At 70.4% G+C, this 86748-nt stretch carries 74 protein-coding genes and 1 pseudogene (1 of these 75 only partly in view); 32 read left to right on the top strand and 43 right to left on the bottom strand.

Annotation, left to right across the window (positions count from 1 at the left end):
- Positions 1–110: 110 nt before the first annotated feature.
- The 4 genes from AC4FS2_RS16760 (at position 111) to AC4FS2_RS16745 (ending at position 3075) form a co-directional block, all read left to right on the top strand.
- The gene (locus AC4FS2_RS16760; protein WP_491154928.1) at positions 111–686 is read left to right on the top strand and encodes a flavin reductase family protein; all 576 of its coding nucleotides are present in this window, start codon (positions 111–113) and stop codon (positions 684–686) included.
- A gap of 57 nt (positions 687–743) precedes the next feature.
- On the top strand, positions 744–1130 hold the full coding sequence (locus tag AC4FS2_RS16755; protein ID WP_491154929.1) for a RidA family protein: 387 nt from the start codon (positions 744–746) through the stop codon (positions 1128–1130).
- Between the two features lie 114 nt (positions 1131–1244).
- A complete protein-coding gene (locus tag AC4FS2_RS16750; protein WP_491154931.1) occupies positions 1245–2171 on the top strand; it encodes an N-acyl homoserine lactonase family protein in 927 nt (308 codons plus the stop codon).
- A gap of 28 nt (positions 2172–2199) precedes the next feature.
- Positions 2200–3075 carry an alpha/beta hydrolase gene (locus AC4FS2_RS16745; RefSeq protein WP_491154932.1) on the top strand — a complete coding sequence of 292 codons (876 nt, stop codon included), beginning with the start codon at positions 2200–2202 and terminating at the stop codon, positions 3073–3075.
- 70 nt (positions 3076–3145) lie between these two features.
- On the opposite strand, the gene AC4FS2_RS16740 is transcribed toward AC4FS2_RS16745, so the two are convergent.
- From AC4FS2_RS16740 to AC4FS2_RS16725, 4 genes are all read right to left on the bottom strand, one after another.
- Complete coding sequence (locus tag AC4FS2_RS16740) at positions 3146–3547, bottom strand: DUF2255 family protein (RefSeq protein ID WP_491154933.1); 402 nt, start codon at positions 3545–3547, stop codon at positions 3146–3148.
- Between the two features lie 47 nt (positions 3548–3594).
- Entirely contained in the window at positions 3595–4437 is an 843-nt protein-coding gene (locus AC4FS2_RS16735; RefSeq protein WP_491154935.1) for a Cof-type HAD-IIB family hydrolase, read from the bottom strand.
- A complete protein-coding gene (locus tag AC4FS2_RS16730) occupies positions 4424–6514 on the bottom strand; it encodes a S9 family peptidase (protein WP_491154936.1) in 2091 nt (696 codons plus the stop codon). The genes AC4FS2_RS16735 and AC4FS2_RS16730 overlap by 14 nt, the downstream gene beginning before the upstream one ends.
- A gap of 434 nt (positions 6515–6948) precedes the next feature.
- Positions 6949–7380: an Lrp/AsnC family transcriptional regulator gene (locus tag AC4FS2_RS16725; RefSeq protein ID WP_491154937.1), complete on the bottom strand. Its 432-nt coding sequence runs from the start codon at positions 7378–7380 to the stop codon at positions 6949–6951.
- Positions 7381–7513: 133 nt separating this feature from the next.
- Between AC4FS2_RS16725 and ocd the strand changes: the two genes are divergently transcribed.
- Together ocd and ctlX are read left to right on the top strand one after the other, a co-directional pair.
- On the top strand, positions 7514–8542 hold the full coding sequence (ocd, locus tag AC4FS2_RS16720) for an ornithine cyclodeaminase (RefSeq protein WP_491154939.1): 1029 nt from the start codon (positions 7514–7516) through the stop codon (positions 8540–8542).
- A gap of 3 nt (positions 8543–8545) precedes the next feature.
- The gene (gene ctlX / locus AC4FS2_RS16715; RefSeq protein ID WP_491154941.1) at positions 8546–9637 is read left to right on the top strand and encodes a citrulline utilization hydrolase CtlX; all 1092 of its coding nucleotides are present in this window, start codon (positions 8546–8548) and stop codon (positions 9635–9637) included.
- Here ctlX and AC4FS2_RS16710 read toward each other — a convergent pair.
- Positions 9539–11077 (bottom strand): annotated as a pseudogene (locus tag AC4FS2_RS16710) (PucR family transcriptional regulator); the annotation flags it as partial. The gene ctlX and the pseudogene AC4FS2_RS16710 sit on opposite strands and share 99 nt — an antisense overlap.
- Positions 11078–11163: 86 nt before the next feature.
- Between AC4FS2_RS16710 and AC4FS2_RS16705 the strand changes: the two are divergent.
- The 8 genes from AC4FS2_RS16705 (at position 11164) to AC4FS2_RS16670 (ending at position 19082) form a co-directional block, all read left to right on the top strand.
- A complete protein-coding gene (locus AC4FS2_RS16705; protein ID WP_491154942.1) occupies positions 11164–12408 on the top strand; it encodes an ABC transporter substrate-binding protein in 1245 nt (414 codons plus the stop codon).
- 8 nt (positions 12409–12416) lie between these two features.
- A complete protein-coding gene (locus AC4FS2_RS16700; protein WP_491154944.1) occupies positions 12417–13418 on the top strand; it encodes a branched-chain amino acid ABC transporter permease in 1002 nt (333 codons plus the stop codon).
- A gap of 4 nt (positions 13419–13422) precedes the next feature.
- Positions 13423–14418: a branched-chain amino acid ABC transporter permease gene (locus tag AC4FS2_RS16695; protein WP_491154946.1), complete on the top strand. Its 996-nt coding sequence runs from the start codon at positions 13423–13425 to the stop codon at positions 14416–14418.
- Positions 14415–16043 (top strand): ATP-binding cassette domain-containing protein, encoded by a 1629-nt coding sequence (locus tag AC4FS2_RS16690; RefSeq protein WP_491154948.1) that lies wholly within the window; start codon positions 14415–14417, stop codon positions 16041–16043. The genes AC4FS2_RS16695 and AC4FS2_RS16690 overlap by 4 nt, the downstream gene beginning before the upstream one ends.
- Positions 16040–16927, top strand: a complete 888-nt coding sequence (locus AC4FS2_RS16685) for an arginase family protein (protein WP_491154950.1) — start codon at positions 16040–16042, stop codon at positions 16925–16927. The genes AC4FS2_RS16690 and AC4FS2_RS16685 overlap by 4 nt, the downstream gene beginning before the upstream one ends.
- On the top strand, positions 16927–17685 hold the full coding sequence (locus AC4FS2_RS16680) for an aspartate/glutamate racemase family protein (RefSeq protein ID WP_491154952.1): 759 nt from the start codon (positions 16927–16929) through the stop codon (positions 17683–17685). Before AC4FS2_RS16685 ends, AC4FS2_RS16680 begins: the two co-directional genes overlap by 1 nt.
- A gap of 10 nt (positions 17686–17695) precedes the next feature.
- On the top strand, positions 17696–18718 hold the full coding sequence (locus AC4FS2_RS16675) for an NAD(P)-dependent oxidoreductase (protein ID WP_491154954.1): 1023 nt from the start codon (positions 17696–17698) through the stop codon (positions 18716–18718).
- A gap of 97 nt (positions 18719–18815) precedes the next feature.
- Complete coding sequence (locus AC4FS2_RS16670; RefSeq protein WP_491154956.1) at positions 18816–19082, top strand: hypothetical protein; 267 nt, start codon at positions 18816–18818, stop codon at positions 19080–19082.
- Between the two features lie 19 nt (positions 19083–19101).
- Here the strand turns inward: AC4FS2_RS16670 and AC4FS2_RS16665 are convergent, their stop codons facing one another.
- The gene (locus AC4FS2_RS16665) at positions 19102–19392 is read right to left on the bottom strand and encodes a DUF4287 domain-containing protein (RefSeq protein ID WP_491154957.1); all 291 of its coding nucleotides are present in this window, start codon (positions 19390–19392) and stop codon (positions 19102–19104) included.
- Between the two features lie 210 nt (positions 19393–19602).
- Here AC4FS2_RS16665 and AC4FS2_RS16660 point away from each other — a divergent pair, with 210 nt between their 5' ends.
- On the top strand, positions 19603–19992 hold the full coding sequence (locus tag AC4FS2_RS16660; protein ID WP_491154959.1) for a hypothetical protein: 390 nt from the start codon (positions 19603–19605) through the stop codon (positions 19990–19992).
- Between the two features lie 80 nt (positions 19993–20072).
- Here AC4FS2_RS16660 and AC4FS2_RS16655 read toward each other — a convergent pair whose 3' ends face one another.
- The 3 genes from AC4FS2_RS16655 to AC4FS2_RS16645 form a co-directional block, all read right to left on the bottom strand.
- Positions 20073–21302, bottom strand: coding sequence for an RNA polymerase sigma factor (locus tag AC4FS2_RS16655; RefSeq protein ID WP_491155706.1), 1230 nt, complete (start codon positions 21300–21302; stop codon positions 20073–20075).
- 20 nt (positions 21303–21322) lie between these two features.
- Positions 21323–21754: a YciI family protein gene (locus AC4FS2_RS16650; protein ID WP_491154961.1), complete on the bottom strand. Its 432-nt coding sequence runs from the start codon at positions 21752–21754 to the stop codon at positions 21323–21325.
- A gap of 155 nt (positions 21755–21909) precedes the next feature.
- Positions 21910–22377: a VOC family protein gene (locus AC4FS2_RS16645; protein ID WP_491154964.1), complete on the bottom strand. Its 468-nt coding sequence runs from the start codon at positions 22375–22377 to the stop codon at positions 21910–21912.
- 102 nt (positions 22378–22479) lie between these two features.
- Between AC4FS2_RS16645 and AC4FS2_RS16640 the strand changes: the two genes are divergently transcribed.
- Positions 22480–23463, top strand: a complete 984-nt coding sequence (locus tag AC4FS2_RS16640) for a helix-turn-helix transcriptional regulator (protein WP_491154966.1) — start codon at positions 22480–22482, stop codon at positions 23461–23463.
- A gap of 42 nt (positions 23464–23505) precedes the next feature.
- Here the strand turns inward: AC4FS2_RS16640 and AC4FS2_RS16635 are convergent, their stop codons facing one another.
- The gene (locus AC4FS2_RS16635) at positions 23506–23721 is read right to left on the bottom strand and encodes a helix-turn-helix domain-containing protein (protein WP_491154968.1); all 216 of its coding nucleotides are present in this window, start codon (positions 23719–23721) and stop codon (positions 23506–23508) included.
- The gene (locus AC4FS2_RS16630; RefSeq protein ID WP_491154970.1) at positions 23722–24207 is read right to left on the bottom strand and encodes a DUF2975 domain-containing protein; all 486 of its coding nucleotides are present in this window, start codon (positions 24205–24207) and stop codon (positions 23722–23724) included.
- Between the two features lie 260 nt (positions 24208–24467).
- Between AC4FS2_RS16630 and AC4FS2_RS16625 the strand changes: the two genes are divergently transcribed.
- Positions 24468–25577, top strand: coding sequence for a polysaccharide deacetylase family protein (locus tag AC4FS2_RS16625; protein ID WP_491154971.1), 1110 nt, complete (start codon positions 24468–24470; stop codon positions 25575–25577).
- Here the strand turns inward: AC4FS2_RS16625 and AC4FS2_RS16620 are convergent.
- Both AC4FS2_RS16620 and AC4FS2_RS16615 read right to left on the bottom strand, forming a co-directional pair.
- Positions 25567–26463: an SRPBCC family protein gene (locus tag AC4FS2_RS16620; protein WP_491154972.1), complete on the bottom strand. Its 897-nt coding sequence runs from the start codon at positions 26461–26463 to the stop codon at positions 25567–25569. The genes AC4FS2_RS16625 and AC4FS2_RS16620 overlap by 11 nt on opposite strands.
- Positions 26460–26786 carry an ArsR/SmtB family transcription factor gene (locus tag AC4FS2_RS16615; protein WP_491154974.1) on the bottom strand — a complete coding sequence of 109 codons (327 nt, stop codon included), beginning with the start codon at positions 26784–26786 and terminating at the stop codon, positions 26460–26462. The genes AC4FS2_RS16620 and AC4FS2_RS16615 overlap by 4 nt, the downstream gene beginning before the upstream one ends.
- A gap of 166 nt (positions 26787–26952) precedes the next feature.
- On the opposite strand from AC4FS2_RS16615, the gene AC4FS2_RS16610 reads away from it, so the two are divergent.
- From AC4FS2_RS16610 to AC4FS2_RS16600, 3 genes are all read left to right on the top strand, one after another.
- The gene (locus tag AC4FS2_RS16610) at positions 26953–28113 is read left to right on the top strand and encodes a glycosyltransferase (protein ID WP_491154976.1); all 1161 of its coding nucleotides are present in this window, start codon (positions 26953–26955) and stop codon (positions 28111–28113) included.
- A 19-nt stretch (positions 28114–28132) separates the two neighbouring features.
- On the top strand, positions 28133–28390 hold the full coding sequence (locus AC4FS2_RS16605; RefSeq protein ID WP_491154977.1) for a glutaredoxin family protein: 258 nt from the start codon (positions 28133–28135) through the stop codon (positions 28388–28390).
- A gap of 67 nt (positions 28391–28457) precedes the next feature.
- Positions 28458–30206: an aldehyde dehydrogenase family protein gene (locus AC4FS2_RS16600; RefSeq protein WP_491154979.1), complete on the top strand. Its 1749-nt coding sequence runs from the start codon at positions 28458–28460 to the stop codon at positions 30204–30206.
- A gap of 33 nt (positions 30207–30239) precedes the next feature.
- On the opposite strand, the gene pip is transcribed toward AC4FS2_RS16600, so the two are convergent.
- Together pip and ypfJ are read right to left on the bottom strand one after the other, a co-directional pair.
- A complete protein-coding gene (gene pip / locus AC4FS2_RS16595) occupies positions 30240–31217 on the bottom strand; it encodes a prolyl aminopeptidase (protein WP_491154981.1) in 978 nt (325 codons plus the stop codon).
- The gene (ypfJ, locus tag AC4FS2_RS16590; protein WP_491154983.1) at positions 31214–32089 is read right to left on the bottom strand and encodes a KPN_02809 family neutral zinc metallopeptidase; all 876 of its coding nucleotides are present in this window, start codon (positions 32087–32089) and stop codon (positions 31214–31216) included. The genes pip and ypfJ overlap by 4 nt, the downstream gene beginning before the upstream one ends.
- 68 nt (positions 32090–32157) lie before the next feature.
- Between ypfJ and AC4FS2_RS16585 the strand changes: the two genes are divergently transcribed.
- Together AC4FS2_RS16585 and AC4FS2_RS16580 are read left to right on the top strand one after the other, a co-directional pair.
- A complete protein-coding gene (locus AC4FS2_RS16585; RefSeq protein ID WP_491155708.1) occupies positions 32158–33897 on the top strand; it encodes a cation:proton antiporter in 1740 nt (579 codons plus the stop codon).
- Positions 33898–33946: 49 nt separating this feature from the next.
- Positions 33947–34438: a dehydrogenase gene (locus tag AC4FS2_RS16580; RefSeq protein ID WP_491154985.1), complete on the top strand. Its 492-nt coding sequence runs from the start codon at positions 33947–33949 to the stop codon at positions 34436–34438.
- 44 nt (positions 34439–34482) lie between these two features.
- Here AC4FS2_RS16580 and AC4FS2_RS16575 read toward each other — a convergent pair whose 3' ends face one another.
- The 15 genes from AC4FS2_RS16575 to AC4FS2_RS16505 all read right to left on the bottom strand — a co-directional run bounded on the left by AC4FS2_RS16575 (position 34483) and on the right by AC4FS2_RS16505 (position 58316).
- Positions 34483–35319: a DUF4097 family beta strand repeat-containing protein gene (locus AC4FS2_RS16575; protein WP_491154987.1), complete on the bottom strand. Its 837-nt coding sequence runs from the start codon at positions 35317–35319 to the stop codon at positions 34483–34485.
- Positions 35316–35993, bottom strand: a complete 678-nt coding sequence (locus tag AC4FS2_RS16570; protein ID WP_491177773.1) for a response regulator — start codon at positions 35991–35993, stop codon at positions 35316–35318. The genes AC4FS2_RS16575 and AC4FS2_RS16570 overlap by 4 nt, the downstream gene beginning before the upstream one ends.
- Positions 35981–37297 (bottom strand): sensor histidine kinase, encoded by a 1317-nt coding sequence (locus tag AC4FS2_RS16565; protein WP_491177771.1) that lies wholly within the window; start codon positions 37295–37297, stop codon positions 35981–35983. Before AC4FS2_RS16565 ends, AC4FS2_RS16570 begins: the two co-directional genes overlap by 13 nt.
- A 124-nt stretch (positions 37298–37421) precedes the next feature.
- The gene (locus AC4FS2_RS16560; protein WP_491177769.1) at positions 37422–39074 is read right to left on the bottom strand and encodes a serine/threonine-protein kinase; all 1653 of its coding nucleotides are present in this window, start codon (positions 39072–39074) and stop codon (positions 37422–37424) included.
- Positions 39071–40390, bottom strand: coding sequence for an FHA domain-containing protein (locus AC4FS2_RS16555; RefSeq protein ID WP_491177767.1), 1320 nt, complete (start codon positions 40388–40390; stop codon positions 39071–39073). Before AC4FS2_RS16555 ends, AC4FS2_RS16560 begins: the two co-directional genes overlap by 4 nt.
- Positions 40390–41253 carry a PP2C family protein-serine/threonine phosphatase gene (locus AC4FS2_RS16550; RefSeq protein ID WP_491154994.1) on the bottom strand — a complete coding sequence of 288 codons (864 nt, stop codon included), beginning with the start codon at positions 41251–41253 and terminating at the stop codon, positions 40390–40392. The genes AC4FS2_RS16555 and AC4FS2_RS16550 overlap by 1 nt, the downstream gene beginning before the upstream one ends.
- On the bottom strand, positions 41250–41573 hold the full coding sequence (locus AC4FS2_RS16545) for an FHA domain-containing protein (RefSeq protein WP_491177765.1): 324 nt from the start codon (positions 41571–41573) through the stop codon (positions 41250–41252). The genes AC4FS2_RS16550 and AC4FS2_RS16545 overlap by 4 nt, the downstream gene beginning before the upstream one ends.
- Positions 41570–44104, bottom strand: a complete 2535-nt coding sequence (locus AC4FS2_RS16540; protein ID WP_491177763.1) for a transglutaminase TgpA family protein — start codon at positions 44102–44104, stop codon at positions 41570–41572. Before AC4FS2_RS16540 ends, AC4FS2_RS16545 begins: the two co-directional genes overlap by 4 nt.
- Positions 44101–45363: a DUF58 domain-containing protein gene (locus tag AC4FS2_RS16535; protein ID WP_491154998.1), complete on the bottom strand. Its 1263-nt coding sequence runs from the start codon at positions 45361–45363 to the stop codon at positions 44101–44103. Before AC4FS2_RS16535 ends, AC4FS2_RS16540 begins: the two co-directional genes overlap by 4 nt.
- Positions 45363–46334 carry an AAA family ATPase gene (locus AC4FS2_RS16530; RefSeq protein WP_491155000.1) on the bottom strand — a complete coding sequence of 324 codons (972 nt, stop codon included), beginning with the start codon at positions 46332–46334 and terminating at the stop codon, positions 45363–45365. The genes AC4FS2_RS16535 and AC4FS2_RS16530 overlap by 1 nt, the downstream gene beginning before the upstream one ends.
- Before the next feature lie 22 nt (positions 46335–46356).
- A complete protein-coding gene (locus AC4FS2_RS16525) occupies positions 46357–52428 on the bottom strand; it encodes an Ig-like domain-containing protein (RefSeq protein WP_491177760.1) in 6072 nt (2023 codons plus the stop codon).
- A gap of 293 nt (positions 52429–52721) precedes the next feature.
- Positions 52722–55136, bottom strand: a complete 2415-nt coding sequence (locus tag AC4FS2_RS16520) for an ATP-binding cassette domain-containing protein (protein WP_491177758.1) — start codon at positions 55134–55136, stop codon at positions 52722–52724.
- A gap of 263 nt (positions 55137–55399) precedes the next feature.
- A complete protein-coding gene (locus AC4FS2_RS16515; protein ID WP_491177756.1) occupies positions 55400–56893 on the bottom strand; it encodes a DEAD/DEAH box helicase in 1494 nt (497 codons plus the stop codon).
- Between the two features lie 226 nt (positions 56894–57119).
- Positions 57120–57596 carry a GNAT family N-acetyltransferase gene (locus AC4FS2_RS16510; RefSeq protein WP_491177754.1) on the bottom strand — a complete coding sequence of 159 codons (477 nt, stop codon included), beginning with the start codon at positions 57594–57596 and terminating at the stop codon, positions 57120–57122.
- A 144-nt stretch (positions 57597–57740) separates the two neighbouring features.
- Entirely contained in the window at positions 57741–58316 is a 576-nt protein-coding gene (locus tag AC4FS2_RS16505) for a DNA-3-methyladenine glycosylase I (protein ID WP_491177752.1), read from the bottom strand.
- 92 nt (positions 58317–58408) lie between these two features.
- Here AC4FS2_RS16505 and AC4FS2_RS16500 point away from each other — a divergent pair, with 92 nt between their 5' ends.
- A complete protein-coding gene (locus AC4FS2_RS16500) occupies positions 58409–58735 on the top strand; it encodes a hypothetical protein (protein WP_491177750.1) in 327 nt (108 codons plus the stop codon).
- Between the two features lies 1 nt (position 58736).
- On the opposite strand, the gene AC4FS2_RS16495 is transcribed toward AC4FS2_RS16500, so the two are convergent.
- A complete protein-coding gene (locus tag AC4FS2_RS16495) occupies positions 58737–60842 on the bottom strand; it encodes an acyl-CoA dehydrogenase family protein (protein WP_491177748.1) in 2106 nt (701 codons plus the stop codon).
- A 159-nt stretch (positions 60843–61001) separates the two neighbouring features.
- Between AC4FS2_RS16495 and AC4FS2_RS16490 the strand changes: the two genes are divergently transcribed.
- Positions 61002–62297 (top strand): GNAT family N-acetyltransferase, encoded by a 1296-nt coding sequence (locus AC4FS2_RS16490; RefSeq protein ID WP_491177745.1) that lies wholly within the window; start codon positions 61002–61004, stop codon positions 62295–62297.
- 57 nt (positions 62298–62354) lie between these two features.
- Here AC4FS2_RS16490 and AC4FS2_RS16485 read toward each other — a convergent pair whose 3' ends face one another.
- Positions 62355–62534, bottom strand: a complete 180-nt coding sequence (locus AC4FS2_RS16485) for a hypothetical protein (RefSeq protein WP_491177842.1) — start codon at positions 62532–62534, stop codon at positions 62355–62357.
- On the opposite strand from AC4FS2_RS16485, the gene AC4FS2_RS16480 reads away from it, so the two are divergent.
- Positions 62451–62627, top strand: a complete 177-nt coding sequence (locus tag AC4FS2_RS16480; RefSeq protein ID WP_491177743.1) for a helix-turn-helix domain-containing protein — start codon at positions 62451–62453, stop codon at positions 62625–62627. The two genes, AC4FS2_RS16485 and AC4FS2_RS16480, sit on opposite strands and share 84 nt — an antisense overlap.
- 8 nt (positions 62628–62635) lie before the next feature.
- Positions 62636–62950 carry a TetR-like C-terminal domain-containing protein gene (locus tag AC4FS2_RS16475; protein ID WP_491177741.1) on the top strand — a complete coding sequence of 105 codons (315 nt, stop codon included), beginning with the start codon at positions 62636–62638 and terminating at the stop codon, positions 62948–62950.
- Between the two features lie 116 nt (positions 62951–63066).
- Here AC4FS2_RS16475 and recQ read toward each other — a convergent pair whose 3' ends face one another.
- The 7 genes from recQ to AC4FS2_RS16440 all read right to left on the bottom strand — a co-directional run bounded on the left by recQ (position 63067) and on the right by AC4FS2_RS16440 (position 71640).
- Positions 63067–65079, bottom strand: a complete 2013-nt coding sequence (recQ, locus tag AC4FS2_RS16470; protein WP_491177838.1) for a DNA helicase RecQ — start codon at positions 65077–65079, stop codon at positions 63067–63069.
- Between the two features lie 203 nt (positions 65080–65282).
- Positions 65283–66737, bottom strand: coding sequence for a sodium/solute symporter (locus AC4FS2_RS16465; RefSeq protein WP_491155020.1), 1455 nt, complete (start codon positions 66735–66737; stop codon positions 65283–65285).
- Complete coding sequence (locus tag AC4FS2_RS16460) at positions 66734–67123, bottom strand: heavy metal transporter (protein WP_491177739.1); 390 nt, start codon at positions 67121–67123, stop codon at positions 66734–66736. The genes AC4FS2_RS16465 and AC4FS2_RS16460 overlap by 4 nt, the downstream gene beginning before the upstream one ends.
- Entirely contained in the window at positions 67120–67866 is a 747-nt protein-coding gene (locus tag AC4FS2_RS16455) for a LytR/AlgR family response regulator transcription factor (protein ID WP_491177737.1), read from the bottom strand. The genes AC4FS2_RS16460 and AC4FS2_RS16455 overlap by 4 nt, the downstream gene beginning before the upstream one ends.
- Positions 67863–69041 (bottom strand): sensor histidine kinase, encoded by a 1179-nt coding sequence (locus AC4FS2_RS16450; protein ID WP_491155026.1) that lies wholly within the window; start codon positions 69039–69041, stop codon positions 67863–67865. Before AC4FS2_RS16450 ends, AC4FS2_RS16455 begins: the two co-directional genes overlap by 4 nt.
- 13 nt (positions 69042–69054) lie before the next feature.
- Positions 69055–69336, bottom strand: coding sequence for a YbdD/YjiX family protein (locus AC4FS2_RS16445; RefSeq protein WP_491155028.1), 282 nt, complete (start codon positions 69334–69336; stop codon positions 69055–69057).
- Between the two features lie 21 nt (positions 69337–69357).
- On the bottom strand, positions 69358–71640 hold the full coding sequence (locus AC4FS2_RS16440) for a carbon starvation CstA family protein (protein ID WP_491155030.1): 2283 nt from the start codon (positions 71638–71640) through the stop codon (positions 69358–69360).
- Positions 71641–71828: 188 nt separating this feature from the next.
- Here AC4FS2_RS16440 and AC4FS2_RS16435 point away from each other — a divergent pair, with 188 nt between their 5' ends.
- The gene (locus AC4FS2_RS16435; protein WP_491155032.1) at positions 71829–72170 is read left to right on the top strand and encodes a GNAT family N-acetyltransferase; all 342 of its coding nucleotides are present in this window, start codon (positions 71829–71831) and stop codon (positions 72168–72170) included.
- A 375-nt stretch (positions 72171–72545) separates the two neighbouring features.
- Here the strand turns inward: AC4FS2_RS16435 and AC4FS2_RS16430 are convergent, their stop codons facing one another.
- On the bottom strand, positions 72546–76136 hold the full coding sequence (locus tag AC4FS2_RS16430; protein ID WP_491177735.1) for a S8 family serine peptidase: 3591 nt from the start codon (positions 76134–76136) through the stop codon (positions 72546–72548).
- Between the two features lie 158 nt (positions 76137–76294).
- On the opposite strand from AC4FS2_RS16430, the gene AC4FS2_RS16425 reads away from it, so the two are divergent.
- From AC4FS2_RS16425 to AC4FS2_RS16410, 4 genes are read left to right on the top strand one after another with little or no spacing between them, the layout of a single operon-like run.
- Entirely contained in the window at positions 76295–76849 is a 555-nt protein-coding gene (locus tag AC4FS2_RS16425) for an ECF transporter S component (protein ID WP_491177732.1), read from the top strand.
- Positions 76846–78594: an ABC transporter ATP-binding protein gene (locus AC4FS2_RS16420; RefSeq protein ID WP_491177730.1), complete on the top strand. Its 1749-nt coding sequence runs from the start codon at positions 76846–76848 to the stop codon at positions 78592–78594. The genes AC4FS2_RS16425 and AC4FS2_RS16420 overlap by 4 nt, the downstream gene beginning before the upstream one ends.
- A complete protein-coding gene (locus tag AC4FS2_RS16415; RefSeq protein WP_491177728.1) occupies positions 78591–79403 on the top strand; it encodes an energy-coupling factor transporter transmembrane component T in 813 nt (270 codons plus the stop codon). The genes AC4FS2_RS16420 and AC4FS2_RS16415 overlap by 4 nt, the downstream gene beginning before the upstream one ends.
- A 51-nt stretch (positions 79404–79454) precedes the next feature.
- The gene (locus AC4FS2_RS16410; RefSeq protein WP_491177726.1) at positions 79455–80753 is read left to right on the top strand and encodes an LCP family protein; all 1299 of its coding nucleotides are present in this window, start codon (positions 79455–79457) and stop codon (positions 80751–80753) included.
- An 81-nt stretch (positions 80754–80834) separates the two neighbouring features.
- On the opposite strand, the gene AC4FS2_RS16405 is transcribed toward AC4FS2_RS16410, so the two are convergent.
- Positions 80835–81998 carry an acyl-CoA dehydrogenase family protein gene (locus AC4FS2_RS16405; protein WP_491177723.1) on the bottom strand — a complete coding sequence of 388 codons (1164 nt, stop codon included), beginning with the start codon at positions 81996–81998 and terminating at the stop codon, positions 80835–80837.
- 252 nt (positions 81999–82250) lie between these two features.
- Complete coding sequence (locus AC4FS2_RS16400) at positions 82251–83345, bottom strand: M15 family metallopeptidase (protein ID WP_491177721.1); 1095 nt, start codon at positions 83343–83345, stop codon at positions 82251–82253.
- 108 nt (positions 83346–83453) lie between these two features.
- Here AC4FS2_RS16400 and AC4FS2_RS16395 point away from each other — a divergent pair, with 108 nt between their 5' ends.
- Positions 83454–84563, top strand: a complete 1110-nt coding sequence (locus tag AC4FS2_RS16395) for an Rv2578c family radical SAM protein (protein WP_491177719.1) — start codon at positions 83454–83456, stop codon at positions 84561–84563.
- A 105-nt stretch (positions 84564–84668) separates the two neighbouring features.
- Here the strand turns inward: AC4FS2_RS16395 and AC4FS2_RS16390 are convergent, their stop codons facing one another.
- On the bottom strand, positions 84669–86748 hold the 3' portion of the coding sequence (locus AC4FS2_RS16390) for a DEAD/DEAH box helicase (RefSeq protein ID WP_491177717.1). It continues 485 nt past the right edge of the window; only the last 2080 of its 2565 coding nucleotides appear in the window; its start codon lies off the right edge, out of view; its stop codon occupies positions 84669–84671.

Genomic DNA, 86748 nt, shown 5'->3' with positions numbered 1-86748 from the left:
CGGCTTCGAGGCCTACGGCAAGACGATCTTCGGCCGCGAAGACGAGGCCCGATTCGTCCTCCCCATCGTGTAACCCATCCCACCCACCCGCGACGAACACGGAGCAGGACATGACGACCACGCTCTTCGAGCCGCGGATCTCGGCGGATGACTTCAAGCACGCGTTCCGGCATCACCCGGCAGGTGTCGCCATCATCACGGCGGATGCCGGAGACGGTCCGGTCGCGATGACGGTGAGCTCGGTGGCCTCGGTCACGATCGATCCACCGACGCTCGTCTTCTCCGCCTCGGCGATGTCATCCAGCACACCCACGATCCGTCGCGCGGAAACCGTCGTGGTGCACCTCCTGGCGTCGGACCAGGTCGCCCTGGCGAAACTCGGCGCCCGCAGGGGAGTCGAGCGATTCGGCGACGACGTCGAATGGGGACGACTCCCCACCGGCGAGCCGTACTACCCGAACGCGAACTCGTGGCTGCGCGGGCGGGTCGTGCAGCGCGTCGACGTGCACGGCTCGACACTCATCGTCGTGGAGGCCATCCAGGCGAAGCCGCGCGCGGAAGGCTCAGCCGGCGAGCCCCAGCCGCTCGTCTATCACGACCGCAAGTGGTTCATCCTGAACGACAGCGCCGTCCTCCCCCAGAACGTCGTACCTTTCTACGCCGTCTATGGGCGGGGCGACGACTGACGGCATCCGCCCGCCGCGGCACATCGCATCCCCACCGAAACCTCCAGGAGGAGAACCATGTCCAACGACCGCATCACCCGCACCGCATCCCCCACCGTGCCGGGAATCTCCGACAGCACGCGCGTGAAGAGCGGCGACCTCGTGTTCATCTCGGGCCAGGTCGGCTTCGAGGAGGACGGCTCCGTTCCGGAGAGCTTCGAGCGGGCCATCGAGCTCACCTACGGTGAGCTGGAGCGTGCGCTGACGGCGGCGGGTGCGACGTACGAAGACGTGGTTCGCGTGAACGTCTACATCACCCAGCTCGACCAGGAGAAGCTCGTGACCTGGCGCCGCACGCGCGACCGGATCGTCCAGGCCCCCGAGCCGTCGGCCAGCACCGTCATCGGGGTGTACTCGCTCTACAACGGGGCGACCATCGAGATCGACGCGATCGCCGCCGTCTGACGACGCCGAACCTGCAGGCGTGACGCCGCGACCCACATGTCCGCGGCGTCACGCCACCGAGCGCGCCCGCGCGACGCCGTCATGGACGGCACCAAACGACGACAAAGGAGTGTCATGAGCATCACAGGTTCAACGAAGTTCCCGGTCACCGCCGACACGGATTACTCGATCTGGTCGCTCGAGTTCTGTCATGCGGACATGCCGCACGACTTCTTCGGCGGCTCGGGGATCTTCAGCAACGCGGGCATCGTCCGCATCCCCATGCTGTACACGCTCATCATCGGTGGGGAGGTCGGCGGCAAGCAGCATGTCGCGCTCGTGGACTGCGGTTTCCGCAACGATTACTGGCTCGACCGCTACGCCTTCTCCAACTGGGAGAGCCCGACGGAGGTGCTGGCGCAGGTAGGGATCACCCCCGAGGATGTCGACGTCATCCTGGTGTCGCACATGCACTTCGATCACATGGGCAACTTCGAAGCTTTCCCGAACGCCCAGCTGTACGTCCAGTACGAGGAATTCACGGGATGGTCCTCAGCCGTCGACATGGCGAACAACATGTCGACCGAGCAGCAGAAGGCGTGGATCTTCTCCTCCTTCGACCCGACCGACCTCGCCAAGGCCGCACAGGGCATCGCCGACGGACGCATCCGCTTCGTCCACGGTGACCAGGAACTCCTCCCCGGTGTGACCGCGCGCCTCGCACGGGACTCGCACACCTTCGGATCGCAGTGGTTCAAGATCCAGACCCGCAACGGACCGTTCGTCGCCGCCGGGGACACCGTGTACTGGTACTCGAACATCGAGGGGATGTGGGCGCCCGGCTACGTGCAGGGCAACACCTTCAACCTCATCAGCCTGTACCAGACGCTCCAGAAGGAGCTGCAGGGAGAGACCAGCCGGATCATCCCCGGTCACGATCCCGAGATCGCGCTGCGGCACAGTTCTTGGCTGTCCCCGAGCGGCAACTCGATCGCCGAACTGAATCTCCGCGAGAACGACGCCTCCCGTCGTCCGCACGGAGCACTCCCGCTCCTCCGCTGACCCGTCCGTGACTCCCCAGGAGGAAAAGATGACCGATACGACTCCGCTGTACCGAGACTTCACCAGCGTCGACGAGCTGAACCGCGCGTACGACATCGAAGCGACGGTCCCCGACTTCGGCGCGTACGCCAACGACTTCGTGGCCCGCAGCGCGGCGTACCGCGACGAGGCCCGATGCCTGCTGGACGTGCGCTACGGACCGACGCTGGACGAGACGTACGACGTCTTCCTTCCTCCGGAGGATTTCACCGGCCCTCGTCCTGCGCTGTTCTTCATCCACGGCGGCTACTGGAAGGCGACCACGAGCAAGGTCTGGAGCTACGTCGCACAGGGCCTTGCCGCACGAGGGTTCGTCGTCGCTGTGGAGAACTACGCGCTGTGCCCGCGGGTGACCATCGCGGAGATCGTCCGCCAGCACCGCGCCGCCTACGCGCACTTCTACACGCACGCCGGCGACTACGGCGTCGACGTCGAGCGCATCGTGCTGTCGGGTCACTCCGCGGGCGGACATGCGATCGGCACTCTGCTGCAGGCGGACTGGGCCGGCGACTACGGGCTTCCGTCGCTGCCGTGCGCCGGCGCGCTTCCCATCAGTAGCGTGTTCGACCTGCGCCCGCTCGTGCACACGTTCCTCAACGCCGACCTGCACCTGGATGAGGCATCCGCCGAGAGGCTCAGCGTGCTCGCCGCTCCCCCGGTGGTCCCGCCGATGGTCGTCGCCTACGGCAACGACGAAACGCCGGAGTTCGAGCGTCAGTCGATCGACTTCGCCGCCACCGTGACGGAGGCGGGGCATCCGGTCGAGGTCGTCGTGAAGGACAACAACCACTTCGACATCCTCGAGTCACTGGCCGACGGAACCGGTCACCTGGCCCAGATCGTCGAGCGGCTCGCCCGCGCCTGATCGATCCAGGCGCGGCGAGGCGCGGCGGCGTCACGGTCCAGCCGATGACCCGCCGCGCGGTGTGTGTGTGTCAGGGCGCGACGACCCGCAGCGTGCACTGCCTCGCTGGGGGGCTCTTCATGGCGGCGGGCGCCTCGGCGTACTTCGTGTCGATCACGCGGTCGATGGCGCGCTGCACCGGGTCATCCGCCGCCACCCGCTCCAGCGCGACGCGTTCGGTCGGCAGAGCGAGGGCCGCGTCGCGGTCCCGGGCGGCGATCATCCCGTCGCCGAGGACGAACTCGACCTCGCGCCCGGAAACCGCGCGCCGATACCACCAGGACGACCTGCCGTATTCCGACCGCACGTACGGAACACCGTCGACCACCATCGCCAAGATGGGGGTGGCGACTCGGGTGCCGTCGGCGCGACGGGTGATGACGGCGACCACGCGGGTCTTGTCGAGGACGCGGACGAGGTCGGCGAAGGTCATGCCCGAGGATATCCCCCCACGCGACCGGTACCCCCAGGCCGACGGGGTCAATCCCCCAGGAGATCCTCGAGAACGGACAAGACGCCGTATTCCGTGTTCGCGGGCGCGAGGAACTTGGCGCGGGCGATGACATCGGGATGCGCGTTGGCCATCGCATACGACCAGGCGGCAGCATCCAGGAGTTCGAGATCGTTGAGGTAGTCGCCGAACGCCACGGTCTGCTCGCGCGTGACCCCGAGGGTCTCCTGCAGACGCCGGAGCGCCGCGCCCTTGTCGACCCCGCGGTTCATGACGTCGACCCAGTGGCGCCCGGACACGACGACCTGGTGCGTGGCGGCGAGGTCCTCCAGTTCGGGGAAGAGGGAGTGCTCGGCCTCGGCGAAGGAGTACACCGCGATCTTCAGCACCTCGTCCTCCACCGCGGTGAGGTCGCCCACGAGTGCCAGCTCGGCGTAGTACCGCCGTGCCTCGGCCAGGAACGCCGGGTCGGGGCGCTCGATGTGGGCCGAGTGCTTGCCGCAGACGACCACTCCGATGTCGTGACGGGTGGCTGTGTCCCGCAGTCGCTCCACCACGTCGCGGACGAACGCCGGCTCCAGAGCGTCGCTGAAGATCTCTTCTTCGTGGCGGACCACGTAGCTCCCGTTCTCCGCGACGAAGGCCATGTCGTCGCCCGCGGGTCCGAATTCGCGACGGAGGGTGGCGTACTGGCGACCGCTGGCGGGGGCGAACACGATCCCGCGCTTCGTCAGCCGCTCGAGCATGTCCCCGAGCCCGGGCGGAACGTGTCCGTTCCCGTCGAGCAGGGTGCCATCCATGTCGACGGCGACCAGGCGGATGTCGCGGGGTCGCTCCTCGGTCGGCACCGCGGTGACGTCAGCCGAGGACATCGGGCATCGTCGGAGTTTCGCCGTGCACGTGTTCGGCAAGGAAGGCGAACAGCGTCTCGTACCAGACCACGGCGTGCTGGGGCTTGAGCACCCAGTGGTTCTCGTCGGGGAAGTACAGGAACCGGTGCGCGATGGAGCCGTCGTCCGCGGCGAAGTGCTCGTTGAGCTCCGACCACAGCCGGAGGCCCTCCCCGACCGGCACGCGGTAGTCGCGGTCGCCGTGGATCACGAGAAGGGGTGTGCGGATGTCGCGGACGAACCGGTGCGGAGAGTTCTCGACCATCGCTTCGGGCGTGAAGATCCGCTGCCAATACGCGGACGAGTCGGTGGTGCCGGCGAACTGGTCCAATGCCCACAGGCTCGCGTGCGTGACGATCGCCCGGAAGCGGTCGGTGTGCCCGGCGACCCAGTTCGCCATGTACCCGCCGAACGAGCCGCCCAGAGCGGCGGTCTTGGCCTCATCGATGTCGTCGCGCGCCACGACGGCGTCGGTGATCGACATGAGGTCTGTGTAGGGCTTGCCACCCCAGTCGTTCCAGCCGCGAGCGATGAAGTCGAGACCGTATCCGGTGGACAGGGCGGGGTCGGGGAGCAGCACCGCGTATCCGAGGGCGACGGCGAGCTGCGGGTTCCACCGCCAGCTCCACGCGTTCCAGCTGTTGAGCGGACCGCCGTGGATCCACAGCAGGAGCGGGGCGGGCGCCGCCGCTGATGCGCCGTCGGGCAGGAGCAGCCAGCCGCGGACGCGAGCACCGTCGTCAGCTGTCGCGTCGACCTCCGTGATCGTCGCGGGTACATCGGGCAGCGGAGCCGGCGAGGCCAGGGCGGTCACGGCTCCGTCGCGGGTCACGCGGACCGGATGGGGCGGCGCCATCCAGGATGACCGCAGCGCGATGAGGTCGCCGGTTCCCCGGTCGACCCCGACGTGCGTGTACGTGAAGTCGTCGCGCGTGACCTGTTCCGCCGTGCCACCATCGAGCGACACCCGGAAGATCGGCCCGCGCCCGTCCTGGTCGGCGGTGACGATGAGCGCGCGGTCATCCGCGTCGAAGGTCACCGAGCCCGGCCAGCGATCCCACCCCTCGGCGAGCCGGCGGGGGTTCGAACCGTCCAGCCCCGACACCCAGAGCTCCTGGTCGGCCGGGCCCTCGGGCGAGCCGAAGCCGGACCGCACATACGCCAGGGTGCGGCCGTCGTGGCTCACCGCGGGCGACTCGAAGTAGGTGCTGCGCTCGTCGAACAGTGTCGTGCGCTTCCCGGTAGCGGTGTCGATCGCGACGAGGATGTGGCGGGCGTCGCGCCCCTCGGGAACCTGCAGGGATGCGACCAGCGTCGCACCGTCCGGCGTGAGCGCGGCGCCGGCGATATCGGCGGTGCGCCCGGGCTTCGGGGTCAGGTCACGCGGACGCGGAAGTGTGCGCGGGTACGGCTTCGCCGCATCCTCTTCCTCCCCCTCGACCGCCTCCGACTCGTCTGCGACCGCCCCCACAGTGTCGGCGAGCGCGTCGAGGTCGAGGGCGAGGATGTGCGGTTCGGCGGGGCCGAGATCGTGGTCCCAGAACCGTACGGGGTAGCTCGAATGCAGGATCGCCGAGACCTTGCGTTTCTTCCGCTCGGCGCGGAGCCGCGCGTCGTGTTCGATCGTGTCGGCCGAGGGCAGCAGGTCGGCCGACAGGACGAGGCGTGGGGAGGCCTCGGCCACGGCCGCGATGGCGCCGACACCCCCGGCGAGCCGCGTGATCGGTCGCGCCTCGCCGCCACTTGCCGGAAGCAGCCACAGCTGGCCGGACTCCTCGTCCTCTTCCGCCTCGGAGTCGGGCCGCGCGCTGACGAAGAGCACCTCCCCGGCGGCCGTGAACGCGGCGCCGGACTCCCCCTTCGCGGAGCGGGTGAGGCGCCTCGGAGCGCCCGTGCCGTCGGAGGGCACCTCCCACAGCGAGCGCTCGTAGGCCGTCCGGTCTTTGGTGAGCGTCGCGACGGTGAGGACGACCCGTCGCCCGTCGGGCGACAGTGCCAGCGCCTCGATGCGGGGAAGGGAGATGTACTCGTCGAGGGAGCCGAAGGGTGTGGGGGGCATGCCTTTCACGCTAACCGCTCCCGCAGCACCGCACGTGGTCAGCGAGGCCGGGTGAACGCGCCGGACTGCACCGCGCGCGGCACCGGAGGCGCACTCCGGGCGTCCCACGCAGCCAGGGTCGCGGTCGGCGTCTGTTCCGCCGCTGTCGTCGCCACCCCGCCAGCGACTCTACGAACCGATGGCTGCGGATCCCCCATGGCGCCGCTGGTCGGTGGCCTCGTACTTCTGAGTCGCCAGGGGGCTATCCCCCTCCGCTGACCGACTCTGACGAGTGTCGTAAGTCTCCGTCTTCGGGCGGAAGACTCTCTTGATTCGCGTCCACGCCGAGATCTTGCCACTCATGGTGAGCTCCTCTCCGGTACCCCGGACTGTAGTCGCAATAGTGCCCAGGCGCGGACGCCTGGTCGGGCGCTCCAGCGTCCTTCGCGGCGCGGTCAGCGGAGGACCGAGCTGAGGAGCAGACTCGTCTCGCTGTTGACGACGCCATCCGTGGAGCGGATGCGGCCGAGCACCTGGTCGAAGCGGGCGAGGCTGTCGACCTGGAGTTCGGCCACGAGGTCCCATCCCCCGTTGGTGGTGTGCAGCGCCGTGATCTCCGGGAAGCCACGGAGCCGGCGGATGACGGCGTCCGTGGTGCGGCCCTCCACCTCGATGAGCGACATCGCGCGGATCTGGTCGACCGCCGCTTCGTCGCGCACCCGGACGCTGAAGCCCACGATCGCACCGGAGGAGACGAGGCGCGTGAGCCGGGCATTTGCAGTGGCGCGGGCGACGCCGAGACGCCGGGCGATCGTCGCGACCGGCATCCTCCCGTCCTCCCGGAGGAGCGAAATCATGCCGCGGTCGAGGTCATCCAATGCCGCCATGGACATAACGTACAACGGACCGCAGCACATCGATCAGAGGCGGGAGAAATGATGCGCTGGCAGTACATGGTGTGTACGAACTGGATTCTCCTAGCCTGAGACGAAGTGGGGAATAGGTTTCGAAAGGCTTTGGATGACTGAGTTCGTGGACGTCGCGCAGATGGTGCGGTGGATGACCGCCTCCGGCACGGAGCAGCTGATCGGCCGGATGTCCCGGTACGTCGAAGACGACTACCGTCGCTGGCAGAGTTTCGACAAGACGGCACGCGTGGCCAGCCACACGCCCTTCGGAGTCATCGAACTGATGCCGACGAGCGACTCGGAGACGTACGCCTTCAAGTACGTCAACGGCCACCCCTCCAACCCCGGGCGCGGCTTCCAGACCGTCACCGCTTTCGGTGTCCTGGCCGACGTCCACAACGGCTACCCGGTCTTCATGGCCGAGATGACGCTCCTCACCGCACTGCGCACGGCCGCCACTTCGGCGATGGCGGCACGCCATCTCGCTCGACGCGACTCTCGCGTCATGGCACTGATCGGGGCGGGCAGCCAGGCCGAATTCCAGGCCCTCGCCTTCCGCGCAGAGCTGGGGATCGAGGATCTGGCGGTGTGGGACACCGACCCCGCCGCGGTCGCCAAGCTCGAGCGCAACCTCGCGCCGCTCGGATTCCGTATCCGGCGCGCGAGGTCGGGTCGAGACGCCGTCGACGGTGCGGATGTCATCACCACGTGCACAGCGGACAAGACCCAGGCCACCGTCCTGCACGCGGAGTGGGTCGGTCCCGGTGTGCACATCAATGCGATCGGCGGCGACTGCCCCGGCAAGACCGAGCTCGATGCCGCGATCCTCCATCGCGCCGATGTCTTCGTGGAGTTCACGCCGCAGACGCGGATCGAGGGGGAGATCCAGCAGGTCGGCCCGGACTTCGCCGTCACCGAGCTCTGGGAGGTCGTCCAGGGCCGCGCGCCCGGGCGCACGTCGGCAACGCAAATCACCGTCTTCGACTCCGTGGGCTTCGCGATCGAGGACTTCTCCGCCCTGCGCTTCCTCCGCGACGAGGTGGGCGGATCTTCCTACACCTCCATCCTCGACCTGGTGGCCGAGCCCGACGATCCGAAAGACCTCTTTGGCATGGTGGCCGCACTGGCCCCGGTCGGCTGAGGCGTGCAGGCTCCCTCCGCGGTCATCCTGATCCGCCCGCACCGCTTCTCGCCCAACGCGCAGACCGCGCAGGACAATGCCTTCCAGTCGGCGCCGACCGACCCCCCGGACGTGGTCGCGCGGCGCGCGTTCGACGAGGTCGGGCTCCTCGCGCAGGCGCTGTCTGACGAGGGTGTCACCGTCCATCTCTTCGACGACGAGGGCGGCGATCACCCCGACAGCGTGTTCCCGAACAACTGGGTGTCCACGCACGCGGGCGGGCACGTCGCCGTCTACCCGATGTACGCACCGAGTCGACGGGGAGAGCGCCGCCCGGACGTGGTCGAGCTGCTCAAGACCCAGTACCGCGTGCAGGATGTCATCGATTACTCGGGCCTCGAACTCGATGACATCTTCCTCGAGGGCACCGGCGCGATGGTGCTCGATCACGACGCCCGGATCGCCTACGTGGCCCGCTCACGGCGCGCCGACCCCGTCGCGCTGGAGCGGTTCTGCACGCACTTCGGGTACGAGCCCATCGCCTTCGACGCGGCGGATGAGGCGGGCCTGCCGATCTACCACACCAACGTCCTGATGTGCATCGCCACCGAGTTCGCACTGGTGGGCCTTGACCGCATCCTCGACCCCGTCCGCCGTGCGCACGTCCATGAGCGACTGTCCAGTCGCCGCGAGGTCATCCCTCTCACCTCCGCTCAGCTCGCGGAGTTCGCCGGGAACGCCATGGAACTGCGCGGGCGCGGCGGACGGATCCTCGCGATGTCCGAGCGCGCGCGCGAGGCGCTGACGACCGAGCAGCGCCGCGTCATCGAGAAGAGCGCCCGCATTGTCGCCGTGCCGGTTCCCACGATCGAGCTGGCCGGGGGGTCGGTGCGCTGCATGATCGCGGGAGTGCACCTCGATCCGCGACCGTCACGCCCCCGCGACGGGCATCGCACGCGCGGTGAGGGCGACCCACAGCGCGCTGCGGTCATCCGGCGAATCCAGACTGACTCCCAGGATGTTCTCCACGGCGGACAGACGCTTGACGAGGGTCTGCCGATGCACTCCGAGTTCGGCGGAGGCCCGCATCACGTGACCGTTGTGCTGAAGGAATGACCTGAGCGCGGCACGCAGCCCGGGGTCGGCGTCTTCGTCCAGCCGCGCGAGCACGGTGTCGGCGATCGCCGCGCGCCTCTTTTCCGGGATGGCGTCGAGGACGACGCTGTGCAGCAGCATCTGCTCGTAGCGCTGCACCGGCACACGCGCGTGCTCGGCGTGGCGAAGCGCCGCCGCCGACTCCTGGGCAGCGGTCATCAGTTCGCTGATCGGGTGCGGACCGCTGACCCCCGCTTGCCCGCCCCGCCGGGCGAGGTCGTGGAGGATCTCCGCGACCACGGCTTCCAACTCGACCGGGGGCAGTTCTGCGATGAGAACGAAGCGGCCCTCCGCCGCAGCATCCACGACGAACGCGCTCGGCGCCGCACGGTCGAAGAGGATGTCGTTCACCCCCTCGGCCAGCACCGCGCCGACGGCGCCGGGAAGGCGGAGACCGGCGACGGCGATGGTGGCGTCCGGCGGGAAGCCGAGAGCCGTGAGCGCGTCGAGGCGATCGCGCGTCGACGCGCCCTCACGCAGGGCGAGAGCGCCCAGGCGATCGGACGCCATCTGCCGCTCCGGCGAGAATCCGAGGCGTCGCTCGGCGTCGATCGACAGGAGGGTGACGGCACCGGCCACGATCATCCGGTCGAGGGTGGTCGGGGTGTGCGAGGAGGTGACGACCAGAAGCTGCCTGGTCCGGCGGCGGGAACCGAGCGGGTGCACCGAGATCACCGTTCCCGCTTCATCCGTGATCTGCGCGACCGCCCCCTGCTGGCGGGCCCGCTCGATGTCGGGGCGCAGCGCAGACATCCTCTCCGCATCGACTCCCCCGGAGGCGTCCAGCACGACACCCGTCGCGCTGGTCACCGCCACCTGGCTCGCTGTGGCCGCCGCGAGGAGCCGCACCACCTCCGCCCGTCCGCGGGGATCGAGCGCCGCAGAGGTCAGCTGCCGTTGGATGTCGTAGGCGCGCTGGAGGACGGCATGCTGCTCGGAGGCGAGGCGGCTCGTCACGAACTCCGACACCGCCACGAACGGGACGTCGATCGGCACCTCCAGGATGGGCATCGACCGTCGAGCGCCGGCTTCGATGAGGGCCATCGGAACGGTGGCATAGGGAGCGTGCACGGTCCCGCCCGTCCCGAACCCGAGCCCGGCGACCCCGTGATCGGCGAGGCGGTCGATGTACTCGGTCATGGACGCCGCCGTGGACAGCTGCAGGCCGGTCGTGATGAGGAACTCGCCGCCGCGCAGCCAGGGCGTCGGATCCGCCACCTCGCTGACGTGGACCCAGCGGATCTCCCGATCGAGCTGATCGTCCGCCGCGACGCACTCGAGGGGCAGGTGGGATTCCTGGAGTAGCTGTCGCAGTGTTACCGCCACGTTTCCCCCACCCTTCTCCCGAAGCCAGGAGGCTGCGTGATCACCATTATGGTGATCTGCGGTAGTGACGATCATCAGGCTGTCGATGGTGTCGGGCATTTCGGCTCGAAAGACTGGCCTGACAGCCTCACTCCGCTCCACCCCACTTCTACGGAGAACACATGAGAAACCGCATCCTGCTCGCGGCGGCGACCATCGCGACGGCCGCCGTCGCGCTCACCGGGTGCGCCGTCGACGGCGCCGCCACGCCCGCCGAGGCCGGAGGGTCGCTGAAGATCGGCTGGCTCCTGCCCCAGACGGGCCCCATCTCGAGCCTCGGAGCCCCCCAGATCGCCGCCCTCGAGCTCGCCGCGGCAGACGTCGCCGCCGGTGGTGGCGCGGCCGGCATGGACATCGAGTACGTCGGAGGAGACGAGGCCGGCGACACCGCCGCCGCGGGTCAGGCGGTCGACCGCATCCTCGCCGATGGCGTGAGCGCGATCATCGGCGCCGGCAGCTCGTCCATCTCGCTCAGCGTCATCGACCGGATCACCGGCTCAGGAGTCGTGCAGTGCTCGGGCATGAACACGACCCCGGCGCTGACGGGCTACCCGGACAACGGACTGTACTTCCGCACCGTGCCCTCCGACATCCTGCAGGGCGGGGTGCTGGCCGAACGCATCGCACAGGACGGTGGATCCAACGTCGCCGTCATCGCGCGCAGCGACTCCTACGCCACGGGCCTCGCCGACTCGCTGGTGGAAGCCCTCGCCGACAACGGCCTGACGCTGGCGACGCGGGTGGATTACGACCCCTCGGCCACGAACCTCGACGCCGAGGTGCGCCAGGTGACGGCCAGCGACCCCGACTCGGTGGTCATCCTGAGCTTCGACGAGGGCGCCACCATCCTCCAGGGTCTGATCCAGGCCGGTTACGGCCCCGGCGCGGCCGGCGTGTACGGCACGGATGCCTTGCCCATCGCGTCTCTGGCCGCCACGGTCGATCCGTCCAACCCCGCAGCGCTCGAGGGGATGACGCTCACGCAGGCGTCCTCCGGCGAAGGCTCGGACTTCACCGCGCGCCTCCTCGAGGACAGCTCCGACCTGGCAACCACCGCGTTCACCCCGTACTTCTACGACTGCGCGATTCTCATCGCCCTGGCCGTCGAGCAGTCCGGAAGCGCGGAACCGCAGGACATCGCGGACGCGCTCGTCGATCTCACCAACGGCGACACCGAGTGCGGCAGCTTCGAGGAGTGCAAGGACCTCATCGCCGACGGTGAGTCCATCGCCTACGTCGGCGCGGCCGGTCCGCTGAACTTCGACTCCGAGGGCGAGCCCACCACCGGCTTGTACGACGTGCTGCAGATGCAGGCCGACGGCACCACCGTGACGCTCGACACGGTCCGCCGCACGATCGAGAAGTAGGTTCCCGCGTGAGCACCGCAGTCCAGGACGCCCCCACCCGCCCCGGGCAGAGCGCGCGGCGACGCCGCACGATGCTGTTCGCCGCGGTCGGGTTGGCACTGATTGCGGTGCTCATCGCGGTCGCTCCGGCCGGGCCGGTCGCCATTCTCCAGGCTGCCAGCGACGGGCTCCGGCTCGGGCTGACCCTCGCGCTCGTGGGGATCGGCCTGTCCCTCGTCTTCGCCACCACGGGGGTGTTCAACTTCGCCCATGGCGAGCTGGCCACCCTGGGCGCGTTGACCACCTGGGCGCTCAACGCCGCCGGAGTCCCGCTCGTCCTCGCGATCATGATCGCCATCCCCGCCGGCGTCGCCGCCGGATACGTCAGTGAGAAGACCGTCTGGCGTCCCCTCCGCCGTCGGCGGGTGTCGCTGACCGGCATGCTGGTGGTCGGGATCGGGCTGGGGCTCGCCCTGCGCAGCACCTACCTGTTCGTCATGGGCGGGGGCTCGCGCACCTATAGCGAATTCGCCGTGCAGGCACCGCTGTCCATCCTGGGCATCTCGATCGCGCCCAAGCAGATCATCGCCGTCCTCGCCGTGGGGCTCGTTCTCGCCGCCCTCGCGGTGTTCCTCCGCTTCGCGCCGCTGGGGCAGGCCATCCGCGCCGTCGCAGATGATCGCGACCTGGCCGCGGCCAGCGGAGTGGCGGTGGACCGCATCCTCGCCGCCGTCTGGATGATCGGCGGAGCCCTCGCCACGCTCGGCGGCGCGCTCATGGGGATGTTCGAGCAAGTGAGCTGGCAGATGGGCAACCAGGTGCTGCTGCTCGTCATCGCCGGGGTGACCCTCGGCGGCCTCGGCAGTGTCGCCGGCGCGGCCGTCGGCGGAATCATCGTCGGCGTCGTGACCCAGCTGAGCGTGCTCGTCCTGCCCGCAGAGCTCAAATACGTGACGGCTCTGGCTCTGCTCATTCTCATCCTCCTGATACGGCCGTCCGGCCTCTTCGGCCGTCGCGAACGGATCGGCTGACCCCATGGATGCATCGACTCTCTTCATCGACGCCATGCGCGCGGCGATCAGTCCGACCGCTGCGGCGTACGCGCTCGGGGCGATCGGCCTCAACCTCCAGTTCGGCTACGCCGGCCTGGTCAATCTCGGGTTCGCCGGCACCATGGCCGCCGGCGCGTACGGCCTCGCGATCGTCGTGGTCAGTGGGGGTCCCCTGTGGGCGGGGCTGCTCGTGGGCGCGGGCGCCGCGGCGGTCTTCTCCCTTCTCGTGGCTCTCCCTACCGTCCGACTCCGCGCGGACTACCTCGCGATGACGACGCTGGCCTCGGCAGAGATCCTGCGCCTGCTCCTCCGGTCATCCTGGGCTCGCCCCACGACCGGCGGTGTGAACGGGTTGCAGCGCTTCGCGAACGACTTCTATGCCGCGAGCCCCTTCGGGACGCAGAGCTTCGCCATCGGTCCGGTCATCGTGCCGGGACGGACCCTGTGGCTGATCCTCGTCGCCTGGATCGTCGTCGCGGTCGTCGCCATCGTCATCGCGGCGATCGTCCGCAGCCCCTGGGGGCGCGCGGTCGTCGCCGTCCGCCAGGACGAAGACCTCGCGCGGGCGCTGGGCAAGAACACGTTCACCATCAAGGTGCAGGTCATGGTGATCGGCGGCATCTGCGCCGCACTGGCCGGAAGCGTCCTGGTCGTGGACCAGCAGAACGTCAACCCCGACAACTTCGGCACATCGATCACCTTCATGCTCTACGCGATCGTGATCCTCGGCGGCGCCGGCCGCATCGTCGCGCCCATCGTCGGTGCGGTGCTGTTCTGGGTGCTCCTGTCGGTCACCGACGGCGTGCTGCGCGGGATCGCCGACGCCTCCACCGCGAGCGGTGGATGGTTCGGCCAAGACCAGGCGGGAGCGGCCCGGTACATCCTCGTCGGATTGGGCCTGGTGCTCGTGATCGTCTTCCGCCCCCAGGGCCTCCTCCCCCGGCTTCCCCGCCGACGCCGGACGGAGGTGACCGCATGAGCCTGCCGACATCGACGGCGTCCAGCCCGATCGCGCTGGAGGACACCGCTCTGCACATCCGCGGCGTCCGGCGCGCCTTCGGGGGTGTCGCCGCGGTGGATGTCGACGAGATCCGGGTGCCCCGCGGCCGCCTCACCGCCCTCATCGGCCCGAACGGCGCCGGCAAGTCGACGCTGTTCAACATCCTCACCGGCTTCGAAGCCGCAGACGCGGGTGAGTGGTCGTTCGAGGGCGAGACGCTCACCGGCCGCCCCGCGCATGCCATCGCACGTCTCGGCGTGCTTCGCACCTTCCAGGCCACCCGCATCGTGTCCGGCGAGACCATCCTGCAGAACATGTTGCTGGCCGCCCCCGCGCAGCCGGGCGAGAGCCTCCTCCGCGCCGCGTGGCACCCCGGGTGGCGCCGCCGTGAACGCGACGAGATCGAGCGGGCCATGGCTCTGCTCGAGCGTTTCCGCCTCGTCGACAAGGCACACGAGGATGCGGAGAGCCTCAGCGGTGGCCAGCGCCGCCTTCTCGAGGTCGCCCGCTCACTGATGGCCCGGCCGCGGGCCCTGCTCCTGGACGAGCCGCTCGCCGGGGTGAACCCCGCGCTGCGCGAGAAGGTGATGGAACACCTCATCTCGCTGCGCGACGAGGGCCTCACCCTCCTGTTCGTGGAACACGACATGGATGCGGTGATGAGCCTCAGCGATCACGTGGTGTGCCTGGCCACCGGACGGCGGATCTCCGAGGGCACCCCCGCCGAGGTCGCCGCTGACCCGGCCGTCGTCGACGCCTATCTCGGCGTCGGCAAGCCGGCATCCACGGCACCGCGGACCGCCGCGCCGGCCGCCGATGGCGGCGCCCCCGACGTCGTTCTCGAGGTCTCGGGGCTCACGGCCGGCTATCAGCCGGGTCGCCCGATCGTGAGCGACATCGACGCGCGCGTCCGCAGGGGCGAGATCGCCGCCATCATCGGCGCCAACGGCGCGGGCAAGTCCACGCTGCTCAAGGCCGTCGCCGGGATCGTCCCCGTCAGCAGCGGAACCGTCGCCGTCGACGGCGCCGACGTGACACGCGACACCGTGCACCGCCGCGTGCGATCGGGAGTCGGTTACGTGCCGCAGTCCCGCAACGTCTTCCCCTCCCTGACAGTGGCGGAGAACCTGCGGATGGGCGAGTATGGCCGCGTGCGCGACAAGGAGGCAGTCGAGCGCGTCCTTTCGCTCTTCCCCGACCTCCGCAACCGTCTCGATGCCCGGGCGGGTTCGCTCTCCGGAGGGCAGAGGCAGGCCGTCGCGATGGCTCGGGCACTCATGCCGGCGCCGCGCCTCTTGCTCCTCGACGAGCCATCCGCCGGACTGTCGCCGATGGCACAGGCCAGCGCCTTCGAGACGATCGCCGCCACCGCCGAGTCGGGTGTCGCGATCCTCATCGTGGAGCAGAACGCGCGGGACTGCCTCGCGATCAGCCACCGCGGCTACGTGCTGGAGCAGGGAAGCGTCGCCCTCACCGGCACGGGACACGACCTGCTGCACGACGAGCGCGTCATCGAGCTGTACCTGGGCGCTCTTCGCACCCGCATCGAAGACACCGACCCCGACGAACCCGCCGAAACCCCCGCTTCAGAGGAGACCCGATGACCCCCACGACCCGCACCTTCGAGCTCGTCGGCGCACCCTTCGACGGCGCCGCTACTCTCGGCTGGCCGGGTTCGCGGCATGCCCCCGCCCGAATCCGCGAATCCCTCGCGTGGATGACGATGCGCTCAGAAGGCGGACAGGTGTTCAGCCTCGACACCGGCGGGCTTCTCCCCGCGGGTGCCGACCTCCTGCGGGATGCCGGCGACGTGGCGGTCGTGCCGCACGATCTGCACGCGACGCTCGACGCGGCGGCCGAGGGTGTCTCGGACGTCGTCCGTCGCGGCAACGTTCCCATCCTGCTCGGTGGCGACGATTCGCTCCTCCTGGCCGGTGCCCGGGGCCTGCACGACGCCGTCGAGGGGACGGTGGCCATCGTGCACTTCGATGCCCACCTCGACCTCATGGACGAAAGCGCACGCCAGGGCCGGTTCAGCCACTCCAGCGGCATGCGTCGCGCGATCGAACTCGACCGCGTCAGCATCCAGCACAGCATCCAGCTCGGCCCGCGCCACTTCAACTACCCGACGTCCTTGCGCTTCATCCAGGAGTCCGGCCTCCCCCAGATCTCCTCCCTCGAGACCATCGAGAAGGGCTGGCGCTGGGCCTCGGAGCGGATCCTCGAGCGGATCGAGGGGGCCGACCACGTGTTCTTCAGCTTCGACATCGACACGATCGACCCGGCGCACGCACCCGGCGCCGGGGCCCACGAACCGGGCGGGATCACGTCCCGTGACGCCATCGAGCTCGTCAAGGTGCTCGCGCCGCACTGCGACGCCTTCGCGGTCACCGAGGTCAACCCGATGACCGACCACAACGACCTCACCTCGAACCTCGCGGCGTACCTCTGCTACTACTTCGCCGTCTTCGGCGCCGTGGCGGCCTGATGCTCCGCGGCGACACCGGCGTTCATCGCCGCCGTCGCGGAACTCTCGCCTACGGTGCGGAGATCGGAGTCGTCATGCTCGACTTCGACTCACCGTTCGTTCCCGGTGACATGGGCAATGCGGCCACCTACTCACGCCCTGCGACCTTCCGAGCAGTGCCAGGACTGACCGTCCCCGCGATCCTCGCCGACGCCGACGGCGTCTTCGAAGACCGCGTGGTCGAGGCCGCGCGCGAGCTCGCGTCCCAAGGGGTGCGGGCGATCACGAGCAACTGCGGCTTCATGGTCCGTTATCAGCGGGGGGTGGCCGCGGCGGTCGCTCCCCTGCCGGTCGGCATGTCGAGCCTCCTCCAGCTGCCGATGGTCGCCGCGATCGCTCCGCCGGGGACGACGATCGGCATCATCACCGCCGACGGGCGCGTGCTGGACGCATCCTTCGTCGAAGGGGTGTTCCCCGGCCTCGGCGCGCGCGTGGCCATCCGCGGGCTCGAGTCGGCGCCGGCGTTCGCCCGCACGATGTTCGACCTGGACGACGAACTGGACGCCGACGCCATCCGCGACGAAGTCGTGACCGCAGCGGAGGACCTCCTGCGGGAGCATCCGGGCATCACCGCGATCCTCCTCGAGTGCGCAGCCCTCCCGGCCTACGCCGCGGCCGTTCAGGAGCGATTTCCCGCCGTGTCGGTGTACGACTTCGCCACCCTCGCAGAGACCCTGCTGACCACCACCGCCCGCGCCCCGTATTTCGGACACGTCTGAGGAGATCACCATGAAGGTCGTTGCCGGCTGGCACGCGAGCCCCGCAGAAGTCGATCGGGTACGGCAGGCCCTCCCGATCGGAACCGAGGTCGTCACCCTCCCGGGTCACGATGTGGTCGCGTTCCCCTACGGGGCGGACCGCGCCGCGTACATCGACGCGATGCGCGACGCGGACGCCGTGATCACCTGGGTGCTCCCGCACGAGGTCGTGCGCGCCGCACCGCAGCTCGCCCACGTGTCCTGGCTGCACTCCGGATGCGACCGCCTCCCCTTCGACGATTTCCGCGCGCGGGGGATCACGCTGGCGAACGTGCCGGAAGCCCATCAGGCGGCCATCGCCGAGCACGCGTGGGCGCTCGTTCTCGCGGCGGTGAAGAAGGTCGTGTGGAAGCACGGCCAGCATGTCGCCGGACGACACGTCCCCTATTGGCGCCCCGAGGGGGTGGGCCGCACTCTGTCGGGCTCTACGATCGTCGTCCTGGGCGTGGGCAGCATCGGCGCCCGGGTCGCCCGCGTCGCGAAGGCCTTCGACGCGACGGTCGTCGGCGTGCGTCGCAACGGCACGGTTCCACATCCGGACATCGACCGCATGTACGGGGAGCACGAACTGCATGAGGCGCTCGCCCAGGCGGATGTCGTCGTGATCGCCGTGCCCTCCACCTCCCGCACGCGTGGTCTCATCGACGATGCCGCGCTGCGGGCTCTCCGGCCGGGAGCGATCGTGGTGAACATCGCGCGCGGCGACATCGTGGTGGAGGATGCGATGCTCGACGCGCTCGAGGAGGCCCGCGTGAGTACCTTCGCCTCGGACGTGTGGTGGGACTACGAAGACGCGATGCCGCCCGACCAGCACTTCGGCTCGCCATCGCGACTCGGGCTCCACCTCCGGGAGGACGTCATCGTGTCGGGGGACCAGGCCTCGAATGTCTTCTTCGCACGGGACCGCATGCTCGACCGCGGCCTGGAGAACCTCGCCGACATGATCGCCGGGCGCGCGCCGGCAGGCGCCGTCGACCTCGACGAGCAGTACTGACCTCGCGGGGGCTATGCCGGCGGGAGAACGGAATTTGAAGCCCCGATGTCCTTCATGCCAAGCTCAGCATGTACGTGTTTCGGACAAGGGAGTTGTCATGCGTTGGAAGACCCGTTTCGCTGCCGGCGTCGTCGCCGCCGCCACCCTCACGGCAGGGACGGTCGTCACCGCGACGCCCGCGGTGGCCGCCACCTCTCATCGGGTCGCGATCGACGGAATGGCAACGAAGGCGGATTGCCAGTACGTCCAGAACACGTGGCGCGCGCACATCATCCGCAAGGGCGGCAAGATCTACGGCGGCGAGGGGTGCCTCTACGGCGGCGCCGCGCGGAAGTGGCTCTTCAGCATCAGCTACACCCTCTGACGTCACCCGCAGGCGGCGGTCATTCGTTCGGCCGGGACGCCTGACCGTCGAGCCAGAGCCGATCGTTCGGGTCGCTGTGCGTGCCACCTGATCCGACGTGCTTCGCATCGATCCGGTCGCCCTTGGTGATGACATGGACGAGCGCCATACCGTGACCACGCCCGAGGTCGTAGTCGTCCTTGAGCCACTGCAGAATCGGACCGGCTTTCGTGTCGGTGCCGAAGCCGCGCTGCTCGGCCAGCTCGATGAACTGCCGCGGCGTCAGGCCGGTCTTGGTTTCGATGTTGTCGAGGTACGCCTGGAAGGACACGGGGGCTCCTGTTCCGTCGGTTTTCGCAGCCTACGGCGCCGCATCGCCGCGTGCCAGGCCGGCTCCCTCACGGGCAGCGGCTCCTGCCCGCACGGTGGGCGAGGCGAAGCACGTCTGTTGCGAACGGTGCACTTTCGACCCGTCGAGTAGCGCCCGCACGCTAGCCTCTAAGGGTTTTGCCCCCCAGATGAAACCAAAGGATGCTTGCTCATGACCAACACCAATTCCGCCACGACTCCGCCCACCACCGTCACCGTGGCATTTGTTCTCTGGCTTATCACCGTGCTGCTCGGCATCATCGGTGCCGTCCTCCTGTTCCTCGTCGTCGATGCGGCCGGGATCGAGGCGATCTTCGTGGCCGCCATCGCCCTCGTGATCGCGCTGGCCGAGCTGATCGTGCTCTTCAAGATGCGCGCCGGCCGGAACTGGGCGCGTATCGTGCTCACGGTCCTCGCCGTGCTCCAGATCGGCGGTGTTGTCAGCGGGGCAGCCACGAACGCCTGGCCTCAGTGGGCGGGTCTGGTCGCGGTCGTCGTCGCGACGATCCTGATGTATCTCCCCGCCTCGAACGCGTTCTTCAAGGCGAACGCGGCTCGGTAGCCCGCACCGGGCACCCCCCTCACCGCATCATCGGCCGGGGCGGCGAGCGTGGAAGCGCCGCTGCTCCGGCCGAATGCACGTCACAGGGCCGCGGCCTTGGCGCGCAGCACGGCGCTCTGCGGGGTGTTGGCGGCCAGATGCGCCGCGGTGAGGAACTCGGAGCGCGCCTCGTCGGTGCGCCCCAGCCGGATGAGCAGCTCGCCCCGCACGCTCGGGAGAAGGTGCGAACCGCGCAGCGCCGCCGACTCCGCGACTGCGTCGACGATCGCGAGCGCCGCGCCCGGACCCGCGGCCATCGAGACAGCCACCGCACGATTGAGCTCGACGACCGGACTCGGAGCAAGACGCCCGAGCGCCTCGTAGAGCAGCACGATGCGCTCCCAGTCCGTGTCCTCCACGCTCGGCGCGGTCGCGTGGCACTGGGCGATCGCCGCCTGCAGAGCGTACGGCCCGCGCCCGTGGCCGACAGCATCCGCACGGTCGAGCGCCGCCCTTCCGCGCACGATCTGCCCGCGATCCCACCGCGTGCGATCCTGATCCGCGAGAAGGATGGGCGCCCCGTCGGGAGCGATGCGGGCGACGAACCGGGATGCTTGGAACTCCATGAGTGCGACGAGTCCGTGTACCTCGGGCTCGCGCGGTGCGAGCCCGGCCAGCACCCGACCGAGCCGCAGCGCTTCGTAGGCCAGGTCGGGTCGGATCCATCGATCACCGGCGGTCGCGGCGTACCCCTCGGTGAACATCAGATACACGACGCCGAGCACCGCCGCGAGCCGCCCCGCCCACTCACTCGGCTCCGGCGTCTCGAACGGTGCGTGAGCAGCGGCCAGCGTCTTCTTCGCTCGCGTGATCCGTGCCTGCACGGTCGGCACCGGCACGAGCAGCATCCGCGCGATCTCCTGCGTCGACAGACCGCCGACGACGCGCAGAGTCAGAGCGATCTGCGACTCGCGTGCGAGCACGGGATGACACGCGATGAACACGAGGCGCAGCACGTCGTCGTCGATCGGCTCCCACGCCTCATCCGCGACCTCCTCGAGATCGAAGGCGAGGGCACGGTGACGCTCGTCGAGTACCGTCCGGCGGCGCCAGAAATCGATGGCGCGCCGCTTCGCGACCATCGTCAACCAGGCGCCGGCATTGCGCGGCACGCCCGTTTCCGGCCATTTCTCCAGAGCTTCGACGAGCGCCTCCTGGGCGAGATCCTCCGCAAGGCCGATATCGCCGGTGACCTTCGCGAGCGTCGCGACGATGCGCGCGCTCTCGATGCGCCAGACGCCCTCGACCGTGCGGCGGATGTCGTCGCCCATCTTCGCCTCCGAGCGGCTCGTCACTTCTGGGCGGCCGCCTCCTCCTGCGCGCGCCACCCCTTCTCCTTCTGGACGTACTCGTTGTCGGAGTAGTCCGCGAAGTCCGACTCGTCGGTGACGCGGCGCACCTCGATCTTGTTACCGGGGCCGAGGGGTGCGCGGCTCGCCCACTCGACGGCCTCCTCCTTTGAGGCGGTCTGGATGATCCAGAAGCCGTTGAACAGCTCGTGAGTCTCGCCGTAGGGGCCGTCGGAGACGACCGGAGCCTCGCCCGTGAACTCCACGACAGAGCCCTCCGCGGCATCCGAGAGCCCCTCGCCCCCGAGGAGGATGCCCGCTTTGATCATCGACTCGTTGTAGGCGCCCATGGCGTTGAGGACCGCCTCGAAGTCCATGTCTTCGTAGTTCTGGACCGACCCGCTGTTGCGCATGATGAGCATGTACTTGGCCATGAGATTCTCCTTCGTCGCAGGGCCTCCATTCGGCCCCTCTACTATCGCGTCGAACGGCGCCGAGCGAAATCGACGTCGGCGACGAAAACCACGAAGGATCGGGATGCCGCGGGTGCGGGGATTTCGGATGCCCCGCACCGCGGCCCGACGGTCGGCTAGGCGGAGGCGTACGCCGCGGCCACGTCGAGGATCCAGGTCACCCCGAAGCGGTCGGTGAGCATGCCGAAGCCGGGGCTCCAGGCCGAGGCTGCCAGGGGCTCGACGACCGAGGAGCCGGCGGACAGCTTGTCCCAGGCTTGCTGCACCTCATCGAGGCTCTCGCCGCGTACGGAGACGAAGAACGGCTGATCGGTGAGGGTGACCCCGTTCTCCCGGCGGGTGGAGCCCGCGCCGGTCGCCGCGCCCCCGGCAGCGCCGGGGATGTCGTACGCCATCACGCGGAAGCCGGTCTCGCTCGTCACCTGGCCGAACACGACGCGATCGGCGCCGGGAGCATCCTGGGGCATGCCGAAGTCGCCGTACGTCGCAATCGTGAGGTCGCCGCCGAAGACGGAGTGGTAGAACTCCAGAGCCGGCCGGGCGTCGCCACGGAAGTTGAGGTGGGTGGTGGTCTGGATGCTCATATCTGCTCCTGAGGTGAAGGTCGCCGGGACTCCCCCGACATCTCTCAGCCTTCCAGCGGTATAGGACAGATTCGGTCCTATACCCGGATTAGCATCGACGGCGTGACCACCCCCACCTCTCGCCTTCTGGAACTCCTGTCGCTCCTGCAGACCCGGCGTGACTGGCCGGGCTCGGTGCTGGCGGATCGGCTCGGCATCAGTCACCGGACCGTCCGTCGGGACGTCGACCGGCTCCGCGACATGGGCTACCGCATCCGCGCGACGATGGGACCCGACGGCGGTTACCGCTTGGACGCCGGCAGCGAACTCCCTCCGCTCCTCTTCGATGACGACCAGGTTCTCGCGTTGGCCGTCGCCCTGCAGGCCGCGACCGTCACGGGAGTGGGAATCGAGGAAGCCGCACTGCGCGCCCTCACCACCGTGCGTCAGGTCATGCCCTCCCGATTGCGCCACCGCATGGACGCGCTCGAATTCACCACGATGCCTGCCGGCGGCCCCCGCGCCGCGACGGATACGGTGCCGTCGGACGTGCTTCTCGCGATCTCGGCGGCGATTCGCGCGCACGAGGTCCTGCGGTTCGATTACACGGCCCGGCTCCCCGCCGCCGGCGAAGACCTGGGTGCCCCACGAAGGGTCGAGCCGCACCATCTCCTGACCTCCGCCGGCCGGTGGTATCTCGTCGCGTGGGACCTGGACAGGGCGCAATGGCGCATCTTCCGCGCAGACCGGGTGAGCCCGCGGGTTCCGACCGGCCCCCGCTTTCCGCCACGGGAGGTGCCGGGGGGCGACCCGGCCGCCTACGTGTCGGCGCGCTTCAAGGGCTCCGAAGGCGTCGACCGGTGGCCTTGCTCGGGGAAGGTCATCCTCCATCGCCCCGCCCGCGACGTACGTCCCTTCGCCGGTGACGGCATCGTCGAAGATCTCGGACCAGACCGCTGCAGTCTCGAGGCCGGCTCCTGGTCGTGGGTCGCCCTGGCCGCCTCCCTCAACCGCTTCGACACCGACGTGGACGTCGTCGGGCCGCCCGAGCTCACCGACGCTTTCGCAGAGCTCGCCTGTCGCAACACCCGGAGCGCCGGCAGGTGACCGCACTCACCAGCCGAAGGACGCGGCGCCGGGCGCGGGCGCCTACTCGCCGTCGGCCGGCTCCCACCGCAGGAGGTCACCAGGCTGGCACTGAAGGGCCTCGCACAACGCGTCGAGCGTGGTGAACCGCACGGCTTTGGCGCGCCCGTTCTTGAGCACCGCCAGATTCGCGGGCGTGATCCCGACGCGCTCGGCGAGCGCCCCCACGCTCATCTTGCGACGCGCCATCATGACGTCGATGTCGACGATGAGCGGCACTCAGATCACCTCGTCCAACTCCGAGCGCAACGCCCGGGCTTCCTTCTCCCGCTCGATCGCCTGCGCGAGAAGGCGGCGCATGACCACCACCAGCAGCGCCATTCCGGCCAGCACGAGCGCGGCACCGCAGATCAGCCCCACGACGCCGGGGGCCGTGCCTCCGGGGGCCAGCACGACCGCGAGGATGAAGGTCACCGCGGACGCGGCGCCGATGGCACCGATGACGACGTCGACGTAGCGGAACGCCGCATCCGAGAAGACCGCCCCCCGCCGCACCAGGGTCAGCAGGCGCCACACGCAGACCGCGAAGACCTGCATCGTGAGGATGCCGAGGACGGCCAAGGTCACGAACGTGATGCGTCCCCACAGCGGCTCGCTCGCGAGGTCGGCCCACACCAGCGGCACGATCACCGTTTGCACGACCAGCGAACCGGCCAGCGAGAGCGCGATGACGATGCGCAGCAGGACGATGGTGATGGTGCCCATGGCGCCTCCGATCGGGACGGACGGCCTTAATCTATCGTTTATCGATAGATATCGCTAGGTATTCGATATGGCCCGCCCGTGAGGGCAGCGCTCGCGAAGGGCGCGCACACGCCTGGGCGCGGATGTCATTCGGTCCCGCTAGGCTGCGGCCTGGTAGCGCCCTGCGAGGGGCCGCGTCGCTGCCAGGGGGAAGAATGTCAGCCCAGCGCGATCCACGCGTCCGACGGAGACGCCCGCGGCGGGCGGGCGCGGGGCGGCGCGTGCTGGGCATCTTCGCCGGATTACTGGTGGTGGCCGTCGCCGGCGCGGTAGCAACCTTCGCTGTCGCGCGCGCGGTGACGGGCCCCGATGCCGCGGGCACCCTGCCGTCCCCTTCCGTCTCACGCACCCCCGCGCCCGCCCCGACGCCGACGCCTCCCCCGCTCACTCCCGCGGCGGCGCTGCTGGCCACCGCGACCGACCCCGCCGCCTGCGTGGTGACGTTCCTCGGCGACGGGATAACCGTCCAGCCTCAACTCCAGACGCAGGGCGCCCTCTACTCCGCGCTCCCCATCCCCCGGCAGGACGGGCGCGTGTTCGCCGGCTGGTACTCCCGAGAGGCGGATGCGGCAACCTTCGCCGTGGCCGGACGCCTCAACGGTGCCGACCTGGTGACGTGCACGGAGCGGCAGGTCACCCTCCACGGAGCCTGGAAGACCCCGGAGGACAACGCCGCCGAGGACGCCGGCGTCCCGATCCTCATGTACCACCAGTTCACCACCAAGCCCGAAGGCGAGACGGGCTGGCTGCGCCTGAACTACGCGTACATCGGCGACTTCGACGCGCACATGGCCTACATCGCGGGCAACGAGTTCTACCTGCCGACGTGGGATGAGCTCAGTGCCTTCATCGACGGGGCGCTGTTCCTTCCGAAGCGCTCTGTGATCATCACCGACGATGATGCGGACTCATCCTGGCTGGAGCTGGCCGCACCTCTCGTGCACGGCCGCGGCCTGCTCACGACATCGTTCGTGATCACGTCGGCGCGCACCGACCCCGCGCCGAACCCGTTCGTGCTGCAGCGCTCGCACACCCACGACATGCACCGCGCGGGGGTGAACGGCCAGGGGCGCATGGTCAACGACCCCGCTGACGTGATCGCCGCCGATCTCGCACAGTCCGCGATGATCCTCGGGGCCAAGGAAGTGGTCGCCTACCCCTTCGGGCATGACAGCGACGAAGCCAGACGCGGTGTCACCCAGGCGGGTTTCGAGCTGGCGCGCACGACCGAGCAGGGTTACGTGCGTGTCGGAACGGACAAGCTCGCCCTGCCCTGCATCCGCATCACCTACGGCATGGGTGTGGACGCGCTGGCCGGCCTCATCGGGTAGCCGCCGGTGCGAGCACCCGCTCGAGCACCTGCAAGGTGAAGTCCCACCCCTGCCGATACGACTCCGCCTCTCCGCCGGTCCAGGGTCCGGTGTGCGTGACGACGAGACGGGTGCCTCCGGTGATCGGCTCGAACGTGACGTCGCATGCCTCATCCGCGCTCGAGCCGTCCGCATCCGTCCAACACCAGGTAAAGGACAGGTGCCGGTACGGTTCCACGTCGAGGTAGGACCCCTCCACGACGATGCCCTGGTGCGGCGCCCGGATTCGGTAGCCCCCGCCCGGGTGGGTGTCGGCGACGATCTCCACGCCCTGCCAGTGCGTCCACCACCACGTCCTGAGCCCCTCCGCGGTGGTGAATGCCTTCCACACCCGCGACGGCTCGGCCGAAAGCTCGCGCACAACCCGGAGACCGGAGATGCTGAGCCGCGACCAGACTTCGGGGTTCAGCGGTTCGGCGGCCTCCCCGAGAGCGGCGGCCAGCTGCCCGATCGCGTTCTCCCACGCGGAGCCGTCCTCGGCGAAGACGTCGGCGCCGAGACGGAAGTGGCGGAGGGTGAGAATCGACCCCTCCCCCTCCCCCCGCACTGTAGCGACCACCCGCGAACGCGGTTCGCCTGCCACCACCCACGCGAAGGCGACGTCGTGAGGCGCGCGGCACGACTCCACCCGCGCATGCGCGACCCGCGCCGGCGCAATCTGCACGTCGAACTCGTCGCCGACGGCGCGGGGCGCTCCGCTGATAGGTCCGAGCCACCGGCTCGCCCGCTGAGGGTCGGTGAGAGCCGCCCAGACCACCGCCGGCTCGACGGCGAACCGGCGCTGGAGGGTGAGGTCGGGGTCGTCGGCGCCCGTGCGCGACCGACGCACGCTCGGTTGTTCGGTCATCGCTTCTCCTTCGTTCCACGAGAGATCTCCGTCTGCAACGCATCCAGCCGCTGCATCCAGAACCGCCCGTACCGTGCCATCCACTCGTCGACTTCTGCGAGGGCCCCTGGCACGAGCGTGTAGATGCGGCGGGCACCGCGGGGTTCGGCCACCGCGAAGCCGTGCTCACGGAGGATACGCAGTTGATTGGACACCGCCGGCTGAGAGATCCCGAACATCTCGCGCGCGCTATCGGACAGGTCGCCGGCTGATCTCTCCCCTTCGCTGAGCAGCTCCACCAGGCGACGACGCACCGGGTCACCGAGGATCTCGAAGGCATTCACGCGCTCTTTATATCACTCGGTGATGATATAGCGCTATCCCGCCCTCCCCGTCACCGCGATGAACGCGGGGTGAATTGCGGCGTACCGCTTGCGGGATCCCCCGGTTCGCGCCAAGGTGCGGACATTAGGCTGAAAGTCCTCAGCCCGACGAAATCGCGAGCCGCCCATGGACCTCTCCCTCATCGTTCCGACCTTCAACGAAGGTCCGAACGTCCGGGAGCTGCTGCGCCGGCTTGCCCTGACGCTGGACAGTTCCGCGTACGAGGTCGTCTTCGTCGACGACTCCACCGATGACACGCCCGACATCATCCTCGCGGCCGCCGCCGAAAGCGAGGCGCCGGTGCGCCTCATCCATCGGGAGACGGCGACGGGGGGCCTCGGCGGCGCGGTCCTCGAAGGGATTCAGGTGGCGCAGGCCGACTGGTGCCTCGTCATGGACGGCGACCTGCAGCATCCCCCCGAGGTCATCCCGCAGCTGCTCGCGCGGGCGGCTCGCGGAGACGTGGACGTCGTGGTGGCCTCGCGGTACATCTCCGGCGGCACGTCGAAGGGCCTCGCCGGCACGGTCCGGACCACCGTCTCCCGCCTGTCGACGCTTCTCACCAAAGCCATGTTCCCCCGGAAGCTCCATGGATGCTCCGACCCGATGACCGGGTTCTTCCTCCTCCGCCGTGCAGCCGTGGATCTCGACTCGCTCCGACCGCGCGGGTTCAAGATCCTCCTCGAGATCCTCGCGCGCCGTCAGTTACGCGTCGCAGAGGTGCCGTTCGACTTCGCCGAACGCTACGCCGGGGCATCCAAGGCCTCCTTCACACAGGGCGTGCGCTTCCTCACGCAGCTGAGCATGCTGCGCTTCGGGCGGATGTCGGCGTTCGCGCTCGTCGGCGGGGTCGGCGCCGTGGCCAACCTCGCCATCATGTGGGCGCTCATCGCGCTGGGCATGGAGTACCTGTGGGCCGCGATCATCGCCAGCGAGGTGACGATCATCAGCAACTTCCTGCTGCTGGAGTACTTGGTCTTCGCGGACATGCGCGCCGATTCGGGGCTCATGCGCCACCGCTTCCTCAAGTCGTTCACGTTCAACAACCTCGAGGCGGTCATCCGCATCCCCGTGCTGTGGATCATCGTCGAGGCCACTCACATCCCGAGCGTCGTGGCGGCGGGGATGACTCTCGTGGCAGCCTTCGTCGTGCGCTTCGTCTTCCACGCGCTGATCGTGTACGGCCCTCAGAAGCAACAGGCCCCGAAGACGGCCGCGACACGGGTTGTGCCCGTCCCGGCCGAGGACGAGCTCGCGGCCTCGCCGCGTGCACCGATCACCCCCTGACGGGCCGTAATCTGGACGGATGACGTCCTCAGCATCCGTGACCCTGTTCGGCGCCGCGTGGTGCAAGGACTGCCGCCGCACCAAGGCCCAGCTCGACCGGCTCGGCGTCGCCTATGAGTATGTCGACCTCGAGACCGATCCCGCCGCGGCCGATGTGGCCCGCGAGATCTCCGGACGCACGAGTATCCCCGTGGTGGTCTACCCGGACGCGTCCCACCACGTCGAGCCCTCCGACGCCGATCTGACGGCCAAGCTCCGCGAACTCGCGCTCGTCTGACCGGCATGCGGGCCGTCGCGGCGGTCCGCACCGTTCTAAGCTGGAGACTCGCACGAAGGAGAGTGTCGTGACCGTCGATCTGCCCGCACCCGTCCTCCCCGATGCGGCGCAGGCCGCGATCGACGCTGACCTCGAGATCCTCACCGCCGGCTCGCGCCTGTGGTCGACCCTCACCCTCGACCAGCGCGTGCGCCTGTTGGAACGAGTCCGCGACACCGTGAGCGCTGCCGCCGAGGAGTGGGCGACGATCGCCGGCTCCGCCAAGGGCGTCGCGCCCGACTCGCCGATCGCCGGTGAGGAATGGCTGGCCGGCCCGTACACGATCCTGGCCGCGCTCGATGCGGCACGCCAGACCCTCCAGGCCCTGGCCGCCAGCCTCAGCCCCCTCGCCCGCACGCGCTTCGACCGCGCTCCGGGCGGCCGCATCCGCGCCTCCGTCCTCCCCGCCGCTGCCCTTGACCGTCTGGTGCTCTCCGGTTTCACCGGCGAGGTGTGGTTCGAGCCCGGCGTGACACGGGCGGAGGCGATCGTCTCGGCCGGGCTCGCCCAGCGCCGGCCCACCGAAGCCGGCGGCGTCGGACTGGTCCTCGGCGCGGGGAACGTCTCGTCGATCCCGGTGCTCGACGTCCTGTACGAACTCCTCTCGGCGAACCGGGTGTCGCTGCTGAAGGTGAATCCCACGCAGGATGCGCTCATCCCCGTCTTCGAGCGCGCACTCGCACCGCTGATCGAGCCCGGGTTCCTTCGGATCGTCCGTGGGGGCGGCGAGATGGGCGCCTACCTGACGCAGCACCCGGCGTTCTCGCACGTGCACATCACCGGATCCGCCGCCACCTTCGACGCGATCGTGTGGGGCACGGGCCCGGATGCCGCGGCCCGGCGGGAGGCGAACCACCCGGTCCTGAACGTGCCCATCACGGCCGAGCTGGGCGGCGTGTCGCCGATCATCGTGGTCCCGGGGAAGTGGACCGCCGCCGATCTGGCCTATCAGGCCGAGCACATCGTCACGATGCGCCTCCAGAACAGCGGGCACAACTGCATCGCCGGTCAGGTGGTGCTGATCAGCGCCGACTGGCCGCAGCGCGGCGCCTTCCTCGCGGCACTGCGGCGCGCGTACGCCGCCGCCCCCGCGCGGCCGGTGTGGTACCCGCGCAGCGAGGAGCAGCTGGCCGCTGTCGGGGCGGCCTACCCCGGAGCGACCTGGTACGGAGACGACGGGACGCGCGCGATCGTGGAGGTCGACCGGGATGCTGCGGCCGACGCTGTCGAAACCACCGAGTACTTCGCTCCCGTGCTCGGGGTGCTGGCGCTGCCCGGATCGGGGCAGGAGTTCCTCGACGCTGCGGTGGCGCACGCGAACGATCGACTCACCGGCACACTCGGCGCGAACATCCTCATCGACCCGGCGACCGAGGCCGACCTGGGCGCCGGGTTCGAACAGGGCGTCGCCGACCTCCGCTACGGCGCAATCGCGATCAACGCCTGGACGGGGGTCTCGTTCACGGTGCCGACGCTTTCGTGGGGCGCCTTCCCGGGCGGCACGCTCCAGTCGGTCGGCAGCGGAATCGGCGTCGTCCACAACGGCCTGCTTCTCGACCGGGTCGAACGCTCGGTGCTGCGGGGCCCGTTCCGTCCCTTCCCCCGGATGCTCGGCGGGTTCGGCCGGCGACGCGGCCGGTTCACCGTGCTTCCCAAGCCGCCGTGGTTCGTCACCGCGCGCACGGGCGCTAGCGTCAGCGAGGGACTCACCCGCTTCCGGGCCGAGGGCAAGCTCAGCCGACTCGCGGTCGCGCTGATGAGGGCGCTCCGGGCCTGACCCGAGCGCTCAGCGCGAAGGCTTCGGCGCAGCTCAGGCGGCGAAGCGGTCCGAAGCCGCGCGCAGGGCGCGGGCGATCCCCGGCTCGGTCGCGGAGTGACCCGCGTCCGGAACGACCACGAGCTCCGCCTCGGGCAGCGCGCGGTGCAGGTCCCACGCCGTCATCATCGGCGTGCAGACGTCATAGCGGCCCTGCACGATCACGGTCGGGATGCCCCGCAGGCGCCCGGCGTCTTCGATGAGCTGACCCTCCCGGAACCATCCGCCGTGGACGAAGTAGTGATTCTCGATACGGGCGAAAGCGGTCGCCGCCTCGGGGTCGCTCATCTGAGCGAGGAACCCCTCGTCGGGGACGAGCGTGACGGTCGCGGCCTCCCACCGGGTCCACGCCAGCGCCGCAGGACCGTGCACCGCAGGATCGGGATCGGTCAGCCGACGGTGGTACGCCTCGATGAGGCGTGAGCGCTCGAGCACCGGGATCGGGGCGAGGAACTCCTCCCACAGATCGGGGAACAAGACCGATGTTCCGCCCTCGTAAAACCACTCGAGCTCGTGACGGCGAAGGGTGAAGATGCCGCGCAGCACGAGTTCGCTCACCGAATCCGGATGGGCCTGCGCATAAGCGAGCGCCAGGGAGCTGCCCCACGAACCGCCGAAGACCTGCCACTGGCGGATGCCGAGATTCCGGCGCAGCAGCTCCATGTCCGCGACGAGGTGCCACGTCGTGTTGTGACGCAGGTCGGTGTTCGGATTGCCCGCGTGCGGGGTCGAGCGACCGCATCCGCGCTGATCGAAGAGGATGATGCGGTACTTCTCAGGGTCGAAGAAGCGTCGCTGCCACGGGCTCGTCCCGCCGCCGGGCCCGCCGTGGAGGTATACGACCGGCTTGCCCTCAGGGTTGCCGCTCTGCTCGTAGTACACGCGCTGGCCGTCGCCGACCAGCAGCATCCCCGTCTCGTACGGCTCGATCGCCGGATAGAGGATGTCGTCGAGGTGTGCCGATGCGCTCATAGTTGCGACCCCGCAATCGAGAAGGTGTCACACGCGGACGGTCCGCTGTCGTAGCCGCTGTCGAACCAGCGCTGCCGTTGTTCGCTGGAACCGTGGGTCCACGTGTCGGAGTTGACCACGCCGCCGGATTCCTGCTGGATGTGGTCGTCGCCGACGGATGCGGCGGCGTTGAGCGCGTCGGAGATCTGGGCCGCCGTGGGAGCCTCGAGGAACGGCGTGCCGCTCTCGTCGTCGGCGACGGTCATTTCCCCCACCCAGGCGCCGGCGAAGCAGTCGGCCTGCAGCTCGGTGCGCACTCCGTTGCTGTCGGGGCCGCTGCCGTTGGACGGGTACTGGTCGAAGATGCCGGTGAGGGCCTGCACGTGGTGACCGTACTCGTGGGCGAGCACGTACAACTGGCCGAGGCTGCCTGCCGAGGCGTCGAACTGCTCGCGCATCAGCGCGAAGAACGTCGGGTCGACGTACACGGTCTCCTCCGTCGGGCAGTAGAACGGCCCGGTGGCGTTGGATGCTGTGCCGCACTGCGTCGAGGTGGATCCGTCGACGATGACGAGCTGCGGTTCGCGGTACCCCTCGACCTCGCCTGCCCAGTACTCGTCGAGCGCGAGAGACCCGGCCGCGAGGCGGCAGTCGTCGCGGGCGTTGGCGTCTTCGCCCGTCTCGCAGTTCGCGATCTCGGTGCCCTCGTCCAGCGGCGCCGCCTGGCCGCTCCCGCCGCCCAGCAGGCTGGAGAAATCACCTCCGGTGAAGGCGTTCAGCAACAGCACGACGATCAGGCCCACGCCCGCGACGCCACCACCGGCGACCGCCGCTCCGCGGCCCCGCCGGCGCGCGCGGTTACCGCCGACTTTGGCATCGTCGTTGAAGGTCACCTGTTCACGGTACCGTCCGCCGGCACCGCCTCCTGCCGCACCGGCCCTGCCGCTATGCTCGCGGGGTGATGGAGACGCTCCTGATCGTCGTGATGGCCGTCGTGGTGATCTCGCTCGCGACAGCCCTGGCCCCCCGGATCAACGTCGCGGGACCCATCGTCCTGATGGCGATCGGCCTCGGCGTCAGCCTCCTGCCCTTCGTTCCCGCCTGGGAGATCGACCCCGAGGTGATCCTCGTCGGGATCCTCCCGCCGCTCCTCTACTCCGCGGCCGTGCAACTCCCGGCGGTGGAGTTCCGGCGCGACTTCGGTCCGATCGCCGGTCTGTCCGTACTTCTGGTCGTCATCTCCTCCGTCGTCCTGGGGTTCTTCTTCGCCTGGGCCATCCCGGGCCTGGGACTCGCGCTCGGCATCGCCCTCGGCGCCATCCTGAGCCCGACGGATGCGGTGGCCACCTCCATCGCACGACGCGTGGGCATCTCCCCCCGGGTTGTCACGATGCTCGAGGGTGAGAGCCTCCTCAACGACGCCACGGCGCTGGTGCTGCTGCGCACGGCGATCGCTGCCGTCGCCGGGGGTTTCGCGTTCGGCGATACCGTCTGGTCTTTCGCCTGGGGCGTTGCGCTGGCTCTGGTGGTGGGCGCGGCCGTGGGCTGGGTGAACCTGCGCGTGCGGCAGTGGGTGAGCCATCCCGCCGCCAACACCGCCCTGAGCTTCACGGTTCCGTTCCTCGCCTACCTCCCCACCGAGGCCCTGGGCGGATCGGGACTCGTCGCCGCCGTCGTCGCCGGGATCGCCACCGGTCAGGGCGCGACACGCAGGTTCACGCCCGAGCAGCGCATGAGCGACCACCTCAACTGGCGCACCGTGGAACTGCTCCTCGAAGGTGCGGTTTTCCTCATCATGGGCCTCGAGCTCAAGGAGATCGTGCGGGCGAACATCGAGGAGCACCAGGGGCTGTGGCACGGCACGTGGCTGGCGTTCAGCGCCCTCGCCATCGCGCTCGTCATCCGCGCCGGCTACGTGACGGCGCTGATCTGGGCGCAGGGCAAGCGATCCCACCAGCGGCGGCGCGATCGCCTGGACGCTGCTCGGTCGCGGGCGGACGCCTTCGAAGCACGCCTCGCCGCCGATCCCGACGCCTCCGGCCCCCGCGTGCGGGACGCCGACCCGGTGCGCGTGCAACGTCGCCTGAGCGGGCTGCGGACGCGCCTGGCCGCGATGATGGCCGACCTGGACTATTACCGCGCTACGCCGCTCGGCTGGCGCCACGGCGCGGTGATCGTGTGGGCGGGGATGCGGGGAGTGGTCACGCTCGCTGCATCCCAGACCCTGCCGCACGACGCGTCCAGCCGCCCCCTGCTGATCTTCGTCGCCTTCCTCGTCGCGGTGTTCAGCCTCACAGGCCAGGGCCTGACTCTGCCGTGGCTGGTTCGCAAGCTCGGCCTGCAGCGCCAGGGCGCCGACCGTGCCCCGCACGAGGAGCAGCGGTCGTTGGCGGCCGAATTGCAGGCGGCGGCCGCTGAGGCGGTGTCGGGCGAGACGCTGCGCCGGCGTGACGGTGAACTGTTCTCCGACGACGTCGTGTCGCAGGTGACCGCCCGCCTGACCCGGGCTCCGGAGGATGACTCGGGCACCAGTGCCCGAGACCGGCTGGAGCTGCGACTGGCGATCATCGAGGTCATGCGCGACCGGCTCGTCGAGCTGTCCCGCGACGGCCGGTTCAGCACGGCGGCGCTTCGCCAGACCCTCGCCGAGCTGGATGCCGACCAGCTCAGCCTGGAGCTGCGGCTCGACGGCGAGGAGTGAGGTCGAGCCCGGCGGCGGAAGCGGGCACAATGGGAAGGCGGGAGGTGCGATGAGCGATATACGGGAGTCACCCGGGGCGTCCACCGTGCACCCCCGCTCGCACTCGCACTCCCCGACGAGCGACACGAGCCCGCTGCACCTGCCGCACCCGGCCGCGGAGTGCCCCAAGTGCTTCACCGAGCTGCAGCGCGACCGAGATTGGTGGCTTGCCCGGCCGGCGGGTGCGCGACTGGTCGGGCTCGTCGTGTCGCGACCGGGGATGCCATCGGTGGTGCAACAGCGCGACGACCTCACCCGCTTCGGGGTGGCCATCGCCGACTTCCGTCATCCCGCGCCGGAGACGCTCGAGGACTGGTCGGAGCGACTGGCCCGCTTCTACCGCACCCTCGGCCGCGGCGACGTCCTCGTGGTCGCGAACGTGCATGCCCTGGGCACGACGCTCGAGGAGGAGACGCGAGCCGTCGCCGAGCTGCACGACCGCGGCGTGGTGGTGAAGGTGCTCGGCCACGGCGGCCGGCATCTGTACGACACCGGCCGCTGAGCCGCATCCCTTCCCCTCCGCCGCACCCGCGGCGGCAGGGCGGGTCAGTCCGCGATCAGGCGGGCAGAACCTGCGGCGACCTCGACGAAGACCCGGGCGGATGCGCCCGAGACCGTGCGCAAGCCATTGTCCAGGTCGCCCGCGGCGACATCGGAGCGGACGTCGTAGTCCTCGTCCGGCAGCGTGAGGGCGAGCGATCCCGCGCTGACGGACACGCGCACCTCGGAGGGCGCATCGCCGCCCAGGCGCGCGACCATGTCACCCGCACTGAGCTGAAGATCAGCATCCCGGACGCCGTCCACCTCGATGTCGGCGCGGCCGGCGGCGACTTCCGCACTGAGGCTCTCGGCGCTGCCGCTGATCTTCATCTCGCCCGCTCCCATTCCCAGGTCGAGTTCACCGAATGCCCCCTCGGCCGTGAGCGAACCGGCGCCCAGGTCGAATTCGGCGTCCGTGCCCTCGAGCTCGGCCGGAAGCGTGAGGACCCCGCGGCCGTTACCCACGCCGAACCACGAGACGAAGAAGGCGCGGGGCGTCTCGACCCGCAACGCGTTGCCGTCGCGGGTGAACGTCCACGCTCCCCCGCCCGAGTCGCGGACCTCCAGCGTGGCCTTCCGCACGTCGTCGAAGCGAACGTCGAATGAGGCCGCCGAGACGTCCACGCTGAGCTCGGTCACACCGTCGGTCGCGAGGGACCGGGCCTCCGAGGAGGCGGTCGCCGACGCGGCGGTCGAACGGATGCCACCCCATGCGACGGCCACGAGGACGCCGACACCCAGGAGGGCCGTGAGGATCGTGATGACGCGGGCCGCGGCACGCTGCGGCTGAGGAGCGTCGGGGCCGGCCGCGGGGAGAGGCGGCGGGGTCGTGGTGGTGCTCATCGTGCTGCTCCTGTCTGCGGCGCGGATCCGCCGTGTTCGATGTGGACGAGCGCGGCCTGCACCCGGCGGTTGCCCGACTCGTCCTGCTCGAGCCCGAGCTTCTGGAAGATCGCCGTGATGTGCTTCTCCACGCTCGCCTCCGAGACGAACAGCGTCGCCGCGATCGCCTGGTTGGATTTTCCTTCGGCGATGAGGGCGAGCACCGAGCGTTCGCGTTCGGTGAGCCGCTGCATCCGCTCGTCGCGGCTGCGACGGCTGAGCAACTGCGCGACGACCTCGGGGTCGAGGACCGTGGCACCGGCGCCGATGCGGACCACCGAGTCGAGGAACTCCGACACGTCGGCGACGCGATCCTTCAAGAGGTAACCGAGGGCGCCGCCGCCGGCGGAGATGAGGTCGCTCGCGTAGCGCTCCTCGACGTACTGAGACAGCACCAGCACCGGCAGATCCGGATGCTGCGCCCGCAGCCGCGCGGCGGCCCGGATGCCTTCGTCGGTGTAGGTGGGCGGAAGCCGCACATCGAGGATGCACAGGTCGGGCTGGGTCCGGGTGACCGTCTCGTCCAGCGCCGCAGCGTCGGGGAGAGCCGCGACGACGTCGTGACCGGCGTCGACGAGGAGGCGGACAAGGCCTTCGCGGAGGAGAACGCTGTCTTCGCAGATCAGGATGCGCACGGAACGCTCACCTCCAGCGAAGTGGGCCCGCCGATGGGGCTGTCGAGGCGATAGGTGCCACCGGCGCCGAGGATGCGGTTCGAGATGCCGTCGAGGCCGCCGCCGGGGAGGATGCGCGCGCCCCCGATGCCGTCGTCCTCGACACGGGCCCAGAGCGTGCCGTCTTCGCGGCGGCGCACGGCGACCCGCACGCTGCTGGCGCGGGAATGCTTGGCCGCGTTCGTCAGGGATTCGGCGATGGCGAAATACACCGCGGCTTCCGCACTCCGTTCGCAACGACCGTCGATGCGGACGTCGAGGTGCACCGGCACGTGCGAACGGGCGGCGAGCGCTGAGAGCGCGGCATCCAGTCCTCGGTCATCCAGGACCGACGCGTGGATGCCACGGGCCAGCTGCCGCAGTTCGGTGATCGCGGACTTGGTGGAGGTGTGCGCCTCTTCGATGAGCGCCTTGGCGGCGGCGGGGTCGTCGTCGATCTTCTGCCGCGCCAGGCCGAGGGTCATCCCGACGGAGACGAGCCGCGGCTGGACGCCGTCGTGCAGGTCGCGTTCGATGCGCGTGCGCTCGACGTCCGCAGCGCGCACGGCACCGGCCCGCTGCTGTGCGGACTGCCGCGCCTGTGCCGTCAGTTGCGCCTCGCGGGAGGGCACCAGGATCAGGCGCGAGAGCACGCCGTGCAGAATCGCCAGCGCGACGAGGCCGGCCAAGGAGAGGAGTGCGAGGATCGGCCCGACCACCGGCGCCCATCCGGCGGGGATGTCGATGCCGGTGTTCCACAGCCGCGCGATCCCGGCGTCGGCGTACAACGGTGCGAAGGTGAGGGCGAGGCCGGATGCGGCGACACCGGCCAGCGCAACCACCACGAAGCCCAGCACCGTCGAGACGGCGAAGTTCGCCACACCGCGCCACACACCGGGGTCGATCGCCTGGCGCCAGAACATCGACAGCACGCCGGCGAACCCGGGGCGGGGAGGGCGCTGCACGGTCAGCGGCGGGATCGAGAAGCCGTACAGACCCTCGATGCGGGCGCTCTCCAGCCACGCCACCGCCCACAGCAGGTAGACGAGGGCGACGAGGAAGAGCAGGCCGATACCGAGGACGACGACGAGACCCAGCCCCGTGCCGAGCAGGGTGAACAGCACCGTGAAGACGACCGGTCCGACGATGCCGAGGGCCGCCAGCTGCGCGACCGCGGCGAGGATCCGCGGCGGAGAGGCCACTTCGCGGCGGCGGGAGGGGGGAGGCGCCACGGGGGCCGCCGGGGATGGTGCGGCTGCCGGGGAGGCAGCGGTCTGCGAGGTCATGCTCCCACGGTAGGACCGCGGCTCGGCCGTGTCCCCCGTGTTCTCCGGAGCCCTCGTTCGGGTTATCCCGAACGCCCCGCCCTGCCATCCGGCGGAAGCCCCCGGGGTCGCGACCGCGCGAGGGTCAGGGGACGCAGGCGGAGGCGGGCTCCGACGCCTTTCCGTTGGCGCGGCGTGTCAGCACTTCGATGCAGGTGGTCCCGGAGGGGTCCGGTGGTACGACCACGGTCGTCTCGGACACCTGCGCGAGCGCCGGGTCGCCCCCACCGCGCGTCACGACGCCCCAGAGGTACGCATCGCCCTCTTCCGGCTCCGGGTTGACCCACGTGAACACCACACCCTCGGGGGTGACCGTGCCGGCGAGGTCGGCCGGAGGAGGCGCCGCGACAGGGATCACGTCGATCGGCTCGTCCGTGGGTTGCGCGGTCGGTGTCGGATCGCCGCCACCCCCGAGTACCGCGGGGAGCGCGAGCGCGAGGATCACGACGACGACCAGCACGAACGCCCCCGCGGCCACGCCGAACCACAGGCCCCGCCGTGACCTCGGGGCCTCGGGCGGGCCGGATGCGGCGTCCGCGGGCTCGGCGGCGGACCCGACGGGCGGGGTCGGCGGAGGCAGCGCGGTCGACGCCGACGGCAGGATGGGAGACCCGGACGGCATGCGCGGAGCCGCCGACACGCGTGCTGCGGTGCCGGCCTCGGGCGCGATCACGGAGGGAGGGCGGAGGCGAGTGGCGTCGTCCTCCCGCGCCGAGCGCCGGGTAGCCGACTCCGGCGCCCAGAGATCGGGCCGCGGCGACGGCGGCCGCGTGGGACCGGCCGCCGTCGCCGTCTCGGGATCGATGCTCACAACCCCGCGCACGCGCGTCAGCCCGTCGTCTTCGTCGTCGACCACGCCGTCGGCCGAGCCGTCGTCGAGGATGTCGATCGGCGTCACCCCGTGCGCGAGTTCGATCTGCACCTTCTGCAGGGCGCGGGCGAAGGCCAGCGCGGTGTCGTACCGGTCGGCGGGGGACTTGGCCATCGCCCGTTCGAGGACGCGCGACAGCGATGGTGGGGCATCCGGCCTGCTCAGCGGCGGGAGCGGCAGCGTCTCGATGCGTGAGATGAGGTCGGCTCCGCCGTTCCGCTGACCCGTGAGCTCGAACGGTGAACGTCCGGCGAGCAGGCTGTACACCGTGGCCCCGAGCGACCAGACGTCCGCGCGCGCGTCCCCGCCGGGCACCTCACCGAGCGCCTCCGGCGGTGACCACGGGATCGACAGTCCGCCGGCGTCACCCCCGCCGGTGGTGGACGCGATCCCGAAGTCCGTGAGGGCCGGTCGGTTGTATTCCGTCACGAGAATGTTGGCGGGTTTGATGTCGCGGTGCAGCACCCCGGCGCGGTGCGCGGTCTCCACCGCAGCGCCGACCTGCACGCCGACGCGCAGCGCCTCAGCCACGGAGAACGGCTCACGCCGGTACCTCGCCTGAAGGTTGGGCCGCGGGCAGTACTCCATCACGAGGTACGGACGACCGTCGTCGGCGATCGCCGCCTGGTGGATGGTGACGATCGCGGGGTGCGTGGAGAGCATCGCCATGACGTTCGCCTCGGCGGTGAACGCCGCGATCGATCCGCTGGTCATCCGCTCGGTCAGCAGGACCTTGACGGCGACGCGGCGGCGAGGAAGGTGCTGTTCGTAAAGGAAGACGTCGGCGAACCCGCCCGAGCCGAGCAGTTCGAGATAAGTGAATCCGGGAAGCTCGGGAGGTGCCTGTGGGGCGCGACGCGCACTCACGGAGCGTCCTCGACCGCGACGGTCACGCCGTCACCGAGGTCGAGAACGTCGCCCGCCACGACGATCGTCGGCTCGCCGGGGTGCAGCCGCACCGGCTCCGACCCCCGGCGCAGCAGCGTCGTGCCGTTGGTCGTGTCGAGGTCGGTGGCGAGGATGCTGTCACCTTCGACGCGGACCTCCAGGTGGTTTCGCGAGATGTCCTGTTGCGGGCTGTCGACGGCCAGGAGGTGCGGCAGGTCGGCGCCGCTGATCCGGGTGGAACGGGGGCGCCGGCCGATGATGACGGTGCGATCGAGCAACACGCTCTGACCCGTTGAGGCGCGCAGCAGTCCGGCAGCCGAGGGCGGTGCCGGAGCGGAGAGCGGCGGGGCGACCGGCGGCAGCTGCCCGGAGGCGCGCAGGGCGCGAGCTTCGGCGAGCGTGATGGTCGCGTCGTCGGATGCTTCGTCCCCGTCGCCGCGGATGATCGTGGACTCGACGTCGTCTGGGAGTTCCGGCACGGCGCTGTCCGCGACGTCGTCGGGACCTTCGGGTACGGGCGTCCCTGCGACGGGGGTGGGGAGATCGGGCATCGCCGCGGGTTCCTGCGGCTCGGCCGCGCCACGCGGCGGGGCGGTCACCGGCGGGGCGGTCACCGGCTCGGCGGGCACCGGCTCGGCGGGCACCGGCGCTGGGATACCGGCCACCGGCACAGACGGCTCCGGGGCGGACGCCACCGGCGCAGACGGCTCGGGTTCGGCCGCAGGAGAGGCCGCCGCAGGACCGTGCACCTCGGCGACGCTGTGCGGCTGAACGGGCTCGATGGGCGCAGCGGCGCGGGACGCGGCATCCGCCACCCCGGCGCGCGCGCCTGAGCCTGACCCGGTCACCCCCGCGCCGGCGTCGCGGGAGATCACGACGCGCGCCGCGGCAACGACCCCGTCCCGGAGCGGGAGCTGGGCCGTCGCGTCGGACGCGTCATCCGGGCCGATGGTGAGCGCGTCGGCCGACCGGATGCTGCGCTCGGTCCACGTGGATGCTCCCGCGCCATCCACCCGTTCCGCGGCCGAATCCCCGTCGACCGACACGGAGAGGTCGCCGCGCACGGCCACCCGCCACGTGCCGTCCTCGTCCAGCGCGACGGCGAAGGGCGGAACCGAAGACAGCGGTCCGCCCGCGGCCAGCGCGTCGACGACGCCGGCCAGGCCCGCAGCGCGGCTGAGCTCCTGCCACACGGCCTCGGCCACGGCATCCGTCGCCCCCTCACCGAGCAGGGCGACCGCGGACGGCGCAACGACGGCGCGCAGGGTTCCGGGGGTGTAGCGCACGACGGTCATCAGAGTCCTCCTCGGGCTCGCGCTCCCGCGCGCGGCAGGGTGTCGCCTTCGATCTCGCCGATCGGCGCGGTCGGGACGGTCTCGTGGCGATCGCGGACACCGCGGATGCGCACCGACAGCGCATCAACGACGACGGCTGTCACGTTGTCACGTCCTCCGGCGGCGACGGCCTCGCGCACGAGCCGCTCGGCCGCGGACTGCGGCGACCGCTCGGAGCGGAGAATGTCGTCGATCCGCGCGGAGTCGATCTCGGTGGGCAGTCCATCGGAGCAGATCAGGATGCGATCGCCTTCCTCCGCCGGAAGCAGCCAGAAGTCCGGTTCGCTGTCGCTGCCCGCCCCGATCGCGCGCGTGATCACATTCCGTCGGGAGTCCTGGGCCGCCGAGGCGGCGTCGAGCTGCCCGGAGTCGATCAGCTCCTGCACCACGGAGTGGTCGACACTCACCTGCTCGAGCACTCCTTCGCTGAGCCGATAGGTACGCGAGTCTCCCAGGTTGACGGCCAGCCAGTAGCCCTCACCGTCGATGTCGGCGATCGCCACCCCCGCCAGGGTCGTTCCCGCACCGGCACCGGCACCTGCCGGGAGCGTGTCCACCCGGTCGCGTGCCTGCCGGAGCGCCGTGTGCACCTCCGCGACGGTCAGACTTGCGCGGCCGGCGAGTGTCGTGAACTGGTCGATCACCGTCGCGCTGGCGATCTCACCGGCCTGGTGGCCGCCCATGCCGTCGGCCACGAGGAACAACGGCGGTGCGGCGAGGAACGCGTCTTCGTTGAGCGAGCGTCGGCGACCGACGTCGGTGGCGGCGCCCCACGCCACCTCGACCGGCGCATCCGGCGATCCCGCGTGCGTCTTGTCGTTCACGGCGCCTCGCTCACGGTCAGGCGGCGATCGCCCAGCTCGAGCCGGTCGCCCATACGGAGGGGAACACGTTCCCCTGGCTGGAGGGAGGTGCGCGCACCGCCCCGGATGAGCACCGTGCCGTTGCGCGACCACCGGTCGGACAGCCATGCGCCGGTGTCATCGCCGCCGACCTCGAAGTGGGTCTTCGACAGCGAGAGGGTCTCGTCGCGCACGACGACCGTCGGACAGGGACCGCCGAAGGGGTCACGACCGAACACGGTCCGACCGTACACTGCCACCTGCTCACCCGTGTCCCACGTCAGCACTGCGACCGGGGTCACGACTCGTCACCGGCCTTCCGAGGCGGGCGGATGCGGCGCACCAGCGCCGCGCCGCGGGTGACGATCGGGTCCAGCCGACGTCGCCAGTCGCCCGGCTCGCGCGGCGCCCGTGTCGCGCCCGGCGCGCGCGGCGTCCGGGACGCGATCGGCGTCCGGGACGCGATCGGCGACCGGCGCGCGATCGGCCGAGCGACCCGGCGGTCGGGGAGGGCGAATCGGGTGCCGGCGAGGAGGGCGCGGACGTCGAGCTGCGCTCTCAGCCGCCGCCAGAACCCCACCCGCTTGCTCATGCCGCCGACGATGTCATCCACCTCGCGCCAGAACTCGTCGATGTCCTCCGGGGTCGGGTCGGCAGGTCCGAAGACCTCTGCGTCGGCGCGGCGGGCGAGGGTGCGCACCTGCGGCTCCTCGAACGCCGCATCCACCACCGCCGCATCCTCGGTCCGCGTGCCGCCGCGGCGTACCGGCGTGCCGTAATCGCTGGCGCGGTCGACGAGCTCGTCCCAGCCGCCGCTGATGCGGTCGGCCGGACGTTCGGCCTCGCGGCGCTTGCGGCGGCGGGCGGCCTTCAGGGCGCCGATGATCACGAACGGCGCGAGGAGCACGATCAGCACGCCCAGCACGCTGGCGAGGACGAGCGCGATGAGCCCGAGGATGCCCAGCAGCGGGTTCTCCTCGTCTTCGGTGCCGCGCTCATCGGGCACGGTGGGCGGCAGGTCGACCGGTTCCTGCTCGGGCGGCGGGGGCTGGAGCACCTGCGGCTTCGGGTCGGCGCGCGGCTTGGTGGTCTGGTCGGTGGGAACCTGATCCTCGGGCGGGGTGGGGTCGAAGCGCACCCACCCCGACTTCTCGAACGCCACCTCCACCCACGCGTGCAAGGTCTCCCCGGTGGCGGTGAACGTGCGCTCGGTGGCGTCTTCCTCCGGGTAGAAACCCATCACGACCCGCGCCGGGATGCCGAGCTGGCCTGCCAGCAGAGCCATCGTCACCGCGTACTGCTCGTCGTCGCCGACCCACTGGTCACCCCGCAGCAGGGTGGAGATGCGCTCCGCACCGTGCCCGGCACGCGAGAGCACCTGGCCCTCGAGGCCGTGGCTGAAGAAGCCGTCCTGCGACAGCGTCTGTTCCAGCGCCCTGGCCTGCTCGATGGGCGAGGAGGCGTCTGCCACGATCTCGGAGGCGATCTCAGCGAACTCCGGTGGCACGCCCTTCTGCTTCGGCATGCGCAGCGGCGCGAACGCCTCGTCGGCCAAGCGTTCGTCACTGGGGTCGCCGGGAAGGACGGTCTCGAGGGTGTACGTGTCGCCCTTCGACAGCCGCGAGGTCGCGACGGCGGTGCCGGTGGCGTCGTTGTAGTACGTGGCGCGCCGGAGCTCTTCGGCCCGGTCCCCCTCGAAGGTGATCGAACGCACGGCTCCCGCATCCGGCACCCACACCCCGCCGAGCCCGGCGATCTCGATCGTGAGGGTGGCCGGTGTGCCCTCGGCGTCGGGCGACATGACGCTCCGCACCGGTGTGAAGGCGCTGGAGGAGCCGGCGCCGTCGTCGGCCACGTTGAAGACGGTGCCGTTGTACGCATCCATCGTGGCGAGGCGGATGCGCGCACCCTCGGGCAGTCCGGATGCGGTGAACAGCGGCTCGTCCGGGAAGTCGCGGACGAGTCCGCGGAAGGCCTGCAGGGGGCTGGGGTACTGCCGCACGTCGAACGGCGGGATGATGACATCCCGGAGGATGTACCGAGGACCGTCCGGCGCGGCGAGGGCGCTCGTGGAGACCCCGATGCCCGTTGCGACCGCCAGCACGGCGGCACCGGCGACGATGCGCCGAGCGGTCATCCCCTTGGGTTCGCCTCCTTCACCCACCGACACGGCCGCGCGCGCGGGTTGCCACGCCTGGCGGACGGCGAGCCATCCGCCGGCCACGATCGCCATGACGACGCCCTGGAGGAGAGGCGCGGCGGGTTCCGCCGTGCCGAGTGCGATCTGCACGGCGAGGTAGACGACCGCCGGAAGCAGGGCCCACATCGGGGGGCGGGCGCGAAGCGCGAGACTGCCGACGAGCACCGCCGCCACGAGGGTCAGGAGGTAGGGCACGATGCCGTGGCTGTCGCCGGTGCCGACCGGGGCGACCGTCGTCAGCAGCTCCTTCCACGACGTGACCACTCCCACCGCGAGGCGCTGCAAGGACTCCAGCGTCGGGATGACCCCGAGGAACCCGGTGTGCGGAACGGCGAGCGCGGTTCCGAAGACCACGTACGCCCCGAGGGTCGTCGCGGCCAGCGCCAGGATGCCCCATCGCCGCCAGGTGCCGACGGCGGCGATGGTCAGGCCCAGGACGAGGCCGCCGACCGCGGGAAGCAGGTAGGCCGGTCCGCCGAAGGTGGGCCCGAAGCCGGCGATGCCGACGGACAGCAGCAGGGCCGACGCGCCGAGATCCAGCGCCCACCGCCGCACCTCCAGACCGCCGATCGTGACGGGCGGCGCGTCCGGGTTCCGGCGCGCGAGACGGAAGGGGAAAGCGGGAGCGGTCATGCGAACACCCGCCGGAGGGCGCCGGGCAGCTGATCGAGCGCACCGATGGAGAGGACGTCGGCATCGGCGATGCGCCGCAGGCTCGGGGAGTCGAGAGTCGTGTCGGCCACCACGGCGAGCACGCGGGCGCCATAGGGCAGACGCGCGCACGCCATGCGCAGGCGTGCGGCATCCACGGAACTTCCGCACACGAGCACGACCACACTCGCCAGGGCGAGGGTGGCGGCGACGTGCCCGGCGAGGTCGACGATGTCTCCCGTGCGTCCGCGAGCGTAGGCGAGCCCCGACAGGGCGTCGAGGAACTGCTTCCCGGTGCCCGCCGGCAGCTCGGCACCCTGCACCCGCACCTCGACCCGTTGCGAGTCGCGTAGAGCACGAAGTCCCAGCGAACCGGCCGCCGAGATCGCCAGCTCGAACTCCTCCGGGTCGGAGTAGTCCCCGGCGTTGCGCGACAGGCCGATCACGAAGTGGGAGCGGCGCGTCTCCTCGTATTGGCGCACCATGAGCTTTCCGGTGCGCGCCGTCGAACGCCAGTGGACGTTGCGCCGGTCGTCACCCGGCTGGTACTCGCGAAGAGCGTGGAAAGAGATGTCGTCCCGGGAGAGATCGGTGGCGGGGAGACCCTCGAGGTCACGGAGGAATCCGAGCGATTGCCCGTCGAAGAGCACCGTGCGCGGATGCACGTAGAGGTCGACCGGTTCGTCGCGACGGTGAACCCGTTCGAAGACGCCCAGAGGGTCGCCGCGGACGACGCTCACCGGACCGACGGCGAGGATCGCGCGACGCTGGGTGGGGATGGCGAAGAGCTCTTCGGCCTCCTCGCCCGGCGCGAGGCGCTTCACGGCGAACTCTCCGCGGCCCGCGCCGACCGGCAGGACGACGCGGGAGGGGAGGATCGCGCGAGTTCCACTGTTGGCGAGCGTGAGGGCACCGACCGCGCGCTCGCCGACGACCACCCGCGTGCGCGTGAGGTCGAGGCCGACGTCGTAGTTGGTGCGGCCGATGAGGAAGAGCGCACACAGGACGGCGAGGGCGGCGAGGACAGTGGCTGCCACGGTGAGTTCGTGCCAGCCCAGCATCCGCCCGGCGATCCACAGCACGATCGCGCCGATCACGACCACCCACCCGAGGGGTCGCACGACGCCCAGAACCTCTCGCGCCCCGCGCAGCACGCGCGCCGCAATCGGGGCTGCGACCTCGCGCAGCGCCGTGCGGGTCGTGCCGGCGGGAACGGTGGTCCCGAGCGTCTCGCCGGTCATCAGGCCGCGGACCTCGCCTGCGGCGCAGCGATGGCGTCGAGGGTGCGCGCGATCACCGTCTCGGCGGTGACGCCGCTGAACTCGGCCTCGGGGTCCATGACAAGACGGTGCGTCCAGACGGGCGCAACCAGAGCCTTCACGTCGTCGGGGACGACGTAGTGGCGGCCCTGCGATGCCGCGCGTACCTTGGCGATGCGCACCATGGCGAGGGATCCGCGCACCGAGACACCCAGGCGCGTGGCCGCGTCGGTGCGCGTGGCTTCGGCCAGTTCGGCGATGTACCGCAGCACGGCCGGCTCGACGTGCACAGTCGCCCCCAGATCGGCCATGTCGGCGACGGCCGCGGTCGTGATCAGCGGCGACAGGCTCGCCGATGGGTTGCGATCGGCGGAGCCGGCGAGGATCCGCTCGGCGACGGCCAGGTCGGGGTAGCCGATCGAGGTCTTCACGAGGAAGCGGTCGAGCTGGGCCTCGGGGAGCTTGTACGTCCCGGCCTGCTCGATGGGGTTCTGCGTCGCGATCACCAGGAATGGCCGGCCCACCTCGTGGGGTACGCCGTCGACGGTGACACGCGACTCCTCCATGACCTCCAGGAGCGCGGACTGGGTCTTGGGGGACGCGCGGTTGATCTCGTCGGCGAGGAGGATCGAGGTGAACACCGGACCCCGGTGGAACTCGAACTGATGGCTCGCCTGGTCGTAGATCGTCACGCCGGTGACGTCGGAGGGGAGCAGGTCGGGGGTGAACTGGATGCGGCTGCTCGTGCCCTGCACGGTAGCCGCGAGCGCCTTGGCAAGGCTCGTCTTGCCGGTTCCGGGGGCATCCTCCAGGAGCACGTGACCTTCGGCCAGCATCGCCGACAGCACGAGTCCCACCACCTCGGGCTTGCCGATGAGGGCGCGGTCGACGTTGTCGACCAGGCGCGTGAAGGTGGTGTGGAACCAGGCGGCCTGGTCAGGGGTCATGGTCATGCGGTCATCCTCGTTCTCGTCGCTATCGCCATGTGAATTTCTCGGAGGGGCCCCACCCGTCGATGCGTACCCACACCTCGGTGTCGGGGAAGCCGTAGAAGCAACCGAGCTGGATCGACCCGTTCCTGGGGATGTCCCGCCGGGTTCCGTTGCCGGCGAATTCGCCGTTGCGGCTGCTGATGCACACCACGTTGTAGGTGCCGGCCGGGAAGTGCTCCGTGTTGAGCTGGAAGTACGCGCACGAGGCCGAGGAACACTCACCGGTGTTCACCCGACTCCCCTTGGTGATCCACGCCCGCGCCTTCGGCGTATCCGCGGTGCGGGCCTCCGCGCTCGCGGACGAGGTCTGACCCGCCGCATCCGTGGCGCGCACCTGGATGGTGTGCTTCTCGTCGTAGCCGAAGTCCCGCGTCCGGGAACCTCCGTTGACGCTGACCGACTCCCAGCCGGCCCCGGCGATGTTGATCTCCAGCTTGGTGATGGCCCGTCCGTTGGTCGCGGGCGGCGACCAGCTGAACTCGATCTGCGTCCCGCTCCCGCGCGCCGTCGCTCCCGGGGGCTGGATCGGGCCGTACGGGATCACCTGCGGCGTCGTGTTGGAGGACGGCCCGTAATACGTCGTTCCGTCCTGGGTGGTCACGGCTCGAAGGGTCACGCTGTACGCGGTGCCGTTGGAGACGTTGGTGATGCGGTTGTTGCCGCTCAACGCCGCCCACCCCCCGCCGTTGAGCGAGTACTCGTAGCGGATCGCGCCGGCGTCAGCACCGTTGCGCTCCGCCTGCTGGTAGGCGACGTGGATGGAGTTGTCGGGTGCCGGGGTGGACGCGCTGACGCCCTGCGGGGCGCCCGGCGGGACGAATGCGCGTCGCGGCGCCGACGGGGCGCTCGCGGGACCCCAGCCGGCCTTGTTCCGCGCCTCGACGGTGAAGGTGTAATCGTTGGCCGAGGCCGGAACCTGCACCGCCTGCGACGTGGTTCCGGGGCTGATGCCGGCGATCGTCCGCGACTGCGCGCCGCCCTGCACGTTGAGTCGGTACTCGGCGATCGGGTCGCCGTTGTTCGCGGGTGCCTGCCACGTCACCTGCATCTGCGCTTGCGACCCCACGGGGTCCAGGCGCTGCGTGGTCGGCGCGGCGGCGGCCGCCGGTGGCCCTGCGGGGATCTCACTCGCCGAGTAGCCGCTCCAGCTCGACGGCTCGGGCGCGCGGTTGTGGGCCTGCACGCGCACCTGGTAGGCCGTGCCGTTCTCCAGCCCGTCCCACACCATCGAGTTGCCGGTCGCCGTCTTCTGCGTGACACCCGACGGGGGTGCCGGTGAGATCTCGAGCGTGAACGACTCGACAGGTGACCCGGGGGTCGTCGGCGTCGTCCACGCCACGTTCAGCGACCGGTCGCCGAACCGGAGGGTGGGTGGGGCCGGTGTGTCGGGGCGGGCATCGGGCCGCGCGGTCTCCGACGGCGAGGACGGGTCGGACTCGCCGACGCGGTTGGTCGCCGTGACCACGAAGTTGTACTCGACGTTGTTGGTGAGTCCGTCCAGCGTGCACGTGGTCGACCCGCACTGCTTGGTGTAGTTCCCGGCCGTCGAGGTCACCGTGTAGCCCGTGATCGGAGCGCCGTTGTTCGGCGGCGGCGTCCACGACAGCACCACCGTCCGGTCCTGCACGCTCGACACCGTCGGCACGCCCGGCGCGTCCGGCTTTCCCTGCACGGTGAGGCGGATGCGGCCTTCGACCTCGCGGTCGACATCCCCGGTCGCATCCTGGATGCGGTAGCGGACGACCATCGTGCCGAAGAAGCTCGCCGACGGCGTCACCGACACCTGGTCACCGCGCACGTCGGCGATCCCGTCGCCGGTTTCGGTGGCGGCGGCGACGACCTTCAGCGGCGTCTCGGGGAACGGGTTGAAGTCGTTGGCGAGCACCGGGATCGAGATCGTCTTGCCCTGATCGGCCTCGGGAAGCACATCATCGTTCGCCGTCGGGAGGGGACGCGTGGATGCGGTGACCCGCACCGTCACGGTGCCCTCGATCGGGTCGGTCTCGCCGTCGTCGATGCGGAGCTCGACTTCGGCGGTGGTGCCCTTGCGGACGTCGGCGTCCGCACTCACCTTGAGCGTCTGCCCGTCGATGGTCGCGTTCATCCCGCGGGGGGAGCCGCCCACGATCGTGTACCGCATGTCATCGAGGTCGCCCTCGTCGGGATCGGTGGTGAGGGCGGCGAGGTCGAGACCCGTCGCCTCTTCCCCGGGCGCGACATCCATCTGCCCGTTGACGAACGTGGGCTTCTGGTTGTCGGGCGGGAGCACCGTGACCGGCAGGGTGAGCGTCGACTTGCGACCTTCGGGGTCGTCGGGGCCCGAGCCGTCGGTCACCTCGAAGGTGATGGCGTCCTGACCGAAGTATCCGTCGGCGGAGGTGTAGACGAGCGTCCGCTGGTCCTGCACGAGCGAGGCGCCGTTCGCGTGCGCCGCGCTGACCTTCCCCACCTCGGTGATCACGACATCGAGTCCGCCTGCCGCACGGACGTGCTCGGACAGCGGGATCTCGATGGTCTCGCCGCTTTGCACCTCGACGCCCTCGGTGGTGAGCAGCACGGGCGGCAGGTCGCGGAGGGCGGGGACATGGATGAACGCCGACGCCGTGAGGTCGTCGCGGTCGGTGATCGTGTAGGTGATCAGCTGGGCCTCGTCGAGGATCGGCAGGCGCACGACACCGTCCTCGAGCACGCGCGCACCCGCCGCATCCAGGGCTATCTCCAGCGCATCGACCGTGCCATCGGGGTCTTCATCGTTGACGAGCAGGTCGATCTCGGCGAAGGAGTCGTCCTCGACGTCGGCGGGGCGGACGCGATCATCCCGCGCGATCGGCCGCTGCAAGGGCACATCCTCGGCAACGGTGACCTGCAGGACGGCGCGCGCCTCGGCACCCCGGGCATCGCGGATCGTGTACTGCAGGCTCGTCTCGACCGGTTCGCCCGGAGAGGTCACGACCACGCGGTCACCCACCACGCGGGCCTCGAGTCCGGCGACATCGGGGAGGATCAGCCCGTCGGAGACGAGGGTGAGCGCATCGCCCTCGGGGTCGGAGTCGTTGCCGAGGACCGGTACGGCTACTTCGCGCCCCGGACGCATGACGACCGCATCCTTCACCGCGTAGGGGGCCTGGTTGGCGGCCTCGGCGGGAGCGATGCCCACCCGGATCGCCGCGGTGGCCTCGGCGCCCTGGCGATCCCGGACGCGATAGGTGAAGGCGTCCGGTCCGGATTCGCCCTCGAACGCCTCGTAGGTGAGGAAGTTCGCCCCCACCTCGCTGACGCGGCCCTTCGAGGGCGCGGAGTCGATGCCCAGGAGCTCCACCGAATCTCCGTCGGGGTCGAGGCCGTCGAGCGGGATCGGGATGCGCACGTCGGCTCCGGCGAGCGTGCGCGCAGTGATGTCCTGCGGACGCGGTGCCTGGTTCGTGTCGGCGTCGACAGGAAGAACCTGGATGGTGAGGTACCCGGCATCCTTTTGGCCGCTGGAGTCCTCGACCTCGTAAGTCGCGTACACGGTGCCCGGTTCGTCGCTGGCGCGGAAGCGGACGGTGTCCTGCGACACGAAGATCGTGCCGTCCTCCGGCTCCGGCAGCGGCTCGACGAGGTCGGGCGCGAGATGGAGCGTGTCGTCGTTGGGGTGGTAGTCGTTGTCGAGCACGGGGATGGTGACGACGTCGCCGGCCCGTACGACGGCCTGATCGTCGTTGGCCACCGGAGGACGCAGCTGGTCGGGGGCGGGCACCGGGATGACCACGACTTCACCCTCGGCGGTCTGCTGGCCGTTGGAGATGCGGTAGCCGATGCGGGTCTGCTCGCCGAGCGCCGACTGGTCGGTGATGCGCAGCGTCTCATGGCCGAGCACCGCCACCGAAATGCCACTGGCCGGATCGACGGTCACCGACTGGACGACGAGGATGCCCCCGGACGGGTCAGAGTCGTTGGCGAGGACGTTCACGAGGACGTCGCCGCCGCTGCGGAGCAACGCGACGTCGCGGACGGCAACGGGGGGAAGGTCGGTCTCGGCGTCGGGCAGCACATCGATGCGCACGAGCCCCGGCACGGCGTTGGGGCCGGCGGCCACGAGATACTGCGCGTAGTACGTGCCCGGCGCAGAGGAGCGGAACGTGAAGGTCTTGTTGGGGTAGTCCGGCACGATCTCGGCCCCGGGAACCTGATCCACGCGGGTGAGACGCAGCGCCTCGCGCCCCGAACTGGTGTCGTTGGCGAGGGGGGCGACGGTGGCGCTCTGCCCTGCCCGGACCACGAGGTGGTCGGCGTTGGTGACGGGCACCGTCGACCCGGGGGGTCGCACGTCGAACCGCACGATGCCCTCGGTGATGTCCGAGCCGTCCGACACGATGATCGGCACTTCCTTCCGGCCCTGGGTTCCGCCGATCGCGCGGTAGGTGATGCGGCCGTCGGCGGTGAAGTCGGCCTCATCCCCCTCGGCGGGGACGACCGAGGCGAGGTAGTTCTCGTCGCCGTCGGGGTCGATCCAGTCGGGGAGGACGTTGTACGTGATCGAACCGCCGGCTTCGACGACGACGGTCGTCACGCGCTTGGGCGCGGGCGGGGCGTTCACGTCCCATCCCCGCACGGAGAGACTCACGTTCGCGGAGTCGGTCCCGCCACGGCCGTCGTCGATCTCGTACCGGAAGGTCGCCGACCCGGAGGCCTCCTCGGGGACGGCGATCTGCAGCGCCGAGCCGTCATGGATCGGCTGCACGTCGCCCAGGCCGGGTTCGCCGTCGGGAAGGGTGACGGTGAGCACGTCGCCGTCGGCATCGGTGTCGTTGTCGAGGACCGGCAGAACGGTCGTGCGACCGGGCCGCACCCCGAAGTCGTCATCGGTCGCGATCGGCGGGGTGTTGACGTCGGTCCGCTCGGGAAGCGTCGTCTCGACGGTCTCCTCGGTGGTCTGCTCGTCCTCTTCGGCGTCGCCCTCGGGGGGGATGATGTCATCCCAGTTGTCGACGCGCTGCATCGCATCGGTCGCCATCCACGCGGCGCCTCCGACGACGTCGTTGAGCACGACGACGTCGCGGTTCTGGCGGAAGCGCAACTGCGCGTCGGGCTCGAGGCCCTCGATCTCGGTGGTGAGGTCGTTGGCGTCGCCGGAGCAGTCGCGGACGAACGCGGCCGAGCCGCCCCACGCCGCGTACGTGCATCCGCCCAGCACCACCGGTGCGGCCGGTGCTCCTTCGCCCGCGCCGGACGCGGTCTCGGTGGGGGCCGAACCGTCGAACGGGACGGCCACGACGGCGGATGCGGTCGCGAGGACGATCGCGTCGCCCACGGCCGAGGGCTGCTGCAGGACGGCGCCGTCGGCGCCCTTCACTTCTGTCCGCATGCCCCCGGAGGTGAACACCGTTCCGGTGTCGGCATCCAGCACCGCCGCCGTGCTGCCGACGACGGTGATGGAGAGGTCGGCACCTTCATCGACGCCGTCGAGTCCCCGGTGCGCAGCATCCCCGGTCTCGCCGTCGGGAGTGAGCGGCACGGTGACGATCTCGCGAGACTCGGGTGACACGGCGTAGACGGTGCCGTCGCGGCCCACCGCGACATCGGCGCCCTCACCGAGCTCGACCACCGGGTCGGTGCCTTCGACGGTGAACGCGGCCGCGGCCTCGGCCCGTGCGACCCACAGAGACCCGGACGCGGGGTCGAGCACCGCCATCGTCGGACCGCCCAACGCGACGTCGGCGCCGGCGGGCACGTCGGCGGCGTCGGTGAGCATGACCATGGCCGGGTCGACCGCGGTGACGGTGGACTCGGTCTGGTCGAGGACGAGCACCGTGGAGCCGTCCTGCAGGATGTCGTACTCGTCGCTCGCGGCGCGAAGGCCCCCGTCGAGCACGCGAGACTCATGGTTGAAGTGCCCGACCAGCACGCTGGAGCGCTTCGTGATCCACACCCCGCCGTCGTGCAGGTCGACCTCGGTCGTGGGGAACCCCTGATAGGCGATCGCCATCGTCGTGACGGCGAGCGCGGACACGGTGACCACGCCGACGGACGCGAGTGTCCGGCGGCGTCGTCGCAGCCACGTAGAAGCCTTCACGCGACGTCTGCCTCCCCGGGGCGGAAACGAGCCGTCATCCCGACGAAGCGGGCGGATGTCAAGCTCAGCTTAACGGGAGCATAGAGGCTCGCTTGACCGGGCGCGGCACTCTTGCCCCGCCGATTCGCGGTGTGATACTCACCCGCCCGCACCTCCGCCGCGCGTCCGCGGAGGACGTTCCCACATCAGGAGCTTTCGCGGACACAGGACGCCCCGGCCGGAATCGTCCTGTCTCCGCCGCATCACCTGATCTGGCGACGGCCGAGGGCCAGGGGCCGGCGCGGCGCCGCGGATCAGGACGCGACGTAGGCCGCCAGGTGCGTGCCGGTAAGAGTGGATGCCCCGGCCACGAGGTCGGCGGGAGTCCCTTCGAAGACGACCGTGCCGCCGTCGTTGCCGGCCCCCGGGCCGATGTCGATGATCCAGTCGGCGTGCGCCATCACGGCCTGGTGGTGCTCGATGACGATCACGCTGTTGCCCCCGTCCACAAGCCGGTCGAGGAGACCGAGGAGGTTGTCGACATCGGCGAGGTGCAAACCCGTGGTCGGCTCATCCAGGACGTAGACCGCGCCCGACTTCGCCATCGAGATCGCGAGCTTCAGCCGCTGGCGCTCACCGCCGGACAGCGTATTCAGCGCCTGCCCGAGCGTGAGGTATCCCAGGCCGACGTCGACCATGCGGGCCAACGTCGTGTGCGCGGGGCCCGTCGGGAAGAACTCCGCCGCCTCGGCCGCCGGCATCGACAGCACCTCGGAGATGTTCTTCCCGTCCAGGCGATACTCGAGCACCTCATCGGAGAATCCGGTGCCGTCGCAGACCTCGCACACCGTCTCGACCGTGGACTGGAAGCCGAGGTCGGTGATGATGACGCCCAACCCCTTGCACGCGATGCACGCGCCCTGCGAGTTCGCGCTGAACAGCGCCGGCTTGACGCCATTCGCCTTCGCGAACGCCGCGCGGATCGGGTCGAGCAGCCCCGTGTACGTCGCAGGGCTGCTCCGACGCGAACCGCGGATCGGCGCCTGGTCGACCACCACGACGTCGTCGCGGCCGGGAAGGCTCCCGTGGATGAGGGACGACTTGCCCGACCCCGCGACTCCGGTGACGACCGTCAGGATCCCGAGCGGGATGTCGACGTCCACGTTCTTCAGGTTGTGCCGTGTGGCCCCGCGGATCTCGATCGCGCCCTTCGGTGTGCGGGTGGAGTCCTTGAGCCGCGCTCGGTGGTCGAGGTGCCGGCCGGTGAGGGTGTCGGATGCCCGCAGGGCCGCGACATCCCCGGTGAACTGGATGCGGCCACCGTGGCGCCCCGCGCCGGGACCGAGGTCGACGACATGATCCGCGATCGCGATCACCTCCGGCTTGTGCTCGACCACGAGCACCGTGTTGCCCTTGTCGCGAAGTGCCAGCAGCAGCGCGTTCATCCGCTGGATGTCGTGCGGGTGGAGCCCTGCGGTCGGTTCATCGAAGACGTACGTGACATCGGTGAGGCTCGACCGCAGGTGCCGGATCATCTTGGTGCGCTGCGCTTCTCCGCCCGACAGTGTGCCGCTCGCGCGGTCGAGCGAGAGGTAGCCGAGACCGATCTCGACGAAGGAATCGACCGTGTCGCGGAGGCCCCGGATAAGCGGTGCGACGGCCGGGTCGTCGATGGTCCGCAGCCACGCCGCGAGGTCGGTGATCTGCATCCCCGCGGCATCCGCGATGCTGATCCCGTCGACCTTGGATGATCGCGCGCCCTCGTTCAGTCGGGTGCCGCCGCAGTCGGGGCAGGCGGTGAACTTCACGGCCCGCTCCACGAACGCGCGGATGTGGGGCTGCAGCGAGTCGCGGTCTTTCTGCAGCATGCTCTTGGTGATCTTCGGCACGAGACCCTCGTAGGTCACGTTGATGCCCTGCATCTTGACCTTCGTGGGCTCCTTGTAGAGGAAGTCCTCCCGCTCCTGCTGGCTGTAGTCCTGGATGGCCTTGTCGGGATCGAGGAAGCCCGACTCGGTGAAGGCCCGCACCATCCACCCGTCGACGTTGTACCCGGGGATGGTGAGCGCCCCGTCGGCGAGGGACTTCGTGCGGTCGTACAGTTCGTCGAGGTCGACGTCGGTCACCTCGCCGAGGCCCTCGCACCGCGGGCACATCCCGCCGGTGATCTCGAACGAACGGCGCTCCCTCACCGTCTTACCGCCGCGCTCGGACGTCGTGGCGCCCCCGCCCCGCACGGACGGCACGTTGAACGAGAAGGCCTGCGGCGATCCGACGTGCGGCACGCCCAGGCGGCTGAACAGCATCCGCAGCATCGCGTGCACGTCGGTGGCGGTGCCCACGGTGGAGCGGGCGTTGGAGCCCATGCGCTCCTGGTCGACGAGGATCGCCGGGCTGATGTTCTCCAGCGCGTCGACCTCGGGGCGCGGCGGCGTCGACATGAACGCCTGGACGAACGTGGGGTAGGTCTCGTTGATGAGCCGCTGCGACTCCGCCGCGATCGTGCCGAACACGAGGGAGGATTTCCCCGACCCGCTCACGCCGGTGAAGACAGTCAGGCGGCGCTTGGGGATGTCGACGGTGACATCCTGCAGGTTGTTCTCCCTCGCTCCGACGACGCGGATGACGTCGTGGGCGTCTGCCGTGGGATCGGTGGCAGCCGCTTCGGATGCGGCGGACTCGGATGACCCGGACGCGGCGCGGTCGGACGGGGCGGATGCGGCGGCCATGCTTCTCCTCGATCGGGTGCTGGCCCCAGTGTTCCGCACATCGCGGACATCCCGCTTCCTCGATCCTGACCGATCCCACCCATCCGCCCGCCGGTCCGACGAGCGGTGCCGGGGTGGCGGGTCGACCTCCTGCTGACAGCGCCACCGGGAAGGACGAATCCCCGACCGGGATCGACGAAGCGCCGACCGGGAACGACGAAGCGCCGACCGGCAGCGGAGTCGCTGCCTGTCGGCGCTTCGGGGAGCGGGCGTGCCCGCGGGGATCAGCCCTGGGCGCGGCGGTTGGGGCGCGCGTTGCCACGCACCACATCACCGACGCGGAGACCGCCCGAGCGCGAGCCCGATCCGGCGGCGCCGGCCGAGCGCGAGCCGGCACCGACGGGGGCCGCACCGGCGCCGCGGCGACGGCCGTTGCCACCGTTGGATCCTGCCGAGCGCGAGGGCGCAGCATCCGCAGCCGGACGGCTGCCGGAGCGTGAACCGCCGCCGGAACCGCCGCGAGCGGGACGGTTGCGCTGCGCGTTGCCGCCCTGCGACGAGCCGCCACCGCGCTGCTGCGGAGCCTGGACCGGGGCCGGAGTGACGTAGGCGGCGACGTCGCCGACGAGGGCGGTGACCTCGGCGGACTCGGGCGTCACCGGGGTGGGCGTCGCCGAGATCGCGGCCTTGCGGAGGATGTCGAGCGTGTCGCGACGCTGCTCGGGCAGCATCACGGTCACGACGTCACCGGCGCTGCCGGCGCGAGCCGTGCGGCCCGAGCGGTGCAGGTATGCCTTGTGCTCGACGGGCGGGTCGACGTGCACCACGAGGGCGATGTCGTCGACGTGCACGCCGCGGGCGGCGACATCCGTTGCCACCAGCACGCGGGCGGTACCGGCGCTGAACGCGGCGAGGTTGCGGTCACGCGCCGGCTGCGACAGGTTGCCGTGGAGGTCGACCGACGGGATGCCCGCTGCGGTCAGCGTGCGCGCCAGCTTCTTGGCCTGGTGCTTCGTGCGAGTGAAGAGGATGCGGCGGCTCGAGCCGGACGCAAGGGCTCGGACGAGGTTGTTCTTGGCCGTGGCATCCGCAGCGACGAAGACGTGGTGCGTCATCGCGGCGACGTGCGACGTGGCCTCGTCGACCGAGTGCAGCACCTCGTTGCGGAGGAACTTGCGGACCAGCTTGTCCACGCCGTTGTCCAGCGTCGCCGAGAACAGCAGACGCTGTCCGCCGGCGGGGGTGCGGGTGAGGAGGCGCGTGACACCGGGAAGGAAGCCCAGGTCGGCCATGTGGTCGGCCTCGTCGAGCACCGTGATCTCGATGTCGTCCAGGCTCGCGTAGCCCTGACCGATGAGGTCCTCGAGGCGGCCGGGGCAGGCGACGAGGATGTCGACGCCTGCAGCGAGCGCCTCGACCTGACGGCGCTGGTTCACGCCGCCGTAGACGGTCGTGGTCGTCAGGCCGTACGCGGCAGCGAGCGGCCTGATGACGGCGTCGATCTGGTTGGCGAGCTCACGGGTGGGAGCAAGCACGAGCGCGCGGGGCTTGCGGCCCCGGCGGGTGGAGGGCTTGGCACCCAGGCGGGCGACGAGCGGAAGCGAGAAGGCGAGGGTCTTGCCGGAACCGGTCTTGCCCCGACCGAGCACGTCGCGCCCGGCGAGCGTGTCGGCGAGGGTGTCGGCCTGGATCGGGAACGCCTCGGTCATGCCCTGCGAGGCGAGGACGTCGACGAGAGGAGCGGGAACGCCGAGATCGGCGAAAGTAGAAGAGGTCATGTGTCTTTCATGCCGGCGCGCAGACGCACGCGCGGCGATTCAGGATGCGGCGCCGTCAGGGAGAGGGCCGCAGGATGGCGAAGGCGTCGGGTGACGCATCCGTTCGCCGTGAAAGTTCGGGCCCGAAGGCCGATGCGTTCGACGACGCAGGGAGCAGAAAAGCTCCGCAGTTCCCCCAGTCTACCGGGCCCCGCGGCCTCCGCGGACCACGCGACGCGCGAGCGGGCTACAACGCCTTCCGCATCTGCTGCGTGACGACGTGGTAGCCGGAGGTGTCGTACAGGCCGACGGCGGTCGCGTTGTGCGCGAAGACGTTCAGTTCGAGCGCCGGCGACCCCGCAGCCCGCGCCGCCTCCTCCACCGCTCCCAGCAGCGCCCGGCCCCATCCCGATCCGCGGCGCTGCTCGACGACCTCGATGTCCTGCAGGAACGCGACATCCGGCAGACCTCGCGGATGGTCCAGTGACACCCACGCGTGACCCACCGCGTCTCCGGCGGCGTCGGTCGCGTGGAGGATCAGCATCCGAGGCGTATCGACGCCCTGGGGCAGCTGCCGCACGATCGCTTCCCGCGCGAGTTCCGCCGCCCCGGCCGCGTGCCAGTTGCCGGCCGCCACCTGCTCGTTCGCCAAGAGCCTGGCGACCGTCTCGACCCACCCCTCGTATTCCGCGTCGTTCATCTGCCGCAGCAGCACATCCCTCACACCGAGAATCCTGACATCCGGCACATCCATGGCGTCGTGGCTCCGCAAATCTGTGGATGAGTGCGCCGACGGCCGCGGCGCTCCCGGACAGCGCCGGCGACCGCGCTCCCCCGGGCACCTCACCGCAGGGCGACCGACGCCGCGTCAGGCGGCGCGCCAGCATCCCTCGACATGGTCGTCGACCATGCCGGCGGACTGCATCAGCGCGTACATCGTGGTGGGGCCGACGAATCGGAATCCGCGCGTGCGCAGCGCCTTGCTCATCGCCGTGGACTCGGGGGTGACCGCCGGGGTGTCGGCGAAGGACGTCAGCCGCGCCCGTGGGGGGTCGGGGGCGAACGACCACAGCAGCCGGTCGAGTTCGCCCTCATCCATCTCGGCGACGAGCCGGGCGTTGGAGATGGTGGCCTCGATCTTCGCGCGGTTGCGGACGATGCCGGCATCCTGCATCAGGCGCTCGATGTCGTCGGGGCCGAACTCCGCGACGAGCGCGGGCTCGAACCCTGCGAACACCTCACGAAAGCGGGGGCGTTTGCGCAGGATCGTGATCCACGCGAGTCCGGCCTGGAACCCCTCGAGGCTCATCTTCTCGAACAGCGCCCTGTCGCCGTGCAGGGGAACGCCCCACTCCTCGTCGTGATAGCGGCGGTACTCCGCGTCATCCCCCGCCCACGCGCAGCGCGCGATGCCGTCGGGTCCGATCCGCACGTCGGTGGTCACGGCGCCACCCTATCGGCGGGCGTCGACACGCGCGCCGCCGCCTCCGGCCCGCGGCACCCGGCATCATCCAGAGGCCACGAGAAGATGGTCGGGTGAACTCTTCCGACCCGCATCCCGACACCGTTGCCGCCGATGTCCTCGAGGCCCGGCTCGAAGACCGGCGGATGCATCCGATCGCCAAGGCGACACGCGTCGTCGCGACGTTCGCGATGGGGCTGCTCAGCGGCGGGGTCGGTGTGGACGACGCGCTCCCCGGGATGCATCTCGTCGTCGCGCGCAAGGACACCGGGGCGGAGGTCCTCCGGCTCGCCGCCGGTCAACCCCAGGAGGCCGACCGCATGCTGCAGTCCACCCGCCGAGACCTCGACGCCATGACCGTCGAACAGTTCGTGCGGTCATGGCGCGTCGTCGAGGACTGAGCTACTTCGCCGCGGGCTTCTTCTCCGGCACCGGGGCGTTACCGGATGCGGCGAGCGCGGCGTAGTACGCCGCTGCCTCGTCCTGGCGGGCCTGCTCCGCGCCCGAGGCGATCGGCGCACGGACGTGCTCGGGTTCGTAGCCGAACGCGTCGACGAGGTCCTGCGCGTGGGGGCGGAGGCGGAGGCACAGCCGGTCGATGTAGCTCGAGACCGCCGCCGCACGCTGGGCCGACAGGCGCCCGTGGATCAGGTACCAGGCAAGATGCTTCTCGATGACGCTCAGGCCGAACAGGTCGCGCAGCCACGTGAGCACCCGCTTCGTACCGGCATCCTCGGTGCGGTTGACCGCATCCGTGAACGCCTCCCAGTGCAGCAGTTCGCCGTGCGCGCGGGCTGCCTCGATCAGTTCGGACTGGTTGGCGTTGAACAGCGCCGCGGCCTCATCGGGGGAGAGCTTGGATGCGGGGCGGAGGCGCCCGGCGACGTCGGCGACCATCTGCTCCACCCGGCCGGCGAGCAGCTCATGCTGCTGATCGGCGCGGAGGCCGCGCTCGACGGCGCGGGCCTTCGAGCCGAAGTCACTGACCGCCTGGCCGAGCTGGCGGAGACCCGCACCGTGGAAGACCTTGCCGGCGGTCTGGCCGACGGCGAATGCGGCCAGGGCCTTGGCATCCTTGCCCTTGAACTGCGCGGCGTAATCCGACAGCAGACGCTTGCCGACCAGCTGCAGCAGGACGTTGTTGTCACCCTCGAACGTCGCGAAGATGTCGAGGTCCTGCCGGAGGCTCACCAGACGGTTCTCGAAGAGGAACCCCGCACCACCGCAGGCTTCACGCGCCTCCTGGAGGGTGTCCAGGGCGTGCCAGGTCGAGAGGGGCTTGAGCGCCGCGGCGAGGGTTTCGAGGTCTTGCCGGTCTTCGTCGGTGTCGGTACGGCCGCTGAAGACGGCGTCGAACTTCTGGAGGAATTCGTCGTGCGCGAAGATCTGCGCATAGGTCGTCGCCAACCGCGGCAGCAGCCGGCGCTGGTGCTTGCCGTAGTCCAGCAGGACGACCTCAGGGGTGCCCCGGCCGGAGTCGAACTGCCGGCGCTGGTTGCCGTAGGTGATCGCGATCTTGAGGCCGAGCGCCGACGCCCAGGCGGCAGCGCCGTCGAGGGAGATGCGGCCCTGCACCAGCGTGCCGAGCATCGTGAAGAAGCGGCGTCCGGGGCTGGAGATGTCGCTCGTGTACGTGCCGTCGGGGGCGACGTCGCCGTAACGGTTGAGGAGATTCGTGCGCGGGATGCGGACGGAATCGAAGTGGAGGCGGCCGTTGTCGATACCGTTCAGCCCGCCCTTGAGCCCGTCGTCCTCGCCGTCGATGCCCGGCAGGAACTGTCCGTTCTCGTCGCGGAGCGGGACGTAGAAGCAGTGCACGCCGTGGTTGACGCCGTTCGTGATGAGCTGCGCGAAGACGGTGGCGGCGACGCCGTGCAGGGCCGCGTTGCCGAGGTAGTCCTTCCACGCACCGCGGAACGGCGTGTGGATGACGAATTCCTCGGTCGCGGGATCGTAGGTCGCCGTCGTTCCCACGGCCGCGACATCCGATCCGTGTCCGGTCTCGGTCATGGCGAACGCGCCGGGGATCTCGAGGCTCATGATGCCGGGCAGCCACTTCTCGTGATGCTCGGCATTGCCCAGCTGCAGCACAGCTGCACCGAACAGGCCCCACTGCACGCCCGATTTGATCTGCAGGCTCGGGTCGGCCACGACGAGTTCCTCGAACCCGGCGATGTTGCCGCCGTTGTCGTCGGAGCCCCCGAAACGCGTCGGGAACGCGCGGTGCACGGCCTTCTTCTGGACGAGCAGGTGCAACTGGGTGAGGACGCGCTCGCGGTGCTCGTCCATCGACAGTCCGTCGACGCGCCAATACGCGGGGTCCTTGATCATCTCGCGCGCGGTTCGGCGCGTCTCCGCCCACGTTCCCAGCAGCATGTCGGTCACGGCGGCGACGTCGATCTGGGCTTCGGATGCCTCCGCCGCGGTGTGCGCGGCCGTCGGGGCACCACCGGCGGGGGTGCGCGTGGACTGGGCGGGGGTGGTGGGACGGACGGTGGCATCAGCCATGTTCGAGACCTTTCGGCAAGACGCGGATCGACCATCACCGTAGGACTTCCTACAAGCGGCGGCCAACTCCGGTGGCCCTTTCCCACAAAGTCTCCGCGTCGCCGAAGCCCCCTCCCTTGTGCGTTCCGACAGTCCCCTCACCGGGGGGACACTGGACCCATGCGCGATGAGAGCGTGACCCTGCGCCGGTGGGGGCCGGACGACCTGCCGCTCCTGGAGGCGGCAAACACTCCGGAGATGACGCGACTCCTCGCCGGGCCGGAAACGCCGGAACAGCTGCGAGATCGCCACGCGCGCTACCTCCGGCTGAACGACGCGGGCGAGGCGTGGATGTTCCGCATCGAGGTCGGCGGCGAGCCGGCCGGGGGAATCGGCTTCTGGCCGATCGAGCACGACGGCGCGGCCGCGTACGAGGCCGGCTGGAACGTGCTTCCGCCCTGGCAAGGCCGCGGCGTCGCGCGGGAGGCGGTCCGGCTTCTGCTGCGGTACGTCGCGGATGACGCGCCCCACCGCGATCACCTGTACGCGTACCCCGACGCCGCGAACGCCGCATCCAACGCCCTGTGCCGTTCCGCGGGCTTCGCCGACGTGGGTGAGCGCGACTACCCCTACCGCGACACGGTCCTGCACGTTCGCGTCTGGGAGCTGGATCTGACTCCGCTGTCGCTCGGCGGCTGCACGCCCGATGTCGAGGAGAGCTTCAGCGAGCTCGACCCGGCCCGATGGTGGCCGTACTACACGCCGCACTGGTCCTCTCGGGCTCGGACGGCCGCGCGGTACGAGCTCGATGACACCGGACTCGTACTGCGCGTCGACGCCGAGACCGCCCCGTGGGCGCCGCAGCTCGACGGGGAGGTGCGGGTGTCGCACCTGCAGACCGGGCAGTTCAGCGGCGGCGTCGGCTCGGCGATCGGCCAGCACCGGTTCCGCGACGGCCTGATCGTGCGGGAGGAGCAGCCGCGCCATCGCGGCTGGCTCGTGCGGCACGGCGTCATCGCGGCACGGTTCGCCGCGATCCGTCACCCGGACGCGATGGTGGCGCTGTGGCCGATCGGGTTCGAGGAACAGCCCGACGACTGCGGCGAGATCTGCATCGCGGAGATCTTCGGATCAGAGCTCGACGACTCCGGGGGCTGGGTGGGGGTCGGGGTCAAGGCACAGCGCGATCCGCGACTGCGGACCGACTTCGACAAGGTCCGGATCCGCGGCGACCTCACCGCGATGCACGACTACGCCGTCGAGTGGACGCCCGAGCGTTTGCGCTTCTTCATCGACGGGAGATGGGTGAAGGCGGTCGGACAGCGGATCGACTACCCCGTGCAGTTGATGCTCGACGTCTACGAGCTCCCCGGCGAGGCGCCGCGCGACGTGTCGCAGCATCCCCTGCTGTTCCGGGTGGAGCGCATCGCCTCGTACCCGCCGGCGCCCAGCCGCGAGAAACCACAATCCGGCTGAGAAACCACGCGGCGCGGCCTTTCTCGTCCGAGATGTCGTTTCTCGGCGAGGCCCGGATCAGTCGCCGCCGCGGAAGAAGCGGTCGCCGGTTGCGAGAACGACCCGCGCTTCCTGCGGAGCCGCCAGGCGATCCTGGATGCCGCGCGCGAACTCTTGCTCGCGCACGGGCCCACCGCCGTCACGCCCCACCAGATCGCGGCCCACGCCGGCATCGGCCGCGCCACCGTCTACCGGCATTGGCCGCAGACCGAGCAGCTCCTCGCCGAAGCGATGGCCACCGTCCCCATGCCGTTCTCGACTCCCCCGCCTCTCCGTTCCGCGAGTGGCTGATCCGCGAGTTGACCTCCCTCGCACGCCAACTGGAGAGCGATGCCGTGCGGGCGGTCGCCACGACCCTCGCCCACGCCGCCCTGTGGAACCCCGGCATGGATGCCAGGCGTGCCGGGTTCGCCCGAGTCCTATCGGACAAACTCGTCGCCGCCCTCACGGAAGCGGAGCGGCTGGGCGAACTCTCGTCGTGGGTGGGACCCGAGACGAGCACCACCCTCGCCGTCGGGCCGCTCTACTATCGGGCGACCATCGAGCGCGCACCCGCCGACGCCGCCCTGATCGAGCGCTGCGCCGATTCTCTCGGCACCTGGCGATCCCCCTGACGCGCTCCGCCGGCGAGAAACGACATCCCGGGTGAGAAACGACGCGTCGCGGCCTTTCTCGTCCGGATCGTCGTTTCTCGCGCGGGAACGGAGGGAGCAGCGGGGGGACGGGGGCGTCAGTGGGCGGCGACGAGGGAGAGGATGCTGTCGCCGTAGGCCTCGCGCTTCTTCGCGCCGATGCCGGTGACGCCGTCGAGATCCGCGAGCGACGCGGGGCGGGCCGCGGCGAGCGCGCGGAGCGTCGCGTCGCCGAACACGATGTACGCGGGGACGCCCTGTTCGCGGGCCTGTTCCGCACGCCACGCGCGCAGGGCCTCGAACAGGTCGCGGTCGCCGGCACCGACCGACTCCGCCGCGGAAGACTTGCGCACCCGCGCGCCGCCGCCGCCGGTGCGCCCGAGGGTGTCGCGGCGCAGCGGCACCGCGGTCTCGCCACGGAGAACCCCGCCGCTCGCCTCGGTCAGGGCGAGCGTTCCGTAGTCGCCGCGCCCGACCAGCAGCCCGCGCGCCAGGAGCTGGCGGATGACGCTCCGCCAATCCTGGTCCGACAGGTCGGCGCCGATGCCGTAGGTGGAGAGCTTGTCGTGGCCCTGCTGCGTGATGCGCTCGGTGCGGGCGCCGCGCAGGATGTCGACGAGGTGACCGGCGCCGTAGGACTGGCCGCGCTCCCGCTGCAGCCGCACGATCGTCGACAGCATCTTCTGCGCCGCAACGAGTCCGTCCCACGTCTCCGGGGGTTCGAGGCACGTGTCGCAGTTGCCGCACGGCCCCGCGTCTTCACCGAAGTACGCGAGCAGGTTCTGCCGGCGGCATCCCACCGTCTCGCAGAGTCCGAGCATCGCGTCCAGGTGCTGCCCCAGGCGCATCTTGAACGTGCGGTCGCCGGGCGACTGGTCGATCATGCGACGCTGCTGCACGACGTCGCCGAGCCCGTAGGCGAGCCACGCGACCGCGGGTTCGCCGTCGCGGCCCGCGCGCCCCGTCTCCTGGTAGTACCCCTCGACGGATTTCGGCAGGTCGATGTGGGCGACGAAGCGCACGTCGGGCTTGTCGATGCCCATGCCGAACGCGATGGTCGCGACCATCACCACGCCGTCTTCGCGGAGGAACCGCGACTGGTTCGCCGCGCGGACGGACCCGTCGAGTCCCGCGTGGTACGGGAGCGCATCGATCCCCTGCGCCCGCAGGAACTCCGCGGTCTGGTCGACCGTCTTGCGGCTGAGGGCGTAGACGATGCCGGCCGGCTCCGCCTCGTCCGGCCCGTCTCCCTGCTGGAGGGAGCGGATGAAGGACACCAGCTGCTTGCGCGGCTCGACCTTCGGCGCGATGCGGTACTGGATGTTGGGGCGGTCGAAGCTGGCGACGAACTGGCGCGCGCCGTCCAGGCGGAGGCGCTCCACGATCTCGCGCGCGGTCGCGGGGGTCGCCGTGGCGGTGAGCGCCATCCGCGGAACGCCCGGGAACCGGTCGGCGAGGTCGCCGAGGGCGAGGTAGTCGGGGCGGAAGTCATGGCCCCACTGCGACACACAGTGCGCTTCGTCGATCGCGATGACGCTCAACCGCCCGCGGGCGAGGAGGTTCAGCGTCTGCGCGCCGTTGAGGCGCTCGGGAGCGACATAGAGAAGGTCGAGGGTGCCGGCGAGGTACGCCTGTTCGACGGCCTGCCGCTCCCCCGCGGTCTGCGTGGAGTTGAGGTACGCGGCGCGCACGCCGTTGGCCACGAGCGCGTCGACTTGATCGTGCATGAGGGCGATGAGGGGGCTCACCACGAGTCCCGTGCCGGGCCGCACCAGCGCCGGCACCTGGTACGTGACGCTCTTGCCCCCGCCGGTGGGCATGAGGACGACAGCATCCCCGCCGCCGACCACGTGCGCGACGACGTCGGCCTGGTCGCCGCGGAACTGGTCGTACCCGTAGACCTCGTGCAGCACCTCGCGCGGATCGCGACCGGCGAAGTCCCGCGTCGCCAGACCGAGTCCCGCCGCTGTCGAGCCGGAGGAGACCGCGGTGGACGAGCGAGGGGATGCGGCGCCCTGGCGTCCGCCGACGGAACCGACCGCAGCATCCATCGGCGGGGGAGGCGCCTCGAGGTCGTCGGGCGGACCGAACTGGTCGGGATCCCACTCCATCCCGGCGTAGGGATCATCCGGCGGCACATCGGCGTACGGGTCGCCGGACAGGGAGTCGGGGCCGGCGAACGTCACCCGTCCACGGTAACCCGCCCCGCCGACCCTCCGGTGCGGTTACCCCCTCGCCCGCGCCGAACCACGCGAAACCGTCCCGAACCACGCGAGTCCCCGCGTCACGAACCCCCAGGCCGCTCCCGTCCGCGTCACGCCTCCGGGGCGTGCAGCCGCGCGAGGAAGCGCTCGGTCCGCAGCGGAGCGCCGTCTCGGTCCAGAAGCGAGACTCCCACCATGACGGCGGTGCTGAGCGGGATGGTCCACGCCGCCGGCTGAGTGAACACCACCGACCACGCCCCCGCGTCGCGCGCGAGTGCCCCGCCGATGAGTGCGCCGCCGCACGAGACCGCCCCCACCACCATCCCGGCCACCGCACCGCGCGCGGTGAGCCCGCGCCACCACACGCCCAGCAGCAGCACCGGAGACAGGCTCGACGCGGCGAAGACGAACACGAGCCCGACCGTGGACACGAGGCCCTCGGGTACCGCCACGAGCGCGACCGCCAGGGGCACGGCGGTGCACAGCACGGCCGACAACCGGAAGGAGCGGACGCTCCCGCTGAAGAGGTCCTGGCTGAGCACACCCGCCAGCGACACCACGAGTCCCGACGACGTGGCGAGGAACGCCGCGAAGGCCCCCGCGACGATCAGGGCGGTGAGAAGCTCCCCGAGAAGTCCGGGGAGCACCCGGGACGGAAGCGCGAGGACCACCCCGTCCGCGACGACAGGCTCGGCCATGTCCGGCGCCACCACCCGCGCGATGAGCCCCATCGTGGATGACACGGCGTAGAAGACACCGATCATCGCGACCACGAGCACGGTCGTCCGCCGCGCCGACCCCCCGTCGGGGCTGGTGTAGAACCGCACCAGGACGTGCGGCAGGCCGATGGTGCCGAGGAGCAGCGCCACCATGAGGGATGCGGTGGCGTAGGCGTCGGCGCCGGCCGGTCCGCGATCGGGCGGGAAGACCGCCCGAGGGTCGACCTCGTATCCGCCGCCGCTCAGCGCCACCAGGAGGAACACCGCGGGCACCAGAAGCGCGGTGAGCTTGAGCCAGTACTGGAAGGCCTGCACCGCCGTGATCGCCCGCATCCCGCCGGCGGCCACGATCCCCGCCACGAGCACCGCGACCAGGACGGCACCCACCCACGGCGGCAGGTCGGCGACCACGCCGAGGGTGATCGCGGCCCCGTGGAGCTGCGGGACGATGTAGAGCCATCCGATGACAAGCACCACGATGCTCGTCACCCGGCGCGCCGGAGCCGACTCCAGTCGCGCGTGCACGAAGTCCGGGATCGTGTACGCGCCGCTCCGCCGCAACGGCGCCGCCACGAACAGCAGCACGAGAAGATATCCGGCGGCGTACCCGACCGGGAACCAGAACCCCTCAGCGCCGGAGAGCAGCACGAGCCCGGCAAGCCCCAGGAAGGTGCCGGCGGAGAGGTACTCGCCGCTGATGGCGGAGGCGTTCCACACCGGCCGGACGCTGCGCGAGGCGACGAAGAAATCGCTCGTCGTCCGCGACAGACGCACTCCCGCGAAACCGAGAACGGCGCTCACCACGACGAGAAGCCCGATCGCGGCGAGATCGAGGACGGCGTTCACGTGTCGTGCTCCGGTTCGACCAACACCCGATATCGCCGTTCGTTGCGCGAGGCACCCCGGGCGTACACGATCGCGAAGACCAGGATGATCGGGTAGAAACCGTACGCGTGCATCAGCCACGACAGCGGCACGCCGAAAACGAGCGGATCGCCGGCGGCCGGCAGCAGGAAGAGCACTCCCGTGAGCGCTCCCGCGACCACGACGAATCCGAGCAGACTGGCCAGAGCGAGCCGGAGCTGCGCACGCACGAGTCCGCGCGTGAACACCGCTTCGGCCTCGTGCGAGCCGGCGCCGGGCACGGGGATGCTCCGCGTCGTGCTGCGAGCGGGACGCCGGGCGTCGGATGCGGTGACCCGCACGCGCGCGGGCGGGCGGTCGCCGCTCATCCCGGCGCCCGGTCGGGCCGGACGAGCGCCTCCCGGACGGCGGGGATGAGGCGTCTGCTGACCGGCAGTTCGATCTCTGGGAGCACGACGGTCGGATTCGGGCCGGTCAGCCGCACCGCCACCACCGCATCCCGGTGCACGAGGAACGACCGGTGCACGCGCACGAATCCGGCTCCCGCCCACCGTTCGGCGAGGTCGGAGAGCGGCGCGCGAACGAGGTGGTCGGCGCCGGTCGTCCACAGGCGGGAGTAATCGCCCTGCGCCTGCACCCAGCGCACGTCGCTGCGACGCACCATCCGCGTGATCCCCCCGATCGTCACGGGGATCGTCTCGTCGCCGCCGCCAACCACCCCGCTCCCGACCACCCCGCCCCCGGCCGCCCCGGCCTCCAGAACGCGCGTGATCGCCCGGCTCAGCCGTTCGATCCGGACGGGCTTGAGGACGTAGTCGACGGCCTCGAGGTCGAACGCCTCGACGGCGCCGGCATCATCCGCGGTGACGAAGACCACGGCCGGGCGCGTGCGCAGTCCCGAGAAGGCGCGGACGAGTTCGAACCCCGTCATGCCGGGCATGTGGATGTCGAGGAACGCGGCCTGCACGAGCCCCGACTCCAGGATGCGGATGCCCTCCGCGCCGTTGCGCGCGGGGTGGACCTCCCCGATGCGTTCGTCAGCGCGCAGGAGGGCAGCGAGTTCTTCCAGGGCGGGCGGCTCGTCGTCGGCGACGAGCACGTCGAGGCTCATCCCGGCCCCGTCTCGTGCAGCGGCTGCGACTTGGGCACGCGCATCCGCACCAACGTACCCGCGCCGAGGTTGGTCTCCACGACGAGCCCGCCGCCGCTGCCGTACAGCTGACGCAGGCGGGTGTCGACGTTGCGGAGGCCGACGTGCGCCGACGCCGAATCGGCGTCCAGCAGCGCCGCGAGCTCGACCGGGTCGATCCCTGCGCCGTCGTCCTCGACGGTGATCTCGGTGTGCGTGCCGTCATCGAGTGAGGCGAGCGTGATGACGCCGCCGCGGTCGCCGGGCTCCAACCCGTGGCGGACGGCGTTCTCGACGAGCGGCTGAACGGACAGGAAGGGGATCACGGTCGAGAGCGTCTCGGGGGCGATCAACAGCCGTACGGTCAGCCGCTCACCGAATCGCGCGCGCTCCAGCTCCAGGTACGAGTGGATGCTGCGCAGCTCCTCGGCGAGCGTGGTGAACTCCCCCTGCCGACGGAAGGAGTACCGGGTGAAGTCGGCGAACTCGAGCACGAGATCACGAGCCCGGGGCGGGTCGGTGGAGATGAACGAGGCGATCGCCGTGAGGGCGTTGTAGATGAAGTGCGGGCTGATCTGGGCCCGGAGCGCCCGGAGTTCCGCCTCGGCCAGCGCCGTGCGCGATGCGTCGAGCTCGCCGAGCGCGAGTTGCGCCGCGCACCACGCCGCGACGTCGCCGGCGGCTCGGACGAGCGGTCCTCGGACGGGACTGGCGAAGGCCACCACCGCGCCCCACACCACGTCGCCCACGACGACCGGGGCGCCCACCGCATCCAGTGCCGACCCGTCCGGGCGCGAAAACACCTGCCGACGGCCAGTCTCGCGTACTCTCGCCGCGACCCGGCGCGCGGCGGCGTCGAGATCGCCCGGGCCGTCGAGGGCGACAGCATCCCCCGGCCCCACGATCGCGACAGCCGAGCTTCCGAGGAGCGTCCGCAGATGTCGCGCCGCCCGCTGGGTGTCGGGCTCGGCGCGTCCGCCCCGCAGGGCCGCGGCGGCCTGCGCCGCGACGTGCAGCGTGCGGTGGGTGGCCCGCTCGGCGTCGCTCCCCAGGTCGCGCGAGGCGCGCGCCAACCGGCGGGCGAACACGAGGGCGAGGGTCAGGAGCACGCCTCCGGCGACTCCGACCGCCCCGCCCAGCAGCGCGGCGTCGGGCATCCTCCGAGCCTAATCAGCAGCAGCGCGCGCCGGGGTTGCGATCCTGCTCATCCGAACGCGCCCGCCAGAACTCGCGCTCCGTCATCGGCTGCTGGTGGGGGTGCATCCGGCGCAGGTGCGCGACGTAGGTGTCGTAGGCGCGGTCACCCATCAGCGTGGTGACGTACCAGTGGATGCTCCGGCCCGCCGCCGCGACCGTGCCGCGCACGCGCGCCCACCACCCGGCGTCGGCGGGTGCGCGCACGGGCTCGGCGGGTGCGCGCACGCTGTGGACGAGGGGGGCCGGAGCATCCATCGGAATCATGTCGGTCCGCACTCAGGAGTGCGCGGCCGCCTTCCGGTCCGCGCGGGTCTCGGTCGGCGGAAGCGCCTCCCACTCCTTCTCGATCTCGCGTTCGGCCTTCGTGGCGACGAAGCCGGCCGGTGCGAAACGTCGTGAAGGCTCGGGTGCATCTTCCGTATCGGCGCCACCGCCGCGGAGCACGGCCTTGACGGCCACCCCCACGGCGATCGCGATCACGATGATCGCGAGAGTGACGAAGATGATCGAGAGTGTGCCCTGCACCGCCGTGTTGCGGACCACGGCCTCCATGGCCGCCCGGCTCGGGGCGGTGCCGAACTCGGTGAGACCTTCATCCAGCGCCGCCCGGAAGGCGAAGTGGTTGGCCCAGTACCCCACCTGCGGCACCGGCGAGAAGATCTTGTACATCGACGCGGTGATCGTCACGACGGACGCGAAGGCGAGGGGCAGCGCCACGATCCACAGCCACTTCGCGTAGCTGCGGCCGCGCTTCGCGACGATGGCGAGGACGACGGCGAGGGCGATCGCGGCGAGGAGCTGGTTGGCGATGCCGAACAGCGGGAAGAAGGTGTTGATGCCGCCGAGGGGATCGGTCACACCCAGGATGAGGATCGACCCCCAGCCGGCGACCATGATCGCGGTGCAGATCCACACACCGGGGCGCCAGGAGACATCCCGGAACTTCGGGACGAGGATGCCGATCGAGTCCTGCAGCATGAACCGTGCGACGCGGGTGCCGGCATCGACGGCGGTGAGGATGAACAGCGCCTCGAACATGATCGCGAAGTGGTACCAGAACGCCATCAGCGCCGGTCCGCCCAGTGCCGCCTGCATGATGTTGGCGAGCCCCAGCGCGAGGGTGGGAGCCCCGCCGGTGCGCGAGACGATCGATTCCTCGCCGACGGCCTCGGCCGTGGAGGTGAGCATCTCGGGGGTGAGCGGGGCGCCGGTGAGGCCCAGGTTGTTGACGAAGGCCACCGCACCCTCGACCGTGCCGAGGGTCGCCGCCGGCGACGAGTTCATCGCGAAGTAGATGCCCTGGTCGATCGAGATCGCCGCCACGAGCGCCATGATCGCGACGAACGACTCCATCAGCATCCCGCCGTACCCGATGAAGCGCGTCTGCCGCTCCTTCTCCAGCAGCTTCGGCGTGGTGCCCGACGCGATGAGGGCGTGGAAGCCGGAGAGCGCTCCACAGGCGATCGTCACGAACAGGAACGGGAAGATCGGGCCGCTGAACACCGGGCCGAGCTCCCCGCCGGCGAACTGGCTGAACGCCGGCACCTCGATCTCGGGCCGCACCAGCACGATCGCGCCGGCGAGCATCACGATGACGCCGATCTTCATGAACGTCGACAGGTAGTCGCGGGGGGCCAGGAGCAGCCACACCGGCAGCACGGCGGCGATGAAGCCGTAGATGATGATGCCCCAGGCGATGGTCGTGCGGTCGAGGGCGAAGATCGCCACGCCCCACTCGGTGGAGGCGACCCATCCGCCCGCGATGATCGCGGCGATCAGCAGCACGAAACCGATGATCGAGACCTCCGTGATGCGGCCCGGACGTATCCAGCGCAGGTAGCACCCCATGAACAGCGCGATCGGGATCGTCATCGAGACGCTGAAGACACCCCACGGGCTCTCGCCGAGGGCGTTGACGACCACGAGCGCGAGGATCGCCACGATGATCAGCATGATGAGGAGGCTCGCCAGGATCGCGGCGGTGCCGCCGATGCGGCCGAGCTCCTGACGCGCCATCTGCCCGATCGTGCGGCCGCCGCGGCGCATCGAGAAGAACAGCACGAGGTAGTCCTGGACGGCTCCCGCGAGCACCACACCGACGATGATCCAGATCGTGCCGGGGAGGTAGCCCATCTGCGCGGCCAGCACGGGCCCGACGAGGGGTCCGGCGCCCGCGATCGCGGCGAAGTGGTGGCCGTACAGCACGCGGCGGTCGGTGGGGACGTAGTCCTTGCCATCCTGCCTGCGCTCGGCCGGCGTCGCCCGTCGGTCATCCGGACGCGTGATGTAGCGCTCGATCACCTTGGAGTAGAAGCGGTAGCCGATGGCGTACGTGCACACTGCGGCGAACACGAACCAGATCGCGTTGACCGTTTCCCCGCGGACGATGGCGAGCATCGTCCAGGCGACACCGCCGAGGAGGGCGACGGCGACCCACAGCAGGATCTTCGGCCACGTCCAGGTGGTGCGCAGCCGCTCGGCGGGCACGGCGACGGGGGGCAGGAATGGGTCTGTGGCGAGCAGGGGCTCGTCGGCGGAGGGCCGGGGCGATGCGGACATGGTGCTCCTCGGATGGCGCGTCATTGCGTACCCGTCGAGGTTACGAAGCGACTCGTCGGCTCCGCGGATGGGGGGTCCGCGGTGCGATGAGCGGCAGCATCCGTGCGCCGAGCGGCGCGCCTTTTCGGCGCGTGCGGAACAGAGTGAGGTCGGCCTAGGTTGGACAGAGGTAACCGGAAGGGGTTGGGATGACCGCCGACATCACTGTCACCCGCAACGATGAGAAGTCCCGCTACGAGATCCACGTGGGTGACGAGGTTGGCGGGTACGTCACGATCGAACCGTCCGACACCGGGTCGGTGGTGGTTCCGCACACCGAGATCGACCCCGCATTCAAGGGCGAGGGGCTCGGGTCGAGGCTCGTCGGCGAGGCGCTTGCCGATCTCGCCCGCCGCGGTGACACGGTCACCCCGACCTGTCCGTTCGTCGTGCACTACCTGCGGGAGAACGAAGTCGCGGGCCTGATCGTGGACTGGCCGACCGAGGAGGACGGCGAAGAGGCTGCCACCCCGTCGGAGAGCCCGGGATGACCCGCCGGGACGCCGCCCCTCCGCGGGCGGAGTCCCCTCTTTAAAGCGACGCAGTACTCGCTCAGCGCCGTGACCCGGTCCCTGAGCGAGGGAGCGTAGCGACCGAGACGAAGGGCATCCCGCGCGGCACCCGGAGCACCGGTCCCTGAGCGAGGAGCGCAGCGACGAGACGAAGGGCAAAGCAGCGCGCGACGCCCGGACGCTTCGTCTCGCTGCGCTCGCTCAGCGACCGGGGAACGGCGGCCGCGCCGCTCAGCGACCGGGGAACGGGGCCGCGCCCCCTCAGCAGCGACCGGGGGAAACACGGACGTTCTCGCTCAGCGAGCGGGAAGCATCCCCCAGCCCGTTGGTGCCCGGGCCGGGGGATGCCGCGGATCAGCGGTAGACCACGAAGCCGCTCACACCCGTCGACGCCGCCACCGTGTCGCTACCGCTGTACTCCGCGATCACGACCTTGACGCCCTTCGACTGCTTCGGCAGCGGAATCGTCACCGTGCCCTCGGCGAGGGTGCCCGAGTACGCCCGGCCGTTCACCCAGACCTCGACATCCCCGGTCGCCGCCGCTCCGCCCGACGGGGTGACCGCCACGGTGACGGCGTAGTCCTGCGACGACGTACCGATGTAGCGGTTGAGCGTGACCTTGGTCTGCGACGAGAACTTGACGAACACCCCGGCGCTGTCGGCCACCCCGGGCGTGGGGTTGCCCTCAGCGGTGGCGGTCACCCGCACCGACAGGGTCGTGCCCACGTCCGCTCTGGTCACCTTGTACGTCTTTCCCGTGGCGCCTGGGATCGGCTGACCGTCGCGCAACCATTGGTAGGCGATGGTCACGTCGGCCGGATCCCAGGTACCCGGCGTCGCCGTGAGCTTCTTCCCCACGCGCGGGTCGCCGGAGATCGTCGGCGCCTCGGTGGCGGCCGGCGGCGCCAGGCCGGAATCGACGGTCAGCACGGTGCGAACCGACGACTCGCCGTACTGCGCGACGCCGAGGTACCGCGTCGACGGCTGCAACCCCGTCCACGACAGCGCATAGGTCGTCGCGACGCCCTGCTGTGCCGGGATCGGGTTCGGCGTCGCCGTCAGCGCGCCTTCCCCGCCTTCGGCCGGCACGTTGCCGTGCCGCAGATCCCACGTGAACGGCTCGACGAACGCGAACACGTTCACCTCGACCAGGTAGGTCCCGGCGGTCGGCTCGTGCAGGGTCACCTGTTCATCTGCGGCGCCGCTGGCCGACTGCCACATCTCGTAGTAGCGAAGGTCGTCGGGGCTGACCACGCGGTACACGAACAGGTCGAGGTCGCTGGTCTCATCATCCGAGGAGTCCAGCGAGAACCGCGACAGCTCCGTGCCCTCGGGCACATCCACGGTCCACCTGACGTAGCCGTCCTCGTCGGCTCCGGAGGTCTCATCGCCGGAGTGGCCCTCGACGGGATGGGCAGGATCGGTCAGCAGCGTCATCGGTGCGAGCCCGCTGAGGTTCACCGGCAGGTCACCCGTGATCCCGGGCGTGATCGTGACGTCGGTGCTGCCGCTGATTCCGGTGCCCGACACCTCGGCCGGAGCATCCGCCGTCACCGGCTGGATCACGATCGGTGAACGGACGGTCGTGTCGCCGCTCGTCCAGGTGAGCCGGCCGCTCGTCCACTCCTCGGCGGGAGCGCCGTCGCGGGTGAAGGTGACGGTGTACGACTGGGTCTCCCCAGCCGCCCCGAAGGTGAGGGATGCCGGCTCCACGACCGCGGTGATGCCCGGTACGTCGACGGCTGCGGTGAAGGTCCCCGCCTGCGTCGACGTCACCGTGCGCGTCACGGTCTGCGGTGTGGAGAGCGAACCGATCGCGATGGAGGCGAGGTTCAGGTCGCTGCCGTCGATGGGTTCGACGCCGAAGTCGGCCAGACCCTTGCCCTGCAGGTACGCGGCCCAATCGTCCGGGCCGTTGAGGTACAACAGCCCCGGCTCGAAGAACCGCGTCGGGTCCACATGGCCGGCCCCCTGCGCGAACGGATCGGTGTTGGTCGACCCGTCATCGTTCACCGTGTCGTACGCGGTGGTCATCATGGCCGACTTGATCTCGGCGGGCGTCGCGTTCGGACGCTCCCCCAGGTACAGCGCAGCCAGTCCGGCGATGTGCGGCGCCGACATCGACGTGCCCGACTTGAAGCCGAACGTCGCGTCCTCGCCCTCGGCGTTGTGGGTCGGGGCGAGGATCGCCACGCCCGGCGCCGTGATGTCGGGCTTGAGGATGTCGCTGCCGTCGGCCAGCATCGGGCCGCGGCTGGAGAACCCGGCGATCACCGGGGTGGGGGTCTCCACGCCCGTGACATTCTCTCCGAGCAGAGTCGCCGTGGCATCCGGGGTGTTGCGGACGTAGTCCAGCAGCGCGGTGCGGTGCGTGTCCGCGATGTGCACGGTCGGCACGGAGTGGAAGTCGTTGTCCAGCGAACCGGGTGTGACGTTGACGAGGATCATGCCGATCCCGCCCGCCTCCTCCACGGCCTGCGACTTCTCGATGCGGGCATTCCCACCGCGGTCGCACACCACGATCTTTCCCTCGGCCTCGGCCGGGTCGATCGCATCGAGGTAGCAGAGCGCCGCCTGAGCGGGGTCGGCCCCCGCTGCCACGATGTCGCCGGCGTAGACGACGGGACCTGTCACCTCTTCGCCGGCAGGCACCGAGACCGTCGCGCCCGCCGCCTGGAAGCCGTTCGGCAACTGGACGGTGCCTTCGTACGTGGGAATGGTGGATGCGGCGACCGTCATGTACCAAGGGGACGCGTGGTCGGCCGTGGCCGCACCCGGCCCGGAGTTGCCGGCGCTGGCGGAGACGAAGATCCCCGCTGCAGCGGCGTTGAAGAACGCGCGGTCCTCGGTGGCGAGGGTGGTCGTGGCCGATCCGCCGCCGATCGAGTAGTTCAGAACGTCGACGCCGTCGTTGACGGCGGAGTTGATGGCGCCCAGCAGATCGCTCAACGCGCAGATGTCGTCTGTGTTCACCAGAGGATCGGGGCCGGCGAAGCAGGCCTTGTAGGCCGCGACCTTGGCACCCGGCGCCACACCGGACATCTCACCGAAGTCGATACCCTCGACGCTCGCGGCAACCGCGTGGTTCCCCGCGGCGGTGCCGGCGGTGTGCGACCCGTGCCCGTCGTTGTCGCGCGGCGAGAGGAAGTCGGAGGAGAAGTCGAAGCCGGCTGCTGCGGCACCCGAGCTGAAGTACTTCGCACCGATGAGCTTCGTGGAGTAGTCGTCGGCGCTCCAGGCTTCACCGCTCACGCGCTCGCTGCGGAACGTGGTGCCGTCGGCCTTCGCGAAGACGACCTCGTTCCCGTCGAGATACGGTTCCTCGCCGGGGGTGGTGCCCAGAGGCTCTCCCGCGAACGAGGGGTTCTCCGGCGCGATGCCGGTGTCGACGACGCCGACCACGGTGCCTTCGCCCGCCGCCTCCGGCCCACCGATCGCTTCCCACACACCGCCGCTTCCTTCAAGTCCGAGGAATTCGGTCGAGGGGACGGCGTCGGGGTGACGAATCTCATCGGGAACGACGGCGGCCACGCCCTTCGTCGCCGACAGCTTCGCCGCCTGCTGAGAGCTGAGCTGGGCGCTGAACCCGTTGACGGCGAGCGTGTACGAGTAGTCCCGGTCGACACCCGCTTCCGCAGCAACCTCCTGCTGACGGTTGTCGAGGAACTCCGTGTACTCCTGCACCTCGGGCGAACGCGCGTCGAGCTTGTCACCCTCGTCGGGCTTGGTGGCGCGCAGGTCGGACTCGCCGCCGTCGTACGTCGCCGCCGGCGCCTCATCCAGAAGGACGATGTACTGGCCGCTGGGCGCGTCGATCGGAACGGGCGTGTTCACGTCTGCCACCGCCCCGTAGCCCGCGGTGGCTGTCGTGCCGGTGAACAGTGCGGCCAGTGCCACGATCGCGACCGACCGTAAGGGTCGACCGAAGGTGCCTTTCAAGGGCATGTGCGCTCCAAGTGGGGGGATGATGTGAGCGATGCGCGCGTCGTCAGCGGCGCACGTTCGACCAACATAGCTCACAGCACAATCTCAGCCAATGGTCGGTTTCCGTTCATGGACGACGGCGCCGGCTGCCCGAGAACTGCGCGGAGTACGCTGAAGCGGTGGCCGCGGCATCCCGACTCCCCACGCGCGTCCTGCTGATCTGCGCCGCCATCGGCGTCGCGACGGGGCTGCTGTCGGCCGGTTGGGCCGTGCTTCATCTGATGGCTGCCGCCGGCGCTGTCGCCCTCTACGGCCTCGTGCTGGGTTTCCACACGCTGCCCGGCGTCATCGCCCAGGAGTTGCTGCGCCAGCCCTGGGTGGCTCTGATCACTCACGCGATCGCGGCGGTCGTGGCATCCGCCATCGCTCCGGCTCTGCTCACTGGATACCTCCTCGCCGCCGTCGTCTTCGGCGGTGTGCAGGAGGGTGTGGCCGCTCTCACGCGGTACCGGCGGTGGAACCCGTGGCGCTTCTTCCTCGCCGCCATCGTGACGGGGGTCGTTCTGGCGATGCCCCTGTGGTTCGCCTTCAACGTCGGGGAGCTGGACCCCTGGGCCCAGGTCATTTTCGTGGCGCTGTTCCTGCTCGGACCGGTCGCGTGGACCGGAGTCGGCCTGGCCGTCGGAGCGAGCCTCCGCCGCGCGGGCGTCGCGCGCACCGCGGCGCGGCGGTGACCGCCGCATCCCCGGCCCCCCTGCTGCGGGTTCGCGATCTCGCGATCACGCACGACTCCGCCGACGCCGCGACACCGTCCGGGGTGAGCTTCGACGTCGCCCCCGGCGAGGTGGTGCTGCTCCTCGGTCCGAGCGGGTCGGGCAAGTCCACGTTGGCGCTCGCGTTGAACGGACTCATCCCGTCGGCCGTGCCCGCCACGGTCTCCGGCACGGTCGAGGTGGCGGGCAGGGATGCGGCCACCACGGCCGTGTCGACCCTCAGCACCTACGTCGGCATGGTCTTCCAAGACCCGGACGCGCAGATGGTCACGGGGTCGGTGCTCGACGAAGTCGCCTTCGGGCCCGAGAACCTGCGGCTGCCGGTCGACGAGGTCCTTCGGCGCGCGGAAACGGCGCTTCGCCGCGTCGGACTGTGGGAGCGGCGCACGGTCAACCCGGATCGGCTGTCCGGCGGGGGGCGCCAGCGGCTGGCGATCGCCGCGGCACTCGCGCTGGGCTCGCCCCTCCTCGTGCTCGACGAACCCACCGCAAACCTCGACCCGAGCGGTACCGAAGAGGTCTATGCGGCGCTGGCCGATGTCGTCGCCGCCGGCGACCGCGCCATCGTGCTCATCGAGCACAACCTCGACGCCGCGGTGGGCCTGGTCGATCGCGTCGTGGTGCTGGATGCCTCGGGAAGGCTCGTCGCCGACGGGCCCGTGGACGCGGTGCTGCGTCAGCGCGCGCAGGAACTGCACGCGATCGGCGTGTGGCTGCCGACATCCACCCTCGCCGCCCTGCGTCTGCGCCGCGCGGGCTATCCGCTCGACCCTCTCCCGCTGACGCCGGGAGAACTCCGCGCCGGGCTCGAGCGGACTCCCGCTGTGGGGACGGGAGCGGCTGCGGCGGACCGGTCGGGCGCGGCGGCCGCAGAGGGCGCGGCGGACCGGGAGCCGATGGTGCGCGTGCGCGGGCTCACGCTCACCCGCGGGCGCGGAACAGCCCGCACCACGGTGCTCGAGGGCATCGATCTCGACATCGCTCCGGGCGCATTCGTCGCCGTGGTGGGGGCCAACGGCGCGGGCAAGACCACGCTCGTGCAGACGATCGCCGGTGTTGAGCGCCCGCCGCGCGGCGCCGTCCTGCTCGCCGGGGTCGACGTGCACCGTGCCGACCCGCGCACGCTCGCGCGTTCGGTCGGGTTCGTTTTTCAGAACCCCGAGCACCAGTTCATCGCGCAGACCGTCTTCGACGAGGTCGCGCACGGCCTGCGGATGCAGCGACTTCCCGACGAGGTCGTGCGGGACCGGACCGAGGAGGTGTTGCGCCGTTTCGGGCTCGACCGGCACGCGCACCTCCACCCCTTCCTGCTCTCGGGCGGGCAGAAGCGGCGGCTGTCCGTGGGATCGGCGCTCGTGGCCGGTGCTCGCGTGCTGGTGCTCGACGAACCCACCTTCGGTCAGGATCGGGAGCGGGTGGACGAATTGATGGCGCTGCTGGACGAACTGCGCCGCGACGGCACGACCATCGTCATCGTCACGCACGACATGCACCTGGTCGGCGAGCATGCCGACCGTACCGTGGTGCTCTCGGGCGGCCGGGTGGTGGCGGCAGCATCCACGTCCGATGTCTTCGCCGACGAGGCTCTGCTGCGCGCGGCGGGCCTCCGACCGCCACCGCTTCGCGTTGCGCTCAGCGCCCTGTCCGGGCATCCAGAGCTCGCCGGCGTCACGCGCCTCGCCGACCTCCCCGGTGGCACCGGATGAGAGGTCCGCGCGACCCCTACGCCGCCAGCCCCCACGCGCGAAGCCGCTTCCTGCCGGGCCTCAATCCGCTCGCCAAGCTCGCCGGCCCGCTCCCGGCGATGGCGATGCTCCTGTTCGTCCGCGACCTGGCGACCCCGGCGGCGTTCCTCGTGATCGCCTACGCGACGCTGCTCATCGGTGCGACGTGGTCGGCGCGAACCGCCACCACGCTTCTCCTCCTCCTTCCCGCCGCCGTTCTCACGGTGGGCTTGGGTTTCTCGGTCTGGGCCGACACCGGCGACGTGGATCGGTCGGCCGTGGTGCTGGACCTCGGCTGGTGGACCCTCTACGGCGGCGCGCTCGAGGTCGGATTCGCCACCGGCCTGCGCCTGGGCGCGATCATCGGCCTCGCTCTCATCGCGGGGCTGACGACCACGGGTCCGGATCTCGTGCGGTCGCTGGTGCAGCAGCTGCACGTGCCCTACCGGATCGGGTACACGGCGCTCGCCGCGATCCGTTTCGTCCCTCGGTTCGGCTACGAGCTCGAGGTCATCCGTCGGGCGCACCGCATCCGTGGCGCCTCCGGGGGGCGGGGACCGGTGGCGGCAGTGGCGCGCTGGGGCGGATACCTCGTGCCGCTGCTGGCCGGCGCCATCCGGCACGCCGAGCGCGTCGCCCTCGCGATGGACGCCCGGGCTTTCGGAGCGTTCCCCGACCGCACGGAGCGATACGTGGTGCCGTTCCGCGTGCGCGACGGGGTGTTCGTCGTGGCGTTCTGGGCGCTGTCGGCCCTCGTCTTCGCGGAGCTGCGTCCGTGGCGGCTGGGCTGAGTCGGCCCGGCATCCCGGGCTCCCCGCGCGCGATTGCCTAGAATCGGCCCGATGCCCTCGAGCGGCGTCGAAGGAGGAGCAATGGCGCGGCGACGCCGGACGGTAGCGCGACACGCACGGCTGCGTTCACCGAGCATCGCCGGGCAGCTCGCGACGATCGTCGCCGTTGCTCTCGCGGTCGTGCTGGTGGCCGGTGCGGGCACCCTCACGTACGCCACGTACGACCTCGCCGCGAGCTTCACCGCAGACGCGGTCGTCCTGAAGGATCAGCCCGCCCCGCCCCCCGACATCGGCGAGATCCAGGGTGGGGTGAACCTCCTCGTCACGGGTATCGACGAATGCGAGCCGGAGTACGCGCACTTCTTCGGCGCCCGCTGCACGGGTGCGGATGCGGCGAGCAACCTCAACGACGTCAACATCCTGATGCACATCTCCGACGCCCCTCGGCGGGTGACGGTGGTGTCCTTCCCGCGCGACCTGGTTCTGCAGTCCCCGGGATGCACCCGCACCGACGGGTCGAACTGGGCCGGCGGAACCGTGCAGATCAACGAGCTGTACGGCATCGGTGGCCTCAACTGCGTCGTCAACACGGTCGCCGACCTCAGCGATCAGGAGATCCCCTTCGCCGCGACGGTGAGCTTCGGCGGGGTGATCGAGATCACCGACGCCGTCGGCGGTGTCGAGGTGTGCCTGGCCACGGGGATGCGGGACCGCAACACCGGGATCGACTGGCCGGCCGGCCCCCGGACCATCGAAGGCATCGAGGCGCTGCAGTTCCTGCGCACCCGCTACGGCGTGGGCGGAAGCGACCTGGCCCGCGTCAGCAACCAGCAGCAGTACATGTCGCGCCTCGCCCGGAAGCTCGTCAGCGAGGAGGTTCTCACCGACCCCGCCACGATGTACCGGCTGGCCTCCACGACGCTGCGCAATGTCGACCCGACGACCACCCTCACCAATCCGCTCACGCAGGTGCAGATCGCCCTGGCCGTCCGGGACGTGCCCTTCGAGGAGATCGTGTTCGTGCAGTACCCGACGAACACGTCGCCGAACGACCCCAACCGCGTCGTCCCGAACTACACCGCGGCGGCGCCGCTGTGGCAGGCGCTCACCGATAACCGGGCGATCGAGCTCACCGGGAACGTCGGAGCCAACGGAGGCGTCGTCGAGGTCACTCCGGAGCCCACCGCGCCCGGAACTCCTGCGCCCGACTCCGGAACTCCTGCGCCCGACCCCGATGCCACCACCGCGGCGCCGGATGACCCGGCCCGGGACGCCGTCGCCCTCTCGCCGAGCATCACGGGATCGACAGCCGCGCAAGAGACCTGCTCCGCGGGCAACCTCTCCCGCTGACGGGTCCGAAACCGCGGTCGACTCGCCACAAAACGTCCGGTTTCCGCCCAGAACGCGACGTTTTGTGGCGAGTCGACGGGGTCAGCGGCGGCCGGCGAGCTGGCGTCCGACGATCTCGCGCATGATCTCGTTCGTTCCGCCGTAGATCCGGTGCACTCGGGCGTCGAGGTACGCGCGGGCGATCGGGTATTCGGTGATGTAGCCGTATCCGCCGTGCAGCTGCACGCACGTGTCGAGCACCTCGCCCTCGCGCTCGGTCGTCCAGAACTTCACCTTCGCGGCTTCCTCGGGCGTGAGCTTGCCCTCGCCGTAGAGCGCGATGGCCCGGTCGACATACGCCCACAGGACATCGACCGTGGTCGCGACATCCGCGAGCCGGAAGCGCGTGTTCTGGAAGTCGATGACGGGTGTCCCGAACGCCTCACGGCTCTTCACGTATTCGAGGGTCCATCCGAGGCCAGCTTCGGAGGCCGCCGCGGCGGCGACACCGATCGACAGCCGCTCCAGCGGCAGGTTGCGCATCAGCTGAATGAAGCCGTGCCCCTCCTGACCGCCGATGAGGTTCTCCTCGGGAACGAACACGTCGCTGAATGACAGCTCTGCGGTGTCGTGGCCCTGGAAGCCCATCTTGTGGAGCTTCTTGCCGTGCTCGAAGCCCGCCATGCCGTTCTCGATCAGCAGCAGGCTGAACGCATCCGGCCGGTTGCCCTCCCCGGTCTTCACGAAGGTGACGATGAGGTCTGCCGTTTTACCCGAGGAGATGAACGTCTTGGCGCCGTTGACGAGGTATCCGCCTTCGACCTTCTTCGCCGTCGTGGTCACGCCGCGGAGGTCGCTACCGGTGCCGGGCTCGGTCATGGCGAGAGCGCCGATGACCTCTCCGGTGGCCATTCCCGGCAGCCACTTCTGCTGCTGCTGGGGCGTGCCGAAGTGGGCGAGATACGGCACGGCGAGGTCATCCTGGATGCCGAAGGCTCCGGCGAGCGATCCGGCGCCCGCCTTGAGGATCTCCTCCATGACGATCGTGCGGAACCGGTAGTCCTGCAGCATCCCCGCCCCGCCGAACTCCTCGGGCACCGACAGGCCGATGAGCCCGGACTGCCCGGCGGCGAGCATCGTCGCTCGATCGATCTCGCCTTCGGCGTCCCAGCGCTCGCGCGCTTCGTTGCTGACGTAACGCTTGACGAATTCCCGGACGACGTCGCGAAACGCCTCGTGGTCTTCGTCGTAGATGTCGCGGTCCATGCCGACTCCCTCTGCTTCGAGTGGATGCTGTGGGCCACGGCCGATCGACCGTGTAGCGCGAGCGAGTCTAGGCGAGCGGGCTGTCGCTCGCGTGTTCGCTGTCCGGAACCGCATCCCACGGCTCGTGACACCGGGTGCCGCATTGGAGGTTGGCGCCAGCCCGTGCCGCCGAGTGCACGGCATCCTGCCGAACGCACGCCCTGTCCACGTCGGTAGTCCGTGCGCTGGGCAAGAGGTCGTGCCGTCGGGGAGCTACTCGGCGTACCCGGGTGCGGGAGGCAGCCCGAAGAACTCCTCCAGCGTCGTCCAGCCGCCGTCGTGGTAGGCGCGCGCCAACTCGGGTCCGATGTAGCGGAGATGCCACGGCTCGGGCGCGTACCCGGTGACGTCGGTGCGCCCTTCGGTGTAGCGGACGATCCAGCCGTACTCCCAGGCGTGCTCGGCCAGCCATGCGCCCTGCGGCGACGCGGCGAGGTCGTCGATCGTCGCGCAGGATTCGGCGCAGGGCACCACGTCCACTGTGAGGCCCGATTGGTGTTCGCTGTACCCGGGACGAGCGCTCACGAGGTCGGCGCCCTCCACCCCACGGTCCGCGACATGCCCGGCGTAGGTGGACCGCTGCGTCGTGAACGAGCGGTACCCGCTCTCCAGTGCGACCTCGCCGGCACCGGCATCCGCCGCCGCGCGTACGAGCGCCGTCAGCGCACCTGCCGCGTCCTGCCGCAGGTCGCTTCCCACGAGGCTCCGGACCGCCTCGGGCTGCACCAGCGGCGCGGGCACGGCATCCATCGGCGCATACGGCCGCTGCTTGTTCACCACCACCCAGACGCGTGCGGAATCGTCGAGGCGGATGCAGGGAGCCGTTCCCGCCGCGACGGCCGCGCGGAACGCCTCCGGGCCGCCGGTCGCGGCAATGGTCGCCGCGTCATCCCCGGCCGCCAGCGCCGCGGTGAGCGCGGGGTCCTCGCACAGCGTTCCCGCATCGGCGACTCCCGTCGACTGCTCGGGCGTGGGCAGACCCTCGGGCGGAAGGGCGAGGATGCGGGCGCTCACCTCCTCCGCGGGAGTCGGCGCGGGCGCGGGCGCGGCGGTCGCACTCACCTCGGGCGACGTGGCCGAGGCCGTCAGCGGCGGCGCAGTCAGGGCGGGCGCCGTCAGCGCCGCCGCCGTCGCCACCGACGCCCCGGCGACCAGGATCATGGCTCCGGCCGCTGCCACCGCCATCCGCTTTCCGATGCCCGCACGGCGCGCATGGCGTGCGATCGGAGCGGGCGCCGCCTCGGCAGCACGCAGCGCCGCCTCGCGCAGCGCGCGACGCGTGAGGATGTGCGGGTCGGGTTCCGTCACGCGTCCATTCTCCCCTGCGAGGAGTCCTGCGCCAGCCGAGCGCCGTGTCGTTCGAAACTATGGGCAGCCTGTCTTGACAGAGATTCGTATCTCTGTTCCCATGGATGCATGCGATGGCAGGGGCAGCAGTTGGGCGTGGACGACCCCTCCGCTCTCCCCGGGATGGAACGGATGGACGGCCTCGTCCGCTCCGTGACCACCCCCGAGTTCGCCGGAATGACGTTTCACGAAGTGCTCTGCAAGTCCGCGCTGAACCGGGTTCCCGGAGCATCCGCCATGCCCTTCGACTGGACCGTGAACCCGTACCGGGGATGCAGTCACGCCTGCACATACTGCTTCGCCCGGGGGACGCACGAGTATCTCGACCTCGATGCCGGCAGCGATTTCGATTCGCAGATCGTCGTGAAGGTCAACGTCGCCGACGTGCTCCGCACCGAGCTTCGCCGCGGTTCGTGGTCGCGTGAACCCGTGATGCTCGGGACGAACACCGACCCGTATCAGCGCGCCGAGGGGCGATACCGACTCATGCCGCAGATCGCATCGGCCCTGACCGAGTCGGGTACACCCTTCTCGATCCTGACGAAGGGAACACTGCTGCGGCGCGACTTGCCGCTGCTGAGGGATGCAGCAGCATCCGTCAGGGTGTCACTGGCGATGTCGATCGCGGTGTTCGACGACGTGCTGCAGAAGGCGATCGAGCCCGGAACTCCGAGCGCTCAAGCGCGTCTCGACACCGTCCGAGCGGCCACGGAGGCGGGCTTCCGCGTCACGGTGTTCCTCATGCCGATCCTTCCCCACCTCACCGACTCGGTCGCTGCACTCGACGACGCTCTCCGCCGCATCCGCGAAGCCGGAGCCGCGCGCGTCGTCTACGGGGCGATGCACCTGCGCCCGGGGGTGAAGCCCTGGTTCTTCACGTGGCTCGAGCGGGAGCATCCCGAGCTAATCTCCTCGTACCGTGGCCTCTACCCCGGGGTGGCGACGCAGGCGCCCAAGGCGTACCGCACCTGGCTCGCCAAGCGCGTGCGTCCGCTCCTGCGGATGCACGGCCTCGACGGGCGGGATGAAGACGACCACCCCCGCGGTCGTCCCGTGCCCGGGCTCGCCGACCGGACGCTGGCGCCCGGCGCGTCCGATCCCGGCGCACTGCGCGGACTCGGACCCGTTCGGACGACACGGCCGCGGGTGGCGCCGGCGAGCGAGCCGACCCTGTTCTGACGCCGGGCCGCGCGGAAACGGCGAAACCGCACCCTGCCGACGACCCAGCGACATGATGTCGCTGTCTCGTCGGCCGGATGCGGTCTCGCGGAGTGGCTGCTCCGATCAGGCGGGGGTGTCGCCGGCCCGGGCGGGGGCGGCGGGCTCCTCGTCGACGAGCTCGGGCTCCTCAGCGGCGGCCTCGGGCTCCTCAGCGGCGGCCTCGGTCACCTCAGCGGCGGCCTCGGGCTCCTCGTCGGCGAGCTCGGTCACCTCAGCGGCGAGCTCCGGCTCTTCAGCGGCGAGCTCGGGCTCTACAGCGGCGGCCTCGGTCACCTCAGCGGCGGCCTCGGGCTCCACAGCGGCGAGCTCGGGCTCTTCAGCGGCCTCGGGCTCTACAGCGGCGGCCTCGGTCGCCGCAGGCTCGGCCAGCTGGCGCGGCGCCTGCACGGCAGGTTCGGCCACCTCGGCCGAGATGCCGAGACGGATGTCCTCGAGGAGATCGTCGCCGACGCGCACGTCGTCGAAAGGCGCCTGAATCTCCGCACGCTGCAGCATCTCGGTCATGCGCCGGCGGCGCTGGCGCGGGATGAGCGTCACGACGGTGCCTGCGCGCCCCGCGCGACCGGTACGGCCCGAGCGGTGCAGGTACGTCTTGTACTCGTCGGGGGCGTCGGCCTGGATCACCAGGTCGATGTCGTCGACGTGGATGCCGCGGGCTGCGACATCCGTCGCCACCAGGACGTTGACGCGTCCCGACGTGAGCCGCTCGAGGTTGCGCGTGCGCTTGGCCTGGTTGAGGTCTCCGTGCAGCGCGACGGCCGAAATGCCGGCGTCGTCGAACTGCTCGGCGAGCATCTCGGCGTAGGCGCGCGTCCGGGCGAAGACCAGGGTCTTGCCGTCGCGGTCGACGAGCGCGGTGAGGATCTCGGCCTTGTCGCGGTGGTCGATGACGAGGATGCGGTGGTCGATGGTGCTCGACTCCTGCGTCTCGCCGGCGACCTCGTACACCGCGGGATCCACGAGGAACTCGTCCACGAGCGCTGCGACCTCACGGTCGAGCGTCGCCGAGAACATCAGCTTCTGGGCACCGTCCTGCACGAGGCGCAGGATGCGCTGAATCGGCTCGAGGAATCCGAGCTCGCTCATGTGGTCGGCCTCGTCGAGCACGACCATGCGCACGTCGGAGAGGTCGAGCTTGCCCTGGCGGATGAGGTCTTCAATACGGCCCGGGGTTCCGATGATGATGTCGACACCCTTGCGGAGCGCACCCACCTGGCGCGCCTGGGGCACGCCGCCGTAGATCTGCGTCGTGAACAGGCCGACGCTGCGAGCGATGGGCTGGATGGTGCGGTCGATCTGCAGGGCGAGCTCGCGCGTCGGAGCGAGGATGAGCGCCTGCGGCAGGCGAGCGAAGGCACGCTTCTGACCGGCCTGCGAGCGAAGAAGGCTCTCGACCAGGGGCGCACCGAAGGCGATCGTCTTGCCCGAGCCCGTACGCCCACGTGCGAGCACGTCACGGCCTTCGAGGATCGGGGCGACCGTTGCGGCCTGGATCGGGAACGGAGTGGCCGCACCGAGGTCGGCGAGCGTGCGGACGATGTTGTCGCCCAGTCCGAGGCTCGTGAACGTCACATCCGAGGTCTCCTGCGTCTGGACGGCCTCGGCCTGCAGCTTCTCGTGCACGACATCGACGTGCTGCTCGTGTGCCTTCGACGCCGTCTCCGACTTCCAGTCCGAGCGGTTCGGTCCGGCGTCGCGGCGAGGGCGGTCGGAGAAGTCGCGACGCGGGCGGTCGTCGAACGAACGAGCCGGGCGGTCGCTGAACGAACGAGCGGGGCGGTCGCTGAAGGTGCGCGCCGGGCGTTCGCCGGAGTCGCGACGCGGGCGGTCGTCGAACGAGCGGGCGGGCCGGTCACTGGACGGGCGGGCCGGACGGTCATCGAACGAACGAGCCGGGCGGTCGCTGAAGGTGCGCGCCGGGCGGTCGCCGGAGTCGCGGCGCGGGCGGTCATCGAACGACCGAGCGGGACGGTCATCCCGACGCGGGCGGTCATCGAACGAACGGGCCGGACGGTCATCCCGAGCCGGACGGTCGCCGAACGAACGAGCCGGACGGTCGCTGAACGAACGAGCCGGGCGGTCGCCGGAGTCACGACGCGGGCGGTCATCGAATGACCGAGCCGGACGGTCATCGCGGGCCGGG

Source organism: Microbacterium sp. Z10_103, from assembly GCF_058310455.1.
Note: the sequence above shows the minus strand (reverse complement) of the source record. Positions and strands in the feature narration are given on the sequence as shown.

Excerpts from the sequence above, each read along its gene's own strand:
- AC4FS2_RS16760 (WP_491154928.1), top strand. The coding sequence starts at position 111 with ATGACGACCACGCTCTTCGAGCCGCGGATCTCGGCGGATGACTTCAAG.
- AC4FS2_RS16755 (WP_491154929.1), top strand. The coding sequence starts at position 744 with ATGTCCAACGACCGCATCACCCGCACCGCATCCCCCACCGTGCCGGGA.
- AC4FS2_RS16750 (WP_491154931.1), top strand. The coding sequence starts at position 1,245 with ATGAGCATCACAGGTTCAACGAAGTTCCCGGTCACCGCCGACACGGAT.
- AC4FS2_RS16745 (WP_491154932.1), top strand. The coding sequence starts at position 2,200 with ATGACCGATACGACTCCGCTGTACCGAGACTTCACCAGCGTCGACGAG.
- AC4FS2_RS16740 (WP_491154933.1), bottom strand. The coding sequence starts at position 3,547 with ATGACCTTCGCCGACCTCGTCCGCGTCCTCGACAAGACCCGCGTGGTC.
- AC4FS2_RS16735 (WP_491154935.1), bottom strand. The coding sequence starts at position 4,437 with ATGTCCTCGGCTGACGTCACCGCGGTGCCGACCGAGGAGCGACCCCGC.
- AC4FS2_RS16730 (WP_491154936.1), bottom strand. The coding sequence starts at position 6,514 with ATGCCCCCCACACCCTTCGGCTCCCTCGACGAGTACATCTCCCTTCCC.
- AC4FS2_RS16725 (WP_491154937.1), bottom strand. The coding sequence starts at position 7,380 with ATGGCGGCATTGGATGACCTCGACCGCGGCATGATTTCGCTCCTCCGG.
- ocd (WP_491154939.1), top strand. The coding sequence starts at position 7,514 with ATGACTGAGTTCGTGGACGTCGCGCAGATGGTGCGGTGGATGACCGCC.
- AC4FS2_RS16705 (WP_491154942.1), top strand. The coding sequence starts at position 11,164 with ATGAGAAACCGCATCCTGCTCGCGGCGGCGACCATCGCGACGGCCGCC.
- AC4FS2_RS16695 (WP_491154946.1), top strand. The coding sequence starts at position 13,423 with ATGGATGCATCGACTCTCTTCATCGACGCCATGCGCGCGGCGATCAGT.
- AC4FS2_RS16690 (WP_491154948.1), top strand. The coding sequence starts at position 14,415 with ATGAGCCTGCCGACATCGACGGCGTCCAGCCCGATCGCGCTGGAGGAC.
- AC4FS2_RS16685 (WP_491154950.1), top strand. The coding sequence starts at position 16,040 with ATGACCCCCACGACCCGCACCTTCGAGCTCGTCGGCGCACCCTTCGAC.
- AC4FS2_RS16680 (WP_491154952.1), top strand. The coding sequence starts at position 16,927 with ATGCTCCGCGGCGACACCGGCGTTCATCGCCGCCGTCGCGGAACTCTC.
- AC4FS2_RS16675 (WP_491154954.1), top strand. The coding sequence starts at position 17,696 with ATGAAGGTCGTTGCCGGCTGGCACGCGAGCCCCGCAGAAGTCGATCGG.
- AC4FS2_RS16670 (WP_491154956.1), top strand. The coding sequence starts at position 18,816 with ATGCGTTGGAAGACCCGTTTCGCTGCCGGCGTCGTCGCCGCCGCCACC.
- AC4FS2_RS16660 (WP_491154959.1), top strand. The coding sequence starts at position 19,603 with ATGACCAACACCAATTCCGCCACGACTCCGCCCACCACCGTCACCGTG.
- AC4FS2_RS16655 (WP_491155706.1), bottom strand. The coding sequence starts at position 21,302 with ATGGGCGACGACATCCGCCGCACGGTCGAGGGCGTCTGGCGCATCGAG.
- AC4FS2_RS16650 (WP_491154961.1), bottom strand. The coding sequence starts at position 21,754 with ATGGCCAAGTACATGCTCATCATGCGCAACAGCGGGTCGGTCCAGAAC.
- AC4FS2_RS16645 (WP_491154964.1), bottom strand. The coding sequence starts at position 22,377 with ATGAGCATCCAGACCACCACCCACCTCAACTTCCGTGGCGACGCCCGG.
- AC4FS2_RS16630 (WP_491154970.1), bottom strand. The coding sequence starts at position 24,207 with ATGGGCACCATCACCATCGTCCTGCTGCGCATCGTCATCGCGCTCTCG.
- AC4FS2_RS16620 (WP_491154972.1), bottom strand. The coding sequence starts at position 26,463 with ATGACCGAACAACCGAGCGTGCGTCGGTCGCGCACGGGCGCCGACGAC.
- AC4FS2_RS16610 (WP_491154976.1), top strand. The coding sequence starts at position 26,953 with ATGGACCTCTCCCTCATCGTTCCGACCTTCAACGAAGGTCCGAACGTC.
- AC4FS2_RS16605 (WP_491154977.1), top strand. The coding sequence starts at position 28,133 with ATGACGTCCTCAGCATCCGTGACCCTGTTCGGCGCCGCGTGGTGCAAG.
- pip (WP_491154981.1), bottom strand. The coding sequence starts at position 31,217 with ATGAGCGCATCGGCACACCTCGACGACATCCTCTATCCGGCGATCGAG.
- AC4FS2_RS16585 (WP_491155708.1), top strand. The coding sequence starts at position 32,158 with ATGGAGACGCTCCTGATCGTCGTGATGGCCGTCGTGGTGATCTCGCTC.
- AC4FS2_RS16580 (WP_491154985.1), top strand. The coding sequence starts at position 33,947 with ATGAGCGATATACGGGAGTCACCCGGGGCGTCCACCGTGCACCCCCGC.
- AC4FS2_RS16575 (WP_491154987.1), bottom strand. The coding sequence starts at position 35,319 with ATGAGCACCACCACGACCCCGCCGCCTCTCCCCGCGGCCGGCCCCGAC.
- AC4FS2_RS16565 (WP_491177771.1), bottom strand. The coding sequence starts at position 37,297 with ATGACCTCGCAGACCGCTGCCTCCCCGGCAGCCGCACCATCCCCGGCG.
- AC4FS2_RS16555 (WP_491177767.1), bottom strand. The coding sequence starts at position 40,390 with ATGACCGTCGTGCGCTACACCCCCGGAACCCTGCGCGCCGTCGTTGCG.
- AC4FS2_RS16540 (WP_491177763.1), bottom strand. The coding sequence starts at position 44,104 with ATGACCGCTCCCGCTTTCCCCTTCCGTCTCGCGCGCCGGAACCCGGAC.
- AC4FS2_RS16535 (WP_491154998.1), bottom strand. The coding sequence starts at position 45,363 with ATGACCGGCGAGACGCTCGGGACCACCGTTCCCGCCGGCACGACCCGC.
- AC4FS2_RS16530 (WP_491155000.1), bottom strand. The coding sequence starts at position 46,334 with ATGACCATGACCCCTGACCAGGCCGCCTGGTTCCACACCACCTTCACG.
- AC4FS2_RS16520 (WP_491177758.1), bottom strand. The coding sequence starts at position 55,136 with ATGGCCGCCGCATCCGCCCCGTCCGACCGCGCCGCGTCCGGGTCATCC.
- AC4FS2_RS16515 (WP_491177756.1), bottom strand. The coding sequence starts at position 56,893 with ATGACCTCTTCTACTTTCGCCGATCTCGGCGTTCCCGCTCCTCTCGTC.
- AC4FS2_RS16495 (WP_491177748.1), bottom strand. The coding sequence starts at position 60,842 with ATGGCTGATGCCACCGTCCGTCCCACCACCCCCGCCCAGTCCACGCGC.
- AC4FS2_RS16490 (WP_491177745.1), top strand. The coding sequence starts at position 61,002 with ATGCGCGATGAGAGCGTGACCCTGCGCCGGTGGGGGCCGGACGACCTG.
- AC4FS2_RS16485 (WP_491177842.1), bottom strand. The coding sequence starts at position 62,534 with ATGCCGGTAGACGGTGGCGCGGCCGATGCCGGCGTGGGCCGCGATCTG.
- recQ (WP_491177838.1), bottom strand. The coding sequence starts at position 65,079 with ATGGAGTGGGATCCCGACCAGTTCGGTCCGCCCGACGACCTCGAGGCG.
- AC4FS2_RS16460 (WP_491177739.1), bottom strand. The coding sequence starts at position 67,123 with ATGAGCGGCGACCGCCCGCCCGCGCGCGTGCGGGTCACCGCATCCGAC.
- AC4FS2_RS16455 (WP_491177737.1), bottom strand. The coding sequence starts at position 67,866 with ATGAGCCTCGACGTGCTCGTCGCCGACGACGAGCCGCCCGCCCTGGAA.
- AC4FS2_RS16450 (WP_491155026.1), bottom strand. The coding sequence starts at position 69,041 with ATGCCCGACGCCGCGCTGCTGGGCGGGGCGGTCGGAGTCGCCGGAGGC.
- AC4FS2_RS16445 (WP_491155028.1), bottom strand. The coding sequence starts at position 69,336 with ATGGATGCTCCGGCCCCCCTCGTCCACAGCGTGCGCGCACCCGCCGAG.
- AC4FS2_RS16440 (WP_491155030.1), bottom strand. The coding sequence starts at position 71,640 with ATGTCCGCATCGCCCCGGCCCTCCGCCGACGAGCCCCTGCTCGCCACA.
- AC4FS2_RS16435 (WP_491155032.1), top strand. The coding sequence starts at position 71,829 with ATGACCGCCGACATCACTGTCACCCGCAACGATGAGAAGTCCCGCTAC.
- AC4FS2_RS16430 (WP_491177735.1), bottom strand. The coding sequence starts at position 76,136 with ATGCCCTTGAAAGGCACCTTCGGTCGACCCTTACGGTCGGTCGCGATC.
- AC4FS2_RS16415 (WP_491177728.1), top strand. The coding sequence starts at position 78,591 with ATGAGAGGTCCGCGCGACCCCTACGCCGCCAGCCCCCACGCGCGAAGC.
- AC4FS2_RS16410 (WP_491177726.1), top strand. The coding sequence starts at position 79,455 with ATGCCCTCGAGCGGCGTCGAAGGAGGAGCAATGGCGCGGCGACGCCGG.
- AC4FS2_RS16405 (WP_491177723.1), bottom strand. The coding sequence starts at position 81,998 with ATGGACCGCGACATCTACGACGAAGACCACGAGGCGTTTCGCGACGTC.
- AC4FS2_RS16395 (WP_491177719.1), top strand. The coding sequence starts at position 83,454 with ATGCGATGGCAGGGGCAGCAGTTGGGCGTGGACGACCCCTCCGCTCTC.